This window comes from Peribacillus aracenensis, assembly GCF_025175645.1.
In the GTDB taxonomy this organism is placed as follows: Bacteria; Bacillota; Bacilli; order Bacillales; family DSM-1321; genus Peribacillus; species Peribacillus aracenensis.
Window position 1 is genome coordinate 1 of record NZ_JANZMJ010000006.1, and the last position, 115,343, is coordinate 115,343.

The 115,343-nt window shown below is 43.3% G+C and carries 111 protein-coding genes, 1 tRNA gene, 1 other RNA gene, 1 pseudogene, 1 riboswitch and 4 other annotated features (1 of these 119 running past the window's edge); of the genes and pseudogenes, 16 read left to right on the forward strand and 98 right to left on the reverse strand.

The genetic code is table 11. The features are described from left to right. The first annotated feature begins 417 nt into the window (after positions 1-417). Positions 418-909: a DinB family protein gene (locus N0M92_RS08165; protein WP_260285278.1), complete on the forward strand. Its 492-nt coding sequence runs from the start codon at positions 418-420 to the stop codon at positions 907-909. Positions 910-1,077: 168 nt separating this feature from the next. Here N0M92_RS08165 and N0M92_RS08170 read toward each other — a convergent pair whose 3' ends face one another. The 8 genes from N0M92_RS08170 to N0M92_RS08205 all read right to left on the reverse strand — a co-directional run bounded on the left by N0M92_RS08170 (position 1,078) and on the right by N0M92_RS08205 (position 9,123). Next, a complete protein-coding gene (locus tag N0M92_RS08170) occupies positions 1,078-1,785 on the reverse strand; it encodes an ABC transporter ATP-binding protein (protein ID WP_260285279.1) in 708 nt (235 codons plus the stop codon). Further along, positions 1,785-2,564 carry an ABC transporter ATP-binding protein gene (locus N0M92_RS08175; protein ID WP_260285280.1) on the reverse strand — a complete coding sequence of 260 codons (780 nt, stop codon included), beginning with the start codon at positions 2,562-2,564 and terminating at the stop codon, positions 1,785-1,787. The genes N0M92_RS08170 and N0M92_RS08175 overlap by 1 nt, the downstream gene beginning before the upstream one ends. Next, complete coding sequence (locus N0M92_RS08180) at positions 2,539-3,510, reverse strand: branched-chain amino acid ABC transporter permease (protein ID WP_260285281.1); 972 nt, start codon at positions 3,508-3,510, stop codon at positions 2,539-2,541. Before N0M92_RS08180 ends, N0M92_RS08175 begins: the two co-directional genes overlap by 26 nt. Positions 3,511-3,523: 13 nt before the next feature. After that, entirely contained in the window at positions 3,524-4,402 is an 879-nt protein-coding gene (locus N0M92_RS08185; protein ID WP_260285282.1) for a branched-chain amino acid ABC transporter permease, read from the reverse strand. A 76-nt stretch (positions 4,403-4,478) separates the two neighbouring features. Continuing rightward, positions 4,479-5,666: an ABC transporter substrate-binding protein gene (locus tag N0M92_RS08190; RefSeq protein WP_260285283.1), complete on the reverse strand. Its 1,188-nt coding sequence runs from the start codon at positions 5,664-5,666 to the stop codon at positions 4,479-4,481. Between the two features lie 185 nt (positions 5,667-5,851). Beyond that, the gene (locus N0M92_RS08195; RefSeq protein WP_260285284.1) at positions 5,852-6,613 is read right to left on the reverse strand and encodes a tRNA threonylcarbamoyladenosine dehydratase; all 762 of its coding nucleotides are present in this window, start codon (positions 6,611-6,613) and stop codon (positions 5,852-5,854) included. Positions 6,614-6,724: 111 nt separating this feature from the next. Beyond that, entirely contained in the window at positions 6,725-7,831 is a 1,107-nt protein-coding gene (locus N0M92_RS08200; protein WP_260285285.1) for a M20 family metallopeptidase, read from the reverse strand. Between the two features lie 320 nt (positions 7,832-8,151). Next, entirely contained in the window at positions 8,152-9,123 is a 972-nt protein-coding gene (locus N0M92_RS08205; RefSeq protein WP_260285286.1) for an NERD domain-containing protein, read from the reverse strand. Between the two features lie 122 nt (positions 9,124-9,245). Here N0M92_RS08205 and N0M92_RS08210 point away from each other — a divergent pair, with 122 nt between their 5' ends. Together N0M92_RS08210 and N0M92_RS08215 are read left to right on the forward strand one after the other, a co-directional pair. Beyond that, complete coding sequence (locus N0M92_RS08210) at positions 9,246-9,749, forward strand: hypothetical protein (RefSeq protein ID WP_260285287.1); 504 nt, start codon at positions 9,246-9,248, stop codon at positions 9,747-9,749. Then, entirely contained in the window at positions 9,746-10,018 is a 273-nt protein-coding gene (locus tag N0M92_RS08215; protein WP_260285288.1) for a hypothetical protein, read from the forward strand. The genes N0M92_RS08210 and N0M92_RS08215 overlap by 4 nt, the downstream gene beginning before the upstream one ends. Positions 10,019-10,040: 22 nt before the next feature. Here the strand turns inward: N0M92_RS08215 and ssrS are convergent. The 4 genes from ssrS to N0M92_RS08235 form a co-directional block, all read right to left on the reverse strand. Further along, positions 10,041-10,226: non-coding RNA, 6S RNA (ssrS, locus tag N0M92_RS08220), on the reverse strand. Between the two features lie 86 nt (positions 10,227-10,312). Then, a complete protein-coding gene (gene aspS, locus N0M92_RS08225; RefSeq protein WP_260285289.1) occupies positions 10,313-12,082 on the reverse strand; it encodes an aspartate--tRNA ligase in 1,770 nt (589 codons plus the stop codon). Between the two features lie 12 nt (positions 12,083-12,094). After that, positions 12,095-13,366, reverse strand: coding sequence for a histidine--tRNA ligase (hisS, locus tag N0M92_RS08230; RefSeq protein ID WP_260285290.1), 1,272 nt, complete (start codon positions 13,364-13,366; stop codon positions 12,095-12,097). 97 nt (positions 13,367-13,463) lie between these two features. Next, positions 13,464-13,701: a binding site (T-box leader), on the reverse strand. Between the two features lie 78 nt (positions 13,702-13,779). Continuing rightward, positions 13,780-13,953: a hypothetical protein gene (locus N0M92_RS08235; protein ID WP_034308777.1), complete on the reverse strand. Its 174-nt coding sequence runs from the start codon at positions 13,951-13,953 to the stop codon at positions 13,780-13,782. Positions 13,954-14,082: 129 nt separating this feature from the next. Between N0M92_RS08235 and N0M92_RS08240 the strand changes: the two genes are divergently transcribed. Continuing rightward, entirely contained in the window at positions 14,083-15,852 is a 1,770-nt protein-coding gene (locus N0M92_RS08240; protein WP_260285291.1) for an SH3 domain-containing protein, read from the forward strand. Positions 15,853-15,928: 76 nt separating this feature from the next. Here N0M92_RS08240 and dtd read toward each other — a convergent pair whose 3' ends face one another. The 6 genes from dtd to N0M92_RS08270 all read right to left on the reverse strand — a co-directional run bounded on the left by dtd (position 15,929) and on the right by N0M92_RS08270 (position 24,692). Then, on the reverse strand, positions 15,929-16,372 hold the full coding sequence (gene dtd / locus N0M92_RS08245) for a D-aminoacyl-tRNA deacylase (RefSeq protein ID WP_098369662.1): 444 nt from the start codon (positions 16,370-16,372) through the stop codon (positions 15,929-15,931). 15 nt (positions 16,373-16,387) lie between these two features. Next, on the reverse strand, positions 16,388-18,586 hold the full coding sequence (locus tag N0M92_RS08250; protein ID WP_260285292.1) for a RelA/SpoT family protein: 2,199 nt from the start codon (positions 18,584-18,586) through the stop codon (positions 16,388-16,390). Positions 18,587-18,905: 319 nt separating this feature from the next. Next, a complete protein-coding gene (locus N0M92_RS08255; protein WP_061464220.1) occupies positions 18,906-19,418 on the reverse strand; it encodes an adenine phosphoribosyltransferase in 513 nt (170 codons plus the stop codon). Next, a complete protein-coding gene (recJ, locus tag N0M92_RS08260) occupies positions 19,409-21,784 on the reverse strand; it encodes a single-stranded-DNA-specific exonuclease RecJ (protein ID WP_260285293.1) in 2,376 nt (791 codons plus the stop codon). The genes N0M92_RS08255 and recJ overlap by 10 nt, the downstream gene beginning before the upstream one ends. Positions 21,785-21,929: 145 nt before the next feature. Next, positions 21,930-24,191, reverse strand: a complete 2,262-nt coding sequence (gene secDF / locus N0M92_RS08265; protein ID WP_260285294.1) for a protein translocase subunit SecDF — start codon at positions 24,189-24,191, stop codon at positions 21,930-21,932. Positions 24,192-24,386: 195 nt separating this feature from the next. Then, a complete protein-coding gene (locus tag N0M92_RS08270) occupies positions 24,387-24,692 on the reverse strand; it encodes a post-transcriptional regulator (RefSeq protein ID WP_192205933.1) in 306 nt (101 codons plus the stop codon). A gap of 170 nt (positions 24,693-24,862) precedes the next feature. Between N0M92_RS08270 and spoVB the strand changes: the two genes are divergently transcribed. Then, the gene (spoVB, locus tag N0M92_RS08275; protein WP_260285295.1) at positions 24,863-26,425 is read left to right on the forward strand and encodes a stage V sporulation protein B; all 1,563 of its coding nucleotides are present in this window, start codon (positions 24,863-24,865) and stop codon (positions 26,423-26,425) included. A 28-nt stretch (positions 26,426-26,453) separates the two neighbouring features. On the opposite strand, the gene N0M92_RS08280 is transcribed toward spoVB, so the two are convergent. Continuing rightward, positions 26,454-27,128 carry a DUF421 domain-containing protein gene (locus N0M92_RS08280; protein WP_260285296.1) on the reverse strand — a complete coding sequence of 225 codons (675 nt, stop codon included), beginning with the start codon at positions 27,126-27,128 and terminating at the stop codon, positions 26,454-26,456. A 173-nt stretch (positions 27,129-27,301) separates the two neighbouring features. On the opposite strand from N0M92_RS08280, the gene N0M92_RS08285 reads away from it, so the two are divergent. Continuing rightward, positions 27,302-27,673 carry a TIGR04086 family membrane protein gene (locus N0M92_RS08285; RefSeq protein WP_260285439.1) on the forward strand — a complete coding sequence of 124 codons (372 nt, stop codon included), beginning with the start codon at positions 27,302-27,304 and terminating at the stop codon, positions 27,671-27,673. 43 nt (positions 27,674-27,716) lie between these two features. On the opposite strand, the gene yajC is transcribed toward N0M92_RS08285, so the two are convergent. The 10 genes from yajC to safA all read right to left on the reverse strand — a co-directional run bounded on the left by yajC (position 27,717) and on the right by safA (position 36,975). Continuing rightward, positions 27,717-28,001, reverse strand: coding sequence for a preprotein translocase subunit YajC (yajC, locus tag N0M92_RS08290; RefSeq protein ID WP_076365002.1), 285 nt, complete (start codon positions 27,999-28,001; stop codon positions 27,717-27,719). 42 nt (positions 28,002-28,043) lie between these two features. After that, positions 28,044-29,183: a tRNA guanosine(34) transglycosylase Tgt gene (tgt, locus tag N0M92_RS08295; RefSeq protein ID WP_076365000.1), complete on the reverse strand. Its 1,140-nt coding sequence runs from the start codon at positions 29,181-29,183 to the stop codon at positions 28,044-28,046. A gap of 36 nt (positions 29,184-29,219) precedes the next feature. Further along, the gene (gene queA, locus N0M92_RS08300) at positions 29,220-30,248 is read right to left on the reverse strand and encodes a tRNA preQ1(34) S-adenosylmethionine ribosyltransferase-isomerase QueA (protein WP_260285297.1); all 1,029 of its coding nucleotides are present in this window, start codon (positions 30,246-30,248) and stop codon (positions 29,220-29,222) included. A 38-nt stretch (positions 30,249-30,286) separates the two neighbouring features. Next, positions 30,287-30,493 carry a DUF2905 domain-containing protein gene (locus N0M92_RS08305; protein WP_034308809.1) on the reverse strand — a complete coding sequence of 69 codons (207 nt, stop codon included), beginning with the start codon at positions 30,491-30,493 and terminating at the stop codon, positions 30,287-30,289. Beyond that, positions 30,490-31,488, reverse strand: a complete 999-nt coding sequence (gene ruvB / locus N0M92_RS08310) for a Holliday junction branch migration DNA helicase RuvB (protein WP_260285298.1) — start codon at positions 31,486-31,488, stop codon at positions 30,490-30,492. Before ruvB ends, N0M92_RS08305 begins: the two co-directional genes overlap by 4 nt. 11 nt (positions 31,489-31,499) lie before the next feature. Then, the gene (ruvA, locus tag N0M92_RS08315; RefSeq protein WP_260285299.1) at positions 31,500-32,114 is read right to left on the reverse strand and encodes a Holliday junction branch migration protein RuvA; all 615 of its coding nucleotides are present in this window, start codon (positions 32,112-32,114) and stop codon (positions 31,500-31,502) included. A 322-nt stretch (positions 32,115-32,436) separates the two neighbouring features. Continuing rightward, complete coding sequence (locus N0M92_RS08320; RefSeq protein ID WP_397443828.1) at positions 32,437-32,946, reverse strand: BofC C-terminal domain-containing protein; 510 nt, start codon at positions 32,944-32,946, stop codon at positions 32,437-32,439. 101 nt (positions 32,947-33,047) lie between these two features. Further along, positions 33,048-33,647 carry a YhcN/YlaJ family sporulation lipoprotein gene (locus N0M92_RS08325; protein ID WP_260285301.1) on the reverse strand — a complete coding sequence of 200 codons (600 nt, stop codon included), beginning with the start codon at positions 33,645-33,647 and terminating at the stop codon, positions 33,048-33,050. 102 nt (positions 33,648-33,749) lie between these two features. Next, positions 33,750-34,697, reverse strand: a complete 948-nt coding sequence (locus tag N0M92_RS08330; RefSeq protein ID WP_260285302.1) for an aminoglycoside phosphotransferase family protein — start codon at positions 34,695-34,697, stop codon at positions 33,750-33,752. Further along, complete coding sequence (gene safA, locus N0M92_RS08335) at positions 34,687-36,975, reverse strand: SafA/ExsA family spore coat assembly protein (RefSeq protein WP_260285303.1); 2,289 nt, start codon at positions 36,973-36,975, stop codon at positions 34,687-34,689. The genes N0M92_RS08330 and safA overlap by 11 nt, the downstream gene beginning before the upstream one ends. A gap of 319 nt (positions 36,976-37,294) precedes the next feature. Here safA and ypfJ point away from each other — a divergent pair, with 319 nt between their 5' ends. Continuing rightward, positions 37,295-38,140, forward strand: coding sequence for a KPN_02809 family neutral zinc metallopeptidase (ypfJ, locus tag N0M92_RS08340; RefSeq protein ID WP_260285304.1), 846 nt, complete (start codon positions 37,295-37,297; stop codon positions 38,138-38,140). 87 nt (positions 38,141-38,227) lie between these two features. Here ypfJ and nadA read toward each other — a convergent pair whose 3' ends face one another. Genes nadA through nadB form a run of 3 tightly spaced genes read right to left on the reverse strand, consistent with a single transcriptional unit; the run spans position 38,228 to position 41,746 of the window. Next, complete coding sequence (gene nadA, locus N0M92_RS08345; protein WP_260285306.1) at positions 38,228-39,334, reverse strand: quinolinate synthase NadA; 1,107 nt, start codon at positions 39,332-39,334, stop codon at positions 38,228-38,230. Next, a complete protein-coding gene (gene nadC, locus N0M92_RS08350) occupies positions 39,331-40,182 on the reverse strand; it encodes a carboxylating nicotinate-nucleotide diphosphorylase (RefSeq protein ID WP_260285307.1) in 852 nt (283 codons plus the stop codon). The genes nadA and nadC overlap by 4 nt, the downstream gene beginning before the upstream one ends. Then, positions 40,163-41,746: an L-aspartate oxidase gene (gene nadB / locus N0M92_RS08355; protein ID WP_260285308.1), complete on the reverse strand. Its 1,584-nt coding sequence runs from the start codon at positions 41,744-41,746 to the stop codon at positions 40,163-40,165. The genes nadC and nadB overlap by 20 nt, the downstream gene beginning before the upstream one ends. A gap of 102 nt (positions 41,747-41,848) precedes the next feature. Here nadB and N0M92_RS08360 point away from each other — a divergent pair, with 102 nt between their 5' ends. Then, positions 41,849-42,976, forward strand: coding sequence for an IscS subfamily cysteine desulfurase (locus tag N0M92_RS08360; protein ID WP_260285309.1), 1,128 nt, complete (start codon positions 41,849-41,851; stop codon positions 42,974-42,976). Positions 42,977-43,025: 49 nt separating this feature from the next. Next, a complete protein-coding gene (locus N0M92_RS08365; RefSeq protein WP_098370081.1) occupies positions 43,026-43,556 on the forward strand; it encodes a transcription repressor NadR in 531 nt (176 codons plus the stop codon). A gap of 53 nt (positions 43,557-43,609) precedes the next feature. Here the strand turns inward: N0M92_RS08365 and N0M92_RS08370 are convergent, their stop codons facing one another. The 11 genes from N0M92_RS08370 to N0M92_RS08420 all read right to left on the reverse strand — a co-directional run bounded on the left by N0M92_RS08370 (position 43,610) and on the right by N0M92_RS08420 (position 52,238). Continuing rightward, the gene (locus tag N0M92_RS08370) at positions 43,610-43,900 is read right to left on the reverse strand and encodes a hypothetical protein (protein ID WP_260285311.1); all 291 of its coding nucleotides are present in this window, start codon (positions 43,898-43,900) and stop codon (positions 43,610-43,612) included. Between the two features lie 170 nt (positions 43,901-44,070). Further along, positions 44,071-44,946 (reverse strand): prephenate dehydratase, encoded by an 876-nt coding sequence (gene pheA / locus N0M92_RS08375; protein ID WP_260285312.1) that lies wholly within the window; start codon positions 44,944-44,946, stop codon positions 44,071-44,073. Positions 44,947-45,076: 130 nt separating this feature from the next. Further along, complete coding sequence (locus tag N0M92_RS08380; RefSeq protein ID WP_076364968.1) at positions 45,077-45,526, reverse strand: ACT domain-containing protein; 450 nt, start codon at positions 45,524-45,526, stop codon at positions 45,077-45,079. 40 nt (positions 45,527-45,566) lie between these two features. Further along, on the reverse strand, positions 45,567-46,856 hold the full coding sequence (gene obgE, locus N0M92_RS08385) for a GTPase ObgE (protein WP_260285313.1): 1,290 nt from the start codon (positions 46,854-46,856) through the stop codon (positions 45,567-45,569). A gap of 51 nt (positions 46,857-46,907) precedes the next feature. After that, positions 46,908-47,447, reverse strand: a complete 540-nt coding sequence (locus N0M92_RS08390; RefSeq protein WP_260285314.1) for a sporulation initiation phosphotransferase B — start codon at positions 47,445-47,447, stop codon at positions 46,908-46,910. A 537-nt stretch (positions 47,448-47,984) separates the two neighbouring features. Next, positions 47,985-48,275: a 50S ribosomal protein L27 gene (gene rpmA / locus N0M92_RS08395; protein WP_061143474.1), complete on the reverse strand. Its 291-nt coding sequence runs from the start codon at positions 48,273-48,275 to the stop codon at positions 47,985-47,987. 12 nt (positions 48,276-48,287) lie between these two features. Continuing rightward, positions 48,288-48,620, reverse strand: coding sequence for a ribosomal-processing cysteine protease Prp (locus N0M92_RS08400; protein ID WP_192205951.1), 333 nt, complete (start codon positions 48,618-48,620; stop codon positions 48,288-48,290). 13 nt (positions 48,621-48,633) lie between these two features. After that, the gene (rplU, locus tag N0M92_RS08405) at positions 48,634-48,942 is read right to left on the reverse strand and encodes a 50S ribosomal protein L21 (RefSeq protein WP_034308849.1); all 309 of its coding nucleotides are present in this window, start codon (positions 48,940-48,942) and stop codon (positions 48,634-48,636) included. 13 nt (positions 48,943-48,955) lie between these two features. Further along, positions 48,956-49,039, reverse strand: a sequence feature (ribosomal protein L21 leader region). Positions 49,040-49,114: 75 nt separating this feature from the next. Then, complete coding sequence (locus tag N0M92_RS08410) at positions 49,115-50,587, reverse strand: Rne/Rng family ribonuclease (protein ID WP_260285440.1); 1,473 nt, start codon at positions 50,585-50,587, stop codon at positions 49,115-49,117. Positions 50,588-50,629: 42 nt separating this feature from the next. Then, positions 50,630-51,496, reverse strand: coding sequence for a M50 family metallopeptidase (locus tag N0M92_RS08415; RefSeq protein WP_260285315.1), 867 nt, complete (start codon positions 51,494-51,496; stop codon positions 50,630-50,632). Beyond that, entirely contained in the window at positions 51,489-52,238 is a 750-nt protein-coding gene (locus tag N0M92_RS08420; protein WP_260285316.1) for a M23 family metallopeptidase, read from the reverse strand. The genes N0M92_RS08415 and N0M92_RS08420 overlap by 8 nt, the downstream gene beginning before the upstream one ends. Before the next feature lie 258 nt (positions 52,239-52,496). On the opposite strand from N0M92_RS08420, the gene N0M92_RS08425 reads away from it, so the two are divergent. Continuing rightward, positions 52,497-52,940 carry a S1 domain-containing RNA-binding protein gene (locus N0M92_RS08425; RefSeq protein ID WP_034308861.1) on the forward strand — a complete coding sequence of 148 codons (444 nt, stop codon included), beginning with the start codon at positions 52,497-52,499 and terminating at the stop codon, positions 52,938-52,940. Between the two features lie 125 nt (positions 52,941-53,065). Here the strand turns inward: N0M92_RS08425 and minD are convergent, their stop codons facing one another. The 9 genes from minD to N0M92_RS08470 form a co-directional block, all read right to left on the reverse strand. Then, on the reverse strand, positions 53,066-53,869 hold the full coding sequence (gene minD, locus N0M92_RS08430) for a septum site-determining protein MinD (RefSeq protein ID WP_034308862.1): 804 nt from the start codon (positions 53,867-53,869) through the stop codon (positions 53,066-53,068). A 2-nt stretch (positions 53,870-53,871) separates the two neighbouring features. Beyond that, the gene (minC, locus tag N0M92_RS08435) at positions 53,872-54,555 is read right to left on the reverse strand and encodes a septum site-determining protein MinC (RefSeq protein WP_063232834.1); all 684 of its coding nucleotides are present in this window, start codon (positions 54,553-54,555) and stop codon (positions 53,872-53,874) included. Between the two features lie 116 nt (positions 54,556-54,671). Next, positions 54,672-55,190, reverse strand: a complete 519-nt coding sequence (gene mreD, locus N0M92_RS08440) for a rod shape-determining protein MreD (protein ID WP_192205957.1) — start codon at positions 55,188-55,190, stop codon at positions 54,672-54,674. Continuing rightward, positions 55,187-56,059 carry a rod shape-determining protein MreC gene (mreC, locus tag N0M92_RS08445; protein ID WP_137018362.1) on the reverse strand — a complete coding sequence of 291 codons (873 nt, stop codon included), beginning with the start codon at positions 56,057-56,059 and terminating at the stop codon, positions 55,187-55,189. Before mreC ends, mreD begins: the two co-directional genes overlap by 4 nt. A gap of 137 nt (positions 56,060-56,196) precedes the next feature. Further along, on the reverse strand, positions 56,197-57,216 hold the full coding sequence (locus N0M92_RS08450; protein WP_034308871.1) for a rod shape-determining protein: 1,020 nt from the start codon (positions 57,214-57,216) through the stop codon (positions 56,197-56,199). A gap of 149 nt (positions 57,217-57,365) precedes the next feature. Continuing rightward, positions 57,366-58,040 carry a RadC family protein gene (gene radC, locus N0M92_RS08455; RefSeq protein WP_192207990.1) on the reverse strand — a complete coding sequence of 225 codons (675 nt, stop codon included), beginning with the start codon at positions 58,038-58,040 and terminating at the stop codon, positions 57,366-57,368. Between the two features lie 65 nt (positions 58,041-58,105). Then, positions 58,106-58,675, reverse strand: coding sequence for a Maf family protein (locus N0M92_RS08460; RefSeq protein WP_260285317.1), 570 nt, complete (start codon positions 58,673-58,675; stop codon positions 58,106-58,108). A 192-nt stretch (positions 58,676-58,867) separates the two neighbouring features. Then, positions 58,868-59,842, reverse strand: coding sequence for a hypothetical protein (locus N0M92_RS08465; RefSeq protein WP_260285318.1), 975 nt, complete (start codon positions 59,840-59,842; stop codon positions 58,868-58,870). Positions 59,843-60,150: 308 nt separating this feature from the next. Then, positions 60,151-60,903 carry a prepilin peptidase gene (locus N0M92_RS08470; RefSeq protein WP_260285319.1) on the reverse strand — a complete coding sequence of 251 codons (753 nt, stop codon included), beginning with the start codon at positions 60,901-60,903 and terminating at the stop codon, positions 60,151-60,153. Positions 60,904-61,421: 518 nt separating this feature from the next. Here N0M92_RS08470 and N0M92_RS08475 point away from each other — a divergent pair. Then, a pseudogene (locus N0M92_RS08475) lies at positions 61,422-61,751 on the forward strand (transposase); the annotation flags it as partial. Between the two features lie 29 nt (positions 61,752-61,780). On the opposite strand, the gene N0M92_RS08480 reads toward N0M92_RS08475, so the two are convergent. Further along, positions 61,781-63,070, reverse strand: a complete 1,290-nt coding sequence (locus N0M92_RS08480; protein ID WP_260285320.1) for a bifunctional folylpolyglutamate synthase/dihydrofolate synthase — start codon at positions 63,068-63,070, stop codon at positions 61,781-61,783. A gap of 97 nt (positions 63,071-63,167) precedes the next feature. Between N0M92_RS08480 and N0M92_RS08485 the strand changes: the two genes are divergently transcribed. Continuing rightward, complete coding sequence (locus N0M92_RS08485) at positions 63,168-64,109, forward strand: ATP-grasp domain-containing protein (RefSeq protein ID WP_260285321.1); 942 nt, start codon at positions 63,168-63,170, stop codon at positions 64,107-64,109. Further along, entirely contained in the window at positions 64,078-64,920 is an 843-nt protein-coding gene (locus N0M92_RS08490; protein WP_260285322.1) for an ATP-grasp domain-containing protein, read from the forward strand. The genes N0M92_RS08485 and N0M92_RS08490 overlap by 32 nt, the downstream gene beginning before the upstream one ends. 73 nt (positions 64,921-64,993) lie before the next feature. On the opposite strand, the gene N0M92_RS08495 is transcribed toward N0M92_RS08490, so the two are convergent. Further along, entirely contained in the window at positions 64,994-67,645 is a 2,652-nt protein-coding gene (locus N0M92_RS08495) for a valine--tRNA ligase (protein WP_260285323.1), read from the reverse strand. 42 nt (positions 67,646-67,687) lie between these two features. Next, positions 67,688-67,916: a binding site (T-box leader), on the reverse strand. A gap of 227 nt (positions 67,917-68,143) precedes the next feature. On the opposite strand from N0M92_RS08495, the gene N0M92_RS08500 reads away from it, so the two are divergent. Continuing rightward, positions 68,144-68,335, forward strand: coding sequence for a hypothetical protein (locus N0M92_RS08500; protein WP_192205965.1), 192 nt, complete (start codon positions 68,144-68,146; stop codon positions 68,333-68,335). Between the two features lie 56 nt (positions 68,336-68,391). Here the strand turns inward: N0M92_RS08500 and ysxE are convergent, their stop codons facing one another. The 8 genes from ysxE to hemA all read right to left on the reverse strand — a co-directional run bounded on the left by ysxE (position 68,392) and on the right by hemA (position 77,545). Beyond that, complete coding sequence (gene ysxE / locus N0M92_RS08505) at positions 68,392-69,465, reverse strand: spore coat protein YsxE (RefSeq protein WP_260285324.1); 1,074 nt, start codon at positions 69,463-69,465, stop codon at positions 68,392-68,394. A 93-nt stretch (positions 69,466-69,558) separates the two neighbouring features. Then, entirely contained in the window at positions 69,559-70,962 is a 1,404-nt protein-coding gene (gene spoVID, locus N0M92_RS08510; protein WP_260285325.1) for a stage VI sporulation protein D, read from the reverse strand. Between the two features lie 336 nt (positions 70,963-71,298). Beyond that, positions 71,299-72,588, reverse strand: coding sequence for a glutamate-1-semialdehyde 2,1-aminomutase (gene hemL / locus N0M92_RS08515; protein WP_260285326.1), 1,290 nt, complete (start codon positions 72,586-72,588; stop codon positions 71,299-71,301). A 41-nt stretch (positions 72,589-72,629) separates the two neighbouring features. Next, positions 72,630-73,622, reverse strand: coding sequence for a porphobilinogen synthase (gene hemB, locus N0M92_RS08520; protein ID WP_076364930.1), 993 nt, complete (start codon positions 73,620-73,622; stop codon positions 72,630-72,632). After that, positions 73,619-74,416, reverse strand: coding sequence for a uroporphyrinogen-III synthase (locus tag N0M92_RS08525; RefSeq protein ID WP_260285327.1), 798 nt, complete (start codon positions 74,414-74,416; stop codon positions 73,619-73,621). The genes hemB and N0M92_RS08525 overlap by 4 nt, the downstream gene beginning before the upstream one ends. After that, positions 74,416-75,348: a hydroxymethylbilane synthase gene (hemC, locus tag N0M92_RS08530; protein ID WP_260285328.1), complete on the reverse strand. Its 933-nt coding sequence runs from the start codon at positions 75,346-75,348 to the stop codon at positions 74,416-74,418. Before hemC ends, N0M92_RS08525 begins: the two co-directional genes overlap by 1 nt. A gap of 9 nt (positions 75,349-75,357) precedes the next feature. Next, positions 75,358-76,176 carry a cytochrome C assembly family protein gene (locus tag N0M92_RS08535; RefSeq protein ID WP_253513634.1) on the reverse strand — a complete coding sequence of 273 codons (819 nt, stop codon included), beginning with the start codon at positions 76,174-76,176 and terminating at the stop codon, positions 75,358-75,360. Positions 76,177-76,198: 22 nt separating this feature from the next. Next, complete coding sequence (gene hemA, locus N0M92_RS08540) at positions 76,199-77,545, reverse strand: glutamyl-tRNA reductase (protein WP_260285329.1); 1,347 nt, start codon at positions 77,543-77,545, stop codon at positions 76,199-76,201. A gap of 254 nt (positions 77,546-77,799) precedes the next feature. Here hemA and N0M92_RS08545 point away from each other — a divergent pair, with 254 nt between their 5' ends. Next, positions 77,800-78,282, forward strand: coding sequence for a LiaI-LiaF-like domain-containing protein (locus tag N0M92_RS08545; RefSeq protein ID WP_260285330.1), 483 nt, complete (start codon positions 77,800-77,802; stop codon positions 78,280-78,282). A 74-nt stretch (positions 78,283-78,356) separates the two neighbouring features. Here N0M92_RS08545 and yihA read toward each other — a convergent pair whose 3' ends face one another. The 32 genes from yihA to N0M92_RS08705 all read right to left on the reverse strand — a co-directional run bounded on the left by yihA (position 78,357) and on the right by N0M92_RS08705 (position 109,650). Further along, positions 78,357-78,938: a ribosome biogenesis GTP-binding protein YihA/YsxC gene (gene yihA, locus N0M92_RS08550; RefSeq protein WP_260285331.1), complete on the reverse strand. Its 582-nt coding sequence runs from the start codon at positions 78,936-78,938 to the stop codon at positions 78,357-78,359. Then, a complete protein-coding gene (gene lon / locus N0M92_RS08555) occupies positions 78,935-81,256 on the reverse strand; it encodes an endopeptidase La (RefSeq protein ID WP_260285332.1) in 2,322 nt (773 codons plus the stop codon). Before lon ends, yihA begins: the two co-directional genes overlap by 4 nt. 254 nt (positions 81,257-81,510) lie before the next feature. After that, positions 81,511-83,181 (reverse strand): ATP-dependent protease LonB, encoded by a 1,671-nt coding sequence (lonB, locus tag N0M92_RS08560; RefSeq protein ID WP_260285333.1) that lies wholly within the window; start codon positions 83,179-83,181, stop codon positions 81,511-81,513. A gap of 395 nt (positions 83,182-83,576) precedes the next feature. Continuing rightward, positions 83,577-84,845, reverse strand: a complete 1,269-nt coding sequence (gene clpX, locus N0M92_RS08565; protein ID WP_034308926.1) for an ATP-dependent protease ATP-binding subunit ClpX — start codon at positions 84,843-84,845, stop codon at positions 83,577-83,579. A 431-nt stretch (positions 84,846-85,276) separates the two neighbouring features. Next, on the reverse strand, positions 85,277-86,569 hold the full coding sequence (tig, locus tag N0M92_RS08570) for a trigger factor (protein ID WP_192205974.1): 1,293 nt from the start codon (positions 86,567-86,569) through the stop codon (positions 85,277-85,279). Positions 86,570-86,752: 183 nt separating this feature from the next. Further along, a complete protein-coding gene (locus N0M92_RS08575) occupies positions 86,753-87,787 on the reverse strand; it encodes a tetratricopeptide repeat protein (RefSeq protein ID WP_260285334.1) in 1,035 nt (344 codons plus the stop codon). A gap of 165 nt (positions 87,788-87,952) precedes the next feature. Then, complete coding sequence (gene leuD, locus N0M92_RS08580) at positions 87,953-88,552, reverse strand: 3-isopropylmalate dehydratase small subunit (protein WP_260285335.1); 600 nt, start codon at positions 88,550-88,552, stop codon at positions 87,953-87,955. A gap of 28 nt (positions 88,553-88,580) precedes the next feature. Further along, on the reverse strand, positions 88,581-89,990 hold the full coding sequence (leuC, locus tag N0M92_RS08585) for a 3-isopropylmalate dehydratase large subunit (protein ID WP_260285336.1): 1,410 nt from the start codon (positions 89,988-89,990) through the stop codon (positions 88,581-88,583). Positions 89,991-90,061: 71 nt separating this feature from the next. Continuing rightward, a complete protein-coding gene (gene leuB / locus N0M92_RS08590; protein WP_192205978.1) occupies positions 90,062-91,174 on the reverse strand; it encodes a 3-isopropylmalate dehydrogenase in 1,113 nt (370 codons plus the stop codon). Between the two features lie 15 nt (positions 91,175-91,189). Further along, entirely contained in the window at positions 91,190-92,725 is a 1,536-nt protein-coding gene (locus N0M92_RS08595) for a 2-isopropylmalate synthase (protein ID WP_260285337.1), read from the reverse strand. Then, positions 92,712-93,740, reverse strand: coding sequence for a ketol-acid reductoisomerase (gene ilvC, locus N0M92_RS08600; RefSeq protein ID WP_260285338.1), 1,029 nt, complete (start codon positions 93,738-93,740; stop codon positions 92,712-92,714). Before ilvC ends, N0M92_RS08595 begins: the two co-directional genes overlap by 14 nt. A 55-nt stretch (positions 93,741-93,795) precedes the next feature. Beyond that, on the reverse strand, positions 93,796-94,308 hold the full coding sequence (ilvN, locus tag N0M92_RS08605; protein WP_260285339.1) for an acetolactate synthase small subunit: 513 nt from the start codon (positions 94,306-94,308) through the stop codon (positions 93,796-93,798). A 3-nt stretch (positions 94,309-94,311) separates the two neighbouring features. After that, the gene (gene ilvB / locus N0M92_RS08610) at positions 94,312-96,027 is read right to left on the reverse strand and encodes an acetolactate synthase large subunit (protein WP_260285340.1); all 1,716 of its coding nucleotides are present in this window, start codon (positions 96,025-96,027) and stop codon (positions 94,312-94,314) included. 115 nt (positions 96,028-96,142) lie between these two features. Next, positions 96,143-96,401: a binding site (T-box leader), on the reverse strand. A 369-nt stretch (positions 96,402-96,770) separates the two neighbouring features. Beyond that, positions 96,771-97,046: a GNAT family N-acetyltransferase gene (locus N0M92_RS08615; protein WP_081395481.1), complete on the reverse strand. Its 276-nt coding sequence runs from the start codon at positions 97,044-97,046 to the stop codon at positions 96,771-96,773. A 451-nt stretch (positions 97,047-97,497) separates the two neighbouring features. Further along, the gene (locus tag N0M92_RS08620; RefSeq protein WP_260285342.1) at positions 97,498-97,857 is read right to left on the reverse strand and encodes a YidH family protein; all 360 of its coding nucleotides are present in this window, start codon (positions 97,855-97,857) and stop codon (positions 97,498-97,500) included. Positions 97,858-97,901: 44 nt separating this feature from the next. After that, positions 97,902-98,075, reverse strand: a complete 174-nt coding sequence (locus tag N0M92_RS08625) for a hypothetical protein (RefSeq protein ID WP_179890986.1) — start codon at positions 98,073-98,075, stop codon at positions 97,902-97,904. A gap of 328 nt (positions 98,076-98,403) precedes the next feature. After that, on the reverse strand, positions 98,404-98,760 hold the full coding sequence (locus tag N0M92_RS08630) for a GIY-YIG nuclease family protein (RefSeq protein ID WP_260285343.1): 357 nt from the start codon (positions 98,758-98,760) through the stop codon (positions 98,404-98,406). An 18-nt stretch (positions 98,761-98,778) separates the two neighbouring features. After that, positions 98,779-99,534: a DUF2087 domain-containing protein gene (locus N0M92_RS08635; RefSeq protein WP_260285344.1), complete on the reverse strand. Its 756-nt coding sequence runs from the start codon at positions 99,532-99,534 to the stop codon at positions 98,779-98,781. A 214-nt stretch (positions 99,535-99,748) separates the two neighbouring features. After that, a complete protein-coding gene (locus N0M92_RS08640) occupies positions 99,749-99,949 on the reverse strand; it encodes a hypothetical protein (RefSeq protein ID WP_048688856.1) in 201 nt (66 codons plus the stop codon). 193 nt (positions 99,950-100,142) lie between these two features. Next, positions 100,143-100,216: transfer RNA gene (locus tag N0M92_RS08645), tRNA-Arg, on the reverse strand. Between the two features lie 173 nt (positions 100,217-100,389). After that, positions 100,390-100,902, reverse strand: coding sequence for a metallophosphoesterase (locus tag N0M92_RS08650; RefSeq protein WP_260285345.1), 513 nt, complete (start codon positions 100,900-100,902; stop codon positions 100,390-100,392). 2 nt (positions 100,903-100,904) lie between these two features. Beyond that, positions 100,905-101,516 (reverse strand): XTP/dITP diphosphatase, encoded by a 612-nt coding sequence (locus N0M92_RS08655; protein ID WP_260285346.1) that lies wholly within the window; start codon positions 101,514-101,516, stop codon positions 100,905-100,907. Between the two features lie 18 nt (positions 101,517-101,534). Next, positions 101,535-101,693, reverse strand: coding sequence for a hypothetical protein (locus N0M92_RS08660; RefSeq protein WP_260285347.1), 159 nt, complete (start codon positions 101,691-101,693; stop codon positions 101,535-101,537). 266 nt (positions 101,694-101,959) lie between these two features. Continuing rightward, positions 101,960-102,157 carry a hypothetical protein gene (locus N0M92_RS08665; RefSeq protein ID WP_260285348.1) on the reverse strand — a complete coding sequence of 66 codons (198 nt, stop codon included), beginning with the start codon at positions 102,155-102,157 and terminating at the stop codon, positions 101,960-101,962. 339 nt (positions 102,158-102,496) lie between these two features. Continuing rightward, a complete protein-coding gene (locus N0M92_RS08670) occupies positions 102,497-103,576 on the reverse strand; it encodes a GerMN domain-containing protein (protein WP_260285349.1) in 1,080 nt (359 codons plus the stop codon). Positions 103,577-103,869: 293 nt separating this feature from the next. After that, positions 103,870-104,673: a glutamate racemase gene (gene racE, locus N0M92_RS08675; protein WP_098370035.1), complete on the reverse strand. Its 804-nt coding sequence runs from the start codon at positions 104,671-104,673 to the stop codon at positions 103,870-103,872. Positions 104,674-104,683: 10 nt separating this feature from the next. Further along, positions 104,684-105,127, reverse strand: a complete 444-nt coding sequence (locus tag N0M92_RS08680; RefSeq protein WP_260285350.1) for a MarR family winged helix-turn-helix transcriptional regulator — start codon at positions 105,125-105,127, stop codon at positions 104,684-104,686. A gap of 222 nt (positions 105,128-105,349) precedes the next feature. Continuing rightward, complete coding sequence (locus N0M92_RS08685) at positions 105,350-105,574, reverse strand: helix-turn-helix domain-containing protein (RefSeq protein ID WP_028392149.1); 225 nt, start codon at positions 105,572-105,574, stop codon at positions 105,350-105,352. A gap of 106 nt (positions 105,575-105,680) precedes the next feature. Next, positions 105,681-106,160, reverse strand: a complete 480-nt coding sequence (locus tag N0M92_RS08690; protein WP_260285351.1) for an acyl-CoA thioesterase — start codon at positions 106,158-106,160, stop codon at positions 105,681-105,683. A 268-nt stretch (positions 106,161-106,428) separates the two neighbouring features. Then, a complete protein-coding gene (gene sdhB / locus N0M92_RS08695; RefSeq protein ID WP_034308984.1) occupies positions 106,429-107,202 on the reverse strand; it encodes a succinate dehydrogenase iron-sulfur subunit in 774 nt (257 codons plus the stop codon). A 17-nt stretch (positions 107,203-107,219) separates the two neighbouring features. Beyond that, on the reverse strand, positions 107,220-108,971 hold the full coding sequence (gene sdhA, locus N0M92_RS08700; protein WP_260285441.1) for a succinate dehydrogenase flavoprotein subunit: 1,752 nt from the start codon (positions 108,969-108,971) through the stop codon (positions 107,220-107,222). A 70-nt stretch (positions 108,972-109,041) separates the two neighbouring features. Next, positions 109,042-109,650 (reverse strand): succinate dehydrogenase cytochrome b558 subunit, encoded by a 609-nt coding sequence (locus N0M92_RS08705; protein ID WP_260285352.1) that lies wholly within the window; start codon positions 109,648-109,650, stop codon positions 109,042-109,044. A gap of 384 nt (positions 109,651-110,034) precedes the next feature. Between N0M92_RS08705 and N0M92_RS08710 the strand changes: the two genes are divergently transcribed. Continuing rightward, positions 110,035-110,505, forward strand: a complete 471-nt coding sequence (locus N0M92_RS08710; RefSeq protein ID WP_260285353.1) for a YslB family protein — start codon at positions 110,035-110,037, stop codon at positions 110,503-110,505. A gap of 62 nt (positions 110,506-110,567) precedes the next feature. Here N0M92_RS08710 and N0M92_RS08715 read toward each other — a convergent pair whose 3' ends face one another. The 4 genes from N0M92_RS08715 to N0M92_RS08730 all read right to left on the reverse strand — a co-directional run. Continuing rightward, entirely contained in the window at positions 110,568-111,800 is a 1,233-nt protein-coding gene (locus tag N0M92_RS08715; protein WP_260285354.1) for an aspartate kinase, read from the reverse strand. Between the two features lie 88 nt (positions 111,801-111,888). Beyond that, positions 111,889-112,065: riboswitch (Lysine riboswitch) on the reverse strand. Positions 112,066-112,126: 61 nt separating this feature from the next. Further along, positions 112,127-113,899, reverse strand: a complete 1,773-nt coding sequence (gene uvrC, locus N0M92_RS08720) for an excinuclease ABC subunit UvrC (protein WP_260285355.1) — start codon at positions 113,897-113,899, stop codon at positions 112,127-112,129. A gap of 103 nt (positions 113,900-114,002) precedes the next feature. Next, entirely contained in the window at positions 114,003-114,317 is a 315-nt protein-coding gene (gene trxA, locus N0M92_RS08725; protein ID WP_034308995.1) for a thioredoxin, read from the reverse strand. Between the two features lie 204 nt (positions 114,318-114,521). Continuing rightward, positions 114,522-115,343, reverse strand: partial view of an electron transfer flavoprotein subunit alpha/FixB family protein gene (locus N0M92_RS08730; protein ID WP_192205998.1) — the 3' portion only. Its footprint extends 156 nt past the window's final position; 822 of the gene's 978 nt are visible here — the last part of the coding sequence; its start codon lies beyond the right edge, outside the window; it ends in the stop codon at positions 114,522-114,524.

Below are 115,343 nucleotides of genomic sequence, written 5' to 3' on the forward strand. Positions count from 1 at the left end.
CTATTACTTCCATTTTTACCAAAACACAAGTATATTGGTAGGGAATTAAACCCAGTTTTATCGTTGTTTTTTAGTCTTAATTCCTATATCAAAATTGAATAATACTATACTGGATGTATAAAATAATGCATGAATATCCCTTGCTTTCATCTCCCTGCATATTATGCATATCAATCAAAAAAACGCCAAATGGCGTTTACGAAAATGGTTTTAGACAGTTGTTCTTTCTCAGTTAACACAGCTTATAATAAACTAAGGTTGTCAGAATTTTTCAAATAACGGAACATTCCTTGTTCCGTTAAAGGGGCAGTTTAATTGAACAAGAGATTGGCATGACACCTTAATTAGTTAGTTAGCTATCTACAACACGCCGCAAATGAATTTTGAGCAAAGGGATTAAATTGGGGGGAATGGAAAATGGATGTAAAGACACTTTTGTCACAACAATGGGCAAGCTGCTTAGATGAAGAAGATTGGTTTCCACCACTTGAAAAAGTGCTAGAAGACATCACTTTTGAACAGGCAATTTGGAAACCAGCTGATGGGGCAATGAATTCCATTTGGGAATTAGTTTGTCATTTACTTTTCTTTGAAAAGAGATATCTGATGCGATTTCTTGGTGAAACAGCGAATGAACCACAGGCAGAAAATAATGACTCTACATTTCGATTACCAACTGAGACGTTAGAAAATTGGAAGGAAACAAAACAAGAATACTTTTATGTTCATCGTGAACTTGGAAAAATACTAGCAAAATCAGAACATGAAGATTTGTATAGACAGATTCCAGGAGATAATCCATTAGTGCTTGAACTGAAGAGTTTAGCCATGCACGACGCATATCATATTGGGCAAATTGTATTCCTTAGTAAAATGCAGGGAGCTTGGCCAGAAAAACGCAGCTTTTAAAAAAGCTCCATTAGCTTTACAGTTATTCCATTAATGGAATAAGAACGGGAACGTCCAAATCGGACGTTCCCATATTTTATACCTAAAAAACGACAAATACTGCTTAACAAAGCCTGAAATTTAAATACAACTCCTTTGGTCTACAAACTCAAACGGCCAAACGGCGGTTCAATGGCCTCCTAAATAGGCCATTTTTATTTCTTCACTTGAGGTGAGTTCATCCGCATTGCCCGAGAGGACGATCCGGCCCGTTTCAACGACATAAGCCCGATCTGCAATGGATAGGGCAAGGTTGGCGTTTTGCTCGACCAAAAGGATCGTTGTGCCGGACTCACTGATTTCCTGGATGATGTTGAATATTTGCTTCACCAGAAGCGGTGCAAGCCCCATCGAAGGTTCATCGAGCAATAATAAACGCGGTTTCGCCATTAAAGCCCGGCCCATTGCAAGCATCTGCTGTTCTCCGCCTGAAAGCGTGCCAGCCTGCTGTTTGATTCTCTCCAACAGTCTCGGAAATAACTCATAGACCTTTTTCATGTCTTTATTAATATTCTCTTTGTCTTTTCGCAAATAGGCCCCAAGTTCCAGGTTCTCGGCAACCGTCATGTTAGCAAAGACGCGGCGCCCTTCAGGTACATGGGATATGCCCATTTTCACGATGGACTGGGCTGCTTTTCCTCCGATCGGATCGCCTTCGAACAGAACTTTACCTTGCTTTGGTTTTAACAGGCCGGATATCGTCTTGAGCAACGTGCTTTTCCCCGCCCCGTTCGCCCCGATCAAAGTCACGATCTCCCCTTCGTTTATCTCCATGGAAACCTCTTTCAACGCTTGGATATTGCCATAATAAACATTGATGTCCTCTATTTTCAGCATCAGGAAACCTCCTCCCCTAAATATGCCTCGATAACCTTTGGATCGTTGCGGATTTCTTCCGGCTTTCCGTGAGCGATAAGCTGTCCATGATCAAGGACATAAATCCGCTCGCATACCCCCATGACCAATGACATATCATGTTCGATGAGCAAAACGGTAAGATTGAATTCCCTCCGGATAAAAGCAATGAGGTTCATCAATTCTTTCGTTTCATGCGGGTTCATCCCAGCTGCGGGTTCATCCAGTAAAAGAAGTTTCGGATTGGCGGCAAGAGCACGGGCAATTTCCAGCCGCCTTTGCTGTCCGTATGGAAGATTCTTCGCTTTTTCATCCTTAAAATGATCAAGGTTGAATATCCTCAAGAATTCCAGCGCCTTTTCATTCATTTCCTTTTCCCCGGAAAAGTGTCCCGGCACCCGGAATATGGAGCTTGCCATTCCATGCTTGGCAAGCGAGTGGTAAGCAACCTTCACGTTATCGATCACGGATAACTCACTGAAGAGGCGAATATTTTGAAAGGTCCTCGAAATCCCTTTCCTGGTAATTTTATATGGCGGCTGCTTATTTAGATTTTCCCCGTTCAAGGCAATCGTTCCTTCTGTAGGAACATACACCCCCGTCAATAAATTGAAGAAGGTCGTTTTCCCGGCTCCATTCGGTCCGATCAAGCCAACTAGTTCCCCTGGAAATAATTCGACGTTCACATCGGACACCGCTTTCAATCCGCCAAAACGGATACCCACCGAATCCACTTTAAGCAACGGTATTGTGGCTTCCATCCTTTTTGCCCCCTTTCGCTTTTTTATGTTTGAACAATGATGTGATTTCTCTTGTTCCCATTAAACCCTGTGGGCGGAAAATCATCATCAGGATCAGGACAAGACTGTAGATGATCATCCTCGTTTCCGGATAATCCTGGAGGAATGTCGTCACGATCGTCAATAGAATTGCGGATAAAACCGAGCCTGAAAGACTTCCAAGACCGCCAAGTACGACGAAAATCAGTATATCGAAGGATTTCAGGAAACCGAAATTCGATGGCTGGATAATATAAAAATTATGGGCATACAGCGACCCGGCAATTCCGGCAAAAAAAGCTCCGATGACGAAAGCCGCCACTTTATAATAGGTCGTATTGATTCCCATCGCATCTGCCGCCGTTTCGTCTTCCCTTACGGATATGCATGCACGCCCGTGAGTCGAATTGGTGAAATTCCTGATCACTAAGACGGTGATCAGGACACAAGCAAAAACCCATGGCCAAGTGGTCAGGTGGGATACTTGCATCCCGCTTGCCCCGCCTACATAGTCAATATTCAAAAGGACGATCCGGACAATTTCCCCAAATCCAAGGGTAGCTATCGCCAAGTAATCCCCCTTCAGACGCAAGCTGGGAATCCCGATCACCATACCCGCAACAGCTGCGATGACGCCCCCAGCCAATATTGCTATGATGAAAGGAAGTTCCAGCTTCATTGTCATGACTGCGGAGGCATAGGCCCCAACCGCTAAAAAACCTGCATGTCCGATCGAAAACTGCCCGGTTATTCCAATGATTAAATGAAGGCTCGTCGCCAGCATGATATTGATGCCGATGAACATGAGCGTGTTGATATAAAATGGATTGAGGATACCGTTTGAAATGGTGTACTGCATGATTCCGAAAAAAATAAGTGCGAGCACGATCGAGAGCCAAAAACCCTTTGAATTCTTTAAAGTAGTCATCGCCATGTCTCCCCTATACTTTTTCTCTTTTATTTTTACCGAACAGTCCCTGCGGCAAGAAAATCAAAATCAAGATAAGTACGACGAAAGCCACACCATCGCGCCATAATGAGTAACCGGCTGCACTGACCAAAGCTTCGATCACTCCAAGCAGCAGACCGCCGACCATCGCTCCCGGAATGATACCGATGCCGCCCAAGACGGCTGCAACAAATGCTTTAAGGCCAGGAAGGACACCCATCAATGGTTCGATTTTAATATAGTAGATTCCAAAAATGACACCGGCCGCCCCTGCAAGGGCCGAACCTATCGCGAACGTTGCTGAAATCGTATTATTCACATTGATTCCCATCAGCTTTGCCGCTTCGGAATCGAATGAAACGGCACGCATCGCTTTGCCGATTTTGGTTTTATGGACAACGAATTGTAGGATGATCATTAATATGATGGAAACAGATAAGATCAATATCGATTGACTGCTGATGGAAACTCCCAATATATCGAGTTTATCCATCGGAAGGACATTATTTGGATAGGCTTCCGGCTGGGCGCCCCGGATGTAAATCAGCCCATTTTCTATAAGAAGGGAAACACCGATGGCCGTTATCAAGGCCGCAATCCGTGTTGCATTACGAAGGGGTTTATAAGCAATGCGTTCAATTAAAACGCCAAAGATGGCACATGTGAACATCGAAATCAATAAAGCCGGGATGAAGGATAAGTCCATTACGGTAATGGCGTAAAACCCTACAAATGAACCGACCATGAATACGTCTCCATGGGCGAAGTTTATGAGCTTGACGATTCCATATACCATCGTATAACCAAGCGCGATCAAAGCATAAATGCTTCCGAGTGAAATGCCATTTACCAATTGCTGAATCAGTTCCATATTGCACTCTCCCCGTTAAGGTGTTTTTTAAGTGAATATAGAATAGGGGGAACTTGCCCCCTATCCACGTTAGGTATTATGGATTGATTTTTGTCTTGAAGGTTTGTTTGCCATCTACATATTCCAGAATGGTCGCCGATTTGATCGGATCATGATTTTCATCAAGGTTCAGTGTTCCGGAAACTAATTTAAGATCTTTGACATCTTCCAATGCTTTTCTGATTTTTTCAGGGGATGCATCTCCAGATCTCTTGATGGCATCGGCCAGGTAGTACCCAGTGTCATAGCCAAGTGCTGCAAAGGCATCCGGTGTTTTACCGTATTCCTTTTCGAAAGCTGCAACGAAATCCTGGATTTTGGCATCTTCATCTTCCGGGGAATAGTGATTCGTGATATAGGTATTTTTTAAAGCATCCGCTCCGGCAATTTCAACGACCTTCGGGGAATCCCAGCCGTCCCCGCCCATGAATGGAAGGTCTATGCCGTCTTCACGTGCCTGTTTTAAGATCAATCCGACTTCTTCATAATAACCAGGAAGGAAAACGAATTCCGGTTTTGCGGATTTGATACGTGTCAATGTAGAGCGGAAATCAGTATCCTTCGTTACATAAGCTTCTTCCGCTACGATTTTACCGCCCTTGGCAGTGAACGCTTCTTTAAAAGCCGCGGCCAGTCCTTTAGAATAATCACTTGCGCTATCCACATAGATCGCAGCCGTCTTTGCCCCAATTTCGTCAGATGCGAAATTGGCTGCCACTGTACCTTGGAATGGATCGATAAAGCAAGTTCTGAACACATAATCATTTAATTTTCCAGCTTTGTTGGTAATGTCGGGATTTGTTGCAGTTGGTGTGAGTAGAGGAACTTTATTATCTTGTGCGACTTGAACCTGTGCCAATGTATTCGTGCTTGTCGCAGATCCGACTACAGCCACAACCTTGTCCTGGCTGACTAACTTGATCGAACCGCTTGTAGCTTCTGCTGCATCTGATTTATTATCAACCTTAACGATTTCCAGTTTCTTACCATTGATGCCCTCTTTATTAATCTCTTCGATGGCCAGTTTCAAACCATCTGCAGCCGATTGGCCGAATGATGCCGTACCTCCAGACAATTCAAGGTTGGCCCCAATTTTGATTGTGTCATCCGATTTTGAAGAACCTCCGCCTGAACCGCTAGTTTTCGAGTCGCCGCTACAACCTGCCAGCGCCCCTGCAACCAATGAAAGTGATAGAAACACTCCTGCTAGCTTTTTTTTCTTCATTTGAAACCCCCTTGTTTTGTGTGTTCTTTTAAATAAACAGAATATCTGAATAAAAACAATATTCTGAAAATAGTGTATCTCATTCTTTCGACCCCGTCTATATGATATGGATAAAAAAGTTATTAAAAGGAATATCTACTATTCGACAAAAAAAACTGACCCTTTATAGAGTCAGTTTTTTTTTATCAATCATTTACACGGCGAACTTCAATGTCTTTCAATATATCATTGATCACCCAGCTTGCTGCAATTAAACCTGCAACGGATGGTACGAAAGCGTTCGAAGACGGTGGCATTTGGGCTTTACGGATTTTTGCCTCATCATTGCCGACCTCTTTTCGGACATCCTCACGAATGACAATAGGGCTTTCGTCGGAGAAAACAACGGGAATTCCCTTTGGTATGCCCTCTTTACGCAATCTAGTACGAATGACCTTGGCAAGCGGATCGGTATGTGTTTTGGAGATATCGGCAATTTGAAAACGCGTCGGGTCCATTTTATTAGCGGCCCCCATGCTTGAAATCACCTTGATATTCCGTTTCAGGCATTCCTTCATCACATGGATCTTATAAATGACCGTATCCGATGCATCAATGACATAGTCCAGGCCATAACTGAAGAATTCTTCAAACGTCTCTTCTGTATAGAACATTTTAAGAGCGATCACTTCGCAGTCGGGATTGATATCTTGAATGCGATTTTTCATCAATTCCGCTTTCGGTTGACCGACTGTTGATAATAGAGCATGGATCTGCCTGTTTACATTCGTGATGTCGACATCGTCTTTATCCACAAGAATAATACGGCCTACCCCGGTACGTGCCAATGCTTCGGCTGAAAATGAACCAACGCCTCCAACACCCAGGACAGCAACGGTCGTATTTTTCAGAATATCGATTCCTTCCTTGCCAATTGCCAATTCATTTCGTGAAAACTGATGCAGCATATATATTCAACTCCAATAAATTCTGTTCTTATTTAGCTTCCCAATTAACAATATATCATAAACATCATTAATGACAAGCGAAATATGAGCAGTCTAATCGGAATTGGTGCACTAGGTCATTTTTGATAATTTTTGAATGACGGTTGCCAATAGGAGAGTCCTTTCCGTCAGGCTTGGAATTTCCAAATACTCCTCTTCACTATGTGCATTACCTCCAATTGGCCCCAGCCCATCCACTGTCGCAATTCCCAAATCAGACGTGATGGAAGCATCCGAACCTCCACCCGTGGCCGTATCAGTGATCTCGATGCCGATTTCCTTCCCGGCCTGACGGATCGTCTCTAAAAGCAAGTTCGTTTTCTCATTCTTTTCCATGGGAGACCGGTCCATTTTCCCGCTTAATGTCGTTTTCGTTCCTGGAATATAGGTTTCAGCACAGATTTTTTTCAGTTGCTGGAGGATGATGCCTTCCTGTTTTTTTTCCGAAATCCGCACATCCACAAAAGCAGCCGCATGGGAAGCGATCGTATTGACAGCGGAACCTCCTTCAATCATGCCAACATTGACGCTGATTCCTTTCTGTTGATCATTCAATCGGTGTAAGGCAATGATCTTATGGGCCAATTCTTCAATCGCACTTCGTCCCTTTTCCGGTTCGATTCCTGAATGGGCAGCCACCCCGACGATATCCACTTTAAACTGACCGCAGCCCCTTCTTGCCGTGACAAGAGAACCATCCGTCCTAGCCGGTTCAAGAATTAACGCGAACTTCTTATTGGCCGCTTTTTCGGATATGAGTGAAGCGGACGACGGAGATCCGATCTCCTCATCACTATTAAGAATGATTTGGATATGCTTATAGCCTGTCTGCCCCGTCTGTTTCAAGCAAAGGATCGCATAAAAAAGCTCAACCAAACTGGACTTCATATCCGCTACACCAGGACCGTATGCCCGACTTCCTTTCACTTTAAAAGGACGTTTTTGCGCTGTGCCTTCCGGAAAAACCGTATCCATATGGGCGACGACCAGAATACGCGGTTGATGCGCATCACGATGCTGGATGACCAGCTGATTGCCATGATTCTGTTGCTCAACGGTATTCACAATAAAATCCAGACTTTCAAATTTCGCTTTTAAAATCGAACCAATTTCATCAATACCCTTTTTCGTATGAGAACCACTATCTATATTCACTAGCCGCTCCACTAATTGAAGCATTTCCATCCTCTTTGCATACAATAAATCTTTCAAAGCCCTCACTACTTTCTATCCTTGGCTGACTATCGCTCAACCTTACTATAATTTACGAATCTATATTGCGGAATGTTACTTAAATGGGGGAATTTAAGTTTATTCGATGGTTTTTGGGATTTTTTCGTTAGTTTTGGGTTTTTACTCGTGAGTTTGCGCTGTTTACTCGTGAATTTCCGCCATTTACTCGTGAGTTCGCGTCATTTACTCGTGAATTTGCGTCATTTACTCGGAGTTTACGCTGTTTACTCGTGAATTTCCGCCATTTACTCGTGAGTTTACGCTGTTTACTCGTGAATTAATCCATCAAGTTTATAAACTCTATTTTTAAATTGCCCCGAATAAGGCAATTCCAGTGCAGATAGCATCCGTTGCATGATATCAATTGAATCGATTTGTAAAAAGAGCCGTGCTTGTTTATTTGTTATATTGGGTTTTATGAGGAGAGCAAAATCACGAAGAGTTTGAATGTGGGCATCTTTCGCGGCGTAAGAACATTGACTGCATGCCCATTTGCCCCAGTGATATTGCATATGGGGAGCAGAGCATTCAGGACATTGAACGCTTTTGAGCAGATCTTGCTCATCAATTTGATACAATTCGAGGATATCAGGATTATGAGGAGTGTTTTTATGCAGAATCGTGTTCGAAAGTCTATTCCTCTGCCTTTGGGTTAATAGCTCAGAAGGATACTTTTCTTCAAGAGTGTGAATTTTGGTTAATAGAGTTTCTTTTCCCGTGATTTTTTTGAAAATGGGGGTAAAACCTGGGGTAGTCCTGATGATGGTATTCGAGTTTGCATTGGCAATGAGCGTTTCAATCGGCAACGAGGGGAAATTGTTAAAAGTAAGCCAATCATTTAATCGGGATTTTTGCACGTCAACCTGGATTAGCGGATCCAGATATGCCTGTTCCTGTCCATCTTTTGTCCGAATCAATTGGGGATAGGTGCGGTCAAAATAGAGCGTTCCCGCAAAATTTTTCACTTCAATGATGATACCGTAATTCCGGGTGAATATTAGGAAATCCATTTGAAAATATCGGCTCCCATCGCAACTTAATCTCAAATCATGAAATACACAATATTCTTTCGGAAGATTCTTCAGCTCTTTTCCGATACTCCGCTCCCCGTTATATCCTGCACGGATTTTCTGGAAGTCGTTCCTGATTCTTTCCTGTTTTGGATGATTGGCTGAGAGCCTCCTGCTTAATGCCTCCAGTTTGAGCATTTTCATAGGCATTTCACACGGTTTTAGCATCCATACATCAACTCCTTCTCCTTTAGCTTCTTTGTAAATGCCCTTTTTTCCTGCCAGGAAATGAAATCAGTCGTTTTACCGTGAGTTTGCACTGTTTAATTCATGAGATTTGTAGCTTACTCGTGAGTTCGCGCTGTTTACTCGTGAGTTTGTGCCATTTACTCGTGAATTTACGCTGTTTACTCGTGAATTCTCGTCTTTTACTCGTAAATTTACGCTGTTTACTCGTGAGTTTGCACCATTTACTCGTGAACTTGCGTTTTACTCGTGAATTCTCGTCTTTTACTCGTGAGTTTGCACCATTTACTCGTGAATTTACGCTTTTTACTCGTGAGTTTGTGCCATTTACTCGTGAATTCTCGTCATTTACTCGTGAATTTACGCCATTTACTCGTAAGTTTGTGCCATTTACTCGTGAGTTTACGCTGTTTACTCGTGAGTTTATGCTGTTTACTCGTGAATTCTCGTCATTTACTCGTGAGTTTATGCTGTTTACTCGTGAATTCTCACCTTTTACTCGTGAGTTTACACTGTTTACTCGTGAACTCTCACCGTTTACTCGTGAGTTTGCACTATTTACTCGTGATTTTGCACTATTTACTCGTGAATTTGCGTTTTACTCGTGAATTTACGCTGTTTACTCGTGAGTTTGTGCCATTTACTCGTGAATTTACGCTGTTTACTCGTGAACTTGCGTTTTACTCGTAAATTTAGGCTGTTTACTCGTGAGTTCGCGCCATTTACTCGTGAATTCTCGTCTTTTACTCGTGAATTCTCACCTTTTACTCGTGAGTTTACGCTGTTTACTCGTGAATTCTCGTCTTTTACTCGTGAGTTTACGCCATTTACTCGTGAGTTAACCATTTTGACGCACAAAAAAACCCATGTTGTTTAACATGAGTTGCTTTGTAAGGTGTAAGAGTCCCAATTGTGCCGTTTACGCCTTTGTTTTGAACCCGCTCTCCGCAGGTGGGTGCTCGGTTCCTCGCGTTTGTAAGTCCTCTTCGAGGGAGGCTTTTACGCGGCCAGGAAACTAGTGCTCCCGGTAACTATAAGTGTTCGGTCAAAACTTATAGGTTAAAGAACGAACACATCAGGACTCTTACTTATTGAAGACATCATATCATAATGCTTAACACTGTTTCAAGAAAAAACACCTAGGTATTTTTTCATATTTTTTCCAAATGAATTATTTTTTAAGTGCAGCAAGTCTTAGGTTAAGTTCGGCCAATTGCTTGTCACTTACAGTACTTGGTGCGTCAACGAGCAGGTCGCTTGCGCTTGCTGTTTTCGGGAACGCGATGGTGTCGCGAAGGTTCGTGCGGCCTGCAAGCAGCATGACCATGCGGTCCAGTCCAAGGGCAATCCCGCCGTGTGGCGGCGTTCCGTATTCGAATGCATCCATTAGGAAGCCGAATTGTGCGTTTGCTTCTTCTTCGGAGAATCCAAGTACTTTGAACATTTTTTCCTGAACGTCGCGTTCGAATATCCGCAGTGATCCACCGCCAAGTTCGTAGCCGTTCAAGACAAGGTCATATGCTTGTGCACGGACGCTTGCTGGGTCTGATTCCAGTTTGTCCATGTCTTCACGGAATGGCATTGTGAATGGATGGTGTGCTGCATAGTAGCGTCCTTCTTCTTCGTCATATTCAAATAATGGCCAGTCCGTCACCCATAGGAAGTTGAATTTGCTTTGATCGATCAAGCCTCTTTCCTTACCAAGCTTGTTGCGAAGTGCTCCAAGTGCATCGGCGACTATGCCTTTCTTATCTGCGACGAATAAGATTAAATCGCCCACTTCAGCTTCCAATGCAGATACTAATTGCTCTTGATCTTCTGCGAAGAATTTGGCGATTGGCCCTTTTACGCCGTCTTCTTCAACTTTCAGCCATGCAAGGCCTTTTGCACCGTAAATCGCTGCGAATTCAGCCAATGCATCAATATCTTTACGGGAATAGTCCGCATTTCCGTCCTTAACGACGATCGCTTTAACTTGTCCGCCGTTTGCAACAGCGCCGGTGAACACTTTGAAGTCACTGTCTTTGACGATTTCGGAAACATCTTTAAGTTCCATTCCGAAACGTGTATCCGGTTTGTCGGAACCGTAACGGCCCATCGCTTCATTGTACGTCATTCTAGGGAATGGCAGTGTTACGTCCAATCCTTTTACGTCTTTCATCACTTTAGCCATCATGTTTTCAGCGGTGTTGATGATATCTTCTTGGCTCATGAAGCTTGTTTCAATATCGATTTGCGTGAATTCAGGCTGTCTGTCAGCACGTAAGTCTTCATCACGGAAGCAGCGGGCAATTTGATAATAACGTTCGAAACCAGATACCATCAATAGCTGCTTGAAGATTTGCGGTGACTGCGGAAGTGCATAGAACTCACCTTCGTGTACACGGCTAGGCACTAAATAATCACGTGCTCCTTCAGGTGTGCTTTTCGTTAGGATAGGTGTTTCGATATCAAGGAAGCCTTCACCGTCCAAGTAATCACGGATCGCTTTTGTTGTTTGGTTACGCATTTTCAGCGTTTCGAACATCGCTGGGCGACGCAGGTCCAAATAACGATATTTCAAGCGGATGTCTTCTGATACATCGGTTCTTTCATCAATGATGAATGGAGGGGTCTTTGCTTCGTTTAAAATTGTAACGTTTTCAGCTTGAACTTCGACGGTCCCTGTTGTTACGTTCGGATTGAAGTTGGCTTCATCACGTTTGATGACTGTTCCTTGGATATCAAGGACGTATTCATTACGGATCTTTTCGGCTGTGGCCAGTGCATCTGCCGAGATGTCCGGATTGAAAACGACTTGGACGACTCCGCTTCTGTCACGTAGGTCGATAAAAATGACCCCGCCCAAATCCCGACGTTTTTGTACCCATCCTTTTAATGTTACTTTTTCACCAATAGCTGCTTCTGTCACTTCACCATTGAAGTATGTTCTGCCAAACATGGTATTTCCCCCTTAAGCCTGTAGCTTTTTGAATTGTTCAACGAATGTAGCAAGATCCATTTGGACTTGTTCACCGGTTTCCATGAACTTCACATTGATTTTATTATTTGCCAATTCATCATCCCCGAGTGTCGCCACATATCTTGCTTCAAGGCGGTCGGCTGATTTGAATTGTGCTTTCACTTTACGGTCTTGATAGTCTTTTTCAACGGTAAAACCGGCATTCCGCAATTGATGGGCAAGTTTGACGGTATAATCCTTGGCTGTTTCACCTAATGAAACAAGATAGCAGTCAATTCCCTTTTTGATCGGAAGCTCAATGCTTTCTGCTTGGAGGGCAGCAATCAGGCGTTCAATGCTAAGTGCAAAGCCGATTCCTGGTGTTTCCGGTCCGCCAAGTTCTTCAGCCAGCCCGTTATAACGGCCGCCTCCGCAAAGGGTAGTGATGGCGCCAAAGCCTTCTGCATCACTCATGATTTCAAATGCGGTATGATTATAGTAATCCAAGCCACGCACTAGGGTCGGATCTTCGACGAAATCGATTTCCAAATCGGTTAAGTGCTGTTTCACCTTTTCGAAATAAATACGGGATTCATCATTTAAATATTCAATGATGGAAGGAGCCGTGTTCATCAATTCGTGATCGTGATCCTTTTTGCAATCCAGGATACGCAAAGGATTTTTTTCGAGACGGTTTTGACAATCGCCGCAAAACTCGCCGATGCGCGGTTCGAAATGTTTGATTAACGCATTGCGATGCGCTGTCCGGCTTTCCTTATCACCAAGGCTGTTGATCACAAGTTTCAGCTTTTTCAAACCAAGTTCCTTGTAAAGGTTCATCGCAAGTGACAGAATCTCTGCATCGATTCCGGGATCCTTGCTTCCTAAAGCTTCGATGCCGAATTGAACGAACTGGCGGAACCGGCCTGCTTGCGGACGTTCGTAACGGAACATCGGCCCGATATAATAAAGCTTGACCGGTTGATTGGCCCACCCAAACATTTTGTTCTCGATATATGACCGTACAACCGATGCAGTGCCTTCAGGACGAAGGGTTAAGTTCCTTTCACCGCGATCCTGAAATGAATACATTTCTTTTTGGACGATATCGGTTGTATCCCCTACACCACGTAAAAATAATTCCGTATGCTCAAAAATCGGTGTGCGGATTTCTTTATATTGGTAACGGTGACAAATCTCACGCGCTGTGTTCTCGATATACTGCCAAATTTCCGTTTGGCCAGGCAATAAATCCTGGGTACCTCTAGGAATCTGAATAGACATGTGTGTTTCCTCCTTTAAAGCAAGACGCCATTTCTGATACGGCGCTATACTGATTTTTTCCAAACAAAAAACTCCCGCCCCTTGTAACTTATCCGTTACAAGGGACGAGAGTTTGGATATCCCGTGGTGCCACCCTAGTTGAAGCACAAGAAAAAGTGCCCCCGCTCAAGAACAGTTAACGCCTGTTTTACGTTCATCTCCTATTAAGTAAATCCGTTCGGAGTGAAGCCTACGGAGGGTTCTTTCATTAAGTCATCATGTGGAATGCTTTCAGCCTCGGCATTTCCTCTCTTTTCATGTGTTTCTTAATTACTCTTCTCCATCATTGGTTATTGCAGTAATAAGTCTGATATTTTATAATCATACGGACGTTAACATCAAATGTCAAGGCAGACTGAGGATTTTGTCGCATTTTATTGGTTCAAACGTTTTTTCAAATTTTTGATCGTCCGGACATTGACCCCGAATTCGGATGCCAATTCAACAAGGTTTGCGCTTTGTTCCTTTTGAATGAAATCGTGAAAATCGACACCCAGTACTTGATTGCCTCCGCTTAAGCTCGTTTGATCTTTTTCGCTGAATTTCATGTGGTTCCCTCCTAGAGTTATATAAGCTCTATTCTTTCCCAAAAAAAATGTTTTTTTGCACAGGGAAAGAGGGAAATTTTCATTGAACGAGAATACATACTTATAGACATTAAAAGGGAGAGACAACTTATGAAGAAGAAATCGGGTTTATTCAGCCTGACACTGATGCTGATATTCTCAGCGATTTTCCCCATCAATCACGCTTTTGGAAAAGATGAAGGGGAAAATATCGTAACGACCCAAGTGGTCAATGTCCGTGAAGGTGCAGGCCTCAGTTTCCCTATCGTAAAAAAACTGGAAAAAGGGGAATCGTATCCCATTCTGAATGAGGATGGCGACTGGATCGAAATCCGGATCGGCGTCGGCAAAACGGGATGGGTTGCCAATTGGTTAGTGGAGAAACAAACGGGGTCTGAAACCAATCAGATCAAAAAAGAATCCGGACAAGGCGTGATAACAGGCAGCTCCGTCCGTGTCCGCACAGGTCCCGGCACTACATTTCAAACGGTTGGGTCCTTAAGTAAAGGAACGGCTGTTGACATCATTGAAAAGAATGAAAATTGGATAAAGGTCGAAATGGCTGATATCGAAGGCTGGGTCTCATCTGACTACTTGAAGCTTCCCGCCGCATCAGGAAATGCAGTGAAAAAAGATTCAACTAAGGAAAAAGAAACGAATCAATCCGTAAAAACCGGTGTAACTTTGGTGGATAGGCTCAATGTCCGTTCGGAACCATCGACAAGCAGTGCCTCGCTCGGAAAGCTGAATAAAAATACGTCAGTGAACATTTACAGGGTTGAAAATGAATGGGCTGAAATTGATTTCCAAGGAGTCCGCGGTTGGGTAGCTGAATCTTACATACAAGTAAACGAAGATAAAGCTGATATGAAAAATAATACGGCAGGCGCCACCGCAAGGGTGACCGCTACGGGTTTAAATGTCAGGAAAGAAGCCTCTCTCTCAAGCAAGGTCATCGGTTCGGTGAACAAGGATGAGACTTACGCCGTTCTGCAAACAAAGGGAAATATGACACAAATAAAGCTCTCCGGTTCAAAAAAGGGCTGGGTCGTGAGTTGGTACCTGGAAAAAGAGAGTGCTGAAGAAACGGGGAAGGAAAAGAAGGTTGATGTAAAAGGAAACAAGATTACCATCATTCATGATGGTACGATCCTTAGAAGCGAGCCTGATGGCAACTCAGAGATTGTAAAGCAGGCCAATGCAGGTGAAACTTTCTCCGCATCGGGTATGGAAGGCGACTGGTATTCCATTAAACTTAAGAGCGGAAAAACAGCTTATGTGGCCGGATGGATCGTGACGATCGAAGGGAATCCCGAGCAGATCCAGCGGCCTGGCGTTGAGAAATACTTAAAGGATAAAACCATTGTGATCGATCCCGGCCATGGCGGCAGGGATAGCGGTACAATCGGCGTCGGTGGAACACTTGAAAAAAACCTGACGACTCGAACGGCAGAATTACTGCGTGACAAACTTCAGGCGGCAGGAGCTAAAGTGATCCTGACCAGAAGCGGAAATACCTATGTTCCACTCCCTTCACGGGTCAGCACTTCACATATACATAACGCGGATGCTTTCATCAGCCTCCATTATGATAGCACCAAGGACCAGATCACCAGCGGGATAACAACATACTACTATCATGACTATCAGCGTGCCTTGGCGGCTACACTGGCCAATTCACTCGGTTCTACCATGCAGGTGCCCAATCGTGGATCACGTTACGGGAATTTCCATGTTATCCGTGAAAATAAACGGGTGGCTACACTCATTGAACTAGGTTATTTAAGTAATCCAGTGGAAGAATTGACGTTAACATCGAATGAATATCAAGAAAAAGTCACATCGGCCATCTATAATGGATTGGCGCGGTATTTTAAATAAAGAGAAGAAAAGCCAGCTTCGCATCGAAGCTGGCTTTTCTTCTCTCACCCCAACAAAAAAAACCTGCCGCTGCAGGTTATTTTTTGCTTTCAAGTATTAATGTAACGGGACCGTCATTAGTAAGCTGAACATCCATCATGGCACCGAATTGACCTGTTTCCGTATGGACGCCTTTCTTGCGAAGTTCCTCGTTAAATGCTTCATATAATTCATTCGCCTCTTCAGGACGGGCGGCGTCCATGAAGTTGGGTCGACGGCCTTTACGGCAATCGCCGTATAAGGTGAATTGTGAAACTGATAAAATCGAACCTCCCACATCCAATAGTGAATGGTTCATCTTTTCATTTTCATCTTCAAATATTCTTAGATTGACAATCTTATCGGCCAAATAGGCTGCGTCATCGATGGTATCCCCATGGGTGATACCAACCAGCAGGACGAGCCCGCTGTCGATTTGCCCGATTATTTGGTCTGCGACAACGACTTTTGCCGCTTTGGAACGTTGTAAAACAACTCGCATGGCAATAAAAACTCCTTAGTTCATTATCCTTCTGACGGAATAAACATCCGAAATTTGTTTTATGCGGTCGACGACCTTTTGTAAATGGGCAATGTTATGAATATAAATCGACATGTGAATGGTCGCCACCTTATTCCTATCGGATTTACCCGAGACCGCTGAAATGTTGGTCTTGGTTTCATTGACGGCTTGCAGCACTTCGTTTAATAAGCCGCGGCGGTCATAGCCGCTGATTTCAATTTCAACGATGTATTCCTTGCGTTCGTTAATCGTACTTTCCCATTCAACCGGTACGAGGCGATGATCGGCATCCCCGCTATCCAGGTTCGGGCAATCTTGTCTATGAACTGAAACTCCACGGCCTTTGGTTATATAACCAACGATTTCGTCCCCTGGAACTGGGTTGCAACAGCGTGATAAACGGATAAGCAGGTTATCAATCCCCGGTACCTGTACGCCTGAGTCACGTTTTTTAGATGTATTGGAGAAGGTTTTCAGATCGGCTACCGCTTCAGAAATATCTGCTTCTTGCTCGACCATTTTCTGCTTACGCCATTTTTCGGTAAGGCGGTTAGCCACCTGAAGGGCTGTTATTCCGTTATATCCGACTGCTGCATACATATCCTCTTCATTCAGGAAGTTGAATTTATCCGCAACACGCCTGATATTCTCGGCAGTCAGGATTTCCTTCAGGTCGAAATCCATATCCTTGATTTCCTTTTCAACAAGCTCTTTGCCTTTTTCGATATTTTCTTCGCGGCGCTGCTTCTTGAAGAATTGGCGGATCTTATTTTTTGCTTGAGATGTTTGCGTTAGCTTAAGCCAATCCTGGCTTGGACCATATGAATGCTTCGATGTTAAGATTTCTATGATGTCGCCAGTTTTCAGTTTATAATCCAGCGGTACCATTTTCCCGTTCACTTTGGCACCAATCGTTTTATTTCCGATTTCCGAGTGAATCCGGTAAGCGAAATCAATCGGGTTGGATCCTGATGGCAGTTCGATGACATCGCCTTTTGGAGTGAAAATGAATACCATATCGGAAAAAAGATCTATTTTAAGGGATTCCATGAATTCCTCGGCATTAGTCGCATCATCCTGGAATTCAAGAATTTCCCGGAACCATGTCAATTTTTCTTCCAGTGAAGGCTGTTCACCGACATCTTTTCCCTCTTTATAAGCCCAGTGCGCGGCAACCCCGAACTCGGCAATGCGGTGCATATCGGAAGTTCGGATCTGCACTTCCAGCGGATCGCCTTTCGGTCCGATCACCGTCGTATGAAGTGATTGATACATATTCGGCTTCGGCATCGCGATATAGTCTTTGAATCGGCCAGGCATCGGCTTCCAGCATGTATGGATGATCCCTAAAACGGCATAGCAATCTTTTATGCTATTGACGACGATCCGAACTGCAAGCAAATCATAAATTTCGCTGAACTGCTTATTCTGCAAAGCCATTTTACGATAAATGCTGTATATATGTTTCGGCCTGCCGGAAAGGTCAGCTTTAATGTTGACTTCCTCTACGTTTTTACGCACTTCATCAATGACTTCTTCCAGATACTTTTCACGTTCTGCACGCTTTTTCTTCATCAGGTTGACGATTCGGTAATACTGCTGAGGATTCAAATACCTTAGTGCAGTATCCTCCAGTTCCCATTTAATCGTGCTGATACCAAGACGATGGGCAAGCGGTGCGAAGATTTCCAACGTTTCGTTCGATATCCTTCTCTGCTTTTCCTGCGGCAGATGCTTCAATGTCCGCATATTATGCAGTCTGTCCGCAAGCTTGATCAAGATGACCCGTATATCCTGGGCCATCGCCACGAACATTTTCCGATGGTTTTCCGCCTGTTGCTCCTGCTGTGATTTATATTTGATTTTCCCTAACTTGGTCACGCCATCCACAAGCATGGCGACTTCAGGACTGAAATTTTCTTCAATATCCTTCAAAGTGATCTCCGTGTCTTCAACAACATCATGTAAAAAACCTGCCGCAATGGTTGCAGGGTCCATTTCAAGATCAGCCAGAATGCCCGCCACTTGAATCGGATGAATAATATACGGCTCTCCCGATTTACGGAATTGTTCTCGGTGAGCATACTCTGCATACTTAAACGCTCTATGGATAAATTCAGCTTCTTCCGGCTGAAGATATAAGCTGGCCCGTTCCACAACCTGCTCGGCAGTCAATATTTGATCATTAGCCATTTAATCACCTTAACCCCACTTTAACTGCCACCGGATATGATCCGGATTGAGTATGATTGGTAGCACTTCCCTTTATTCTGCAAAACGTGACAATTTTTGCGAAAAAAAATAAATCCGCTTAAACGGATAAAAGTGCAAATAAACTTATTAGCAGAAAAACTCTTTATTATTACTATTATCGAAAAAAAAGGCAAGGATGTAAAGAGTTAAACGTGTATTTTATGAAGAATAGGGCATTTTTTCACTGGAAATTCGACAAAATCCAGCTAAAATGAGTAAAAATAGAAAAAGAGCACCCTGGTAAGAGTGCTCTCGTTTATTAAAAGCTCATTAATGTCAAGACATCATAGCCGTCTAATTTATCTTTACCATCCAAGTCGGTCAATTCAATAAGGAATGCAATCCCGGCTACAATTCCGCCAAGCTGTTCAACCAATTTGATCGTCGCTTCGATTGTTCCCCCGGTAGCAAGCAAATCATCCGTGATCAGGATACGCTGTCCCGGTTTAATGGCATCTTTATGGATTGTCAATACATCCTTGCCATATTCTAATCCATATTCGACTTTTATCGTTTCACGTGGAAGTTTTCCTTCTTTTCTCACTGGCGCAAAGCCCACTTCCAATGAGTATGCGACTGGACATCCGATAATGAATCCGCGTGCTTCAGGCCCTACCACCAAGTCGATATTTTTATCACGGGCGTACTCGACGATTTGGTCTGTTGCGTATTTATAAGCTGCACCGTTATCCATTAATGTTGTAATGTCTTTGAAGACAATACCCGGTTTTGGCCAGTCTTGCACAATTGTTACATATTGCTTTAAATCCATTGCTTTGTTTCCTCCTCAAGGTCTGTTGCCTCATGAGCTAAATAATGATTGAACCAATCGAATAATTGCTGATAGGAAGAATAAACAAGCTCTTGTTCAAGCTCAAATTGCTCTTTCTTTCTTGTATACGATTCAGATTCACTGAGATCGCGTTTTTTCGCATTGGTTGTGAGCATAATTAACCCATTCTCTATTGTAACAAAATCAAGCTCAAAAAACACCTTAGAAATAAAATCCACTGTATCTCTTGACCAGCCGCGATATTTGGCCAGGTCATCACCGTATCTTTTCACATCGAGCGGACCTTTTTTGGCAAGGAAGGCATAGAACCATTTAAAATGATCCCTTGTTGGCATCGTACTTAAGAAATGGTCCTGTTCATGGGAAAAGTGAGCGTAGATACGTGAAGGGTTCTTATTGGCAATCACCCGTTTCAAATATTCCCTGGACGGCGGCATGTCCATGAATGCCAAATGACCTTCGAAGCAGTCGAGCTGCTCTGCATCCAGTTCATTCTTGATATGAACAAGATCTGGATGTTTTTGCAAAAATGGGTATCTGCGATAAATATCTTCCGAGAAAATGACGATTTTCCGGTTTTGTACAGGAATGTCGGCAAGCCACTTCTCTGCCTGTCCCTTGCCGCGGTAATCGAATAACTGCCAATGGTTCACCGAGACATCCTGAACAAAGATCTGGGGCTTTTTCATATTATTCCACTCATTGATGGAAAGCTCACCAATAACCGAGACTTCAGCGTGCGGAGCTATTTCATCGACAAAATGGCCGAGACCGAAGCCCACTCCGTCTAGTTTGTGATTTTCACCATCTTCCAGCTGGACCTTCAAGTGATTTTGGTTCGCACCAATTTTGCGGACACTTGAAAGCTGGACGGAATCTATCAAAATCTTCGGCTTAGGATTCGTAACCCCAAATGGCGCCAGCAAGCTCATCTCCTGAATCGTTTGAATGGAAACTTCAGCTAAAGTCGTTGCCCCATCCAAGTTTGTAATGGGAGTGAAGTCCTCTTCGTTCAGTTGTTCCTTCGCGATCAAGTTCATGCGGTCCCTGAGCTCCTGAACATCTTCAATTTTCAAAGTCATTCCAGCAGCCATCGGATGTCCACCGAAATGAGGCAGCATTTCACGGCAGGCGGAAAGACTTTGAAATAGATCGAAACCGGCGATGCTCCGAGCAGAGCCTTTAGCTAACCCCTTTTCCCGGTCATAGCTCAATACAATCGTGGGCCGGTAAAAGCGTTCAACAAGTTTGGAGGCCACAATCCCCACAACTCCGGCGTTCCAGCCTTCCCTGCCGATGATGAGTACACCATTGGACTCCGGCGGGAAGTTTTCCTCGACTTCAGCAATCGCTTCTTCCGCCATTGCCGCAACCATTTCCTGTCGCTCTTTATTGATATCATTGATTTCATTGGCAAGTTCAATCGCTTCTTCCAGACTTTGTGACAACAGTAAATCGACAGCGGGATCGGCATCTCCAAGGCGCCCGACAGCATTGATCCGCGGTGCCATCGCAAAGCCGATCGATTCTTCATTCAATGCTTCCTGCTGAACATTCGCCACTTTCATTAAGGCGACAAGTCCCGGGCGGCGCGTCAAACGTAACTGCTCGATGCCTTTCGCGGCAATGACGCGGTTCTCCCCTTGTAAAGGCACTAAATCCGCTATCGTGCCGATTGCCGCTATCTCAAGCAAATCCTCAGGCAATTCCCCAAGCAAGGCGTGTGCCAGCTTAAATGCGACCCCTACTCCGGCAAGCTCTTTGAATGGATAGGAACTGTCCTCAAGTTTAGGATGGATGATTGCCAATGCCTCAGGCAGTTCCGGTCCCGGTTCATGGTGGTCGGTCAAAATATAATCCATGCCAAGCTCGCCGGCAAGTTTCGCTTCATCGACTGCAGAAATTCCGGTATCGACGGTTATTAATACCTTCACCCCTTGCTCGGCTGCAAGGCGGAATGCCATTGGATTCGGGCCATATCCTTCTGTAAACCGATTCGGGATATAAAAGTCAACATCGGCCCCCAATTTCGTCAGCGCCGTCATCATCACTGTGGTCGATGTCACGCCATCCGCATCGTAATCACCGAATATACGTATTTTTTCTCCATTTTGAATCGCTTCTTTTATTCTATATACTGCTTTATCCATATCCTTCAATAAAAATGGATCATGAAAAGTTTGATTTTTTACAAATAAAAATGATCGGGCACTTTCAATCGTATCCAGGCCTCGATTCACAAGCAGGGCTGCAACCAAAGGTGTGATATGAAGCTCTTTAGCTAGTACAGCAACTTTGTTTTCATCGGCAGTTCGTAAGTTCCACCGGGTTTTTGGCTTTAACATTTATTCACCCCTCAACTTACTCATTATACAAAACGAATATACCAGTTTCAATTTTATTTTAAACTCATAATTGGCTGCAATTCCCTGTTCGATAAGCTTAGTCAACAAAAAGAAGGCCGGCATCATGCCAGCCCCCTCTCACCTATTAAACTTGTCCTTCAAGACTTTGTTTCTTTTCTTTCGCGGTATTCAGCGGACCTTTCTTCTTCAATTCCCTGATTTTCAAATCAAGCCAGAATTGGGAAGCGATCAATAGCGATGAATACACGCCGCAAATTAAACCGATAAACAGGGCAATGGAGAAGTTACGGATAGCTTCACTGCCGAAGATCATCAATGCGATGACCGTGATGAGAACGGTCAGAACCGTGTTAATGGATCTCGTCAAAGTTTGCCTGATACTGATGTTCACAATGTTCTCAAGTTCTTCGACGGTTTTGATTTTACGGCTGTAGCGCAGGTTTTCACGAATACGGTCAAAGGTTACGATCGTATCATTGATCGAATAACCGACAATCGTCAGAACCGCAGCAATGAAGGTGATATCCACTTCGAGCCGGAGCAAGCTAAAAATCGTGATGATGAAGAAGGCATCATGTATGAGCGCGACCACGGCCGGTACGGCCATTCGCCATTCAAATCGTATCGATACATACAATATGATCCCGATTGATGCGATCGCTAACGCAAACATGGCATTTTTCGCAAGCTCTTTTCCTACAGTCGGTGATACGGTGCTGACATTCGGTTCCGCTCCGTAATCCTTCTTGAAATGGTCCTTCAATTCAGCGATTTCCTGTTTATCGAGGACACCGACTGTCCGAACGACAGCATTTTTATTGTCTTTACCAGCGAGCCTGACATCCTTGATATCATCCGCGTCGATACCGACCTTTTCCATTTCGGTTTTGACTTGCTGAGTCGTCAAGACGTCTTTGGACGCAACCTCGATTCGGGTACCGCTCGTGAAATCAATCCCCAGATTCAATCTGAAGACGAGCAGGAAAATGATCCCGATAATGGTGACACCGATTGAAATGCCATAAAAAACTTTCCGATGTTTGACGAAATCGATTTTATCAAAGCGTGTTGGCAATGACATTAAATCCATTTTCTCGGATAAATCGTGAATGTATTTCTTCTTCACGCCAAACCACGATGCATGTTTGTCCAGGAACCCGCTATTCACCCACAGGCTCATGAAGAGGCGTGTACCATAGACGGCTGTAATGAAACTCATTAAAATCGAAATGATCAAAGTGGTGGCAAACCCTTTAACCGAGCTTGTTCCATAATAGAACAGAACAGCCGCAGCCAGCAGGGTCGTTAAGTTGGCATCCATGATTGTAGCAAGTGAATTCTTGGTACCTTCTTTATAAGCCGCTTTAACCGATCTGCCAAGTTTCAATTCATCCCTGATTCGCTCATAGGTTATGATATTGGCGTCGACGGCCATCCCGACCCCGAGTACCAATGCTGCAATACCAGGCAGCGTAAGGACCGCATTCATCCAATCAAACACTAAAAGCGTCAAGAAAAGGTATATGCTCAACGTGACGACCGCAATGAATCCCGGGAAGCGGTAATACACAAGCATGAAGATAAAAACAAGTGCAATTCCGATGATTCCTGCAAAAATAGTATCATGCAGTGCACCTGCACCGAACTGGGCACCTACAGAAGTCGAATACTTTTCTTTTAAATCTACAGGCAAAGCACCGGCATTAAGAAGGGCTGCAAGCTCTTTCGCTTCTTCCACCGTGAATTGGCCGGTAATATAGACCTTCTTCGTATTGAAAACTTCACTGACAGCCGGAGCCGATATCATATTGTCCTGTGAGGCTGTATCCTTAATCGAATCTTTTCCTTCCTCGAAATCCAGCCAGATTGCAAGTACATTTGTCGGACTTGGCATCGAGGATATTTTTTGAGTGATGTCCTTAAATTTATTTACGTCTTTCAATGTGACTTCGACAACCGGTTTATTATCCTGGAACGTTTGTTTCGCGCCGCCTTCTTTCAGGTCGGCACCGGTCATCATTTCCTTATCGTTGTAGTCACGGAAGGATAATTTAGCTTGTGTCGAGAGGATTTCGCGAGCGTTGTTTTGGTCTTTGACTCCAGCCAATTGAACGCGGATCCGGTCTTTCCCTTCGATTTGAATGTTAGGTTCGCTAACGCCCAAAACATTGACACGCCGCTCAAGCGAGCTTACTGTAGCCCGTAAAACATCCGGGGTGATCTTTTCCCCAGACAGCGGTTTTACTTCATATAACACTTCAAAACCGCCTTGAAGATCAAGACCGAGCTTGATATCCTTTAGGATTCCTTTTGAAGTCGTCCCCATCGCTGCGAAAATCAATAGTGCGATTAGAAAAAACGCAACGATCCTGCTTCTTTTTACCATTATGTAGTAGGCCCCTTTCTATAATACGCCTGTTCCTGAAGTTGAAAAAACTGTCATTTTTAGTTTATATGATAACTGCAAACCCTTTGCTTCTTGAGAAAAAGGATACAGCTTCCCTGCTTTTTCCAAAAAAAGCATAACCATATCTATTATGAGTCATATACAAACAGCTGTCAATTTAAGTATATCTTTGCCCTATTCTTTAAAAAGTTCCTTCAGTTCTTCTTCAGAAAGCGGCTCAAATAGATTTGGTGATTTATATGCTTCAACCATTTGGAAGTTCATGAACTGATTGCTCGAAAATGTCACGATATCTGCGACAAGTTCATGAAGATGAATATTTTCCTGCGGACGCTTCCATTTATTTTTCGTTAATGTTCCCCAAATGTCTTCCTCCGTTACAGCATTCAATCCGACCATTTGGAATTCCTCACGCTTGCTCTTCAAAAATGGACGTACCTTTAGATAATACCTTTGATAGGGATGATTCTTTTTTGCCATCACTTTGCCTCCAGTAAAAATGATTCTCAAATAAATGCGCATTTTCTTAGAAGGGTTTCGATCATTTGTTAGAACGCAAACAAACACTTTTGTCATGCTTTGTCCAAGTACAAGCATATAGATAATTGTATAGCATAACCGCTTTTTTGAGAAGGCAGGGAGGGAGTTCAATGTCCAAATTTTTAAAAGGGACGCTGATTTTATTAATCGCAAGCCTGATTACAAGGGTTCTTGGTTTCATTAACCGCATTGTCATCGCCCGCTTCATCGGCGAAGAAGGCGTTGGTTTATATATGATGGCTTTACCGACCCTCTTTCTCGTCGTGAACATAACCCAGTTAGGCCTGCCAATCGCCATTTCGAAATATGTGGCTGAGGCCAATGCCAGAGGTGATGAGCGGAAAATCAAGAAAATCCTTGTCGTCTCTTTGGCCTGCACCATTACTTTATCGATGATTTTCACTCCTGCGATGCTGCTTTTCGCGCCGATTTTATCAGATTACCTATTCACTGATGAACGGACGGTATGGCCGCTCATGGCGATTGCCCCTATCGTACCGATCATCGCCATCTCATCCGTACTGCGCGGTTATTTCCAAGGCAAGCAAAATATGAAGCCCTTCGCTTTCTCCCAGGTTATCGAACAGGTGGCCAGAATCACTTTCATAGCCGTCCTGACGAAGGCCTTTTTGCCATATGGAATTGAATATGCAGCAGCCGGTGCAATGTTTGCATCGATTATCGGTGAACTTGTATCCCTCTTCTACTTATTGACAAGCTTTAAATTAAAGAAACATTTTAAGTTCAGAAAGGGTTTCTTCAAGAATGTCAAATCCGGAAAAGGAACGTTCACGGAATTGATGGGGATCGCCCTTCCCTCAACCGGAAGCAGGATGATCGGATCGGTTTCGTGGTTTTTTGAACCGATAGTGGTCGCCCAAAGTTTGGCAATCGCCGGAGTCACCGCAGCCGCAGCCACCAGTCAATACGGGGAGCTGACAGGGTACGCACTTCCTTTACTCATGCTTCCATCTTTCGTTACATCATCATTGGCGACGGCACTTGTCCCGGCAGTGAGTGAAGCCCGTACGACCGGAAACTTTTTACTCGTTGAACACAGGCTTCAGCAGGCCCTGAAAATCACCTTTATCACAGGCTGCTTAGCTATCGTCATTCTATTCATCTTTGCCGAACCGATTTTACAAGTCATGTATGGCTCTTCGCATGCCGCTGTTTTCATTAAATTCCTGGCACCTTTTTTCATTCTTTATTACTTTCAATATCCGCTGCAATCCATGCTGCAAGCATTGGATCTTGCAAAGGCCGCAATGTTCAACAGCCTGGCTGGGAACATCCTTAAAATCGGTGTGATCTGGCTGCTGGCGTCAAAGGAAAGTTTCGGGATCATGGGTGCCGCAGTGGGGATAGCTGTCGGTACGATGCTCGTTACCTTCCTGCATTTTTCAACGGTGCTGAAGGTCGTTCCTTTCACGCTTCATTTCCGCAGCTATATATCCGCTTTGGTCCTTGCTTTAATTTCAGGATGGGGCGGTTATTATCTTTATCAATTCCCGCTCTCCTCACTGCCACTTGGCACACGGCTTATGTTTTCCGTGACGATCGTTATCCTGCTGTTCACATTTTCCCTGCTCATGACCGGCAGCATAAAAAAAGCGGATCTGATCAGGATTCCAGTAGTGGGCGGCTTTTTATCTAAATTCGCTTGGAAATAAAATGAACCGAAGCATTAAAAGGCTTCGGTCATTTCTTCGTTTCATTTTTATCGATATAGAATTGGCCATCTATGTACCCACAAATCGAAATCTCTGTAATCTTCGTTTCTCCCCGTTTTTTCAACTGGTGCCGGAGCCAAAAATGATTTTTGCCAATTCTATCGAGATTCCTCTCCTGTATTTCCCCGTCTATTATAAGGGGATAAGGTGTTTCCTTGGTTTTAGACCTTTTACCTTTGGTATGCTTGATGATCGAAAGCTTTCCTGAGGATTCGAGGATGGCGAATTGCACTTCATTTAAATCACTTATCCCCTGTTCACGCAGCTGGGTCAATAAATCATCGAAATTATACCTTTGCCTACGCATCGCTTTTTCATCTATTTTCCCTTGATTGATGATGATCTGCGGCTTACCGTCCACGATGTTTCGAAACCTTATGCTTTTCAATGAAATGTAGGCCATGATTATTTGGATGAAAGCAAGTACGAACATCGGTATGATTTGCCTGAAAAATGGTCTATCCAAATCTTCAAAGGAAAGGACGGCGATGTCCCCTATCATGATGGATACCACTAAATCAAGTATGCTCAGTTCCCCAACTTCCCGCTTACCCATCAATCGGAAAAGTAATAATATGACTAGATAGATCACTGTTGTTCTAAAAATAATAGCCAGGGTATCCAATGAATAACACTCCTTCATCCATAGCATGGCTTGGGAGCTGAAAAATTACTCTATAATCTTTTCTAATTTTGCGGGAAGCTCCTTAAACCTGGTCTAAAGGTTCGATATCGGGAATATGCTTGTACAAACACATAAACAGGCTATACGTATCAGCCTTTCAAAAAGGAGGAATACCCATCGAAACTAAAAAAATGAGTGTCGCCGTGATTTATGGCGTAGGCTCCATCTTTGTCATAGCGATGATTGCTAGTTTAATCGTTTCCATCCTTCTTCGTTTTACTTCATTGACGGAATCATCCCTGACATACGTGATCATGATCGTGTCCTTTTTATCGCTGTTCATTGGTGGATTCATTTCAGGGGGCAAAGGGAAAAAGCAAGGACTATTCTTGGGCGGGAGCACTGGGCTGCTTTATCTGTTGGTCGTGTTCCTTTTTCAATATTTAGGCCACGATGCACTCTTCACCATCAAGCAATGGATATACTATGGCTGTTTTGTGATTACGGCCATGATGGGCGGCGTGCTTGGGGTCAACATGAGTTCCGACTCCCGTCCCGATTAAAAAACAAACGAAAACCGGGCACATGGCCCGGTTTTCGTTTGTTTTATACGGATACTTCTTTATTCGGTGCGCTTTCCGTAATTTCACGGATTGCTGCACGGTCAAAAGTCAGTTTTGTGCCGTCTGGTGATTTAATGACGATTTTCAGGTCATCGATTGCATCGATTGTTCCATGCATGCCGCCGATTGTAGCAACTTTATCACCTTTTTTCAAACTGCTTTGCATGCTTTGCGTAGCCTTTTGGCGTTTTTGCTGCGGGCGGATCAATAAGAAATAGAACAATACGAACATTAAAATCAATGGAAGTATTTGTGTTAAAGAACCCATTTTGTATATTCACTCCTTTCGTTCATTAAAATATTTATGGAATTAGAAGTTTCTCGCATTTGGTTCATTGAAACCATACTGCTCAAAAAACTCTTCCCTAAAGTCTCCAAGACGATCTTCTCGAATAGCTTGTCTGACCTGTTCCATCAAGTTTAACAGAAAGTGAAGATTATGGTAAGTCGTAAGACGAATCCCAAAGGTTTCTTCACATTTAATCAAATGGCGGATATATGCCCGGCTATAATTCTTGCAAACATGGCAATCGCAATTTTCATCGATTGGACCGAAATCGCGTGCATACTTCGCATTTTTCACAACCAGACGCCCATTGCTTGTCATGAGCGTACCATTACGCGCAATTCGCGTCGGCAGTACACAGTCAAACATATCGATACCGCGGAGTGCACCATCGATCAATGAATCCGGTGAACCGACTCCCATAAGGTAACGCGGTTTGTCAGTTGGCAAAAGCGGACTTGTAAACTCAAGGACGCGGTTCATGATATCCTTCGGTTCCCCTACGGATAGTCCTCCAATAGCATAACCCGGGAAGTCAAGGGAGACAAGGTCTTTTGCACTTTGTTTGCGAAGATTTTCAAACTCCCCGCCTTGAACGATTCCGAACAGACCTTGGTCATTTGGGCGCTCATGTGCATTCAAACAGCGTTCCGCCCAGCGCGACGTCCGTTCTACCGACTTCTTCATATACTCTTCAGTCGCCGGAAATGGAGGACATTCATCGAATGCCATCATAATATCGGAACCAAGCGCATTTTGTATTTCCATCGCTTTTTCCGGAGATAAGAATAATTTATCGCCATTCAGATGGTTCCTGAAATGCACGCCCTCTTCTTCAATTTTACGGAACTCGCTCAAACTGAAGACCTGAAAGCCGCCTGAGTCGGTCAAAATCGCCCGATCCCAGTTCATGAACTTATGCAATCCGCCAGCTTCCTTGATGATTTCATGCCCCGGACGCAGCCATAGGTGGTACGTATTGCTCAGGATGATGCCTGCCCCCATTTGTTTCAAATCTTCCGGGGACATCGTTTTGACAGTAGCCATCGTTCCAACCGGCATAAATGCCGGCGTTTCAAAAGAACCATGCGGCGTATGGACGCGGCCTAGCCTTGCCCCTGTCTGTTTACATGTTTTGATTAACTCATATCGTATTGCAGTCAACGCAATAACTCCCTTCAAGAGTCTCACACTCTTATATTACTTAATTAACATTGCATCTCCAAAACTAAAGAACCTGTATTTTTCTTCCACAGCCGTTTCATAAGCATGTAGGACCTGCTCCCTGCCTGCGAGTGCAGAAATAAGCATGATTAAAGTAGATTTGGGCAAATGGAAGTTCGTTATCATCGCATCGATCCCTTTGAACTCATAACCAGGATAAATGAAGATGCTCGTCCAGCCATTCTCTTCCTTGAAAACCCCATCATTGCGGGACGCAATCGTTTCCAATGTCCTTGTGGACGTTGTGCCGACCGTAATGATTTTCCCGCCCTTAGCTTTCACATCATTCAGCAATCTGGCTGTGCCTTCCGTCATTTGATAAAATTCCGAATGCATTTCGTGGCTGTCAATATCGTCGACACTTACTGGACGGAATGTACCAAGTCCAACATGCAGCGTGATGAAGGCGATGTGGACACCCATCCCTTTAAGTTTCTCAAGTAAATCCTCCGTAAAATGCAGGCCAGCGGTAGGTGCCGCTGCAGATCCACGTTCACGCGCATATACCGTTTGATAGCGGTCCTGGTCGTCGAGCTGCTCCTTGATGTATGGAGGTAACGGCATTTCGCCAAGCTTCTCCAGTATTTCATAAAATATGCCGTCATATTTAAATTCAAGGATTCGGCCGCCATGCTCGAGCACGCCTGTACAGACGGCACTCAGCTTACCATCGCCAAAAACGATCGTCGATCCTTCTTTAATCCGTTTGGCCGGCTTCACAAGCGTTTCCCATACATCATCATGCTCTTGCTTAAGCAGCAATACTTCGATTTTTGCACCGGTTCCTTCTTTACTGCCGTATAGTCGGGCCGGAAGCACCTTCGTATCATTCAACACCAGGCAATCTCCCGGTTTGATATATTCCGTAATATGGCTGAATACATCATGCTGAAGTTTACCGGTTTCTTTGTCCAGCACCATCAATCTACTAGCTTCCCTATCTTCCAAAGGAACTTGGGCAATCAGTTCCTCAGGTAAATGAAAATCAAACATATCCAATTTCATCTGTTCCACTTCCTTACTTGTCTATCAAGCTGTAATCATTATTTAAAACGGCCGATCAAATAAAAAATCGCGGACAACACAACACTGACGATGATTGATGTAACGATAGGAAAGTAAAACGTCGTATTCCCCTTTTTCAGAAAAATATCTCCCGGCAGCCTGCCGAGATGTATATATTTCATCGCAAAACCAATCACGAATATAATCACACCCAGAATCATAACCATCTTTGGTATATTCATCATTCAGGCATCTCCATGCCGAAATGCTCATAAACTAGCTGTGTTGCCATCCGGCCTCTTGGGGTACGCTGAAGAAAACCGACTTGTAACAGATATGGTTCATACACATCTTCGATCGTATGTGCCTCTTCGCCAATCGTTGCCGCAATCGTTTCAAGACCCACTGGTCCGCCACGGAATTTTTCAATGATCCCTTTAAGTAATTTATGGTCAATATGATCGAGTCCTAAACGGTCGACCTGCATTAATTCAAGCGCATAATCGGCAAGCTCGGCCGTTATCGTACCATCACCGCGCACCTGGGCGAAATCCCGGACCCTCCGTAAAAGCCGATTGGCAATTCTCGGGGTTCCCCTTGACCTTCTTGCAAGCTCGGCCGCTGCTTGATCATCCATTTCCGTATCCATGATTTTTGCTGTACGGATGATGATATCAGTCAAATGGTTTTCCGTGTAATATTCAAGGCGGCTCAAAACGCCAAAACGGTCCCTGAGCGGTGCAGACAATGAGCCTGCACGTGTCGTGGCCCCTACGAGGGTGAACGGCGGCAAGTCGATCCTGATCGAACGGGCTTCCGGTCCCTTACCGACTACAATGTCCAGACAGAAGTCCTCCATAGCCGGATATAGCACTTCTTCAACGACACGCGGAAGACGGTGAATCTCATCGATGAACAATACATCACCTGGTTCAAGTGCACTCAAAATGGCCGCCAGATCTCCCGGCCGCTCAATGGCGGGACCGGAAGTCGTGCGGATATTCACACCCATTTCATTGGCGATGATGACGGCAAGCGTCGTCTTTCCAAGACCAGGCGGTCCATATAAAAGTACATGATCGAGCGTTTCTTCACGCATCCTTGCCGCTTCGATGTATACACTTAAATTCGCTTTCACTTTATCCTGTCCGATATATTGCTTTAAGTTTTGCGGCCGCAGGCTTTGTTCAAAGGACAGTTCGTTCAAATCGGCTTCCTGATTGAATATTCTCTCCTCCATTGCGCCACTCCTTATCTTAACATCATTTGCAATGCTTTCTTAATATATTGCTCGGTCGTCATATCTTCAGCCTGCAATTTCTTGGCAACCTTTTGGATTTCCTTTTCAGAATAACCAAGAGCCTTCAATGCAAGAATGGCTTCATCCAATTCCTCCGTATAGCCATTTGGAGTGAGTGCAGCCGTTACGCCTTCGTTAAACAAGCTTGGAAACGCATCCGGAATAATGTTCTCAAGTTTCCCTTTTAAATCCAGAATCATCTGCCGTGCCGTTTTCTTTCCGACTCCCGGGAATTTCACCAAAAACGATTCATCTTCATTTTCGATCGCCTGTACCACCTGATCAACCTGGCCTGATGCCAATATGGCTAGAGCACCCTTCGGCCCGATTCCCGTTACATTCAATAATTTTGTGAATAACGCCTTTTCTTGACGAGTCTGAAATCCGTATAATGCGACCATATCCTCACGAACATAATGATACAAGAAAACTTGAATTTCTTTCTGGAATTGAGCGGAAAAAATAAAAGGATTCGGTGTCATCACTTGATATCCGATTCCCCCATTTTCCACAACTATGTATTCAGGCCCAATATAATCGACCTTGCCTTTTATATAATCATACAAATTAATTCTCTCCCTGATTTTGCTGTACCTCTCATTTTATCATAAAAAGGGGCGTTGTTCATTAAAAGTTATTTAGTGGGCGCAAAGACTTTTACAATGGAGGATATCCCGTTTCATTACATTTGGGGTATTATCCCTTCGTAGACAATTGGGGTTCTACCTAAATTTTAAACAAGTTGATTGGAACGGGTGTACTAGACTCCCGCGGGGAAAGCAAGTGACAGGAGTCAGCGTTCACATAGTACTAACCCTAAAAAAACTGTAGGTAAACCCGATTTTCATCGAGTTTACCTACAGTCTGGAGGGTGGGTATCGTCCCATCCTAGTTTACCGAATATGGCTCATATTCTTTAATGAGCTGTTTATATTGGTCTTTATTCATGATTGGAATCCCTTTTTGCAGTTCCTCCTGCTTGTATGCCTCAAGTTTACCAACGTCTATTTGGTAGAAAGTATGAATGATCTTGGCGTGTTCAGGCCTTCCGATAAAAATGGATAACGTACCATCTTCCCTCATCCCAAGGTAACCATTCGCTTTTAAAAGCGGCGATATGTCATTTTCAATTTTCTTCATGACAATCTGCTCTTCATTTTGATCGACCACTATCCATCCTTCATATTTTGACCAAAAGTCCTCCATCGACCAAATTGTTTCTGTCAATTTCTCTTCACTTAATTCACCATCCAGATACATACGCTGAAGAATGACCTTCCTTTCAATAGGATCATTTTCCTTTTGAACGGTTTCTTCGGCAAAAACGGTTAGGCAAATTGGCAATATGAAAAGCGTCATGAAAAATTGGATTCTAAGTTGATTAATCAATATACTCACCTCTTAAGGCGTTTACTTTTTATGTAGTTTGACCCCAAATAAGGATTATTAACCAGAAAAAAATCAAAAAGAGCTGACTCCATATTGGGTCAGCCCACTTATTATTTTAAGTGATTTTCGTGAATGTTAAGGTTATCGAACATGTCATTGGCATCCAAAATGATCATTTCCCGCGTATCGCCATCCCGAAGATTGTTATCAAGTGTCATCGTCCTGAAATAGACACCTTCATCAGTGGTTACATATAGGGTGCGGCCATTTGTAAGGGGTCCGATTTCTCTCCTGATTCTCTCTTTAACATCTTTTGCTCGGCTGTAGTCATCAAGCCGCAAAGCTACCAGCATTTCATCTTTCATGATGATTGTCCTGGCATCGATGACCGGCTCCGATTTCTTGGCGATACCATTAACTTGATCGGCAAAAGCACCTTCATAAGAATTATAATAAGATGATTTTGCCTTAAGCGGTTTACTTTCATGTCCATGGTAGTTACGGTCACTCTTACTGTACGCATCATCTTTATCGTATAAACCTTGCACTATATTCTCATAATTGATGTTGCGTACCAATGCATCTTTTTCATGGTACCCTGTATTATTCGTTATATTTTCATTTTCCGCTGTATCATTATTAGCACATCCAACCAAACTGACGGCAGCCAATACCGTACAAAGCGGATGTGCCCATTTTATTTTCTGCACCAATAACCCTCCCATTGCAATAGAATGAGCTATATTCCGCTCATAATTAGCATGGGTGTCGAACGGGAAATGTACTCTGTAAGATACGGCCAAAAACCCGTTTTAATTCCTATTAAGGGAAGAAATCCTTTCCTTCAATTTTTCATTCAGCTCCATTCGCTTCGAAAATCCTTCCACGGACATTTTCCAAACCGAATGAATCTGGGAAGAACTTTTATTAAGACGATTCCATTCACGGAAAATATCGGTAGGATAAGTTAAAGCATATAAAAAGGCCGGGTCTGACTGATACCTTTGCAATTGCGGAACTTCCCACATTTCGGTGGCCGCATCTCCCAAATGAGGCAAAATACGATTTGCATACTGTAAATAATCAATGCACCTCGGTGCATTCGCCATTAAATCAAAATCGATTAACGTCAAAGTGCCGTCCGCTCTCCGCAAGAAATTATGGTGGGCACAATCACCATGAATGATGACTTTTTTTTCCTTATTCCATAAAGACTGATTTTTATCAAACCCCTCTAGCGACCATTCACCCCATCTAATCCATTCCTTGATAATATCTTCGGAAACATATTGGCGAACATAAGAAAAGTTCTTTTTAAATAGTGATAAGCGTTCTTTCCACTTTTTTGATTGATTGAACACTGGAGCGTTAATGGAGACATGTTCCGACACATCATGGAAGCTTTCCAGTAACTGAATGCCTTCTAAGCGGTCCTTATGATTGGAGTATTTGAATTTTTTCTTACTCGGCGGAAAATAGTCCATACTGCCATACCATTTCCCTTTAAATTGAAAGGGCATTAGATTTTGATGAATATAATAGGTTTGATGAAATCCCTTTTGTTTTAACAAAGAAGTCAATTCCCTTTGCCGATCCCATTTTTCGAAACTGTCGAATCCTTTAAGGATCATAGGCTGACCCTTTTCAAAAGTTAATAAATAGACACTGCTTTGAATATGGTGGACATTCTTTGGCTTACGATTTAAATAAGAGAGGAGACGAGTGTTAAAAACACTGTCTCCTTGATAATTAGTAGTCATCGCTTTCATCTACATATGTCGGTATCCCAAATGTTTCAGGCGCACGGACGCCCCCGAATTGGCCTGGCTGGCCTCCCATTTGTCCCGGTAACATTGCTTCCGGCTGACCACCAAGCTGGCCGCGCATCATGTCTCGCTGACCACCAAATTGTCCCGGCATCATTCCTGGCTGACCACCAAACTGTCCCGGCATCATTCCTGACTGACCACCAAACTGTCCCGGCATCATTCCTGGCTGACTACCAAACTGTCCCGGCATCATTCCTGACTGACCACCAAACTGTCCCGGCATCATTCCTGACTGACCACCAAACTGTCCCGGCATCATTCCTGGCTGGTCTGGGTTTTGACCGCCCATCATCATACCCGGCTGACCTGGGTTTTGACCGCCCATCATTCCTGACTGGCCTGGGTTTTGACCGCCCATCATCATTCCTGGCTGGCCTGGGTTTTGACCGCCCATCATCATTCCTGGCTGACCTGGGTTTTGACCGCCCATCATCATACCCGGCTGACCTGGGTTTTGACCGCCCATCATCATACCTGGCTGGCCTGGGTTTTGACCGCCCATCATCATACCCGGCTGACCTGGGTTTTGACCGTCCATCATCATACCCGGCTGACCTGGGTTTTGACCGCCCATCATCATACCTGGCTGACCTGGGTTTTGACCGCCCATCATCATACCTGGCTGGCCTGGGTTTTGACCGCCCATCATCATACCTGGCTGGCCTGGGTTTTGACCGCCCATCATACCCGGCTGACCTGGGTTTTGACCGCCCATCATCATACCCGGCTGACCTGGGTTTTGACCGCCCATCATCATACCTGACTGACCTGGGTTTTGACCGCCCATCATCATACCCGGCTGACCTGGGTTTTGACCGCCCATCATACCTGGCTGGCCTGGGTTTTGGCCGCCTATCATCATACCCGGCTGACCTGGGTTTTGGCCACCCATCATCATGAATCCATCATATGATTCTTCTTCATCTTCATATTGGGATGGCATCGCTATTCCCATCTGAGACTCTTTTGGTGACAACCCTTGGTATGGGGCTTGTGATTGAACGGATTGATATTCGTGATAATCTGGATGGTGATGTGCATGGGCATCCATTTTCTTGTTCCCTTGATACTGCCCCTTCACTTCCGGCCCATAAGTTCCAAGTAACCCCTTATTACAGCCGCAATCCTCCTCACCAGCAGGCTGGGAATAATGCTGAGGGAAATTTTGATTGTATGAAGAAGGCAATTCGCCTGGTGACTCATAACCTTGTTGCATATATGAACCTGCTGCTTGAGCTTGTTGATTCATCCCTCCATAATAATGGTGCGGAACCGGTGCGGAGGCTTGATATGGATAATGTTGCTGGTCTGTTACATTCATGCTCGCCCCTTGGACGAATCCTTGATCCATCATTTGCATGTCAGAAGATTCCTCCAAACTTTCAGAGCTCTCTTCCATCATTGGATAACCTTGTATTTCCGGAGCCGCCTGATACCCTTGTGCACCTTGATATGGTGCTTGCATGCCATGCATATGCGCCCATGGTGGCGGCTCAATGCAATAACCGCTTCCAGGCAAGATTGGCGTTACTGGAATACAATCATCCACCGGCTCACTATATTCCTGAGCTGGCTGTACAGCTGGCTTTTTCTTCTTTTTGGTCACTGCAGGCTTTTCTTTTTTCTTCGGTAAAGGTGGTGGTGCTGGAGGCTTTTGCACACTCATATTGGTCATGTTGACCATATAATAATTATTGACGTCGATCTCCGGAATCACCGGCATGGGCACCGGCACTTCTTTTGGAACGATTACTTTCTTCTCTTTAATGATTGGCTTTGGCTGAACGATCTGCTTCTCTTTCTTAACCGGCTGTGGAACGATCTGTTTCTCTTTCACTGGTTTTTGAATGTTTGGTTGCTCTTTTACAGGCTGTTGAAATTTTGGCTGCTCTTTTATCGGCAGTTGAAATTTCGGCTGTTCTTTAACGGCCGGTTTTTTCATAATTTGCTGCTCTTTCATATTTGCTGACTGATTCGGTTGCGGTTGAATTTGGGATTCTTTCATTCCCGGCTGAATATTCACGTTTGGTTTACCCGTTTCTTTAATTACTGCTCCGGATGTCCCTGGTATTTTAATTTTCATCCCGGGCATCATCATGTCCGGGTTGCTCAATTGCGTGTTAACTTTTTTAAGTTCTTCAAAACTGACGCCGTATTTTTTGGCGAGTTTCCAAAGTGTATCGCCTTTTTGGACTATATGAATTTTCACGCTGTTAACCCCTCCTGTGCATATGTCCATATATTCTATGAAGCAGTGGGTGAATTGCTATTATTTTTATCATGAAAACTTATGCGTGAAAAATGACTTTTATGATTGGATCAATGATTTAGGGACATAGAAGGTACTTTTTTGGTGAGGAAATAAATGATGGGACGACTCAAAAAAAGAAGTTCGCCCCTTTGAATTCCATTCCTGAAACAAGTCTTTCAGGCTTCTGTCTAATCACAGGGAAACCCGGGTATAAGAAAGGAAATAACCTAAGGCTTTGTCTTTAGGTACTTATCTTACATCCCTGGGGGTAATAATAATGAAATGGAAAGGTAGACAGGGCAGCACGAACGTCGAAGACAAAAGAGGCATGAGCGGAAAAGGCATGGCCGGAATCGGCGGAGGTGTCGGATTGGTAATTGTCTTGATCGTGACGCTCCTTGGCGGTAATCCAAGCGATTTCCTAGGCAGCTTGAATTCCACTGAATCGAACAATGGCGGCTCTTATGTCGAAACTGATGAGGAGAAGGAACTTGCGCAGTTCGTATCTGTCGTCCTTGCAGAAACGGAGCAGGTCTGGACAGAAGAATTCCGTAAAAATGGGCTGCATTATAAGGAACCGAACCTTGTCCTGTATTCGGGCAGTGTCGAATCGGCATGCGGGATGGCAGCTTCTTCGGTAGGACCATTTTATTGTCCGGGTGACATGAAACTATATATTGATCTCAGCTTTTATCAAGAGTTAAAGCAAGAATTCCAGGCACCCGGGGATTTCGCCATGGCCTATGTCATTGCCCACGAAGTCGGACATCACGTTCAGACACTTTTAGGGACAACGGAAAAGGAAATGCCCAATCGTTCAAAGGTCAGCGAGACCGAATATAATAGGTTTTCTGTACGTCTTGAATTACAGGCCGATTATTTGGCTGGAGTTTGGGCACATCATGTCCAAGGAGAGAATTTGCTTGAAGAAGGCGATCTTGAGGAGGCCTTGAATGCAGCAAGTGGTGTGGGGGATGACCGTATCCAAGAAAGGGCACATGGTTACACGGTGCCAGACAGCTTCACGCATGGTACTTCCGAACAGAGGAAACGGTGGTTCACTAAAGGATTTAAATCCGGTGATATGAATGAAGGCAATACTTTTAAAGCGAATAACCTTTAAAAGTTCTTACCTGTTCGATTGCATAAAGAAAAAGGGGATTAGACCCCCTTTTTCTTATGCTCCAAAATCTTCTTAGAATGCACTGACTCAAACGCGCTCCAGCATTCTGTTTAATGCTAGGATGGCATTATCCGCAATGCTTTTCTCCACTTTTATCGGATTGATGATGATACCTTCTTCAATGGATTCAAGCGCCCATAGCAGGTGAGGCAGATCAATCCGGTTCATTGTAAGACATGGACACATATTCGGATTTAACGAGATGATGTTCTTGTCAGGATTATTGGCGATAAGACGCTTGACAAGGTTCATTTCCGTGCCGATTGCCCAAGAACTGCCTGGTTCGGCTTTTTCGATCATATTGATTATGTACGATGTCGAACCCGCATAATCTGACAGGGCCACTACCTCACGGCGACATTCGGGATGAACGATGATATTCATTTCAGGCTGCTCCGCTCTAAGCGTTTCAATATTCGCCGTAGTGAAATTTTCATGGACTGAACAATGACCTTTCCAAAGAAGTACCTTCAGATCTTCCAGTTCCCCTTCATAGATCAATTCATCTTTATGCGGATCCCAGACAGCCATTTCATTCAATGGGATCCCCAGGTCAAAGGCAGTGTTCCTCCCAAGGTGCTGATCGGGAAGAAATAGGATTCTTTCTTTTTGCGAGAGGGCCCACGAGACCATCCCTTGTGCATTGGAAGACGTCACCGTCGCCCCGCCATTTTTCCCTACAAAAGCTTTGATGGCCGCAGTGGAATTCACATAAGTTAGCGGAAGGATCGTATCGCCAAATAAATCCTGAAGCTTTGTCCATGCCCGTTCCGTTTGTTCAATATCCGCCATATCTGCCATGGAGCAGCCTGCACGCATGTCAGGTAGGATAACTGTCTGCCCTTCTTCTGTCAAAATATCGGCTGTTTCAGCCATGAAATGCACGCCACAGAACACGATATAATCCGCTTCACGATTTTGCGCGGAAAGCTGGGCCAATTGAAGTGAATCCCCCGTTGAATCTGAAAATTGAATGACTTCCTCCCGTTGATAATGATGACCTGGAATATAAAGGCGGTTCCCCAGTCGTTTCTTAATGTCAAGGACCCGATTCTCCATCTCTTCTTTTGTCATCGTTTTATATTTTTCAGGTAATGCATTTCCTGCTGTTTTAGCCATCTCCAATATATTCATTTCAATATCTCCTCCCGCTCTTTGACCTTTGCGCTAATATCAAGTGCCCTGACACTGTGCGTCAAGCTGCCCAACGAAATATAATCCACCCCTGTTTCCCGATATGAGGCTAGATTGTCTAAATTTATCCCTCCTGAAGCTTCAGTTATGATGTGGGCGGGAACCAATTTAATCAGTTGCTTGATTTCTTCAGGGCTCCGGTTATCGAACATGATGATATCTGCACCGGCTTCCACTGCTTCAAGTACCTGTTGTGGTGATTCCGTTTCCACTTCCACTTTAGTGGTATGTCCCAGTTTGGATTTTACCGTTTGGACCGCTTTCGTTATGGACCCAGCGAAAGAAATATGGTTGTCCTTTATCATGACTGCATCATAAAGACCATATCGGTGATTGAATGCCCCGCCGGAACGGACCGCATATTTTTCAAGCATCCGCAGGCCTGGTGTAGTTTTCCTCGTATCACAAGCTCTCGTCTTCGTCCCCGCCAAAATCATGGCAGCTTTATGAGCCTGTGTCGCAATGCCGGACATACGCTGCACTAAATTCAAAATTACCCGTTCCCCTTTTAAAAGGGAGGCCATATCGCCGGTCATTTTCGCAAGCTGCTGTCCTTTTTCAAAAAATTCGCCATCTTGAACAAAAAGGAAAACCTCGATTTGCTCATCAAACAATGCAAATCCCGTCTTGATGACGTCCCCTCCACTAAAGACCCCGCCTTCTTTTGCGATGAATGTCAAAGTTCCTTGTTCACCTTGATCAAAAATCGTATCACTCGTTACATCGCATTCCCCTATATCTTCCATTAAAAATTGTTGCAGCATCTGCTTAAGCTTCAATATATTCATATAGTCGTCTCCCTTTCACTCGGTTTTTTACATCTGTGCAAGCAAGGATAACCGAATTCTCAAGCCATTGGGCGTCATCTTCGTCAGGATAGTCACTGCGGAAATGACCGCCCCTGCTTTCCGTTCTGGTCAATGCGGATTCGGCAATCAGCCAAGCCACGATGATGGCATTGATTTTCGTTATTTCTTGTATCGATAATGCCGTTACTTCCATATGCAGCAATTTTTCGATAGGAAATGTCTCAAGATAATCCTTCAGTCGAGTTAAACCCGCTTCATTTCGAACGATTCCCGCTTCGTTCATTAATTTTTCCCGCAATGTCGTAAGATCAGGTAGAAAGGGAATTTGACTGGAATTCTTGGACTGCTCTTTTTCTTCCGGTATCGACCTTGACGGGACTTTAGCAAGGAAACGGCCAAGCGCATTTCCAAAAACCAATCCTTCGAGAAGGGAGTTGCTTGCCAATCGGTTTGCACCATGTACACCAGTGCATGCCACTTCACCAACTGCATACAAAGAGGGTACTGAGGTTTGCCCCGATTCATCCACTTCAATCCCTCCCATTAGAAAATGGTTTCCTGGTGCAACCGGGATTTTCCCCAAATGAAGGTCCAGCCCGCTTTTTTCACATAATGAGCTCACTGTCGGAAAACGATTTTTAAAATCCTTAATCATCGAAATATCCAAAAATACCTTTTCACCGCGCTGCAAATAAGAAAAAATCGTCTGTGCAACAATATGCCTCGGTGCTAGATCTTTCAAGCTATGGACATCCTCCATGATCGGCGTTCCCATTTCCGTCACTAATCTCGCGCCATCCCCGCGAACCGCTTCTGAAACGAGCCCTTTCGCTTTGCCATTCACAAAAAGCAAGGTCGGATGGAATTGTATGAATTCCATATCACGAACTTTTGCACCGGCCTTGAATGCAAGTGCGATTCCATCACCTGAAACCGTTTGTGAATTTGAAGTGAAATGGTATAGGGAACCACAGCCGCCTGTAGCCAAAACCGTCTGTTCCGCATGATAGGCAACAAGTTCCCCTGCCTTATCAAGTGTTTTGACGCCTATGCAAGTATCATCTTGCCCGATGATCAACTCCACTGCAGCAACATTCTCCATCACAGTAATCGATGATTTTTTCAAGCACCCTATAAGATGTTCCATCATGTACTTTCCTGTAGCATCCCCGTGACTGTGGAGGATTCTTCGTTCACTGTGGGCGCCCTCCATGCCAAGCAATAGAGTTCCGTCATCATCATGGTCAAATCGCATACCCGAATCAATAAGCTCAGCTATAACCGAAGGTGCCTCTTCGACGAGTTTTTCCACTGCCTTCACCTTGTTATATCGCTGACCAGCTGCCAACGTATCTTTTTTATGAAAGGATACTCGGTCACGATCAGATAATGCAGCGGCAATCCCGCCCTGGGCTAAATAAGAATTACCATGACGGATATTTGATTTTGTGATGAGTATCACATGCTTATGTTCACTTGCTTCCAATGCCGTTTTCAAGGCAGCAATCCCACTGCCTATCACGATGATTTCCGCTTTTACCATTCTTTCATTCCTCCTGTTTATTACAGGTGTCTTGACAACTATATTTACATATTATTAAACTATTATCAAGAGTTTTTTAGATTAAAGGATGGAAGTGATTTCTTGATTTATTTGGATTACGCCGCTACAACTCCGATTGATGACGAGGCTATCGACGTATTCAGCCAAGCAGCCCGGAAGTTTTTCGGGAATGCGAGCAGTTTGCATGATATTGGCTCTGAAGCGGCACGTTTATTGGATATGTCACGGCAGCAACTCGCAGAAATGCTGAACATAAAAAAGGAAGGAATCATCTTTACGAGCGGCGGATCGGAAAGCAATATGCTTGCGATCGATACATTCATCGCTTCGAAACCCTCCTGGCAGAACCACTTGATTGTAAGCCGAACTGAACATGCATCACTTGCAAATTTCGTGGAAAAACTTGAACAAGAAGGATTCGAGGTTACTTATTTACGGCATTTGGAAGATGGCCGGGTTGATATTGAACATCTGCAGGAATGTATGTCGGAGAAAACATGCTTGGTCATTGTCCAGCATGTGAATTCGGAAATCGGGGTCATTCAACCCATTGAACAAATAAGTGAAATCGTTCGAAAACACGAGGCTTTTTTTCATGTGGATTGTGTCCAATCATTTGCTAAATTACCGCTTGGGAAGATAGCTGCCTCATGTGATGGACTATCCGTTTCCAGTCATAAAGTTTATGGTCCAAAAGGGATTGGGGCCGTCATTTTCCCGGCCATCCATCAGTTGAAGCCTTCGGTACCGAATATCACTCATGAATATGGTTTCAGACCAGGAACAGTGGATGTCCCCGGGATTGCTTCCTTCGTAACCGCTGCCAAGAAATTGGGGGATATCATGGAAGGTGAACGAATACGGATTTCCACACTTAGGATGCAATTGATCCGACTGCTAACGGAAAAGAAAATCGATTTTCAAATCATCGAAGCAAAAAACGAGCAATTGCCTCACATTCTGGCGCTGACCTTCGCTGGATTGCAAGGACAGTACATCATGTTGGAATTAAACCAGAAAGGATTCGCCGTTTCGACGGGAAGCGCCTGTCAAATCGGTAAACAGGATCCTTCAAAAACGATGATGGCCATTGGGAAAAGCGAAGATGAAGCCCGTCAATTCGTCCGCCTTTCCTTTGGCAAAAACACGACGGCCGACGACATTCACAAGTTGGCGGACTGCATCGAAGGAATAGCTGCCATTCGATAAAACCCTCCAATCTGTGTTAGAATGTTTGTAATTAAAGAGGTGAATGTTTGTGGAAAGAAAGAAATTACTCGGGGAAGAAAGACGGACGAAACTCTTACATTTATTGCAAACAAGCGCGGAGCCTGTAACGGGCAGCGAGCTTTCGCAGATAACGAATGTAAGCCGGCAGGTTATCGTTGGTGACATAACCCTACTCAAAGCGCGGAATGAACCTATCATCGCCACAAGCCAAGGCTATCTGTACTTACAAACGGGGAGCACGCAAAAGCCGGAAAGGATCATTGCTTGCCAACACGATCCTTCCCGGACCCAAGAAGAGCTATATTTACTTGTGGATATCGGCATCACGGTGAAAGATGTCAAAATCGAGCATCCCGTATACGGCGACCTAACCGCTTCTATCATGGTCAGCAGCCGGAAGGAAGTCCAGCAATTCCTTTCAAGGGTGACGGCAACGAACGCATCTTTTTTATCGGAACTGACGAGCGGCATCCATCTCCATACACTGAGCGCAGCATCTGAAGAACTGCTCGACGAAGCGGAGTGTGCTTTAAGGGATGCCGGCATTTTAGTCGATTGAATGAACCCAAAATCCTCAAAAGCCATATCTTTTGAGGATTTTTTCATTGGTCATTATGCTCCCCCATCATCGGAATTGCTTTCATTTGAGCTGCCTTCCCCGGAGTTTTCTTCCTGGTTACTTCTCAACTGCCCGATAAGACTGATGACGGGACCGGCCGCCTGAACCCAGCCTCCCGTCGCTTGGATTAATTCAGCATCAGATGGCTTCTCTTCCAAATCAGGATATTGATATTTTTGTAGTTCCTGCTTCTTATCTTGCTCTTCTTCCTTTTGATCCTTTTCTTGGATTTTTTCTAGAACACAATCGGCAATTCCGCCTATCGCTTGCAACAAATTTTCCACAGCATGGTAGGCCTGCTCCGGTTATCCGTATTTTCGTATGCCTCGCCAAAGCAGTACCTCCGCCATACGCTTGAATACAAATCTTAACGAACACAAAAAATGCCCCGGAAATACTCCAGGGCACCCTTTTTATTCATTGTATAAACCTCAGCTGAGGTTATACCATTCATTCATCGTTGCGGTACACCTGTTTGGACTTTAAAGCATGAATAGCTTCCCATGATCGAAACCGTACATCCTAATGCCTCGAGCTCAGAGATCGCTCCTGGGATGAGGACATCATCAAGGGACATTTCGATGTCGATGATGAAGAAGTAATTGCCCAATCCTGTTTTCATTGGTCTCGATTCAATCTTGGAAAGGTTAAGTTTCCTCCAGGAAAAAGCGGAAAGGACTTGGTGCAGCTGCCCTGAGTGGTCAGCAGGCAGCTGAATCATCAAGGTCGTTTTCTTGTCCCCTTCAACGGTCAAATGCCCTTCAAAGTCGACTTCACTGTTGGATACGACGATAAACTTGGTGTGATTATGTTCGTAATCGTGAATATTTTGTTTTACAATCGTCAAACCGTACTCCTCCGCAGCCATATCATTTGCAATCGAAGCAATATTGATATCGGGATTCTCCATCACCATCTTCGCAGCGGCTGCAGTGGATGTGACATACTCATATGGAACACCCCTTAGCTCATTATGTAGAAATTTGCGGCATTGAGCAATGGCATGGGAATGCGAATAAACCATGTCAGGTTTGAAACCAGGATATGCATGATCCGGATGCACCATATAATGCTGTTGGATTGGAATTGTGACTTCGCCTTTCATCGGTAATGTGACTTCATGGACTAAGTAATCCATCGTTATATTTACCGAACCCTCCAAAGCATTCTCGATCGGCACGAGCGCGTGATTCACTTCCCCGTCCCGAACAGCATCAAGGCAGTCCGGAATCGTGTTCATCGGTATTTTTATATCATTAGGAAATAGTCGCGATACAGCTAAATCCGTGAATGTTGCTTTTGGTCCAAGAAATGCAATTTTTGATGTCATATTATAAACTCCTTTTCACGGAAAATCTACTGTTTATGTTATGCCATTTTCTGATTTTTTACAATACTTAATCGTTAATTTCACCTTACAAAAGAAAACAGCCTGTACATCTGAAATGTACAGGCTGTTTTCATGCGCCGTTACCAATGATTTCGACTTTTTCGACGAACTCCATTTTACGCAGTTTAGTGAGCAGATCATCAATATCCATCGTCATCCCGCCCGTATTAAGGGATAGGGTGACATTTGCACGTCCCTGCAAAGGAATCGTTTGGTGGATGGTCATGATGTTGCAACCGGATGAGGCGACGAGCCGTAAAAGCTCCGATAGAGTACCAGAACGATCTTCGAGATAGAAGAACAGTGTAATCAGCTTTTCCTTAACAACTGTATGAAACGGAAAAACCGTGTCACGGTATTTGTAAAATGCACTCCTGCTTAGGTCCACCCGCTGTACCGCTTCCCAAACTGATTCTGCTTTTCCCCGTTCAATCATTTCTTTTGCATCCAGCGTTTTTTTCATCGCTTCGGGAAGGACATCCTCTCGAACGAGGAAAAATTTCTGATCGGCCTTATTCAAACTCCGCACGCCTCCTTTTGCCTGCCATCATGGTTTACAATCAATCCACAAATTCAAATTCATATTCAAGGATACGCACTATATCGCCATTTGTCGCACCTTTTTGGCGAAGGCCTTCGTCGACTCCGAATGAACGAAGCTGTCTGGCGAAACGACGTACGGACTCTTCACGGGTGAAGTCAGTCATTTTGAATAGACGCTCGACCTTGAATCCTGATACGGCAAAGCTGCCATCGGATTCGCGTTCAATGTTAAATTCATCAGACTGTGATGTATGTTTATAAAGAACCCGATGGATTCCAGTATTCTCTTCTTCATGATCAAGAGGGAACTCAGGCGTTTCTTCGATTTTATCTGCAATTGCATAAAGAAGCTCACGGATCCCTTCACGGGTCACGGCAGAAATCGGGAAGACAGGATAGTCCTCTTCCAGCTTTTCCTTGAAAGCCGCTAGATTATCTGCTGAGTCCGGCATATCCATTTTACTTGCAACAATGATTTGCGGACGTTCAGTCAAGCGCAGGTTATACTCTTCCAACTCTTTATTGATTGTTTGGTAGTCTTCATATGGATCACGGCCTTCAAGACCCGACATATCGATTACATGAATGATTACCCTCGTTCTTTCAATATGGCGCAGGAATTGATGTCCAAGACCCACTCCTTCTGAAGCACCTTCGATCAGACCAGGTAAATCGGCCATGACAAAGCTACGGTGATCTTCCGTTTCCACCATTCCGAGGTTCGGTACGATCGTCGTGAAATGGTATTCGGCAATTTTAGGCCTTGCTGCGGATACGACGGAAAGCAAAGTGGATTTCCCTACACTCGGGAAACCAACCAAACCGACATCAGCCAACAGTTTCAATTCCATGACGATATCGCGTTCCTGGCCCGGTTCGCCATTCTCAGCGATTTCAGGTGCAGGATTGGCAGGTGTGGCAAAGCGGGAATTTCCCCGGCCTCCGCGGCCACCCTTGGCAATGATGGCGCGTTGCCCGTGCTCAACTAAATCAGCAATGACTTCCTTCGTTTTATCATCAATGACAACCGTGCCTGGTGGAACCTTGATGACCATATCCTTTGCAGCCGCACCATGCATGTTTTTGGACATGCCATGTTCTCCGCGAGGTGCCTTAAAGTGACGTTGATAACGGAAATCCATTAATGTACGCAAGCCCTCTTCCACTTCAAAAACGACATTGGCCCCATTACCGCCATCTCCGCCAGCAGGTCCGCCTTTAGGTATGAATTTCTCACGACGATAAGCAACTATCCCGTTACCACCGTCTCCGCCTTTTACATAGACTTTCGTTTGATCGACAAACATGCTATCACTTCCTTGTTTTCTGCAAGTCATTTCTTGCTGTATACTACTTCTCTAAAAGTTAATATCCATCTTAAAAAATATTTCATCCTCATTACATTCAAGAATTTCAATTGATTGCTCGGCCGTCAATGAACGTTCCAAAAACTCGATCACTGGGGATTGATCAATGAACCTGCCTTGCATATGAAATGAACAGTGCATATCGCTCACTTCTTTTTTACACATGGAAACAGCCAGTATATTTTCAAAAAACGGATCCAGATTCTTATCCAGAATATCAAAGAAATCGTTTGTCCAGCGATACATCAGCCCGTCCATCTCAGTTGAGCCTTCAAAAACATCAATGATTTCATATTCGCAATAAAAGGATCCATTATTCCAATTCGACGTCAACAACATCTCGGTGAACTTAGGTAAATTCAAACTGGAAAGGCGTGCTTCATTCTGGGTTTCAACAATGATTTCATCGATGATGCCCTTGACACGGTCGATTCTGTTCAACTCCAGATTCCCTTTGATGATTTGAATTTTATTCAGCCAGTCATGCCTGGTTTGACGCAGAGTTTCAATAGTCGTCCAATTTTTATCCATTATTAACACCTTCAATTATGATAAAGAAACTTTTTTCGGCTCTATCATGTTGAATACTTCCATTTGTACAGTATATCAAAAAAACAACAAACAGGAAATGAAGCTTGATTCACATGCCTTCACATGAAAGCCCCCGTCCAAAAAATACAGCCGCACACCCTGAGTTCTTTGGACGATGGTAGAGCCATTTGAACTAAAAAAGAGAATGGGCCTTATTTATGCACCAATTGGAGATATTATAGTTGAATTGGAGTGTCTATTTGGTTTAACCAAATCGGATGGATGAGTATTCTTGGATTCCCCCCTGAAAGTTTAAGAAAGCCCGCCTATTGGCGAGCCATTTGTAAGTCAGAGGTTGTTTTCCTTATACTAATGACTAAAGTCTCCTGCAAAATGCTGGTTCGTTCCTATAGTATAAATAAAGGGCCGGACCCCTTCATCACTATATAACATACCATTATTAAAAATGACGCGGTATATAGTGTCTTGTAGAAGGAATCAGACCCTTTTGAGTCAGCCTCTGTTCAAAGATGCCAATTATGCTTCTTGTGCAACTGGATATACGCTTACTTTTTTACGGTCACGTCCGAAACGTTCGAATTTAACAACACCGTCTACTTTAGCGTATAGAGTATCGTCTCCACCACGGCCTACGTTCTCACCAGGATAGATTTTCGTTCCGCGTTGACGGTAAAGGATAGAACCACCAGATACGAATTGACCATCTGCACGTTTAGCGCCAAGACGCTTGGAGATTGAGTCACGTCCGTTCTTTGTAGAACCTACTCCTTTTTTCGAAGCGAAGAACTGAAGATTTAATCTTAACATTTGTTCCACCTCCTATTGGTTGAGGATAATTTTCATGTATTTACCATAATCACGTTCGATGGTTTGCAGCGATACGAGCATGCCGTTCAAAAGCAGCTGAACCTTCCCTTCCGATTCCGGCGAAAGATTCCCCGGAATGACGCAGCGAAGATAGCCGCCTTCTCTCCCTTGCTCGATCTCAGGTTCTACGTCCGTTAAGGACATGATTGCATTGACCGCCCCGAAGGAAACAGCCGATACACCTGCACAAACGATATCAGAACCTTTTTTAGCAAAATTAGCATGTCCGCTTAAGGTGAACGAAGCAATCCGTTCCTGCGGAGCATCAAATACAACTTTAATCATCTAGAATCAGCCCTTACGCGTTGATTGCTTCGATAACAACTTTAGTGTATGGTTGACGATGACCTTGTTTTTTACGATTGTTCTTCTTCGCTTTGTATTTGAAAACAGTGATTTTCTTTTGCTTACCTTGTTTTTCGACAGTACCTGTTACAGTAGCGCCTTCAACTAGTGGAGCACCGACTTTCACGTCTTCGCCACCTACGAATAAAACTTTGTCAAATGTAACAGTTTCGCCTGCTTCTGCGTTTAATTTTTCAATGTAAACCGCTTCGCCAGCTGCTACTTTAATTTGTTTACCGCCAGTTTCGATAATTGCGTACATACTTGCACCTCCTTAAATGTCTCAGACTCGCCAATCACAGGCGTTTTACCAGAAAGGCAAAAGCTTAAAACCTGTTGTTGAGCGGTTGTAGCACGGGTGCTACAAACATAACATTAAAATCCTAACATGAAACAGGAAAGGCTGTCAATATATTTATTAGAATTCCCGCTCTTCAATTGAAAGCCCGCCCTATTTCCTGCATGCTTCCGAAGCGCTTGATGGAATAGGCATTGCTCGTACCTGGGATAAAAGATAGGAAAATCTTTTTAGCGATCAATTCCTCCAGTGTCGGTCGATATGATTCTTTTTCGCCTAGCAGCACGTCCGCCACCGCTTTACTGACCTCCACCCAGACCGCTTCATCATCCGTCTTCCTGTGTTCCAGCAGTTCCCGTTCCAACCGGAAGGCCACCGTTTCCGGGCTCTCGATTTTACCGCTTCCATTGCACACCGGGCATGGTACCGACATCATTTCACTTAAAGACGGGGAGGTTCGTTTTCTCGTCATTTGTAAAATGCCCAATTCCGTAAAGCCGATGACCTGAATTCGCTTCTCATCTCTCACCGCTTCCTTTTTGACGATGTCGATGATTTCCTGCTCATGCCGCGAATTGTCCATATTGATGAAGTCTATCAAGATGATTCCGCTGATATTCCTCAATCTCAGTTGACGGGCGACTTCCTTTGCCGCAGCCTGATTAACCGCAAACAATGTAGCTTCCTTCGCCACCTTGCCGGTGAATTTACCTGAATTGACATCGATTACGGTGAAAGCTTCCGTTTCTTCAAAAATTAAATATCCGCCATTCTCAAGCCAAACGATTTTCTTGGCCATCTTCTCCACTTGCGCTTCGACATTCCATTCGGAAAAAATGTTCTTTGGACCCGATACATGGGATATTTCCCACTCCTTACGGTTTTCCTGTATCCACTTTTTCAGCTCCCGATAAGCCTCGAAATCATCGATGGCCAGTTCCCCTGTCGCCGCTCCCGACATTTCAGAAATGATCATGTCCAGGTATGCGTCCCTCTCATAGAGTATGGACGGGGCCTTGAGGGAAGCAGCCTTAACTTCAAGCCCTTTATAGAGCTCGCGCAATCCAGTTAACCTGTCAAGGAATACCGCTTCGCTTTCGTTCTCCATCGAGGTGCGGACAATCAATCCTTCATCAGCATTTTTATACTGTAAGGCCGTTTCCCGCCACTGCTTTTGAAGATCATCGTTTTTGAATTTCTTTGAAACACCAACATAATCTATTCCATGTATGTATACGAGGGATTCTGTTGAAAACTCGATCAGCCCAGTCAATTTAGCTCCTTTAGTGCCCGTTTCATCCCGAGTCACCTGAACTAGCAGCTTTTCTCCCTGATGGACAAATTGACCGATGGATGCTTTCCCAACCGTTTTTTTTGTCTGCTGGAAAGAGGGAATCTCGTCACGGTGTAAAAAACCATTCTTCTCTGCACCATAATCAATGAAGACGGCATCCATTCCCGGTAAAACCTTCGTCACTTTCCCAAGATAAATATTGCCGACCGTACTGCGCTTTTGAGGCGGCATGATTTCAAGTTTACGTAAAACACCATTCTCGAGTACGGCCACTCTTTTTTCGCGTGAAGCTAAGTTCGCGATCATTTTTTTCATCAAAAAAAATCCTCTCCTCAATTTGAAGAAAGGATAACATATTTAATAAGAATATAATAGGTCGCCGATTTTCCCGTTTGTCATTTTCTCGGAAAAATAGGCGTGAAGGATTTCCGTTTCATCCAACGAGCCGGTCTCTTTCCCGTTTTTCATGATGATGACGGGGTGTTTACAACCGCGTTGAAACAGTTCCAGCACTTTAAAAATCGGTTCTTGTGAATCCACCGAGATCGGCTTCAGTTTCGCTAAATCATTCGTATGCCCATAATGGCGCTGCAAAAGAAAACGGATGAAAGCATAATACCTCTGCCGCCATTCCATGACCAGTGAGAGACTTATGAAAAAGATGATGAGCCAGATGTTCAAATTGAGCGGATCCAGAATGATCCAGGTCACAAAAGCCAGGACAGCGAATACTGCAGAAAAGTGAAGTGTACGTTTCTGCGCTTCCAGAAAGGTGCAGTATAGGGATACACCGATGAATAGCAGCCGTCCCCCGTCCAAGGGCCAAATTGGCAGCAGATTAAAAATCAGCAGCATAAGATTCATATACAAGAAGGGCTGATACAGCTCATATGGGATAATAGAAAAGAAATAGAGCAAAAAAGCTGCACCAATGAGCCAAACATGTTGAAGCGGACCGGCAAGCACCACCGCCAAATCCTCCTTCAAACTCTTATTTCCGTACTCCTCAGTCTCGACAGCCCCGCCAAAAGGAAGCAGCTGGATTGACTTTATCCGCCATTTGAAATGCTGGGCACAGACAGCATGCCCCATTTCATGAATGAAGACGATGAGCAACAGCATCATCACTTCAACGAAATGGGCAGTGAGGATGGCGATGCCAATGACAAACCACAATGTCGGGTGCACCCTGATTTTAAACAGTAATTTTCCATATTCACTCAAAGGAAATCACCTTTTTAGGATCGACGAAAGCATCATTTTCTTTTATCGCCAAATAAAATCTTCCCTTGGATCCATCTTCACTTAGTGTAACCTGTCCGACTTCATTGCCCTTTTTAACGAACTCATACAATTTCACATCAATTCCTTCCAGCTGCCCATACCAAGACTCACTTTTATTGGCATGCTGAATGACGACCGTCTTTCCAATCCCCTCCTTTTCACCGGCAAAGATGACTACCCCTTCATTGACGGCCTCGACCTTTGAGCCTTTGCTCGTTTCCAATATGATTCCCTCACCGTTCGTCTCGAAGTTTTGGGTAATCTTCGCAGAGGCTGGCATTGCATATTCTTCATTCGAATCAACAGTTTTCTTATCGGCCTCATTCGGTAAAAAAGCGATCGGTTTACCAAACGCACTTTCATACCAGTTGGAGATTGAAGCGAACTGAAATTCCTTGTTCATGTTCTCCGTGACAAAACTTCTGGCAGGGTCCAGCCGCACAGAAGGGTGTCTGAACATCACGGCGATAATCAGGAACAGGCATACACTAGCAAGGATTTTAAAGAAAAAATATTCTTTCTTGAAAAGCGGATGATCTTTCTCGGAATACCCGTTATATGAATCAATCCCATATGGTTCTTCATTGTTGATCTCCGTCCAACTGCTGCCACCTGCCGGTTTATCATTGAACTTGCGTCTCTTGGCGATACGATTTCGGATATCTTTCCTGCGATCATCCATTCCAGATTCCCCCCCTGCTCATGTCAAAGCGCTATATTACAGCGTATGAGCAACTTGTCCAGACTATGACGGAGAAAAGATTTTCTTTCTGAACTTCCCTAAAAAAATTTTTTTCAATGAAAAATCATCCGTAAATTTATGAATTACCAAGGGGATTCGGATATCGATTCAGAAAATCGAATAATTGAGATTGATATTGTCCCCCGAAATTTGTTATAATAAAGTGGTTTTAACATTATTGAGGGGGAACGTTTTTTTATGTCAATCGAAATAGGCAGCAAAGTACAAGGTAAAGTAACAGGTATCACTAATTTTGGAGCATTCGTAGAATTACCAGGAGGCTCAACAGGTCTTGTGCATATCAGTGAGGTAGCAGATAGCTATGTAAAAGACGTAAATGACCATCTTAAAGTAGGCGACCAAATTGAAGTAAAAGTGATTAGTGAGAAAGACGGAAAAACTGCCTTGTCCATCAAAAAGGCTATAGATAGACCCGAAGGGCAAACCTCTTCTTATACCAAACGCCCACCACGCCAAGGGGATAGCCGTTCTAAAGATTTTCGTTCAAAAGGTAATTTTCAACCAAAGGAAAATTTCGAAGATAAAATGGTTCGCTTTTTAAAGACTAGTGAAGAAAATTTATCGACTCTTAAACGCAGCACAGAATCAAAACGTGGCGGCAGAGGCGGAAGACGCGGATAAACCGCGCTGCATTTTTAGCATATAGATCAGGCAAGCCAATATGGCTTGCCTTTTTTATTTGCAAGAAGCATAAAAAAAAGCGAGGGCATCAAATGCACCCCGCTTCCTGACAAATGAATATAGATTTACCGCACGCTAAAGAATTTTTTCAATTTGGACATGAAGCCCTTTGGTTCGCTGCCGATTGGAGTCAAGGGCACAGATTCACCAAGGATCCTTCTGGCAATGTTCCGATAGGCAAGCGAAACTCTATTGTCCGGATTATAGGCAATGGGTTCCTTTTTATTCGCTGCCACAATGACTTGGTCATCATCAGGAATGACGCCGATCAAATCAATCTTAAGAAAATCGGCAACACCATCGATATCCATTTCTTCATCCTCATGTAGCAAATGGCCGCGTATCCGGTTGATGATCAATTGAGGCGGTTCAATATGCTCTTCTTTTTCAAGCAAGCCAATAATACGGTCCGCATCCCTGACAGCCGGTCTCTCTGCAGTCGTAACGATGATTGCCTTATCCGCCCCAGCTATGGCATTCCTGAAGCCCTGTTCAATGCCTGCAGGGCAATCAATGATGACATAATCATAGTCAGGCTTCATATCGCTTATGAGTTTCCTCATCTGCTCTTCATTCACCACTGTTTTATCACTATTTTGCGGAGCTGGAAGCAAGTAAAGCAAATCCTCGAAATGTTTATCCTTAATGAGCGCCTGGTGTATCTTACAGCGCCCTTCGACCACATCGACCAAATCATAGATGATGCGATTTTCCAATCCCATGATCACATCCAAATTCCGAAGACCAATATCCGTATCAATCAAGCAAACCTTCTTGCCTAGAAGAGCTAAAGATGTTCCTAAATTGGCGGAGGTGGTCGTTTTCCCGACACCACCCTTACCGGATGTTATAACTATTGCCTCTCCCACGATTAGAGACCCCCTTCTAATCTATTTAAATTAGGTCTATATTTCTTTAAGACTTGCAGTTTTTCTATTATGATATTTTCTTCTTCATCCATGAAGGCACATTCCAAGTCATGTCCCCATTTCGTATATTGGTCAGGAGATAAATTCACTTGTCCGGCAATGCGCAGCTGGGCAGGCTTCATGACAGAGGCTGCTATTATGGCCTCATTATTCCCTTTATAACCGGCATGGGCTATTCCCTTTAGCTGTCCCATGATATATATGTTGCCACCCGCACGAACCGTACCGTCGGGATTGACATCCCCAATTAATAGTAAGTCTCCGGGAACTTCAAAAACCTGTCCCGACCTTATGACCTTGGTCACGGTCGTCACTTGGTTTTCATCTTTCCATCGTTTCGCTTCATCCTTCGTCAGGACATTCGAAATCATCTCATCCACGAAAAGCTTCTTCTTTTTATGGATGACCTCTTTAATCTTTTCTTCTTGTTGTTCATCAAGATAGCGGTTCCCTGTATGTACTTTTACGGAAATGGACGGGTCATTTTCTTGAAACTGATAGTTTGCCGAAAGCTTCACTTCTAACTCTTTCAATAATTCGGAAAATGAGCAAGAATCATCGAGATGAAGCATAAACCCGTCTTTTGTTCCCTTAATCATGACATTTTGCTGAATTCTTTTATTCATGACGTTTGTTTCACCTCAATGAAATATAATTCGACATAGGAAAACAAATTTCCTTTTTCTACGTACAAGGAAAAGGGAAAATACATTTCCCCCCTGCTTCTTAAGACACAGGAACGTTATTCCGTTTCTCCTTGCAAATCAAGCTTTTCAATCATTCTTTTTAAAGGATAGCAGCTGATGATAATAAACGCTAGATTCAATAATAATGTCGGAATCAATCTCCGTTCCGCAAATTCACCAAATCCCATATCTGCAAAAGATAGGATGATATTCATCTGAAAGATGACAACCTCTAAAACTGCCGTGGATAAAAGCGCAGTAAGACAGGCGATCAATATGTTATTTTGCAGGATTTTCATGCTTTTCGATATCAGATAGGCAAGAAAAGGCAGCAGGAACATGTAAATCCCCAGGATTTCCGTATATACAACATCATAAGTCAACCCAAGAATCGCCCCATAAAGCATACCCATTTTCCTGGATCCGTACATGGTCAGGAAAAAAACGAAAATCATCATGAAATGGGGCACAAGTATTTTATCGGACCCGAATGCATCTCCAGCGAACATCTGGGCGAAGATGCTTTCAAAAACAAAAAAAACCAAGGCTATAAAAGAAAGGATGAAATATCTCACTCAGCTTCATCCTCCCCTTCACTTTCTTTCGGTACACCGTCCACTTCGCGCTGAACGACCATAACATTATTAATATCATAAAAATCCGTCGAAGGTTCAATATATGCGGTCTGGTTCAATCCATATTGATCCACTTTTACATCGACAACTTTCCCGATCAGCAGACCTTTCGGAAAGATTCCGCCATAACCGGATGTGATGACCAATGAATTTTTCTTGATTTTTTTATCATATGGAATCCGTTTCATCAGCAAAAGGTTCTTTTTATCATCGAACCCTTCAATCAAGCCATATGCTTTATCATCACCTTGAATGATGGCCGAGACGCGGTTGGCTTTATCGATCGAACTTAAAAGTTGAACCGAGGCCGTGAAATCCGTCGCGGATTTCACCTTGCCGACTAACCCATTGGATGTGATGACGGCCATGTTTTTTTCTACCCCATTACGCTTCCCTTTATTGATCGTCAGCATTTCATGCCAGCGGTCGGGATTACGGCCAATGACCGTCGCCTGAGTTGGCGAATATTTCCGCAGGTCATCTTCTTTTTTGAGGTTATCGCGAAGTTCTTCATTTTCTTCCTTTAAATCCTGGACTTGGGTTTTCAATAATACATATTCATCCAAGCGGGCTTTCAATTTTTTGTTTTCATCGTATGTATGTTGAAGGTCTTTTAAGCCCCCTACAAAACCTGTTATACCCGATACTGGCTTATTAAACACATTACCTACCCAGCCTGTCGTATCTTTTAGGAATTGCTCCGGCCAAGTTAACTCTTCTCTCTCCCTTAATGAAAAACCGATCAATGCCACGAGAACGATAATACTAACGAGCAAGAGAAGGAGCTTTTTATTAAAAAACTGTGGCATGGTGATTACACCTCTATCTAAAAATTTACTCTATGGTTTTAAACTTACACTATGGATTTAATTAAACTGTAGAACATAAGAAAGACCGGCTCAAAATTGCACCTTTTGTTGAGCCGGCCCTATTTGAGAAGTAATGCTTATCGCGAATCTCTTGATTTAGTCTTGAATAAATGAATGTGGTCCAGCGCTTTTCCCGTTCCGATTGCAACACAATCCAGTGGATTCTCAGCGATGATCACCGGCATCTGCGTTTCTTCACTGATGACTTTATCCAAATTGCGCAGCAAAGCACCCCCGCCTGTCAATACAATGCCTCTGTCCATGATGTCAGCGGCTAATTCAGGTGGTGTTTTCTCTAAAGTGTTTTTCACGGAATCCACAATTGCAGAAACTGTGTCGCTTAATGCTTTGGATATTTCTTCAGCTGTGATTTCGATTGTTTTCGGTAATCCAGTCAATAGGTCACGTCCGCGAATTTCCATGTTTTCTACGCCTTCCGTGTCACCGGCAGAACCAATTTCCATCTTGATCGCTTCAGCAGTACGCTCACCGATCATCAAATTGTAGTTCTTACGGATGTAAACGATAATGGCATCATCCATTTCATCACCGGCAATACGGATCGATTGGCTTGTAACGATTCCGCCAAGGGAAATGATTGCCACTTCCGTCGTTCCTCCGCCGATATCAACGACCATGCTTCCTGTAGGCTCCCAAACCGGAAGGTCTGCACCGATCGCTGCTGCAAACGGTTCTTCGATAGGATATGCGTCCCGTGCTCCAGCTTGTCTAGCTGCATCGATGACTGCACGCTGCTCAACTGCCGTAATTCCAGAAGGCACACAAATCATGACATATGGCTTGTTGCCGAATACACCCTTCTTTTGAGCTTCCTTCATATAGTACTTCATCATGGTAGCCGTCGTTTCATAATCAGCAATGACTCCATCCTTCATCGGGCGAAGGGCAACCACGTTACCAGGTGTACGGCCGATCATGTTTTTCGCATCGTTTCCGACTGCAACGATTTGCTTTGTATCTGTTTGCACAGCTACAACCGATGGTTCACGTACCGCGATCCCTTTTCCTTTCACATAAACAAGCGTATTCGCCGTTCCTAAATCAATCCCTATATCTCTAGCGCCAATTCCAAACATTATGGTATCTCCCTTTCGTAAACAAAAATGCCTTTTTATAAGTTCAAATAATAATTTGTCGTTTTTTGACAATAAGACCCTTTGAAAAAGTTTCCTCTTTTAAAAATCATAAACAATATTATATCGTATCGTCAAAAAATTTGATAGTGTCATAAATAACCTTTTTCCTTCAAACTAACATATTTATGTTCCCCGATAATGATGTGGTCCAATACTTCAATCCCGATTATTTTACCACATTCGACTAACCTTTTCGTCACTTCAATATCTTCTCTGCTGGGAGAGGGGTCTCCGGAGGGGTGGTTATGAAGACAGATGATAGAGGCGGCGGACCTTTTGAAAGCCTCTTTAAAGATCTCGCGCGGATGCACGATCGATGCATTGAGGCTGCCGATGAATACCGTAGTTTTTTGAAGCACTTGATTTTTCGTATTTAAATAGAGACAGACGAAATGTTCCTGTGATAAAAACCGCATTTCTTCCATGCAATAGTTGGCTCCATCTTCAGGAGACCGAATCACATACCGGTCTTGATCATTCAAATTGTTAATTCTCCTGCCAAGTTCGACAGAGGCCAGGATTTGAATCGCTTTTGCTTCACCAATCCCTTTGATCACGGTCAGTTCTTCCACTGAGGCTTCTTTTAACAAGCGCAGGCCCTTGAAGGAATTGATGAGCCTGCCGGATAGTTGCAGGACTGATTCCTCCCTTGACCCAGTCCTGAGCAGCAAAGCAAGCAATTCCTGATTGGAGAGACTTTGCGGCCCGTCCTGGAGAAACCTTTCGCGCGGCCGCTCTTCTTTCGGGTAATCCCGTATTAACATTTTTTCGCTCAAAAGATCAACCCTTTCTTAATAAAAGGGAAGATGCCAGACGAAATCAAATTTTCTTATCCTAACTCTTCCTGCATCGCTTTAAGTTCCCGGGCCAGTCTTGAGACCGGAAGCCCGACGACTGAGAAATAGTCTCCTTTGATTTGTTCGACAAGAAGAGATCCGTATCCTTGAATCCCATAGCCGCCAGCTTTGTCAAAGGGTTCCCCGCTATCCAGGTAACGTTCGATTTCAGCGTCTGGCAGCTCCCAAAATGTCACTTCCGTTTTTTCTGCGAATACTCTACGATGCTTGCCGAATAGGATGGCGACACCTGTGTATACTTCATGTGTCCGTCCTGATATCATTTCCAGCATTCTTTTTCCATCCGCCCGGCTTTTCGGCTTACCCAATATCTCACCATCAAGGACAACAACGGTATCCGAGCCGATCACCCAGCTTTCCTGAAACTTTGCTGCGATGGCTTCCGCTTTACGGGATGCCAGTTCTTTCACCGCTGCATCAGGACACATGTTTTCATCAATACTTTCATCGACATTGGAATTCATGCTTTCAAAGGGGATTTGAAGAAATTGTAGAAGTTCTTTACGACGTGGTGATGAAGAAGCTAAAATCAATGGCTGCATAATAAAAAGTCACCTTTCTTTACATAGGGAGATACAATATCTATCCTATCAAATTATGTTGCAATCCACAATTATTGTTTACTAGGAATCGACAAATGCCTGTAAGTATTTCCCGGAAAATAAAAAAGGTGTCACAGATGGTTTCATATTGGGGAGCTTGTCCCATTAGGCAGCCCCCCTTTTTTTCATTCCTTAACTCGATATATTTTGGAAATTCAATAAAAAATCAAGTAGGCTTTCTTGAGCCTGGAATAGCTTTTCTTCATTTTTGGAAGTCCCATATTCGTCAATCGACTTGGCGGCGGCAGTCAGGTCATCGTTCATTTTCGAAAACTCCGGCGATAATTTCACCGCCTTCAGTTCATCCATATTTTTTTTCAGGGTTTCTTCGTTTACCGTCCCTTCCTTTCCACGAAGTTTAGTTGCGGATGTTTCTGCCAATGAAGCATATACTGCCTTCATCTTATCGAGGGTTTTCTCATCTTCCCGGCTTGTCCCTGCCGCTTCTAAATTGATTTCCTTCCAATATACGTCCACATCATAGGACTTTAAGAACAAGGCCAGCTCCTTACTTGCAGCTAGACTCTCTGCCGATCCCAAGAATAGATAATAGCTGTCTTCCAATTTGAAAATTTCAGCAGGAACCTGCTTTTCAATGATTTTCTTTTGTATTTGCCTTGCTGCATCCTCGCTGCTGAATACTCCTCCCTGTACAAGGAATGTCTTCAGCTGGTTTCCTGGTTCAGTCACTGCCGCTTTTTTATCCTCAACGGTGGCTTCCGTTGGAATCGGGGTCTCGACCGAAGATACTTCTGCTTTTTCCTTTGTAATTGTTTTAACGGCGATCAAGCCGAGAATCGACCCAAAAAAAACGGCACAAATGACAGCGATCATGAATGTCTTGATCGGCCTTTTATCCAGGCTTTTCAGCGAACTGGTGCCAAAACCGATGAACTTCGGCATTTTCTTCTTCGGCGGTGAGGGAACCAATACGATTTTGTTTTCGTTTGAATCCTCAGGGAGTATCCATTCGAAACTCTCATCTGTGTGTTCCTGTTCGTGCTCCTTACTCGCCGCCTCTTGACTTTCAATCTTTTTATCTGGAAATACTTTTTCTTCCCCATTTATTTTAATCTTTACACCCTTGCTTTGTTCCGGCTTGCCCAATTTTTTTCCTCCCCTCCAAATCATTTTTTTCATCCTAACATAGAGGTAAAAAAAAATAACAAGACTTTTGTCGTCTTGTCATTAATAGGTTTCGTCAAATTTCCCTATTCATATATGGGTAGCCAAACAAGGTTTCCAAGGTACTGGTACTTCCGGTTCATGAATCATTCAATATCGTCACTCACCAATTACATATATTCCTCTTTCATGTCATCTACACTTGCGGCCATTTAGGGATAGTTCCCTACTTCGCTATTGTTCAGGTGATTTTTGACAAATTCCTCCTGCATTAGGATGGCCCTTTAAGCTCACCTTAAAAAAGTTACATACCAATGTAAAAGGGCATCGCCCCCAAAATAAGCAGTCAATGTCCCAAAAACGATATACGGTCCGAAAGGAATAAGTGTTTTCTTTTTTAGGAATCCGGTCAGCAATCCGATGATGCCAAGGAATGCCCCATAAAAGCACGCCAAAAGAAACGATAATAGCACCATCTTCATTCCCAGTACAAAGCCAATCACTGCAAATAGCTTGATATCACCGCCGCCCATGCCACCCTTGCTCACGACAGCGATCAATAACAGCAAGCTAAAGCCAACCGCTGCCCCGACAATTGAATCCCACCAGGGCGACAGCGGAAAGGGGACTCTTAGAACGATAAAAATCACCGTAAAGAAAAGCAGTATTTTATCAGGAATGAGCATATAGGCGACATCAGTCACGAAGATGATCATAAATAATGAAATCAATGTCCAGCCAATCAAGAGTTCGCTCGACCAGCCAAGGAAGATGGGAGCAGAGGTAAACAAAACACCGGTCAGCATTTCCACTGCCGGATAAAGGGGTGAAATCCTTGTTTTACAGCCACGGCATTTCCCTTCTTGCAACATATAAGAAATAACCGGTATCAACTCGAAGAATGTCAATGTACGCCCGCAAGAAGGGCAGGCGGAGCGACGATTAGCAAATGAATGACCAGCTGGAACACTTAAACCGACAACGTTGAAGAATGAGCCTAAAATTAAGCCCAAAACGAAGAGATAGATATGGATAACCATCATTTATACATAGTGCATGAGGATTCGATTGCCTTTCTGTGAAACCCTGATATAAAAGTCCCTTCCGTTATGTAATAATCACTTCGGTTCTCCATGATTATCATTCCTCCCGTTATTTTATTAAGTAGATCCTACTATTCATCAGTCACATAGAATCAATATATAAACATATTTTAACAAATATACTTGGTGATTTGTTATCAATCATTCTATTAGAGTTTTTTCTTTTCAAGAGACTTGTTAACAAGAGAAAAGGACCTTCGAAAAGATCCTTTTCTCAGACTGTAGACAAACTCGATGAAAATAGAGTTTGTCTACAGTTTTTTTAAGGGTTTGTGCAATTTGAACGTTAATTTCCACTCCAGGCACCCGCTTTCCGCGGGCGGTCCGGGAGCCTCCTCAGCGCCTTTGCGCCTGCGGGGTCTCCCCTGGACTCGCTTTTCTAAGCAGGAGTCTCGAACACCCGCTCCAATCAACTTTGTTTTAACTTATAGATAGAACCCTTTTGCCAGGTGATGAGGATGCTTTCTAAATATGATTCTATTCAGCGTGATCAACTTGAAATGATTACTTTAGATCAACTGGTGCCTGCGAACCATTTGGTTCGTAAAATTGAGGCTGTCATTGACTTCACTTTCATTTATGACTTGGTGAAAGATTTGTATTCAGAGATAGGACGCCCAAGTACTGATCTAGTTATATTAGTCAAGCTGACTTTCATTCAATATAACTTCGGTATTCGTTCAATGCGTATAACAGTTGAAGAAGTTGAAACAAATATGGCTTACCTTCGGTTCCTAGGCTTTGGTTTCCATGATAAAGTGCCTCATTTCTCAACATTCGGGAATGATAATTAGTCAGCCGGTAAAGGTACATCCCTTTAGGCACCTTCTCTGATCAGGAACTCCCTCACAAGTGAAAGGAAATGAAGGGACCCTGTGATGACAAGAATCTCTTTTCCTCCTGTTTTCCTTCTGCCTTCCGTTATTGCCGCCTGCCAATCCCTGTTTATACTTTTATTTGGATGACTGCACTTTTCATAAAGCGTTTTCGCATCCGCCGCCCGTTCATGGTCGAATTCGGTAATGATGATTTCCATCGCTTCCGTTTCCAGTCCATGAAGCATATCGGAATAATTTTTATCTTTAAATGAACTGAATACGAATCGGTACTTATAGTCGGGGTAATGCACTTTTAGCGTTTCCTTCAGTACGTCGATGCCGGCAGGATTATGTGCACCATCAATGATCACCAATGGCTCATCCGATATTTTTTCAAAGCGGCCATTCCATTTCGCTTCCCCTATTCCTTTAAGTATGCTTTTTTCATCGATATTTTCCATTCCTAATGTGACAACAGCAATGGCCAATGCCGCATTCTCCACTTGATGGCGCCCTAACATCCGCATTTCCACATTTTCGATGGACCTGTCTGCAAGCGAAAAAGAGAAACTTTGCCCTCGTTCACTTTGCTTTATTTTGCCTACATGAAAGTCTTTGCCTAATTGGTAATAAGGTACGCCTAATGACGACGCTTTTTCTTCAATTACTTTTGCTGGTTCCCCGGCTGTGACTCCGCTAATGATCGGCGCCCCGCTTTTAATGATGCCCGCCTTCTCAAAAGCAATTTCCCCAAGTGTGTTTCCCAGGATGTTCGTATGTTCCAAAGAAATCGAGGTAATGATCGAAAGAAACGGCTGGATGACATTCGTTGTATCGAGCCTGCCTCCCAAACCGGTTTCCATCAAAACCAAATCCACTTCCTTTTTGCTAAAATAAGAGAATGCCATGGCAGTCAAGATTTCGAACTGAGTGGGACCATTCCCCTTACTGTCCATCCCTTGGATGATCGGCCAAAGCTCCTGGAAGACAGCGATAAAATCCTTATCACTGATTTCATCCTCGTTTATCTTCAGCTGCTCATTCATCCGTATTAAATAAGGCGAAGTGAAGGAAGCGACCCGAATGCCTTGGGCAAGCAGGATTTCTTTAATATATTGCAGTGTTGATCCTTTCCCGTTGGATCCTGCAATGTGAATATACTTTAGCGCCTTGTGCGGGTCACCTAATTCAGTTAACAATGTTTCCATTCGTGATAGGCCAAAATTCATGCCCAATTGAACTTGGCGGCGTTCAAAAAAATGATTGATTTCTTTCATGGTTGTTACCATTATCGTTGAGCCTCCTCTTTCTTTATACCGCTCTTATGCGTTAAGATTATTTTATCAATATATGAACGATTAACCTAGATGAAAGGTAGTGTTTTCCATGAAATCTTCAGATTTCCACTGTTGGATTGTCGTTAACGGCTATTTACAGCATGATAAGTTTTCCAGTTTGGCTTTGTTCATTAAAGAGGCGGCAGAAAGGAAAGATATCATGGCAACCCTTATCCGCAATTCAGATCTCTTTCCCATTATCGAAAAAGGAGTGCCACTGCTTAAAGGTGCCTTTGATAAGCTGCCTGATTTTGTCCTGTTCATGGATAAAGACATTCATTTGGCGCGCCATTTGGAATTGCTCGGCATCCCCGTATATAACAGCAGTACAGCGATCGATATTTGCGACAGCAAAGCAAAAACACATCAAGCATTGACCGGCCATGGCATACCGATGCCGAAAACCATATTCCCCCCTTTTACCTACGAAGGGATAGAAAGGGTCCATATGGATGCTTTCATGCAAATCGGCAATGAACTTGGGTATCCCCTTGTCGTTAAGGAAGCATACGGTTCTTTTGGGGAACAAGTATATTTAATTCCAACAGAGGATGAGTTACTAAAGACGATCCATAATCTTGGCCACAAGCCATTTATACTCCAGGAATTCATCAAGCACAGCAAAGGTCGGGACATTCGTGTGAATGTCGTGGGCAATCAAGTCATAGCAGCGATGCAACGCCATTCCGAGCAAGACTTCCGAGCTAATATGACTGCCGGGGGACAGGCTGCACCTTATATACCCACCAGTGAAGAAGCACAACTTGCCATCCGATGTGCGCAAATTTTGGGTGCCGACTTCGCTGGCGTCGATTTGTTGTTCGGTGAAGAAGGTCCGCTTTTGTGCGAAGTGAATTCGAATTCGCATTTACTGAATATTTATGAATGTACAGGCATCAACATCGCTGATAGCATGTTCGATTATATCTTGAAAGAATTAGGAAAAGGAAGTGCATCTGATGAAAAAACAAGCAGGCTGGTTGATTTATAACCGTAAAGATGCCTTGAAGAATAAGGGATACATAGATTGGATGCTTGAAGAAGCAAGTAAGCTTGATCTTGATTTGCACTTTCACTTTCGGGAAGACCTTAGGATCGGTCATCGTTTCAACAAGTTGTACGTGGAACATGGGACACAGCCCATTTCATTGCCGGACTTTGCTATCGTCCGGGCCATCGACCCTTTTTTTACAAAGCAACTTGAGCAACTGGGGATTGCTTGCTTTAACTCCTCCTTCGTATCGGAAATCGCGAACGACAAAGCAAAGACACATCAATATTTGTCCTCGCTCGGGATTCCAATGGCCGATACCGTATATTGTAACGGGAGGCCGAGTGCAGATGACATGGAGTTCCCTTTCATTGCTAAGGAAACACGAGGTCGCGGCGGGAAACAAGTATATCTAATCGAGCATGCCGATGATCTTGCCGAACTGAATGATGGAAATTGGATAGTCCAAAAACCTGGCTTATTCGGCAGGGATATCCGCGTCTTTGTGGTTGGGAAAAAAGTGAAGGCTGCTGTACTTAGGGAATCCGATTCCAGTTTCAAGGCAAATTATACGCTGGGCGGATCGGCTTCTCTATATGAGCTGACTGCTTCTGAATTAACCCTTGTTGAAAGAGTAATAAGTTCGTTTGATTTTGGCCTGGTCGGTATCGATTTCATATTGGCGGAAGATGGCAGCCTCATGCTCAACGAAATCGAGGATGTCGTCGGCAGCCGGACATTAAGTGCACTAAGTGATATGAATATCGTACGGGAGTACCTTTCATTCATAAAAGAAAGAATATCATCCTAATGGAATATTTTTCTTGAATAGCATTTAAACACAAAAAGGATGAACCGGCTTCAAGCTGGTTCATCCTTTTGTTTTACAATTGTTTCAGTTCGCTGATCCTGTGGATTACAGAATCGCGTTTTTCGCTATAGTCTTTTTCCTTGGCACGTTCTTCTTCGATGACGCTTACCGGCGCCTTTTTAACGAAGCCCTCATTGCCCAATTTTTTCTGTACGCGCTCAACTTCTTTATTAAGTTTGTCGAGTTCTTTTTCAAGACGTTTCACTTCTTCGTCAATGTTGATCAGTCCTGTAAGCGGAAGGATTAGCTCTACGCCAGTTACGACAGCTGTCATGGCTTGAGCAGGTTCTTCGACTTCGATTCCGATCGTCAATTGTTCAGGATTACAGAAACGCTCGATATAGCTGCTGTTTTTCTGTAAAGTCCCTAAGATGGATTCATCCTTCGCTTTTAAGATTAAATTGATTTTTTTGCTTAGCGGTGTGTTCACCTCAGCACGGATATTACGGACGGAGCGGATGATTTCAACCAGCAGCTTCATTTCCTCGGCTGCAGCTGTATCCGTCAACCCTTCATTCACTTCCGGCCAAGCGGCAACAGTGATGGACTCACCTTGATGCGGTAGGTTCTGCCAGATTTCTTCGGTAATGAATGGCATGAACGGGTGTAACAATCTCATCGTGTTATCCAGTACATAAGCCAAGATCGAGCGCGTCGTCTTCTTAGCTGCTTCGTCTTCGCCATATAGCGGAAGCTTCGCCATTTCAATATACCAGTCACAGAAATCATCCCAAATGAAGTTGTAAAGCACACGGCCCACTTCACCAAACTCATAACGGTCCGCAAGTCTGGTTACGTTTGAAATCGTTTCATTCAAACGCGTCAAGATCCATTTATCAGCTACAGACTTCTCACCGCTTAAATCAATTTCGTCATAAGTCATGCCGTTCATGTTCATCAAAGCAAAACGGGATGCGTTCCAAATCTTATTGGAGAAGTTCCAAACCGCTTCCACTTTTTCCGTGCTATAACGAAGGTCCTGTCCTGGCGAGCTGCCCGTGGATAAGAAGTAACGCAGCGAATCGGCACCGTATTGATCGATTACATCCATCGGATCGACACCATTGCCAAGCGATTTACTCATCTTGCGCCCCTGTTCGTCACGAACCAGACCGTGGATCAGCACATCTTCAAATGGACGTTCACCTGTGAACTCAAGAGCTTGGAAAATCATCCGTGATACCCAAAAGAAAATGATATCATAGCCTGTCACAAGTGCCCCGGTTGGATAGTAGCGTTGGAAATCGACATTGTCCTTGTCAGGCCAGCCCATAGTCGAGAACGGCCATAATGCCGAGCTGAACCATGTATCAAGAACATCTGTATCTTGTTCCCAGTTTTCAGCGTCCGCAGGTTCTTCGTGACCTACATACACTTCACCTGTTTCTTTATGGTACCAGGCTGGAATGCGGTGACCCCACCAAAGCTGACGGGAAATGCACCAGTCGCGGATATTTTCCATCCAATGCAGGTACGTTTTTTCGAAACGGTCCGGTACGAAATGAACTTTTTCCTCATCGGTTCCTTTTTGAAGCTCAACGGATGCATCAGCCAACGGCTGCATTTTAACGAACCATTGAGTCGAAAGATATGGTTCAACAACAGCACCGCTTCTCTCTGAATGGCCGACTGAGTGAAGGTGATCTTCGATTTTGAAAAGTACTCCTTCTTCCTGAAGGTCCTTGACGATTTGTTTCCGGCATTCAAAACGGTCCATGCCTTCATATTTACCAGCCTTTTCATTCATCGAGCCATCTTCATGCATGACAAGGATGCGTTCCAAATCGTGACGGTTCCCGATTTCGAAGTCATTCGGATCATGAGCCGGAGTAATTTTGACCGCGCCTGAACCGAATTCCATATCGACATAATCATCACCGACAATCGGGATTTCCCGGCCTGTAATTGGCAAGCGGACCATTTTGCCGATCAAGTGTTTATAACGGTCATCTTCAGGGTGTACAGCCACAGCAGTATCGCCAAGCATCGTTTCTGGACGGGTGGTGGCAATTTCAATTTCTCCTGATCCGTCAACCAAAGGATATTTCATATGGTAAAATGCGCCCTGCACATCCTTGTAAATAACCTCGATATCGGATAACGCCGTTTTCGTTGATGGATCCCAGTTGATGATGTATTCGCCGCGATAAATCAAGCCCTTGTTATAAAGCGAAACGAACACTTCGCGCACAGCTTTTGAAAGCCCTTCATCAAGAGTGAAGCGTTCACGTGTATAATCAAGTCCAAGACCGAGCTTTGACCATTGTTCACGGATATGGCTCGCATATTCCTCTTTCCATTTCCAAGTCTCTTCTACGAATTTTTCTCGTCCAAGGTCATAACGGCTCACGCCTTCAGCACGAAGTTTCTGTTCCACTTTCGCTTGAGTGGCGATACCGGCATGGTCCATGCCCGGTAACCATAAAACGTCATAGCCTTGCATCCTCTTCATGCGTGTCAATATATCTTGAAGCGTCGTATCCCAAGCGTGGCCAAGATGAAGCTTACCTGTCACGTTAGGCGGCGGGATGACAATCGTATATGGTTCTTTTTTATCGTCACCCGTCGTTTCGAAAAATTTTCCATCAAGCCACCATTTGTAGCGGCCTTTCTCTATCGTTTGCGGATCATATTTAGTCGGCATAGAAATTTGGTTCTCTTCCATAACATTTCCTCCTTTTGGGCATAAAAAAAACTTCCATCATCACAAAAGGACGAAGGAAGTTGTTCGCGGTGCCACCTTTTTTCCGAAAAAGAAAAAAATCTCTTTCGGCTCTCAAATGGGATAACGGCTCTTCACCGGCCTTCGCTACTAAGGGGTTCACGAAGACTGCTCGCGGACGACTTCGGATGCTGCTGCCTGGAAACCTCGCACCAATTTGGTTTCCTCTCTGAAAAGTGCATTTCATCTTACTATTTCCGGTCTTTGCATTGATTTATATTCATAAGTAAAATCATTGAATGCATATAGTATATAGTACAAAAAACATGGGGCTCGAGTCAATCATCTTTTCGCTTACTTTCTCAGGAATCATCCCTTTTGATACAATTCAAGTTCATTTTCTTTATTTTATCCGCCAGAAACAGTGAATGTGACGGCTGTTTCACCTTTTCCACTGCCCACCCATAGAATATAAGAAGTCCTAAAAAGGAAGGTAATATTATGAAGCGAAGATATACTCCCTATACTTTACCGCCTTGGGTGAAGAAATTCCGCGGTGTCTGCCAGCAGTTCATCTTCCCCTTTATTGTGTTCCAAGGATTACGTACGCTGATTTTCCCGACTTTCTTCGATATGCTCCTGCTAATCGCCTTTATTTTCCTGGCCATGTCTTTGTATTTCGAATGGATTTAAGTATTCCCTTACAGCAAAAAAATATACATGACTGGAGATGATCCAATCATGTATATTTAGCTTGGGGGTGATTGTTCTTCTTCTTTGGTAGCCTCGGCGGCAGCCTTTTTCTGCTGTTCGATTTCTTCAATTTTCATCACCATATATTCAATATTTTTCAAAAGCCAAAATTGCCGCTGCAGTTGTGTAACATTATCAAGCTCTGAACGATGGCCCGTGCCATCGGAATAACCCTTCACTAATTCCAAAGCTGACCCAGGGAATGCCAGATAGCTTTGCATGAGCAGCAATTCTTCTTCTTTCAACGGAAAATAACGAAAATAGTTATATAGCCAGTCAACGCAGTCATCGCATTGGACAGGATAGGTCCTGGCCGATTTAACGAGAAATGGCAGTAAATCGAAATGCGGCGGAGCTGTATTCGAATTCTCAAAATTGATGAAGTAGCCATAACCCCGCTCATCATAAACGAAATGCTTCATGGAAACCTTTCCGTGCGTGACCACGGTTCGAACCTTTTCACTATCCTTCGTTTTTTCATACCAGGTTTCAAATTTCTTGATCGAGTACTTCAGCGCCTGTGAAATATCAGTGTAGAAAGAACAAACCGTCAGTTCGAATGGAGACATATACCACTTCTTTTCACAGCTGACAATATACTCATCGATGAATTCCTTCTCGTTATTCCAGGCATCAATCGTCCGCTCAAAATGGGCTTCCCGTTCCTCGATATCCACTTGTATTTCCTTAACGGAAAGTGTATGCATCCGAGCGAGCTCCCTGAACATTTGCTTATGATTTTCATCGCGCTCCCCGTCCCTTTCATTATTGAGCCAGGGCATCAGGTAATACAAACGTCCATTATGAAGAACGGCGTAACGCTGATCCATCGTTTGATAAATGGGAACGATCCGGTTATAGCCGCGATGGTACAATTTTTGAACATTTTTCATAAAATCAATGCCGTTCTGCGGTACCATGGATTTCAAGGCAAATGTACCGCGATCACTGTATACTTTTTTTACACGTCCGAAGTCCTCAATATATTGTACATACATGGCATATTCCTTCAATACGGTCTCCGCGTCCCAATCCCGATTGGCAGGCTGCTGATTCTCGTTTTCCCTCACGAGACTCACTCACTTTCTCTAAAAAACTAATGATCCGATTCCTCTAGCACCTAAAAAACAGGAGCAGACCATATGCTCTGCTCTCTGTCCTGGTCAATTCTTATATACAACCGCCTTCGGTATATAGATGACTTGCCCTTCATGGACGTTCTGATTCGACTCCAATTCATTGCTGAAAAGTATCGATTGAACCGTAACATCATATCGTTGAGCCAAGTCTTCAAGCGTTTCCCCTTGCTGAACAATGCAAACCTTCATCCTTACTAGTTCTTCTTCTTGTTTCCGTCCGAATAAATCCATGATGGATAGCTGCTTTTCATCATGATTGGCCGTTTCTTTATCATCACGTTCCGCGGCTTGTTTCCTGCCTTTGAAATTCTTACCCTCCTTAGCCGGAGGCGCTGGTCTTTCCCTCTTTTTGAATAGATCGCTTATGGACGAATTGGATTCCTCTTCCTGTTCCGCCTTCACATTCTCATTAAGGATAGGGCCCGCTGCAACGTCATCTTCTCCCTGCCAGATAACATCCTCGGATTCTAAATTTGAAACAGAGCTATTTTGATGCTTGGTTGCACGACTTGGCTCTTCCACTACATCTTCTCTCAATGTCACCACAGGAATCTCCATCTTCTCCATGGAATCCTGACTGCTTGGTACTTCCTCCAGTTTCGCCTCTCCCATTGAAGGTACCTTTTCATCGGAGTCAGGCGGATCGCCAATTACTGCTTCTTCTACAGCTTCTTCCTCTCTATGCACTTCCGCTTCCCATTCATCCTCTTCCGGATATGGTGAAACGGGCATTTCAAAAACTGGGGCATTATGCTGATCGCTTAAAAAAATCGGTTCCTCTTCTTCTTCTTCGTTTGCTTCGGAAACTCGTTTTGATTCTGCAGAAAAAGGTGCGTATAACTCTTCTTCCTCCTCATCACGGAAAACAGGCTGAAAATCCGGGATTGGCGGCACTGCAGCTGCATAAGGAATATATGACTCATTTTCCCCATCCGTTTCTTCCTGTTCCTCTGTTTCCCCAACTTCCTGCTCAGTATCGAAACGTTCTTCCACATATGAATCATTATAGATTCCGGTTATCAAAAGGTCCGCCTGCAATTTCAAACAATTATGCTCTGGCATCGCATAATCAAAGCTTTGAATCGAGACATCGACCTCATCCAATGAGGCAATCCGATTATTCGGAATCGTTATATCAACCGGAAAACGGTGTGTGAACTCATTAAGTCCATCAAGATGCCTCTCGACCTTTTGAACCGCTTTTGGCAAAAAGGTCTGCGAAAACTCCTCTTCTTCACCATTTTGCGAGCCTTTGTATTCACCGCTTAAATCTAACGAGCCTCGTATATAAACATATTGATCACTTTCTTGAATCGCCACATTCGGATCAAGGGAAATGGAATATAGCTCAGCCACTTCCTGTCCCTTCTGGAACCAAACGGATTCCTCTAAAGAAAATCGTAAATACGATTCATTTTCTTGCGACAAGACAACTCCTCCTTTCAGCTTCAGGAAACGGTACCTATACCAATATCAATCTATGAAAGAAGGAAGCTGATTATTCCTTCATTTCATTTGCAATACTCCTTATCTTTCCTAAGCCTATTAAAAAGAAGGAGATCCAATTATGTATCAACCGGGCTGAAAAATCCGGCATGATCCGGGCTACTTTCTTATTAATTCGGCCTCCTACTTTTGACTCGTTTCTTCCATTAACTGATTGTATGCAAAAAAAACTGGCTGCCTTTCTCCAAAAGCCTTTGGAGAAAGGGTAGCCAGTTCAAATTAGTATCTAAATATAGCGGTAGTTCATGATGCCTTGCATCATTTTTTTAATTTTGCAAAAGCCTGTTCTGCCGCTGCAATGGTCTTTTCAATATCTTCATCACTATGCGCAGTGGAAAGGAATAAACCTTCAAACTGTGACGGCGGCAAGTAGATGCCTTGATTCGCCATTTCCCTATAGTAAGAAGCAAAGAACTCTAAGTCGGATGTTTTAGCTGTATCATAGTTTATGACTTCTTCATTAGTAAAGAAAAGTCCAATCATGGAACCGGCACGGTTGAATGTATGGGGAACTCCGTACTTTTCCGCTGCTTCTCCAATTCCTTTTTCGAGCATATCCCCTTTTCGGGTGAACTCATCATAGGATTCTGGAGTCAATTGGCTCAGCGTTTCAAGGCCAGCCGTCATCGCAAGAGGGTTACCAGATAATGTCCCTGCTTGATAGATTGTCCCACTCGGGGCAATCTGTTCCATGAATTCGCGCTTGCCTCCGAATGCTCCGACAGGCAAGCCGCCGCCAATTACTTTCCCAAGGCAAGTCAGGTCAGGTATGATGCCAAAATAGCCTTGTGCACAATTATAGCCGACACGGAACCCTGTCATAACTTCGTCAAAGATCAATAAAGCCCCGTATTGGGTCGTCACTTCACGTAAACCTTCGAGGAAACCAGGTTGTGGCGGAACCACGCCCATGTTCCCTGCAACAGGTTCCACGATGATGCAAGCGATGTCTTCGCCAAATTGTTCAAACGCATATTTGGTTGCAGCAAGATCATTATATGCTACGGTAATCGTATTTTTAGCAATGCCTTCCGGTACTCCAGGGCTATCCGGTAAACCTAACGTTGCAACGCCGGAACCCGCTTTGATTAGCAATGAATCGCCATGGCCATGATAGGAACCCTCGAATTTCAGGATTTTATCACGGCCTGTAATGCCTCGTGCCAGCCTTAGTGCACTCATCGTCGCTTCGGTTCCTGAAGATACCATCCGGATCATTTCAATCGATGGCACCCGTTCAATGACCAACTTGGCCAGTTCATTCTCGATCAGCGTAGAAGTTCCAAAGCTTGTACCTGATTCCGCTACCTTTTTCAATGATTCCACGACATGGTCATTCGTGTGTCCAAGGATAAGCGGTCCCCATGATAGAACATAGTCGATATATTCATTTCCATCGATATCATACATTTTTGAGCCTTTTCCACGCTCCATGAAAATGGGATCCATGTCCACAGATTTAAAGGCACGTACCGGGCTGTTCACGCCGCCTGGCATCAAATTTTTTGCTTCGGCAAACGCTTTTTTCGATTTTTCATATGACCGCATGATTCCATCCCCTTTTTCCATTACAGGTTATATTTTTTATATCATTGATTATCTTCGTTTATCCAGCGTGCTACCTCTTTTGAAAAATACGTAATGATCAAGTCGGAACCTGCGCGTTTCAAACCTGTCAGCATTTCCATCACTATCGCTTTTTCATCAATCCAGCCATTTTGGGCAGCAGCCTTGACCATTGAATATTCACCGCTGACATTATAGGAAACAACCGGAAGATTAAAGTTATTCTTAACGTCCCTGATGATGTCCATGTAGGAAAGGGCTGGTTTCACGATTAGGAAATCCGCACCTTCAGCAACATCGGATTCAGCCTCACGGAACGCTTCAAGGCGATTGGCGGGATCCATTTGGTAAGTTTTCCTGTCGCCAAATTGTGGCGCACCATTCGCAGCATCTCGGAATGGGCCGTAAAAAGCCGAAGCGTATTTCACCGCATAGGACATGATCGGAATATCTTCATAACCCGCTTCATCCAGACCTGTACGGATGGCCGCAACGAAACCGTCCATCATATTGGAAGGAGCAATGATATCGGCGCCAGCCTCTGCCTGGCTGATTGCCGTTTTGGCAAGAAGGTCAAGAGAAGCGTCATTGAGGATTTTTTCCCCTTCAACGACCCCGCAATGGCCATGGCTTGTATACTCACAAAGGCAGGTATCCGCAATGACAATAACTTCTGGATATTGTTTTTTAATAAAGCGGGTTGCCTCTTGCACAAGTCCGTTGTGATGAAATGCCCCTGTGCCTTGTTCGTCTTTATCATGATCAAAAGGGACACCGAATAAAATGACTGATTTGATTCCCAGACTCACGACCTCATCCATTTCGGCCCCCAGATTATCCATCGATAGCTGATAGATGCCTGGCATGGAGTTGATTTCATTTTTCACATTTTCCCCGTCGATGACGAAGATCGGATAGATCAAATCCTCTTTATGCAATTGTGTTTCACGGACTAATGCCCTCATGCCAGCACTTGCACGCAAGCGGCGGTGGCGATTGAATGGAATGTTTTTCATTTTAAAGTTCCTCCCTTTTCACTTCTTTTCAAGATGAAGCGTATTAACTCCGCAACCATGGAATCCGTCGTATATACATCTGGACATACATCGACGGATAGCCCATGTTTTTCAGCTGTTTTAGCGGCAATCGGCCCGATGCAGGCGATGATGATCCGGTCTATGTATGTATCCAATTCATGGCGTTTCATGATCTGCAAAAAATGATTGACCGTCGATGAACTCGTAAAGGTTATGATGTCGATTTCATGGTTCTTTATAAGACGCACCAGTTTTTTTTCACTGCTTCGGGGAAGCACTGTATGATAAATAATCACTTCATCACAAGATGCACCAGCTTCATTGATTGCCTCCGCAATGACTGCCCTTGCGAGATTTCCTTTTGCCAGAAGCACGCGTGCCCCCGGATCAAGCCGGGTATTGAACTCCGCCACGAACCCTTCGGCAACAAACTGGGCTGGAACGAAATCCGCCTTATATCCATGCCGTTTCAGGGCCGCTTCTGTTTTGGAGCCGATTACGGCTATTTTCGGAAGCTTTAAAGGCTGGTCTCCAAGTAGCTTAAAGAAGAAATCCACCCCATTTTGACTGGTCAGAATGATCCAGTCATATGTAAGCAACTCTTCTAACCGCTGTTGTACATCTTCCAAATGATCAGGAAGAGTGAACTCAAGCAATGGCACAAGAAGCGGCGTTCCGCCATTTTTTTCGATCGACTCTTTTAAACCATCTGCCTGTCCTTTCCCTCTGGTGATCAACACCTGATAATCCTTAAGAGGTTGAACGGGATTCATTACTGATCAAGCTCTTCTTTTACGCGATCGATCAATTCTTTACCGCCCATTTCACTAATCTGTTTGGCAGCAGCATGCCCAACAGCCTCGGGATCGGCGCCCTCGACCATTTCTTTATAAATCACCTTTCCATCCGGGGCAGCGACCAAAGCCGTCAACGAAACGGATCCATTTTCTTTTGCCACCGCAAATCCGGCAATCGGCACCTGGCATCCGCCTTCCATTTTATCCAAAAAGGCACGTTCCGCTTCAACTGTTCTTTTCGTTTTCTCACAGGTCAATTTCGCAAGTTCCGCTAGCAGATCCTTGTCGTCTTCGCGGCATTCAATGGAAAGTGCTCCTTGTCCAACCGCCGGAATGCAAATATCCTCATCTAAAAATTCCGTTACGATGTCCTGTTCCCATCCCATTCTTGATAGTCCGGCCGCTGCTAAAATGATGGCATCATAATCTTCCGTTTTCAGCTTATTCAGACGGGTATCGATATTACCGCGAATCCATTTAATTTCAAGGTCCGGCCTTCTAGCCAAAATTTGCGCGCCGCGGCGCAAGCTGCTTGTACCTATGATGGAACCGGGCTTCAGTTCGGAAAGAGTTTCATGGTTCTTTGAAATCAAGGCATCCCGATGGTCCTCCCTAGGAGGTATGCAGCCAATCGTCAAGCCTGGAGGCAGCACAGCAGGCATATCTTTCATACTATGTACGGCCATATCAATTTCTTTATCAAGCATCGCTTGTTCGATTTCTTTAACGAATAAGCCCTTTCCGCCTACCTTGGAAAGTGTTACATCAAGGATTTGGTCACCCTTTGTGACAATTTCCTTCACTTCGAACTCGTATGGGACCCCAAGCTCTTTAAGTTGATCGATAACCCAGTTCGTTTGGGTGATCGCTAATTTACTACGTCTAGAACCGACAATTATTTTTCTCATAGTTTCCTCCTAAGTATTCCAAAAGTGGAATGTTGAAAGGCTTCCGAAAAGGAAAAAGTTAATCAACACAATCATGAAAGATCCAATATTCAGAAAGGCTAGCGTCCTTCCATACATTTGTTTCCGAATTTTCAAGTATAAAAACACACTGTAAGCGATAAGCAAAATGAATGAGCCGATGATCTTCATGTCCAGCCAGGATACCCCAGGCACTTTTATATAAGCCCATTGAATCCCCAGGATAAGGGAGACCACCAATAATGGAACACCTATTACCGCCAGGACATAAGACATATGCTCGAGCTTTGTTAAATCGCCGAGTCGAAGCAGGCGTTTTCCCCATTTCTTCCTTTTCAGTAAATCATATTGAATTAAGTATAAAAGTGAAAAAACGAAAGAAAGCGTGAATGCCCCATATGATAGGATGGCAAAAGTGATATGTATGAGCAATAGCTCCGAAACCAGGCGCTGTGCAAGCACTTGAGATTCTATCTGAACAGGTGCGAAGGTATGGATGGCCATGACCATGAAACCTAATACATTCGTAAAAAAGACCGTAAAATCGACTCTTAACAATCGATTAATGATTAAAGATAACGATATGAGGACCCATGCATAAAAATATAGTCCTTCAAAAATCGTCAATACCGGGAACCTTCCCGTTTTCAACACATACAGAAACAAAAAAATTGTTTGCAGCACCCAAACAATAGAAAGCAACCAGAAGGCGACCCTATTCGCCTTCTGGTTATTATTAAGGAAATCGATAAAATATAAAAGCATACTGACGGCATACAACAAAACAGTGGCTTCATGCAATCTTGTCATTAGTAATTCCATCTCTACCTCATTACTGGACAGGAACTGGATTCAATAGGGATGACTTGGAGCTGTTCCGTTCTTTTTCATCCGCAACCAGCTGGTCTTCAATCAATTCCTCTAAATGGAAGATTTTCACGAAATTATTCAATTGCTCTTTTGCATTCGGCTCATCTGCCAGCTCTTTTGCATAAAGGATCGGATCTTTCAGCATTTGGTTGATGATGCTTTTCGTATGCTTGTTCAGAACTTTTTTGTCACGTTCGCTCAAATGCGGAAGCTTTCTTTCGATGCTTTCCATCGTTTCCTTCTGGATCGTTAGGGATTTTTCCCGTAATGAAGAAATGACGGGAACCACACCAAGCAAATTAATCCATTGGTTGAAGTCCACGATTTCCGATTCGATCATCAATTCTATTTTCTCGGCAGCTTTCTTACGTTCTTCGATATTGGCTTGCACGATCCCTTCAAGATCGTCAATGTCATACAAGAAGACATTTTCCAGCTCACCCAATGTTGGATCGAGGTCACGCGGCACTGCGATATCGACCATGAAAATAGGACGGCCTTTACGAAGCTTATTGACGAATGACATCATTTCTTTTGTTACAAGAAGATCTTTTGATCCAGTGGAAGTAATCAGGATATCGGCATCCACTAAAGCGCATTGCAGCTCTTGAAGCTGTTTCGGCGTACCATTGAATCTCTCGGCCAGGTCGACCGCTTTCTGGAAGGTACGGTTAATGACCGTAATGCTGTCTGCGCCATTGCTATGAAGGTTTTGAATGGCCAGCTCACCCATCTTACCGGCCCCAAGAATCAAGACATTCTTGCCGTTCAGGCCTCCAAAGATTTTTTTTGCAAGCTCGACTGCCGCATAGCTGACGGAAACGGCATTGGTATTGATTTCGGTTTCCGAATGAGCTTTCTTAGCTAATGTAAGGGCTTGCTTGAAGAGATGGTTAAAAACGGTACCGATCGTATCCTCCTTCTGCCCTAACAGATAGCTTGAGCGTACTTGTCCCAAAATCTGAGTTTCTCCCAGTATCATGGAATTCAAGCCGCAGGTAACTGAAAATAAATGCTCGACAGCCCCATCGCCTTCATAAATGAACAGATATTTAGAAAATTCTTCTTTATCGATATTAAACCATTCCGAAAGAAATTCCTTTATATAATACCTGCTTGTATGAAGCTGGTCACCGATCGCATATATTTCCGTCCTGTTACATGTTGAAATGATAATGTTTTCCAAGATGCTTTTTTTATTTTTAAGAGCTTTCATTGCCTCGGCAAGTTCGGCTTCGTTAAACGATAGTTTTTCCCGAATTTCTACAGGGGCAGTTTTGTAATTTATACCAACCGCTAGAATATGCATCCTTTTGTTTTGCACCCCCAAAATTTTTCATGTAAATTTATTATACCATGTACTAAAATGGTTTCACGCAAATAATATGAACAGTTTATGAAAACGTATGCTACCATGGAAAAGACAGCCAAAACGCCTGAATTGTTACAAAAGGTGTCTAAGCGGGTTTTGTATGTTACATACATATTTCGACATTGTGTACAAAAGTACCATATCAAAAATGGCAAAAAACTTCAAGTAATCGAATTGCATAGGAGGATAAAATGAAAACGCAGCGTATTTTCCCAGGAATCGTTTTAATCGGTTTCGGGCTCTATTTTTTTCTTGAACATTCCCAAATCGAAATCTTTCCAGGCTTTTTCAGCTGGCCCACTTTATTATGTATAGTTGGTGCAGCCTTCCTCATTCAGGCATATAGCGGTAATGAATATGAGTCCATCCTGCCAGGCGTCATCTTACTCGGGTTCGGGGCTCACTTCCACATCGTCGAGAACCTGGATATTTGGCCGGATAATATAGGTATCTTTATTTTAATCATCTCTCTGGGATTTATTCTCCGGGCACGTAAAACAAATTCTGGAATGTTTCATGGTATGGTAATATTCATCATCTCGATCACCTTTTTATTCTATGATAAAATCAAAACGTCTTTCGGGTTTGTTGATACAACTACTGCGAACATCGAAAGGTTTTGGCCATTTGCCTTGATGGCAATCGGCATTTATTTTTTGGTTCGAAAAAAGTGAAAATTTTTGTTTGGCCAATTTTTATGAATTCCATAATGAAAAAGGGTATTCCAAATGCGGAATACCCTTTTCTTTTACATATATTTCTTAAGGACGCCCCATGCTTGTTCCTTACCTTCGCCTGTTTCACCGGAGAATAGAAGCAATTCATCTTCTTTTTCCATATTTAATGTTTGGCGCGTGACTTTCAAGTGCTTCTGCCATTTGCCTTTTGGAATTTTATCCGCTTTAGTGGCAATAACGATCCGGGGCAGATCATAATGCTTCAGGAATTCATACATTGCGATATCATCCTTTGTCGGCGGATGACGCAAATCGACGATCAGAAGCGCAGCGCGGAGCTGGTCACGGGAAGTGAAGTACGTTTCAATCATCTTTCCCCAAGCATCACGCTCGGTCTTAGATACTTTTGCATAACCATAACCAGGTACATCCACAAAATGGAGTGCTTCATTTATGATATAAAAATTCAAGGTTTGCGTCTTACCCGGTTTAGAGGATGTGCGCGCCAAGTTTTTTCGATTGATCATTTTGTTGATGAAACTGGATTTCCCAACGTTGGAACGGCCTGCCAAGGCAAATTCCGGTATTGGGGTATTGGGATATTGTTCAGGCTTCACAGCACTGATGACAATATCTGAACTCGTCACTTTCATTCGTTCACACCTACCAATGCATGCTCAAGGACTTCATCGACGTGTGAAACTGGAACAAAAGTTAATGCTTTACGGACACTTTCCGGGATATCATCAATATCCTTTTCGTTATTTTGCGGGATGATGATTTTCGTAAGTCCTGCGCGATGGGCCGCTAAAGATTTTTCTTTAAGCCCGCCGATCGGAAGAACCCGTCCGCGTAATGTAATTTCGCCTGTCATGCCTACCTCTTTTCTGATCGGCCTATTTGTAAGGGCCGATATTAACGCTGTTGCAATCGTGATGCCTGCAGAAGGGCCATCTTTTGGGACCGCACCTTCGGGGACATGAATATGAATATCATACTTTTCATGGAAGTTCGCATCAATCTGAAGTTTCTCGGTTTTTGAACGGACATAACTGAAAGCAGCCTGTGCTGACTCTTTCATTACATCGCCAAGCTTTCCTGTCAGAATCAGCTTGCCTTTACCTGGTGATAAGGAAACCTCGATTTGCAGCGTATCGCCACCTACCGACGTGTAAGCTAACCCATTGGCTACACCTACTTGGTTCTCGACTTCCGCCTGTCCATAATGGAACATCGTTTTCCCTAAAAACTCCTCGACATTCTTTTCAGAAATGACGACCCGCTTTTTATCTCCGGAGACGATGATTTTTGCAGTCTTCCGACAGATGCTTGCAAGCTGTCGCTCCAGACTCCGAACACCGGCTTCCCGAGTATAGTAACGGATGATTTTTGTTAGAGCTTCCTCACGGATTTGCAGTTGTGTCTTCAATAAACCATGGTTTTCCAGCTGTCTAGGCAGCAAGTGATCCTTGGCTATATGAAGTTTCTCTATCTCAGTATAACCTGCAATCGAAATGATTTCCATACGATCACGAAGCGGACCGGGAATCGATCCCAAATTATTCGCCGTCGCGACGAACATGACTTTGGAAAGATCGTAGGTTTCTTCAATATAATGATCACTGAAATTATGATTTTGCTCCGGATCAAGCACTTCCAGCATCGCTGCAGATGGATCTCCCCTAAAGTCATTGGACATCTTATCGACTTCGTCCAATAAAAAGACAGGATTGATCGTTCCGGCTTTTTTCATGCCTTGAATGATCCGTCCCGGCATCGCCCCTACATATGTGCGGCGATGTCCGCGGATTTCTGATTCATCGCGCACTCCACCTAAAGATATACGGACGAAATTCCTATTCAGGGATGAAGCGATCGATTTAGCCAGGCTCGTTTTCCCGACCCCTGGCGGTCCCACCAAACAGAGGATCGGTCCCTTCAATGAATTGGTCAATTGCTGGACGGCCAAATACTCAAGCACCCGCTCCTTCACCTTTTCCAAACCATGGTGGTCCCGGTTCAGGATTTTTTCGGCTTTATGAATATTCAAGTCATCTTTGGTCGCTTTGGTCCACGGAAGCGATATCAGCCATTCGATATAATTGCGGATGACAGAACTCTCCGCTGAGCTCGAAGGAACCTTTTCATAACGGTCCAATTCCTTTAATGCCGTTTCTTTGATGTGCTCAGGCATATTTGCTTCTTCAATCTTTTCGTTGAGGACCTCAATCTCCCCTGTTTTTCCTTCTTTATCGCCCAATTCCTTTTGGATCGCTTTCATTTGTTCTCGTAAATAATATTCCTTTTGAGTCCGTTCCATCGAACGCTTAACACGCTGGCCGATCTTTTTCTCGAGAAAAAGAACTTCCTTCTCGTTATTGATGATCTCGATGACACGGCTTAAACGCTCTTTCATATCAATGGTCTCAAGCACTTCTTGCTTCTCCTTCAATTTCAAAGGCAAATGTGAAGCGATTATATCCGCTAATCGCCCAGGCTCTTCAATATCCGAAGTGGACGAAAACGTTTCACCGGTTATTTTTTTGGACATTTTTATGTATTGTTCAAAATAATCCAGTAGTGTGCGCATTAATGCTTGATGTTCAGCATCCTTTTCATCACTGTCTTCATATATTTTAATCTTGGCACCATAATGTGTCTCATAATCGTAAAATTCAATGACTTCTGCGCGGTTCAACCCTTCCACCAACACCCGGATTGTACCATTCGGAAGCTTCAACATCTGTTTTACCTTTGTTAAAGTTCCCATTGTAAATAAATCTTCTTCACCTGGTTCGTCCAACGAAACATCTTGTTGTGTCGTCAAAAATATAAGATGGTCTTCCACCATTGCTTTCTCAAGGGCTTGCACTGATCTATCTCGGCCTACATCTAAATGAAGTACCATCGTTGGATATACAAGCAATCCTCTTAGCGGCAGGAGGGGGACGATGATTTCTTTATCAGTCATTTCCTGACACCTCCATCTAATTAGTATCGTCGTTGTAAACTATTTACCCATGTTCTCAACCTTTTAACAATTCTATCCTATTTATATAGAAGTGTCTATTCGTTTACCTTAACACGTTTCGACTGCTTTTATTATCTCCAATATTGGATAAAAAAGCACGTTTAAATGCGTGTTTATTTTACGTCAGGTTTGTCGGGAACGCCAATATGGTCCTTAAAATGCCCCGGTTCCATTTTTTAGCCGGGGCATTTCCTTTATACACTTTCTTTTTTCGATAGGTCCAAGGTTGTAAGGATTTGTTCCGACATCAATTCTTTTTTCAGTGCCTGATCCAGCACTTCCTTTACATTCGTAACGGGAATGATTTCTATATCCTTGATTTCAGATAGAAGCGGCTGCATGTTTTCGGCTGGGATGATTACTTTCTTAGCCCCAGCTAGTTTAGCCGCCTTGATTTTCGGAATGACACCCCCGATCGGTTTAACGCCGCCATGAATGCTTATTTCCCCAGTCATCGCCACGGTGTGATCAACAGGGATTTTATATATGGCCGAGTATATGCCTGTAGCCATGGCAATTCCTGCAGAAGGGCCATCTACTGGACTTCCGCCAGGAAAGTTCACATGGATATCGAATTGATCGGCAGGCACTCCCATCGACCGTAAAACCGTAATGACATTTTCTATCGAACCTTTTGCCATGCTCTTGCGACGAATCGATTTGCCACTCCCGCCGCCGATACTCTCTTCTTCAACGATGCCGGTAATGTTTATCGAACCCTTTTCATCAGAAGCAGCCATGACCGTAACCTCGATTTCCAGCAACGCCCCGCTGTTGGGACCATAGACTGCAAGACCGTTGACAAGGCCTATTTTAGAATTCGATTCTATTTTCCTGTCCATTCTTTGTGTCAGCTGGCTGCTATGGGCCATCCAATCTATATCTTCTTCCCTGATAAACGTCCTGTTTTCATTAATTGATATTCCTGCAAGAGTCTGAATCATGTTGACAGCTTCCCTGCCATTTCGGGCATAATCCGAAATCGACTGCAAGCCTTTTTCACTGATGGTGATCCCCACTTTATCAGAGGCATTCTTAGCCACGGTGATTATTTCTTCCCGGTCAAGTTCTCGGAAAAACACTTCTATGCATCTTGAACGTATCGCAGGCGCGATTTCATTTGGCGTTCTTGTTGTGGCTCCAATCAGCCGAAAGTCAGCCGGCAGCCCATTTTTAAAAATATCATGGATGTGAGTGGGAATATTTTGATTTTCCTCTTGATAATAAGCACTTTCCAGAAAGACCTTGCGATCCTCCAATACCTTTAACAGTTTATTCATCTGTATTGGATGAAGCTCCCCTATTTCATCTATGAACAGTACGCCGCCATGAGCATTGCTGACTGCCCCCTGCTTAGGCTGCGGAATGCCAGCCTGTCCCATAGCCCCAGCTCCTTGGTAGATCGGATCGTGCACAGAACCAATGAGCGGATCGGCAATCCCTCGTTCATCGAACCTGGCTGTAGTGGCGTCCATTTCAACGAAAACGGCCGAATTCTTAAAAGGGGATTTGCCATTTTTCTTCGCCTCTTCCAAAACAAGTCTGGCAGCTGCCGTTTTCCCTACCCCTGGGGGACCGTAAATTATCACATGCTGGGGATTCGGCCCACATAAAGCAGCTTTTAAAGATTTAATCCCATCTTCTTGACCGACGATTTCATTAAATGTGCTTGGTCTAACCTTTTCTGCCAATGGCTCTGTTAACGAAATCGATCTCATCTTCCGTAATTGGTCCATCTCTTTACGTGAATCACGGTCAATGGAAACTTTTTGTGTCCGCTGGCCTTTCAATAAGTTCAAAAAATACAATCCAATAATGATCCCAAAAAAAAGCTGGATAAACAACGCCAATCCTGTCCAATTCATCGTATTCCCTCCTGCACTCTCCTAGTTTGTCATTTCTGTTAGTATCTCCTTTGGAAGGGCGAAATTATCCAAGAAATTCGTGTTGAAAATTTTGGCGTTTTTATCCTAAATAACAACAATTTATAAAAAGACAAAGAAAAAGACTGCAAGGATGAACTGGCAGTCTAGACTGTAAATAACTCAAAATTAATTGGTTTTACCCTACTGTTTTTTTGAAGTTCGAATTGATTTTCCACTACAGGCATCGCTTTCCGCGGGCGGTCCGGGAGCCTCCTCGGCGCCCTGCGCCTGCGGGGTCTCCCTGGGACGCGTATTCCCTCAGGAGTCTCGCACCTTCCGTTCCAACAAACAAAAAGACTGCCAGGTTGAACTGGCAGCCTTGCTTTTCCATATGATCAAGCAGATGTTTTCTTTTCTTGGCCTTTGATGGTTGTACCGTCTTTTAGGACGAGCTTTGGAGATTCGTTTTTCGAAATCGTGCTGCCAGTGATTACACATTTTGCAACGTCATCACGTGAAGGCAGATCGAACATCACTTCAAGAATGATGCCTTCGATGATGGAACGCAGACCACGTGCACCAGTTTTACGTTCAATTGCCTTTTTAGCAATTTCACTTAGCGCTTCCTGTTCGAATTCCAATTCAACATCGTCAAGCTCAAGCAATTTTTGATATTGTTTAACAAGGGCATTTTTCGGCTGTGTAAGGATTTCAATCAAAGCAGCTTCATCCAATTGCTCAAGAGTCGCAATTACCGGAAGACGTCCGATGAATTCCGGAATTAATCCGAAACGAAGCAAGTCTTCAGGAAGAACTTTGGAAAGCAATTCTTTTTCTGCAATATCATCCTTTTTCACATCAGAGCCAAAGCCGATGACTTTTTGACCAAGACGGCGTTTGATGATCGGTTCGATGCCATCAAAGGCACCGCCGCAAATGAACAAAATATTAGTCGTATCGATTTGGATGAATTCCTGATGTGGATGTTTACGGCCACCTTGAGGCGGAACGCTTGCAACCGTTCCTTCAAGTATTTTCAATAAAGCTTGTTGCACACCTTCACCAGACACGTCACGTGTAATGGAAGGATTTTCCGATTTACGGGCAACTTTATCGATTTCATCAATATAAATGATGCCTTTTTCCGCCTTTTCCACATCATAATCTGCTGCTTGGATCAATTTTAGCAAGATGTTCTCGACATCTTCCCCAACATATCCAGCTTCCGTCAATGAAGTGGCATCAGCAATGGCAAAAGGAACATTCAGTAATCGTGCCAATGTTTGCGCAAGAAGGGTTTTCCCGCTTCCAGTCGGTCCGATTAGGGCGATGTTACTTTTTGAAAGCTCCACATCGTCGACTTTGCTATTGGAATTGATACGTTTATAATGGTTGTAAACAGCGACAGCCAAAGATTTCTTCGCCTGTTCTTGTCCAATCACATATTCGTCAAGAATTTCACGGATTTCCATAGGCTTAGGAACATCTCTGAATTCTACTTCTTCATCAGTTCCCAGCTCTTCTTCGACGATCTCCGTACAAAGTTCTATACACTCGTCACAAATATAGACACCTGGACCAGCAACCAGTTTACGGACTTGTTCTTGTGTTTTACCGCAAAAAGAACATTTTAACTGTCCTTTTTCATCATTAAATTTAAACATGTACGTTCACCCCTTTAAATACTCTTCCAACTCTATAACATAGCGGTACCCAATCGTAATGAAAAGAAACTAGGCACACATCTACTTAAACATTCCAAAATCCTAAGTATGTTTTGCATTTTATCATGTTCTTGGAAGTTTAGTAACAAAAATGCTCACGGTCCGAGTTGTTAAATAAGTACAATAATCAATCAATATGTATTTGCCCTTTACCAGTATGCCCAAAACTTTAGATTTTTAAAAGCAGGATTTGCTGTATAAATATGTATATGCGGTATTAGAACTAATCTACACCGAAATCCCAAAAAAATCAATCAAGAAATAACCGATATTTGAAATTTACACTGATTCTCAATATGTATAAAACAAGGCACGATTACTCGCGCCTTGTTTTTTAAAGGAAATATTTTAATCTACTTATTTAATAACAATTATTTTGCGTCAACTGTTTTGCTGTTTTCTACCAAGAAGTCAATGGCTTTCTTAATTTTAAGATCGCCTTTGATTCCTTCTAAGTTTCCAAGAGCTTGTTTGATCGCGTCAACTTCCATATTGTACATAGTAGCCATTTGTGCAAGTTCAGCTTCTACATCTTCGTCAGTAGCTTCAAGTTTTTCAACTTCAGCGATCGCTTCAAGAGTTAAGCTCGTACGAACTTGTCCTTCAGCTTCTTCTTTCATTTGCGCTTTTAAAGCTTCTTCATCTTGACCTGAGAATTGGTAGTAAAGCTCCAAATTAAGACCTTGAGATTGAATGCGTTGAGAGAACTCATTCATCATGCGGTCAACTTCGTTTGAAATCATTGCTTCAGGAACGTCTATTTCTACACCTTCAACAGCTTTACCAATTACAGTGTTTTGAATGAAGTTTTCTTCTTCATGTTTTTTGTCATGCTCTAATTTATGTTTTGTTTTTTCTTTAAGTTCAGCCAAAGTTTCCACTTCGTCGTCGACATCTTTCGCGAACTCATCATCCAACTCAGGAAGTTGTTTTGTTTTGATTTCGTGAATTTTCACTTTGAATACAGCTGGTTTACCTGCAAGTTCAGCAGCATGGTATTCTTCAGGGAATGTAACTTCGATATCTTTTTCAGCGCCAGTTTCAAGACCTACAAGTTGCTCTTCAAATCCTGGAATGAAAGAGTTTGAACCGATTTCCAATGAATGGTTTTCTGAAGCTCCGCCTTCGAATGCTTCACCATCAACGAATCCTTCAAAGTCAAGAACAACTGTATCGCCTTCAGCAACTTGTCCTTCTTCTTTAACGACAAGCTCAGCTTGACGCTCTTGCAAAGTTTTCAATTCGTTTTCAACATCTTCGTCAGTTACTTCAGTATTGAATTTTTCAACTTCAACACCTTTGTAATCTCCCAATTTAACTTCAGGCTTAACTGTTACAGTTGCAGTGAAGATCAGGTTTTCGCCTTTTTCCATTTTCTCGATGTCGATTTCTGGACGATCTACAGGCTGAATTCCAGCTTCTTCGACAGCATTTGCATAAGCATCTGGAAGAATGATATCAAGCGCATCTTGGTAAAGTGATTCTACGCCGAATTTTTTTTCGAACATTTGACGTGGCATTTTACCTTTACGGAAGCCAGGTACATTTACTTGTTTCACTACTTTTTTGAAAGCTGCGTCTAAACCTTCGTTTACTTTTGCAGCGTCAACTTCGATTGTTAGTACGCCTTGGTTACCTTCTTGTTTTTCCCATTTTACAGACATGTGTTTCCCTCCAAAAATCTATATACTTCAATAATAAGCATTGGATGAATATGCTTTGCAAGTGTTAACAAGTCATCCTTCAAATATACCCCAAAAATATTGGGGTAATCGTCAAAATTAGACGATTATACATTACAACCACTACATTATACCACAGGATTAATCTGTTACAACAGCAATAGCTTAAATAATGGGATAAGAAATTTCTTCAATTTCTTTTATATTGGAAAGAATATCCGCAACGCTTTCCTCATCAGCTTGGTATAGGTCCGCTAATTCCCTCATGAAAACTTCCCCGGTCATGTATTCTTCCGCCAAGGCATGATAGGCAGCTGCCCATGCCGGCAAACTTTCTGGTCCGGGTTCAAAAGGAAACAATAAAAAAGAATGACGTTCAATCAAACTATGGACCATTTCAAATAAGCTCGGATTATCCTGACTGATTTCCTCTTCGGTCAGCCCGGTTACCTTCTTATAAAAGTCCGTCTCCTTCAACCTTTTCAATTCGCTTGGTATGACCGACTTTGATTGATTGAATTTCTTCAATGTCACTTCCTCGTTATATTCCTGGTCGATAAGGATGTTAAGGAGCATCGTTTTAAAGAAAGGGTGTTCCTCATCTTTTTGTAGGAATTCTTCGATTTGAGGGATAAATGGTCGAATATTGATATTCGTGAGTTTTGAAATGACCATAAGCATGTCATTATCCGTTTTCCCTTCAAAAAGTTCATCCTCCTGCAATTCCTCTGAAAGCTGCTGATTTTGCCTTTCCTTTTCCTCTTTTTTATCCTCAAGGGCCCTTTTACTGAACTGAAGCATCTTTTCGAAATGCTCCTCTTTATCAAAAGGAATTTGGCTTTCTTCAAATAGCAGTTCGATCGTCGTGACCATTTCCTGATGTTCGCCTAATTGCAGCAGTACCATCAAATAAATATTGATCAGTTGAAAATAGTCGCCGATGCCTTTATTCAGCATCTCTATACACAACTCTTTTGACTCCTGGTAATACTCAAGTTCGACTAATGAGACCACTAGTCCCATGCAAACTTCATCATTTTCAGGCTCATACTCCCTGGCTTGGCTGAAAAGCTGTGCAGCCGCTTTAAAGTTTCTGTTTCCAAGCTCATCCAGCCCTTTTACAATCAGCCTTTCACCGAGATTTGGAAAGGCGATAATTTTGGTTTCTCCGACCTTCTTTTCGTTGTTCTCATTATCCATCCTATTTTCCGCCTCACCGTTCGCTTTTTGAGAAACAGTTTAGCATGTAATAGCTGGAAACACAAAAAATTATATGCCTGATGAACGCCTTTTCGTCTTTCCACGATAAAAAAAATCCCGCATCCTTTCAATTATGAAAGGAGAACGGGATATGACCTTCTTCGATTAAATACTAGTTACAGTCTTTTTTTGAGATTCATAGGCAGAAATCTCTTTATCATATTGTAGCGTTATCGAAATTTCATCCCAGCCTTTGATGAGCATTTCCTTCCAATATGGATGAATTTCAAAGCTTGTTTCAAACCCTTGACCATCTTTCAATGTCTGATTGGGAAGGTCGATCGTCAACTCATAATCAGGTGCCGACACCCTCTCCATTAAATAGCTTACTTCAGTCTGGGTTAAAGCGATGGGGACCATGCCATTTTTCATGCAATTACTTTTAAAGATATCAGCATAAGAAGGAGCGATGATGATATCGAATCCGTAGTCTTTCAATGACCAAGGGGCATGCTCACGCGAAGAACCGCAGCCAAAATTCTCACCTGCTATTAAAATGGACGTGTTTTGGTTATAGGACTGATTCAATTCAAAATCAGGACGTTCCTTTCCATCTTCATCAAAACGCCAGTTATAGAATAAAAACTCGCCAAATCCGCTTCGCTCAATCCGTTTTAAAAATTGCTTCGGAATGATTTGGTCCGTATCCACGTTTTTACGGTCAAGTGCCGCCGCTCTTCCTTTATATATAGTAATGGGTTCCATTCTCTGCACCTCCGGTTAATTCGTATTCTTAATGGACTTGTTCAGTTCTTTTCAAATTCCTGATATCGACAAACTTCCCATGAATGGCGGCCGCGGCAGCCATGGCCGGACTAACCAGGTGCGTTCTTGCTCCAGCTCCTTGCCTGCCTTCAAAGTTCCGATTACTTGTGGAGGCACAATGCTCACCGGCAGGAACAACGTCAGGATTCATGCTGAGGCACATGCTGCAGCCCGATTCACGCCATTCGAAGCCCGCTGATTTGAAAATCTCATCCAACCCTTCATCTTCCGCTTGCCTTTTGACGCTTTGTGAACCAGGAACGACCATCGCCCGAACCCCTTTATGAACAGTTTGGCCTTCGATCATTTCTGCGGCTTGCCGTAAGTCCTCAATGCGTGAATTGGTGCACGATCCTATGAATACATGCTGTACGGGAATTTCCGTGATCGGCATACCTTCCTCAAGACCCATATACTCAATGGCCCGTTTCAGTTCTTTAGGATCCATGATATCTTCTGCGAAGGTAGGTACTTTTCCGTCCACTCCACTAGCCATTCCAGGATTCGTCCCCCAGCTGACCATTGGTGAAATCAGACTGCCATCAAGAATGATTTCTTGGTCATATACAGCATCCTCATCACTGGAAAGTGACTTCCAGTCCTGAACACATCGCTCGAACTCTTCTCCTTTCGGCAAATATTTACGACCTTTCAAATAAGAGAAAGTTGTTTCATCGGGAGCTACCAGCCCGGCTCTTGCCCCGCCTTCGATCGACATATTGCAAACCGTCATTCTCTCTTCCATTGACATATCGCGGAAAACTTCCCCACAATACTCAATGATATGTCCCGTACCGAAATCGACACCGAATTTAGAAATCACATATAAAATGACATCTTTCGCCATCACGCCATGACCAAGCTTGCCATTAACCTCAAGCTTTAATGTTTTGGGTTTTGTTTGCCATAGGGTTTGTGTGGCCAAAACATGCTCGACCTCACTCGTACCGATTCCAAACGCAATCGAGCCAAACGCACCATGTGTGGAAGTATGACTGTCACCGCAGACAATCGTCATCCCTGGCTGTGTAAGGCCTAATTCCGGCCCGATAACGTGAACGATACCTTGATCCGGGCTGTCTAAATCAGCAAGACGGATTCCGAACTCCTTACAGTTTTGCTCAAGCGCCTCTAATTGTTTCCTTGCAATATCATCCTCGATGAAATAGCGATTAACGGTTGGCACATTATGATCCATTGTCGCGAAAGTGCGGTCTGGTCTCCTGACTGTGCGTCCTTTTAATCTCAAACCTTCAAATGCTTGCGGAGAGGTCACTTCATGAATATATTGAAGGTCAATATAAATTAGATCCGGTTTATTCTCCTCTTCATTTACAATATGGCGATTCCATATTTTCTCTATAATCGACTTTCCCATCACTATCCCACCTCGATCAATCTTGTATTTTTTTTAAAAAACACGGCCTAATGTTAGGCCGTGAAAGAAGTTTATGCGTAAGCTCCCATGATGTTGGAAATGGCTTCCTGGTCTAAAAGATTTGCTTTAATTTCTGCAATCATTTCTGAAGTAGACGTAATATTCGGTTGGCCATTTGCGATATCGCCTGTTCTCAAGCCATATTCAAGGACCCTTTCCACCGCCTGCTCAACGGCTTTCGCTTCATCTTCCAAACCAAAGGATAGACGCAGCATGGAAGCCGCCGATAAAATCGTCCCAATCGGATTGGCCAGATTTTTTCCCGCGATATCCGGGGCAGAGCCATGAATCGGTTCATATAGATTTGGCCCTTTTGTTGAAATGGAGGCGGAAGGAAGCATTCCAAGCGAGCCAGTCAATACCGAAGCTTCATCGCTTAAAATATCGCCGAACATATTCTCCGTCACGATAATATCAAATTGTTTCGGGTTTTTGATCAATTGCATGGCTGCATTATCAACAAGCATATGTTCAAGGGTTACATCCGGATAGTCCTTGGCAATTTCTTCAGCGGTCTCACGCCACATCCTGCTGGATTCAAGAACATTCGCTTTATCCACGGATGTTACTTTTTTCTTGCGATCCGATGCTAATGCAAAAGCAAGTTCAATGATGCGCTTCATTTCGCTTTTCTGATAGAAAAGGGTATCGACGACTGCCTCTTTCCCCTCTTTTTCAACGCGCTCACTTGGCTTTCCGAAATAAAGGCCGCCAGTTAGTTCCCTGACAATCACGAAATCCACATCTTCAATGAATTCCTTTTTAAGAGGAGAAGATCCCGACAAGCTGGAATAATAGCTGATTGGACGGATGTTGGCATAAAGATTCAAATCTTTTCGGATTTTCAGCAAACCTCGTTCCGGTCTTAGGTGCGCAGGCTGGTCATCCCACTTAGGCCCTCCAACGGCCCCTAATAATACCGCATCGCTGTTTTTACAAATCTCCACTGTTTCATCCGGCAGGGGTGAACCTGTGTTATCGATGGCCCCGCCGCCAATCTCACCATATTGAAATTCAAAATCGTGTCCATATCTTTGGGCAACGGCTTCGAGGATTTCTACAGCGCCTCTTGTTACTTCTTTCCCGATGCCATCTCCTTGAAGCACCGCAATATTCCTTTTCATCGAAATCTCCCCTTCCTATAGTAATACTGCTTTTTCTTCTAGTTCCTTCATGATGATCACACGGTTCACAGCATTCAAATATGCTTTGGCGGATGCTTCCAAGACGTCCTGATCAAGACCGCGGCCGCTTGTTTCCACTCCGTTATAATCAATTTTCACAAAAACCTGGGCAAGGGCATCCATTCCGCCCCCGACCGATTGAATTCGATAGTCCAGCAAGCTGATCTCGCTGCCCAAACATCTTTCAAGCGTGTTATATAGGGCTTCTACACTTCCCGCACCTGTAGCCGCTTCCTGAATCTCTTCATTATCGCCTTTTTTCAGCGTGACCGTCGCAGTCGCCGTCTGATGGGTACCGTGGGAAATCTGTAAGGCAACCATGTCATAAAAACTGATATCCGTCGCTTTCTCTTCAAGCACCAGTGCAACGATATCTTCATCCGTCATCGTCTTTTTATTATCGGCCAATTCCTTGAATTGGACGAATAACGAGTTCATTTCCTCATCCGTTACCGTAAAATTCAACTCTTGTAATCTTTCTTTGAAAGCATGGCGTCCTGAATGCTTTCCTAAAACGAGTGAATTGGACGAAACACCGACGAGTTCAGGTGATATGATTTCGTACGTCGTTTTTTCTTTTAACACGCCATCCTGGTGAATGCCAGATTCATGCGCGTATGCATTGGCACCAATAATGGCTTTATTAGCTGGAACTTGCATTCCCGTAAGGCGGCTGACCAAGTCACTGGTCCTTTTAATTTCATTCAGTACAAGATCCGTTCCCGCTTGATAGAAATCTTTACGGATGTAGAGTGCCATCGCCACTTCTTCAAGGGCCACATTTCCGGCACGTTCTCCGATTCCGTTGATTGTCCCTTCGACTTGCGTAGCCCCTCCTTCGATGGCAGCCAATGAATTGGCTGTCGCCATTCCAAGATCGTCGTGGCAGTGTGCGGATAAACTAACTTTATCAATAGAAGGAACATGTTCACGAAGGTACCTGAAAATGTTTCCGTATTCGATTGGAGCTGCATACCCTACAGTATCCGGGATGTTAATGACCTTGGCACCAGCTTGAATGACCGCTTCAACGATTTCAGCCAAATAGTCAAGTTCTGTACGGCTTGCATCTTCTGCAGACCATTGCACGATCGGAAAACGCGCTGCCCCGTACTTAACCATTTCTACCGCCCTTTCAATCACTTGCTGCTTCGACATTTTCAACTTATATTCACGATGAATGGGCGAAGTGGCGATGAACGTATGCAATCTTGGTTCTGCGCCGCCCCTTAATGAATCCCAAGCTGCATCAATATCACCTTTTACAGCACGCGCCAGCCCTGTGACAGAGCTGTTTTTGATTTTGCGCGCGATTTCCTGTACGGAGTTGAAATCCCCTTTGGATGCTGCCGGAAAACCGGCTTCGATAATATCAACACCCAATCTTTCAAGCTGATAAGCAATTTCAAGTTTCTCGGTAAAATTCAAATTTACACCGGCTGATTGCTCCCCATCTCGAAGTGTAGTTTCAAATATATTAATTTTTCGCAACGGCTACCACTTCTTTCTCTTGTTGTTGAGGTTTCACGAATGGCATCATTTTTCTTAACTCACGGCCAACCACTTCGATTTGATGTTGGTTTTCACGATTATTGATCGCATTGAAAACTGGACGATTCGCTTGGTTCTCCAAGATCCATCCCTTAGCGAACTCACCGTCTTGGATGTCTTTCAAGATCGCTTTCATTGACTCTTTCGTAGTTTCCGTCACAACGCGTGGTCCAGAAACGAAATCTCCCCATTGAGCTGTGTCAGAAATGGAATAGCGCATGTTTTCCATTCCGCCTTCATACATAAGGTCGATGATTAATTTAAGTTCATGTAAACACTCGAAATATGCTACTTCCGGTTGATATCCAGCTTCTGTCAAGGTTTCGAATCCAGCTTTCACAAGGGCAGTCAATCCGCCGCAAAGTACTGCCTGCTCTCCAAATAGATCCGTTTCCGTTTCTTCCTGGAAAGTGGTTTCCAAACCGCCAGCTCTTAATGAACCGATTCCCCGAGCGTACGCAAGTGCCAATTCCCTTGCTTCACCCGTTACATTTTGATAGATGGCGAATAATGCCGGCACCCCTGCACCTTGTTCATATGTACGGCGAACAAGATGTCCCGGACCTTTTGGAGCGACTAATAATACATCCACGTCTGCCGGGGGAACGATTTGATTGAAATGGACGTTGAATCCGTGTGCGAACATTAACGCTTGCCCCGCACGCAATACCGGTTTGATTTCTTTTTGGTATACTTTCGGCTGAGTTTCATCCGGTAATAGGTTCATGATTACGTCTGCCTGTTCAGCTGCTTCTTTCACTGTGTAAACATTAAAGCCGTCTTCCACCGCTTTATCGAATGATTTGCCTTTCCTGATTCCGATGATTACATCTACACCGCTGTCACGTAGGTTTTGTGCGTGTGCGTGTCCTTGTGAACCATATCCGATTACCGCTACCTTTTTATTGTTGAAAAAATTCTCGTTTGCTTCTGCGTTATAATATACTTTTGCCATAATAATTACATCTCCCTTTTCATCTTTGTTTTTGTTTTGTTTTTTTGTTTTTGGTTTATACGATTGTCGCACTCTTAGCGTGTGCAATTTGCATTCCACGCGGGATGGCGGCTGTCCCTGTCCTTGCCAATTCCTTGATGCCATATGGCTTGATCAGTTCAATGAAGGCTTCGATTTTATCCGATTCCCCAGTGATTTGAACTGTCAGGCTATCTTTACTGACATCTATAACTGACGCTCGGAAGGGTTCGATGACTGAATAAATCTCGGCTCGGGTTTGTGTGGTCACCAATATTTTAATGAGTGCCAGTTCCCTCGCCACAATCGATTGATTCGTAATATCAAATACTTTCAAAACATCGACCTGCTTATTCAATTGCTTGGTGATCTGTTCAATGACAGCTTCATCATCAACATCGACCACGAAGGTCATCCTTGAAATGCCATTCTGTTCGGAGGGTCCGACAGTCATGCTTTCAATGTTATAATTTCTTTTCGTGAACAGGTTCGTAATCCGATTCAGGACGCCTGGCCGGTTGTTCACGGTTAGGCTAAGAATTCCCTTCATTGATTAAACTCCTTCCATTTCATCAAGCCCTTTTCCTTGTGCTACCATCGGGAAGACATTTTCGTTTTGTTTTACACGGAAATCAATCAACACTGGACCATCAGTCTTTAACGCTGCATCCAGGCAGTTGCTTGCCTCTTCCTCCGTCGTCACTTTGTATCCTGGTATTCCATAAGCATCGGCCAATTTCACGAAATCCGGATGCGATTGAAAAATACTGTGTGAGAAACGGTTATCATGAAAGAGTTCCTGCCACTGTCTTACCATCCCGAGTGCCCCGTTGTTGACGATGATGATCTTGATCGGCAGATTCATTTCGGCAATGACCGAAAGTTCCTGCAGGCACATCTGGAATCCACCATCACCCGAAATGGAAAGCACCGTCGCTTTCGGATTCGCCAATTGCGCTCCGAGAGCCGAAGGTAAGCCAAAGCCCATCGTCCCCAATCCACCGGAAGTGACCCATGAATTCGGTTTGTTAAACGGATAGTATTGTGCTGCCCACATTTGATGCTGTCCAACATCCGTCGTAACAATGGCCTCCCCATTCGTTTTTTCATGAAGCATCTGGATGACACGCTGAGGTTTCAGTACGCCTTCTTCATGTGTATAACGCAATGGGAACTCTTCATTCCATGCCGTCAGCTGCGTTGTCCATACATCAATTTCCGGTTTCTTGCCATTTTGCGCAATCAACTCCGCCAGTGCTTCCTTGGCACTTCCGACGACCGGAATTTTTGTCTGCACATTTTTACCGATTTCCGCTGGATCAATATCGATATGGGCCACAGTTGCATGCTGTGCGAATTTCGCCAGATTCCCAGTCAATCGATCATCGAACCGGGCACCGATATTGATTAATAGGTCACATTTCGATAACGCCATGTTTGCTGCATAGCAGCCATGCATACCACCCATTCCGATAAAGAGAGGATGTTCCGCCGGAAAGCCTCCAAGACCCAATAAAGTATGGACGACGGGAATGCCTTGCTGCTCGACATATTCCTTTAATAGATGGGAGGCCTTTGCATGCAGGACTCCTGCCCCTGCAAGAATGACCGGTCTTTTCGCTCCGCTTACGGCTTCAACAAGCTTTCTGATCTGTAAGTAATTAGGCTTGGTCGTCGGCTGATAGCCAGGGAGATCCATTTCTGGCTCCTTATCCGTCGATTCACCTTGTATAATGGCCATATCCTTAGGTATATCGATTAATACTGGGCCGGGGCGGCCGCTTGAAGCGATATAAAAAGCTTCTTTTATAATGCGCGGAAGGTCTTCCGGCTTCCTCACCTGATAGTTATGTTTTGTAATCGGGGTAGTAATCCCCAGTACATCAGCTTCCTGGAAAGCATCCGAACCAATTACACTGGTAGCAACCTGACCCGAAATTACCACAAGCGGTAAAGAGTCAATCATCGCATCGGCCAAACCGGTGACAATGTTCGTTGCCCCTGGACCGGATGTGACTATGACCACCCCCGGCTTGCCGGTAATCCTGGCGTATCCTTCCGCTGCATGAATCGCACCTTGTTCGTGCCTTGTCAAAATATGAAAAAGTTCTGAACTGTAAAGCTTGTCATAAATCGGCAATACAGATCCACCCGGATAACCAAAGATGACTTCAACATTTTCCTTTTTCAATGCATCCAGCAGAAATTCGGCTCCACTATAATGTGTCTTTCCACTCTTCCGATCAGCAACAACTGACTTTTGTGTCATTTCGTAAAAACCTCCTTCACTTTTCCACTAAACGTTTTCCTAAGATTCAGAATTTTCTGCTTTTTAAGCATACAAAAAAGCCTTTTCACCCCAAATGTACTTGCACTCGGCAAGTTAAAGGGGTGAAAAGGCTTGATGAGCCACTCCACGGTACCACCCTTTTTCGCATGAAACTCCATGCGCACTTTGAATAGCATACACTATTCTCTGTTTTGGTAACGGGTACTGGTACGCACCCGTTCAGCCCTACTAGTCAGACGTTCAAGCTGAAACTCCAAGGTGAGTTCATCTTTCTGGACAATACCGGCTCTCAGCTACCCGGCTCTCTGTGACTGCCTTTTTAAAAGACTACTTATCCTCTTCAATGATTTTCGCATTATTCACATTTTTCAAAACGCTTATGTTTGATGTCTTGTATTTGTGATTATCTTACGTGTATTTAAGGTAGTAGTCAACAGGTTTTTTGAAATTTTTTGATAATTCCAAATTGAAAGATTCGTTGTATACGCTTACATACCTATCATGACCACATTCTACAAAAAAAGTTTTTTCAATTTTTAATTTTTAAAAAATCAACCATTCCATTAAATTTAACTTCCCCACCGAAATATCCTCGCACTACCCACATGATGCCAGTCACCGGTAATGATTTTTCCCAAATAGCGGGGGTGGAGATCATCTAAAAAAATGACAGAGGGCTGAACACAGGTGATATTACTCATCCCCTGGTCCAGCCCTCTGGTTCATTTAGCCAATACATCCTCGTATTCTGCATTTTTTTCAAATTGTTTTTGAACGAAAGAACATACCGGAACAATTTTCAGTTTTTCCTCCCGTGCGAACCCTATTACCTTTTCGACTAGGGCATTTCCTACCTTTTGCCCGCGAAGCTTGTCAGAAACAACCGTATGATCCACCGTGATTTCATCATCACCTGATTTAAAGAATGTGATTTCCGCTAGTTTCTCACCAGATTCTTCGACAAAAAAAGAACTTTCACCTTTTTTGATATCCACCATCTTGATGACCTCCTTATAGTTCCTCTTTATCATATCTCACAAAACGGAAATTAAACAAATATTAAAACGTAATCGAAATTGAATAAAGTAAAGTTCCTCCAAAAGCTTTAAAGCTAGCGTTGACCATGTTAAGTTTAATCACAAACTGATGATGGTTGTTCATATTTTTTCAAGGAAGGCAAAAGACATTACTCGATCGTTCTTTTCCTTGCAGCTGATATTCCCTTCCGGTGAAAACTAAGCTTTCCCATGGCTGACGTGTAAAATACTGAATGAAATGCTTTTAAAAGGTTTTTATTACTGTTTCAAACCCAAAATGAAATACAGTGTTTTTCAAGCTTTCGTTTTTTGACAGCATTCACTTAATGGGATAAATCTTCCCGTGACGATGTAAGAATAAGTTTGTAATAGAGATACTAAAAAAACTGCCCTATATAGGTTAGGGCAGTTTTTAAAATTTTATGAACACAAAATATAAAATGATCATCGATAACAATATGACCATAAAAACAGCGATTAGAATTACATGCGCACTTGAAGGCCGGAACGTTCCTTCATTGATTTGCCGCTTCTTCTGAAGATATCCGAATGTCGCCAGAACTGTAATCACAAAGCCCAATGCACATGCAAACATCCCCAGCACGATACTGATCAAATCAATCCGGGCATCCCGATGCACACCGATCGTAAAATGCAGGCTTGTCGCTAGAAAACCAACCCCCACTATCGCAATCACCGTTCTTATCCACGCTAAGAAGGTGCGTTCATTAGCCAGATGCTGCTGCGCATATTTCAATTGATCTTTCTCCATGTCATCACCTTAATCGCACGATTTTAATCAACCTTAAAAATCAATCACCGTTTCAGCAGCCGAAAAGCCCTGATCATAGACCCGACAAACATTAGCCCTGCACCGCCAAGTAATAAATATATACATAGTGTTTTATCAATAACATTCAAAGGATAAAGCAAGGCCCCCAGCGCAACGATTGTCCCTATCCCCGTTATCGTCCATCCTATTTTTTTCATTCGCAACTCCTAAAATTAATTATTTAGTGAAGGTCCCCCACGGGTTTCCCCTTATTTAAAAAGTTCCCTCATTACTAGCTTAAACCATTTAAAAACTAACAACAAGTGAGATCCCTCAATATCTTCACGCAAAAAAGGAGCCATAAATGACTCCCTGTTTGAACACGCCCAAATTCAGCCGTTTTTATTATCCTTATCCATGTATTCTTTTATACTTTCTTTCCACCCAAACCCGAAGTTCCTTTGTGCAAGTTTAGTAATTCGTGTAAAAGGACACCAATCACCAGGAGCCGGGAATCATCCAGAATCTCTAAAGGCTGCATACAAGTCAGTTGGATTTCATTCTATTGTATCCCCGTTCTTCGTATGGCTGTATTTTTTCAAGCCATTCTTCTTCAAGTTTTTTCAATTCCCGTTTAGCATCAAAAAAACCTGTTTCTTTCGGTTTCATTACCTGCAGTACCTCAAAAGAAAAAGCCTCTTTCCCATATTCGTTCCACTCACCTTGCAGCACTTTATTCGTGTTTGTTCCGACTTCCAATTCAAATTGTTTCCCCTTCAACGTCTTTAAATTCCTGGTGCTTCCGATAAAGACTTTATTATTTACCTTATTTCTTATTTGGTATACACCTGCTTCTACTTTCGTTTCTTTATATAATTGCTTCAATTCTTTTTTACGATCCATATTTCATGCCTCCAGTCATCATTTCTTCAGCCAATATTGGCTCCCATCAGGCTTTCTATCCAAGAATCCATATTCTATTAAATATCTTCTCAATAGAACATGATCAGGATAAACGGCACCCAATATTTGATTGATTTCTTTTTCTTCGTATTTCCGCTCTTTTTCAAAACGGTTCATAATTTCTTGGAGAATGATCAGCCTTTGTTTTTCCTTTGGCGGGAAAGACTTTAATGTATCCTGACTGCCTTTAGGGAAGTATTTTTTCAGTACAGTCACCTTTTCATCCTCGGTAACGTTATAACGATCATCGACCATCCTCGCTTTTTGATGAAGCGGGATAAATGCCGGCGCATGTTCATCTTTATCTTTCAAAAGTTCCATCAGGGCTAAAAACAACTTAGCCTGACGCTCTTTCTCCTTCAACACAAAGCGATGGTTCCGAATGGTGGAAGGACTCCCAATCCCCATTTCCTCCTGAACCTCAGCATCATTCTTCCCTTGGTAAAAAAGGCGAAGAAGGCGATTTTGATGGTCCGTGAGACCTGTAAGTTTTTTATCGAGATCAATCAAGTAATCGAAAACGGAGCGGTGTGCATGTTCAATATGAATTCCCATATACCTCTTCGCTTCATAAAGAACTCCATCTTCCGGGTATACGATCCCCTTTTCAATTGCATTTCCGCACAGCAAACAAACATATTGATTCTCACCTTCTATATACCCTTGTTTAAGCTCATCCTGCGACGCGCTCCAAAACATTTCAGCGTCCTTCATAAAACAAACACTTCCCTATAAAGTTTATAATATAATAAACATAATATTAATTTGTTTGCTTTATGTCAATGTTTTTCCTGTTTTTTTATAATTCCAGCAACCGTGAAATCATAAAAACAATACATTGAATTAGAAATAGAAAAAAAGGCACCCGATCACGGATGCCTTTTTCTATGGAGCATAGTATTTGCCCCTCCTCAGAGCTCATTAAGTATTAGCTAGGCACAAACTTAAGTATTCCTTCCAGATAAACACCTTGCTCTTTACGTGTGCATTCCCTCAACTTGATTCTTCCTTCTTTTTCCAACTCCTTGGCTAATTGGACCACTTCAGTTCCATCTTCGGTTATTTCGACTGAGAAAAAATTGCCCCGAGTGGAAGTTTGAATGAACTTGAATAATCTATCTTTATTCATTTAAACATCTCCTTATTTATAACAAATTCGACATAAAAGGATCATCCACCTGCGATAAATATGAAATAAAAAACTTCTTATCGTTATACGAACATTATAAAAGGATGCGAATCGAAATTACCCTCGTTATTTTATACAGCCCAAAAAAGTAAAAAAAGCCAAAACCTTAGAAGGTTTTGGCTTTTTTAGTTAGTGTCCCAGGAGAGATTCGAACTCCCGACCGACGCCTTAGAAGGGCGTTGCTCTATCCAGCTGAGCTACTGAGACGTTTATGATATGAGTTGCGGTAAAACTTATGTATTACCTTAACTGTTCCCTTAGGACACTTCTTATTATATTAGGATATCAAAAGAAAGTCAACGGTTTTTCAAAAAAAGTTTTTTCTTTTTTTATGAACCAGGAAGCGGGGGAAAAACGCTTCCTGTTCATTATACATGAAGTCATTCCATTTGATAAGCATTTCTTAGTTCCTCAACGATTTTTCCTTCAAGGTCATAAAAGATGATTTCAAGTTGGTCATTTCCGATATCCAAAATGGCATAGGTTTTCTCTTTTCGTCCTCGCGGCTGCCTAATGCTTCCCGGGTTGATGAAGAGCTTGCCGTCAATCAATTCTGAGCCTGCAGCATGGGAATGGCCAAAGCAAATAATATCCGCCCCTGTCTCTTCACTTTTATATGAAAGGTTCATCAAGGTCATATTTATATTATAGAGGTGCCCATGCGTAAGGAAGAAACGTTTGCCTGCGATACTCTCCACAATATCATTCGGATATGTTGAATCATAGTCACAATTCCCACGAACGGCTAAGAATTCCGACATGTGAGGGTCATTTCTTTCCAACTCTGAATCACCGCAATGGATCATGGCAGAAACCTCTTGTTTATGACGGTCGGCAATCATGCTGATTTCATGAGTTAAGCCATGACTGTCACTCATTATTAGCACTTTCATCGTCACATTCCTTCTTCCCTTTTTAGAAATAGATCAAGTTTTTCATCTAGAGCCCTCAATGCGTTGGCACGGTGGCTGATTTTGTTTTTTTCCCCTTTTGTCAATTCGGCGTTTGTTTTGCCCTGTTCCTCAACAAAAAAGATGGGATCATAACCGAATCCATTTGTTCCAGAAGGCTGTTCTGTAATCAAGCCTTCCATCGTTCCTGATACCGTAATCGTTTCCTGGTTGGGTGACGCAAGTGCCAATGCGCAATAAAATCTCGCCGTTCTATCCTCTTTTGGTACGCCTTCCAGCTCCCGGAGGACTTTTTCCGTGTTTGCTACATCGCTCTTGGACTCTCCAGCATAGCGCGCAGAATATACGCCAGGACGGCCCTCCAATGCATCTACAATCAATCCGGAGTCATCAGCAATGACAAAGTGGCCCAGCTGATGGGCAATGGCCTCTGCCTTCAGGATCGCGTTTTCTTCAAAAGTCGTGCCAGTTTCCTCAACATCCGGAGCATCCGGTACATCGAGAAGTGTTTTGACTTCATATCCTTTTGCAGAGAATAAGCTTTCGAACTCATTGGCTTTCCCTTTATTTTTCGTTGCAATGATTACTGTCTTCATTTTTCATTTCACCCTTTTTTATTTTATCGGCATGAAGCTTTTGGGGCTAAGAAAGAATCCGCTGTAACTCGTTATATGTAAAAGCCACTTCTTCTCCAGTGCCAAACGGAAGAATTCAGCGCTCCCTTTCACGATAAAAAAGGCCGCTGTATCATCCGGATAACCTAAGTCTAACACAACTCCCTCATCTGCAATAAGCCGAAACTTGTAATCTAACGTTTGTAATTTTCACTAATATGGATATTAACTTTTATGTTATTTATTGAAGTCTTATCAAAGGAATTAATAATTTTATTATCCCACTTATTCACATGGTTTCTGTATGCCTCTTCACTGATGTTAAAAAGGTCTGTATGGATTCCCCCCCTGTCTCCAATGTCTTCAAAATATCTTCCTTAACTTTTATTTCTACCGTTTTTCGATTTTTTCCATATCATTGTTATCTATACTGCTCTAACTTCTAAATCATATAAAGGTTTCTTTTCCTGTTCCAACACGATGATTTTTGCAGTGGGGTCCATGATTTCAACACTTAAAGGTGTAGACCATTTTTTTAGAAAAGCGTTTATATCTTCTTTATCTAGTTTTTTATAAATATAAAAAATAAATAGGGTCCAAACGATACAAGGAACGACACTCATTATGACACTCATCCAAGCATCGCGTTGAGATGCGGTCAAGATATTGTATTCATAATGATTAAAACATAGATGTGTACAGCCTGAATTACCTTTAGATCCAGAATCCCCCCCATTTATCGCATTATTAAAAGTAATTTCCCCTTTTAAAAATTTATTTATGTAAAAACTTTCTCACGATACGGAAAATTGGCTGGCAGGGGTATTAGTTCTCATCTAATGCAATAATTAAGATTTATACGACAGGGGCTCTAAAAGGGTGGTAATTCAATTCTGGAGGCAAAAAAATAAGAGACAGCTTCAGGCTGCCTCATTGCGATATTTCAAATATTATTCCGTTCTTTAAAAACTGCCAGTGTTGACTTTCTCTGGACGTACCACTGGTTCGGATAATTTCTTTCCTTCTTCATTAAGAACATCAGCGCTGCCCTGAACTTGTACTTCAACGCTTTCAATTCCTTTCTGTTCCGTTAAAGAAAGAACCAAGGCATCAAGGACTTCTTGTGATACCTTTTTCTCTTTAAAGCTTCCAAGGATATTTTCATTAAAGTTGAGGCTAACCTTACCTTCTGCCACTTTAGGCTCGTCAAGTAAAGCTACATCACTCATGAACCCTGTTTGCAGGCTGGAACCCGAAGGACTCTTCGTTAATTCCTTAATGACGGCTGTTACATTATCAGACACCGTTTCACTGATCCTGCGCGTCACCGGAACATAATAAGTGTACTCCTCGTCACCGCCTACATAATAAACGGTCAGTGCTTTTGTATTGGAAATGTCGACTACGTCACTCGTATCGATATTGATTCCTGAAGACCTTGAGATATTTTCATCTATCGGTGTGCCATTGACCGGCATTTCGGAAATATCTTCCCCATTGATTCTCATTTGGATTTTATCGACCGAGTCGAATTGTGTCAGGGTCCATGTAATGGCCTGAAGGATTTTAAGTTCATCCTCTTTCTGATAGTTTTTGAACTCCGGCGAAAAGTCCGCCACAGCCACTCCGTCTTTAATGTTCACGCTTATTTGGGTATCGGCAGGAATGACGGCCCTGAACCCATTTGGAAGTTTATCCGTGACTGGTCCGTTACTGACAAGGTAATCAAGGGCCTGTTTAGCGACAGCCTCCGATTTAGGAAGTTCCAATGTCTGCGGAACCACATACCCGCTTTTATCAATTAAATATAACTCCGTCTTCACCGTTTTCGATTCAACAGCGCCTTCTTCTCCATCAGCCGCTGGCTTTTCCTCACCATTCGTTTCTTTTTCTTTCAATGAAGATTCATCCTCGACTAATGTAACATCCTTTGGTGGATCAATTTCCTTTTTCTCTTCACCGCCAAATAATCCGCAGCCCGAGAGCCAAAAAGAAGATGCCAGAATGGTCACAACCATTGTTACTTTTGATTTATTGGACATAAAATCACTCCTAGGACAGTTTGTACTCCTATTTATACGAGCCCTAGGGGAAAATAGACCAATTATTTTTCTCACTGAAATGGAGCTGGGCAACTTGCCCGTACTGCTGCATTTTTGTCAGCTTCATTGGGATTTCAGGAAACCCTGATTGGAACACCGAATCCCCTTTCCCTTTCTATCCCTTAAAGTCCATCTAGGCTTCATCTTCTCTAACGATATATCCATCCTGGCTTGCAGCTATTTACATAACAATATATTTTCCCCTCCGAAAAAAAGACTTCCAAATGGAAGCCTTATAAGTGATCAATTTTAATTGTTTCGATGTCATTGACATGAATACCGAGCCAGCTCGACGCGATGGAACCAAACATATCTCTTGAACCAGTCGTGTAAAAGCGATGAACTGGACGGAGCTTGCTTTTATTGATTAATTTATAGTAATCCAAAATGACACTTGCTTCACGGGCCGTCTCTTCACCAGAGGAAATGACTTGCACTTCGTCCCCCATATAGGAAGAGATTACAGGCCCCAGCAGTGGATAATGAGTACAGCCAAGGATCAATGTGTCGATCTTCGTTTTCTTCAACGGGTTCAAGGTTTGTGCCACGACCCTATTGACGATACCCCCTTGAAACTCCCCGCTTTCCACGATCGGGACAAATTTCGGGCATGCTAAACTATCTACTTTCACATCGGAATTGATGGAAGCAAGCGCGTCGTCATAAGCTTTGCTTTTTACCGTGCCTTCCGTACCAATTACGCCAATATGCAAGGAATCAGAAACTTTCAATGCCGCCCTTGCCCCTGGATGAATGACACCCAACACAGGAATCGGAAGTATTGCCCTGATCTCATCCAATACAGCTGCAGTCGCCGTATTGCAAGCGATGATCAGCATTTTTATATCCTTCTTCATCAAGAACCTCGTCATCTGCCATGTGAAGGTCTGGACATCTTTTTTAGTCCTCGGCCCATAAGGGCATCTTGCTGTATCACCTAAGTAAATTATATTTTCATTTGGAAGCTGACGCATGACTTCTTTAGCTACTGTCAAGCCGCCTACCCCTGAATCAATGATGCCTATCGGTTGTTTCAAAAAACTCGCCTCATTTTTCTTTCATTTCTAGATGTAGTTTTGCTAGAATCCCTTTGAGGGACCTGATGTCAGATTCGTTAAAATTGACTAACACGCCACTCAAGTACTGCTGCCGTTTATTAATGACTTCTTCGATAATCCGTTCACCTTCTTCAAGAAGGTGAATTCGAACCACACGCCGGTCCTTTTCATCCCTGACACGCTGAACAAGCTGATGTTTCTCCATGCGGTCAATCAGATCCGTCGTTGTGCTGAAGGCGAGAAACATCTTTGTGGACAATTCGCCAATCGTCATGTCGCCTGATTCAAAAAGCCATTGCAAAGCCACGAATTGAGGAATGGTAATTTTATAATCATGGAGAATTTCTCTTCCCCTTTGTTTAAGCCACGTCGATACATAGCGCAATTCCCTCTCGATATCGGCTACATTTGCCGCCTGCTTCTCTTCATCCATACACACAGCTCCCCACTTCATGAAACTTATCATACTACCATTTTGGATGAAAGTGAAATGATTTTCAAGATTGATTGCCTGGAAGCATTATGAAACCCCATACATAAAAATAAGCAGCATCCAAAGAAGTCAAAACAACCAGGTTGCTTTGCCCTTCCTTATATGCTGCCAATAAACGGGAGAGAAATTATTTATAAGGCTTACGTATTAAGAGTTAACACATTAAAGCTTAAGTTCTCCCATACGAAGGAGTTCTATGACTGCCTGCGAACGTCCTTTAACTCCAAGCTTCTGCATCGCATTCGAAATATGGTTTCGAACTGTTTTTTCGCTAATAAACAATTCACCTGCGATTTCTTTTGTTGTTTTGTCTTGTACTAGTAACTCAAATACTTCTTTTTCTCTTTTGGTGAGTAGTGGCTTATGAGTGAATTCGTTCTCCTTCAAGTAATGTTACCCTCCTTGCCTTCACCAGCATAAAACCCGGAGTGGGTGTCTATTTAGTCAAGATATAGTATGTCGGCTGGGGCAATGGAGTGACTCTTTTACTTGTCTAAATGGAAATATTTTTAGGATTGTTCAGCTCTGTATGCCACATCGATCGTTTCATCTCTTCCGTCCAAGGTACGGGCTTTCCGGTGGCCTTTGAGACTTGTACAATCGTCCCCCTGCCCGTTAAACAAATTGAACCATCTTGTTTAGCTCCCATATAATGTAACTCCACTGAAGAATTTCCGATATGGTCAGCTTTCACATGGATTGTCAAATGATCATTGAAAAACACCTGCTTCAGGTAATCACACTGTAAATTTGCAACAACCGGCATCTCACCGCATTCAGCCGAGGTCCAATCCTTCATGAACCCCATACTGTTGAAATACTCAATCCGAGCTTCCTCAAAATAAGTAAAAGGAATCGTGTTATTCAAGTGCCCAAACATATCAGTTTCCGAAAAGCGGACCTTAATCTCATGTTTAAAAGAAAAATCATTGATCCACTCCGTTATATTATCGATATATGATATTCTGCCCAATTTGTGCACACCCTTTCTGAATTGAATGACTATTCACTCATTTTATAAGAAAACAACGATAATGAAAAGGATTTTCTATTGAAGCAGATTAATTTTATCAAGCTCACTTCATTAATCAAATCCTTCACCGTTGGCTTGGGCCGCATTTACACTTTAATCCCAGTTATCAATCGTTTATATTGCAATCGATTACCAACCAAGTCAACGTGCGTCAAACAATAAAAAAAAGAACCCATATCATATGATACAGGTTCTTTCATGTTACTTATTAAACTTCATCACTGCCGAAGAAGTTACGGAATTGTTGGATCGTAGTATCACGGTTCAACGCGGCAATTGAAGTCGTCAATGGAATGCCTTTCGGACAAGACTGCACACAGTTTTGCGAGTTACCGCAGTTTGCAAGCCCTCCATCACCCATGATCGTATTTAAACGTTCAGCTTTGTTCATTGCACCTGTTGGATGTGCATTGAATAAACGAACTTGCGATAATGGTTGTGGCCCAATGAAGTCTGAATTGCTGTTTACGTTCGGACAAGCTTCCAAACAAACACCGCAAGTCATACATTTAGATAACTCGTAAGCCCATTGGCGTTTCTTTTCTGGCATACGAGGTCCTGGTCCAAGATTGTACGTTCCATCGATAGGAATCCATGCTTTTACCTTTTTCAATGAGTCGAACATACGGCTGCGATCGACTTGCAGGTCACGAACAACAGGGAATGTACGCATTGGAGCTAGACGAACTGGCTGCTCCAATTGATCGATAAGAGCTGTACATGATTGTCTTGGTTTACCATTGATAACCATTGAACAAGCACCACATACCTCTTCAAGACAGTTCATGTCCCATGCGATTGCTGTAGTGTGCTTGCCTTGTACAGTTACTGGATTACGACGAATTTCCATTAGAGCGGAAATTACGTTCATATTCGGGCGGTACGCTAATTCGAATTCCTCATCATAAGGAGCTGAATCCGGTGTATCTTGACGAGTGATTATAAAACGGACTGTTTTAGTCTCAGATTTAGTTTCAACCATTTTTTTGCTCCCCCTCTTTAGTGTTTCGTTGTGTAGTCACGTTTACGCGGTGCGATAAGTGATACATCAATATCTTCGTAATGGAATTCAGGTGCTTGATTTAAGCCTTTGAATGTCGCCATTGTAGTTTTCATGAATTTATCATCATTACGTTCTGGGAAATCAGGTTTGTAATGAGCTCCGCGGCTTTCGTCACGGTTTAAAGCACCAATTGTGATTACACGAGCTAATTGCATCATGTTTTGAAGCTGTCTAGTGAAGGCAGCTCCTTGGTTGCTCCATTTTGCCGTGTCGTTGATGTTAATTTTCTTGTAACGTTCCATCAGCTCAAGAATCTTGTTATCCGTTTCTTTCAGCTTGTCATTGTAACGAACTACAGTAACATGCTGTGTCATCCACTCACCAAGTTCTTTGTGTAGAACATACGCGTTTTCATTACCATCAAGAGACATGACTTCATTCCATTTCTCCTGTTCTTGTTTTTCGTACCCTTCATACAATGAAGAAGGAATGGATTCTGAAGTTTTATCAAGGCCTTCAATATATTTAACGGCATTCGGTCCAGCGACTGAACCACCATAGATTGCAGAAAGAAGTGAGTTCGCACCAAGACGGTTACCGCCATGTTGTGAGTAATCACACTCACCTGCAGCGAATAAACCTTTGATGTTAGTCATTTGGTCATAATCCACCCAAAGTCCGCCCATAGAATAGTGAACGGCAGGGAAAATTTTCATTGGAACTTTACGAGGATCTTCACCCATGAATTTCTCGTAAATTTCAATGATTCCGCCAAGTTTGATATCAAGTTCTTTAGGGTCTTTATGAGAAAGATCCAGGTAAACCATGTTTTCTCCGTTAATACCAAGCTTCATGTTCATACATACGTCGAAGATTTCACGCGTCGCGATATCACGAGGTACAAGGTTACCATAAGCAGGATATTTTTCTTCAAGGAAATACCAAGGTTTTCCGTCTTTATATGTCCAGATACGTCCACCTTCACCACGAGCGGATTCACTCATTAGACGAAGCTTATCATCTCCAGGGATTGCTGTCGGGTGAATTTGAATGAACTCACCATTTGCATAATTTACACCTTGTTGATAAACGATGGATGCTGCTGATCCTGTATTGATCATTGAGTTAGTTGATTTACCGAAAATGATTCCAGGGCCGCCGCTCGCCATGATGACTGCGTCGCCAGGGAATGATTTGATTTCCATTGAAGTCAGGTTTTGAGCTACGATACCGCGTGCTGTTTGCTCATCATCGATAACAGCTCCAAGGAATTCCCAGCCTTCATATTTCGTTACAAGGCCTTCAACTTCATAACGGCGAACCTGCTCGTCCAATGCGTAAAGTAATTGCTGACCAGTTGTTGCACCAGCGAATGCTGTACGGCTATGTTGAGTACCACCGAAACGACGGAAATCAAGAAGACCTTCCGGAGTACGGTTGAACATTACACCCATACGGTCAAACATGTGGATGATCGATGGTGCTGCTTCGCACATCGCTTTAACCGGCGGTTGGTTAGCCAAGAAATCTCCGCCATAAACTGTATCGTCGAAGTGGATGTATGGAGAATCCCCTTCACCTTTTGTATTTACTGCCCCGTTAATTCCGCCTTGGGCACAAACTGAGTGAGAGCGTTTAACAGGCACTAAAGAAAATAAATCAACCTGTTGTCCCAGCTCTGCTGCTTTGATCGTAGCCATTAATCCAGCTAGACCTCCACCAACGATAACTATTTTACCTTTACCCAATTCTGTCACTCCCTTATTTCCATTAGCCAAGCTATGTTTTTCCTAATACTTATAAATGAACTCTATCTTCTTATACGAAAGCGAAAATTGCGCTAACTCCGATATAAGAAAGAAGAACGAAAACGATCAATGTAAAGTATGTCATGATTCTTTGCGATCTTGGTGAAACTGTCAGACCCCAGCTCACTGCAAATGACCATAATCCATTAGCAAAGTGGAAAATTGCTGAGATAATACCGACAATATAGAACCCGATCATGAATGGATTAGAGAAAATTTCCGCCATCATATCGAAATCAACTGTTGCCCCTAGAGCTGCTTGGACTCTAGTTTCCCAAATGTGCCAAACAAGGAAGATCAAAGTTATGATTCCAGTCAAGCGTTGCAGCATGAACATCCAGTTACGGAAGAAGCCAAATCTCCCCAAATTGTTTTTTGCTGTAAAGGCAATATAAATTCCGTATACAGCATGGAAAAGGATTGGTAGATAGATGACTACCCATTCAACCAAAAGCTTTACGGGCGTATATTCAATCAAATGAACTGCCCCATTAAAAGTCTCTTCTCCTTTTGTTGCCATAAAGTTTACCGATAAATGAAAAATTAGGAATAGACCAATTGGAATTACTCCTAGAAGTGAATGAAGCCTGCGATTCCCAAACTCACGATTCTTTGCCACTAAGTGCCCCCCCTTAATTTGTGAAAAATCATGCAAAGATAATCTGGTGGCTACCTTTTATCTCCGCGTGAAAATATAGTATAGAGTCAAAAAAACTCCTCTATACTTCCTTTACAATTATGTGACATGTCCATTTTACTCCTGACTTCAATGTGCGTCAAGAAAACGGATACAAGAAATCTCTTTTTCAGAATAGATTTTATTGGATTAAATTGTCAATTTTTAATCTATCAAGTATATATTTTGGAGAAATTACAAATTAATCTATTAATATCCCGCTATAATTTATCATTTTTTTCCATTTGTTATTTAAATAAATAAAAAACAGTATAATTTGCAAAAGAAATACGTTTATAATAGATTTACAGAAAGAGGCGATAAATTATGAAAAAAAATATTGCTGCTGCGATAGAAGAAGAGATTCAAACTGAAGAAATTCAAACTGAAGAATTCAAAGTTCCAGCTTTCGGGTACGAATTAATCAGAGAAGTTCTATTGGACGATATTCTCGGAAAAGACTCTAATCAAATCCTCTATTGGGCAGGTAAACAATTAGCAAGAAAATTCCCATTGAATGGCGATCAGGAAGTTATTGAATTTTTCCAAAGCGCCGGATGGGGCAATCTGGAAATCTTGAAGTATACGAAACACGAGATGGAATTATCCCTGACGGGTGAAATAATCAGCCGCCGCCTGGACTTACACCCTGATTGTCACTTCCAGCTTGAAGCCGGTTTCCTTGCCGAGCAGTTTTCACTGCAAAAAAAATTCCTCAGCGAATCAACGGAAGAAATCAAACGCCGCGCAAAAAAAGTGATATTCACCATCCAATGGGATCCCAGAGATCCAATCTAATGAGCCCTTAAAACAGACTTACCCTTTTTACCGGAAGTCTGTTTTTTATTGGACTCCTGCACTTAAGCTAGCACATTTGCATGCTGACCAAGTTTAAATGCTTCATGAAGGGATTCAACCGCCTTCACCATTTCCTTTTCATTGACGACAGTCGAAACTTTAATTTCCGACGTGCTGACCATTTTCACCTGGATGCCTGTATTGGCCATCACTTCAAACATCTCGGCAGCCACACCGGGGTTGGATACCATACCAGAACCGACGATGGACACTTTGGCCAACCCGCTCTCCGTTTCGACCCGGTCGAATCCCAATCGTTCTTTATTATTTTCCAGCACGATCAAGGCCGCTTCCGTATCTTCACTTTTTGTGGAAAAAGATAGATTGGTCGTATCCTCGGCTGTCATGCTTTGAATGATGATGTCCACATTGATCCGGTTTTTCGCAAGTGTCGTGAAGATTGTGGATAATGCACCAAGTGATTGGGGCAAACCATAAATTGTGACTCTCGTAATACTGTCTTCAAAAGCAATGCCGCGTACAATTAAGTTTTCTTCCATAGTTGCTTCCTCCTCAATGATCGTTCCTGATTCTCTCTCCATGCTTGAACGGACTTCAAGCGGAATTTGATAATTTTTTGCATATTCGACAGCCCTTGGATGGAGGACGCCCGCCCCTAGGTTGGCAAGTTCCAGCATTTCATCGTAAGAAATGGATTGGAGTTTTCGCGCGCCTTTTATGTAGCGTGGATCCGTTGTGAAAACACCTGTTACATCGGTATAAATATCGCATCTATCCGCATTCAGAGCTGCAGCGATGGCAACCGCCGTCGTATCGGAACCGCCTCTTCCCAATGTAGTGATTTCCCCATTTACATCGTTTCCCTGGAAACCGGCCACGACCACTATTTTCTTCTGTTGAAGCTGAGCTTGGATCCTTGAAGCATCAATGTTTAAAATCCGGGCATTCCCATGAACAGATTCCGTTTGCATGCCAGCCTGCCAGCCAGTATACGAAATGGCTTCATGCCCTTCTTCAATCAATGCCATCGTTAACAGGGAAATCGTTACCTGTTCCCCAGTGGTCAATAGCATATCCATTTCCCTTTTGCTCGGGGTTCCGGAAATATCACGGGCCATGGAAACCAATTGGTCCGTTGTTTTCCCCATGGCTGAAACAACGACGACTACCTCATTTCCATTCTCCGCTTCCTCGATTACCCGATTGGCAACATTTTTGATTTTTTCTACGCTACCGACGGATGTTCCGCCGAATTTTTGAACGATTAATGCCATCCTCATGCACCCTCTCTACTTTTTAGGCAATAAAAAAAGCAATGAGAAATATCTCATTGCTGTGATCACATATCCAATACTGTAAACACACTGAGATAGCTCTCCAGGGTATAAACCCTGACAATCCGCCATTTATTAAATGTCGGACCAGGAAAACAAGGTATGAGTCTTGTCTTCCTTCGGCGTCATCCCCTTTCAAAACCTTTCATGGAAGCTCATACTTCTCCAGGTCTTTACTCTTGAATTCCGCACCTCTATCAGCACTTTTAAGTTGTCTAGTTAAAAATTCCTTTTAATCATAGCATAGTGATTTATCGGTAGCAAGATTATTCTTGTAATTTTCTAACGATTCCCTCGGCTACCCCTTTTGGCATTCCAGCTTCCATGATTTCCTCGACTGTTGCCTCTTTGATTTTCTTCAATGATCCAAAATGCCTTAATAATTGCTTCCTTCGTTTTTCCCCGACTCCTGGAATATCATCAAGCTGGGAGTGAACCGCATTTTTCCCGCGTAGCTGGCGATGAAAAGTAATCGCGAACCGATGCACTTCATCCTGAATTCTTTGCAATAGGTAAAATTCCTGGCTCCGAGAATCAAGAGGTACGATTTCAAGAGGATTTCCGATCATCAATTGCGATGTCCTATGCTTTTCATCCTTAATGAGGCCTGAAAGCGGAATCTCAAGGCCCAATTCATTCTCCAGAATATCCCGAACGGCTTCGACATGTCCCTTTCCGCCATCAATGATGATCAAGTCCGGTAGCGGCAGCCCTTCTTTCAATACTCGTGAATACCTTCTTCTGACCACTTCACGCATCGATTCATAATCATCAGGTCCCTGGACCGTCTTGATTTTATATTTTCGATACTCTCTTTTTTCCGGCTTCCCATCAATGAACACGACTAAAGCCGAAACAGGGTCACTTCCCTGGATATTGGAGTTATCGAAAGCTTCAATTCGGTGCGGGGTGTAGATGCCCAGTTGGTTCCCGAGGTTTTCCACCGCATTGATCGTTCTTTCTTCATCCCTTTCAATCAAAGAGAATTTTTCCTGAAGGGCGATGGAGGCATTTTTATTCGCCAATTTAAGCATGTCTTTTTTCGCCCCCCTTTTGGGGTGAATCGTTTTGACCCCAAGCAGCCCTTCGGCCATTTCGGCATCCACTGATTCAGGCAGCAAGATTTCCTTTGGTTTAAAATGGTTCGTAATCTCGTAAAACTGACCTAGGAATGTAAGTAGTTCCTGTTCGGGTTCATCATAGACCGGAAAAAGTGAAACATCCCTTTCTATTAATTTACCCTGCCGGACAAAAAATACCTGAACACACATCCATCCTTTATCATAGGCAAAGCCAAATACATCCCTGTCGACGAAATCGGTCGTCATCATTTTTTGCTTCTCCATCGTAATATCAATGTGGGCAATCTTGTCACGGAACTCCTTGGCCCTCTCGAAATCGAGCTCTTCTGATGCCACTAGCATTTTTTCAGTCAGTTCTTTTTTTATTTCAGTATGCCCGCCGTTCAAGAACCGGTTGATATCATCCACCATTTTTTTATATTCCTGTTCCTCTACTTCATATACACATGGGGCCAGGCACTGGCCAAGATGATAATAGAGACACACGCGATCTGGTAAAGTATTGCATTTTCTTAGGGGATAGATGCGGTCGAGCAATTTTTTCGTTTCGTTAGCTGCAAACGCATTCGGATAAGGACCGAAATATTTCCCTTTGTCTTTTTTGACTTTTCGCGTAATGATTAGACGCGGGTGGCGTTCCGCAGTCAGCTTGATGAAAGGATACGTCTTATCATCCTTTAGCATGACATTATATTTTGGGTCATGTTTTTTGATTAAGTTCAGCTCTAAAATAAGAGCCTCGATATTGGAAGAGGTGACGATGTATTCGAAATCCTCAATCTCATTCACGAGCCGAAATGTTTTTCCATCATGAGATCCCGTAAAATAAGATCGGACACGATTTTTCAACACCTTCGCTTTGCCTACATATATGATCGTTCCCTGACGATCCTTCATTAAATAACAACCAGGTTGATCGGGAAGAAGGGCAAGTTTATTCTTTATTTGTTGATTCATGCATTCAGCCTCCTGTTCTCCCATTTTTACAATCATTATATATCAAGATAGCGAAAAAAGCTTCAAGTCCGCAGACTTGAAGCTTTTTTTAGCTATCTTACTATTACGCGTGTTTTGCAATAAGTTCAGCAAGTGCTTCTTTAGGTTGGAAACCAACAACCTTATCAACCACTTCACCGTCTTTAAGGACGATTAATGTCGGGATGCTCATTACACCGAATTTCCCTGCTGTTTCTTGGTTTTCATCTACATCCACTTTTACGATTTTTGCTGTATCGCCAATTTCAGTATCAAGTTCTTGAAGAACTGGAGCGATCATTTTACAAGGTCCGCACCATGGAGCCCAAAAATCTACAAGAACAACACCTTCGCTAGTATCTGTTGTGAAAGTTTGGTCAGTTGCATTTACAATAGCCATATATATTTCCTCCTCAAATTTACTCAAATAACTAAAGACAGTATACCATTGTTGCTCGAATCGATGCTAATATTTTGCTTCAGTGGTAGGATGTCCAAAAAAAGAATAAATATGCAGGCCGAAGTCCTTGCCTCTTAGCCAAAATAAAGGGGCAAGACATGTGTCGGCTTATGCCAAATGTCTTGCCCCCTAATTTGTATTAGTTTAAGCGTTAACTTTTAGTTTTTTGAATTCTTCCGTAAGTAATGGAACGACTTCGAAAAGGTCTCCGACAATTCCGTAATCAGCTACATTGAATATGTTAGCTTCCGGATCTTTATTGATGGCAACGATAACCTTGGAGTTGGACATCCCCGCTAAATGCTGGATCGCACCGGAAATTCCGCAGGCGATATAAAGGTCAGGTGTTACGACTTTACCCGTTTGCCCGATTTGCAAAGAGTAATCGCAATAGTCCGCATCACATGCTCCGCGGGAAGCTCCTACCGCTCCGCCAAGAACTTGTGCAAGTTCCTTTAACGGTTCAAAACCATCTTCACTTTTCACGCCCCGTCCACCTGCGATGATTACTTTCGCTTCTGAAAGGTCGACCCCTTCACTAGCTTTTCTGACAACATCTTTAATGATTGTACGTAAATCCTTAATGTCCACACTTAATGTAGAAACATCACCAGAGCGGGACTCATCTTTAGCTAATGGTTCGATATTGTTCGGACGGATTGTCGCGAATATCACGCCATCCGTAACAATTTTCTTTTCAAATGCTTTACCAGAATATATCGGGCGGGTGAAAACGATATTTCCGCCTTCTTCTTCAATAAATGTAACGTCCGAGATCAAACCTGATTCAAGCTTTCCAGCCAATTTAGGTGCAAGGTCTTTTCCTAGGGCCGTATGTCCAAAGAAAATTCCTTCTGGCTTTTCCTGCTCGATGACGGCAAGCAAGCTTTGCGCATATCCATCTGAAGTATATTGTTTCAATTGGTCATTTTCTACTGCCACAACCCGGTCCGCGCCATACTGGAT

Bases quoted from the DNA above. Each gene is read 5' to 3' on its own strand.
- N0M92_RS08165 (WP_260285278.1), top strand. From the start codon at position 418: ATGGATGTAAAGACACTTTTGTCACAACAATGGGCAAGCTGCTTAGAT.
- N0M92_RS08170 (WP_260285279.1), bottom strand. From the start codon at position 1,785: ATGCTGAAAATAGAGGACATCAATGTTTATTATGGCAATATCCAAGCG.
- N0M92_RS08175 (WP_260285280.1), bottom strand. From the start codon at position 2,564: ATGGAAGCCACAATACCGTTGCTTAAAGTGGATTCGGTGGGTATCCGT.
- N0M92_RS08180 (WP_260285281.1), bottom strand. From the start codon at position 3,510: ATGACTACTTTAAAGAATTCAAAGGGTTTTTGGCTCTCGATCGTGCTC.
- N0M92_RS08185 (WP_260285282.1), bottom strand. From the start codon at position 4,402: ATGGAACTGATTCAGCAATTGGTAAATGGCATTTCACTCGGAAGCATT.
- N0M92_RS08190 (WP_260285283.1), bottom strand. From the start codon at position 5,666: ATGAAGAAAAAAAAGCTAGCAGGAGTGTTTCTATCACTTTCATTGGTT.
- N0M92_RS08195 (WP_260285284.1), bottom strand. From the start codon at position 6,613: ATGCTGCATCAGTTTTCACGAAATGAATTGGCAATTGGCAAGGAAGGA.
- N0M92_RS08200 (WP_260285285.1), bottom strand. From the start codon at position 7,831: ATGCTTCAATTAGTGGAGCGGCTAGTGAATATAGATAGTGGTTCTCAT.
- N0M92_RS08205 (WP_260285286.1), bottom strand. From the start codon at position 9,123: ATGCTAAAACCGTGTGAAATGCCTATGAAAATGCTCAAACTGGAGGCA.
- aspS (WP_260285289.1), bottom strand. From the start codon at position 12,082: ATGTTTGGCAGAACATACTTCAATGGTGAAGTGACAGAAGCAGCTATT.
- hisS (WP_260285290.1), bottom strand. From the start codon at position 13,366: ATGTCTATTCAGATTCCTAGAGGTACCCAGGATTTATTGCCTGGCCAA.
- N0M92_RS08235 (WP_034308777.1), bottom strand. From the start codon at position 13,953: ATGAAATTCAGCGAAAAAGATCAAACGAGCTTAAGCGGAGGCAATCAA.
- N0M92_RS08240 (WP_260285291.1), top strand. From the start codon at position 14,083: ATGAAGAAGAAATCGGGTTTATTCAGCCTGACACTGATGCTGATATTC.
- dtd (WP_098369662.1), bottom strand. From the start codon at position 16,372: ATGCGAGTTGTTTTACAACGTTCCAAAGCGGCAAAAGTCGTTGTCGCA.
- N0M92_RS08250 (WP_260285292.1), bottom strand. From the start codon at position 18,586: ATGGCTAATGATCAAATATTGACTGCCGAGCAGGTTGTGGAACGGGCC.
- N0M92_RS08255 (WP_061464220.1), bottom strand. From the start codon at position 19,418: ATGGATTTAAAGCAATATGTAACAATTGTGCAAGACTGGCCAAAACCG.
- recJ (WP_260285293.1), bottom strand. From the start codon at position 21,784: ATGTTAAAGCCAAAAACCCGGTGGAACTTACGAACTGCCGATGAAAAC.
- secDF (WP_260285294.1), bottom strand. From the start codon at position 24,191: ATGGTAAAAAGAAGCAGGATCGTTGCGTTTTTTCTAATCGCACTATTG.
- N0M92_RS08270 (WP_192205933.1), bottom strand. From the start codon at position 24,692: ATGGCAAAAAAGAATCATCCCTATCAAAGGTATTATCTAAAGGTACGT.
- spoVB (WP_260285295.1), top strand. From the start codon at position 24,863: ATGTCCAAATTTTTAAAAGGGACGCTGATTTTATTAATCGCAAGCCTG.
- N0M92_RS08280 (WP_260285296.1), bottom strand. From the start codon at position 27,128: ATGAAGGAGTGTTATTCATTGGATACCCTGGCTATTATTTTTAGAACA.
- N0M92_RS08285 (WP_260285439.1), top strand. From the start codon at position 27,302: ATGAGTGTCGCCGTGATTTATGGCGTAGGCTCCATCTTTGTCATAGCG.
- yajC (WP_076365002.1), bottom strand. From the start codon at position 28,001: ATGGGTTCTTTAACACAAATACTTCCATTGATTTTAATGTTCGTATTG.
- queA (WP_260285297.1), bottom strand. From the start codon at position 30,248: ATGAAATTGGATATGTTTGATTTTCATTTACCTGAGGAACTGATTGCC.
- N0M92_RS08305 (WP_034308809.1), bottom strand. From the start codon at position 30,493: ATGATGAATATACCAAAGATGGTTATGATTCTGGGTGTGATTATATTC.
- ruvB (WP_260285298.1), bottom strand. From the start codon at position 31,488: ATGGAGGAGAGAATATTCAATCAGGAAGCCGATTTGAACGAACTGTCC.
- N0M92_RS08330 (WP_260285302.1), bottom strand. From the start codon at position 34,697: ATGACTACTAATTATCAAGGAGACAGTGTTTTTAACACTCGTCTCCTC.
- ypfJ (WP_260285304.1), top strand. From the start codon at position 37,295: ATGAAATGGAAAGGTAGACAGGGCAGCACGAACGTCGAAGACAAAAGA.
- nadA (WP_260285306.1), bottom strand. From the start codon at position 39,334: ATGAATATATTGGAGATGGCTAAAACAGCAGGAAATGCATTACCTGAA.
- nadC (WP_260285307.1), bottom strand. From the start codon at position 40,182: ATGAATATATTGAAGCTTAAGCAGATGCTGCAACAATTTTTAATGGAA.
- nadB (WP_260285308.1), bottom strand. From the start codon at position 41,746: ATGGTAAAAGCGGAAATCATCGTGATAGGCAGTGGGATTGCTGCCTTG.
- pheA (WP_260285312.1), bottom strand. From the start codon at position 44,946: ATGACATCAAAAATTGCATTTCTTGGACCAAAAGCAACATTCACGGAT.
- obgE (WP_260285313.1), bottom strand. From the start codon at position 46,856: ATGTTTGTCGATCAAACGAAAGTCTATGTAAAAGGCGGAGACGGTGGT.
- N0M92_RS08390 (WP_260285314.1), bottom strand. From the start codon at position 47,447: ATGGATAAAAATTGGACGACTATTGAAACTCTGCGTCAAACCAGGCAT.
- rpmA (WP_061143474.1), bottom strand. From the start codon at position 48,275: ATGTTAAGATTAAATCTTCAGTTCTTCGCTTCGAAAAAAGGAGTAGGT.
- N0M92_RS08400 (WP_192205951.1), bottom strand. From the start codon at position 48,620: ATGATTAAAGTTGTATTTGATGCTCCGCAGGAACGGATTGCTTCGTTC.
- rplU (WP_034308849.1), bottom strand. From the start codon at position 48,942: ATGTACGCAATTATCGAAACTGGCGGTAAACAAATTAAAGTAGCAGCT.
- N0M92_RS08410 (WP_260285440.1), bottom strand. From the start codon at position 50,587: ATGAAAAAAATGATCGCGAACTTAGCTTCACGCGAAAAAAGAGTGGCC.
- N0M92_RS08420 (WP_260285316.1), bottom strand. From the start codon at position 52,238: ATGGATGATCGCAGGAAAGATATCCGAAATCGTATCGCCAAGAGACGC.
- N0M92_RS08425 (WP_034308861.1), top strand. From the start codon at position 52,497: ATGTCAATCGAAATAGGCAGCAAAGTACAAGGTAAAGTAACAGGTATC.
- minC (WP_063232834.1), bottom strand. From the start codon at position 54,555: ATGAATAAAAGAATTCAGCAAAATGTCATGATTAAGGGAACAAAAGAC.
- mreC (WP_137018362.1), bottom strand. From the start codon at position 56,059: ATGCCACAGTTTTTTAATAAAAAGCTCCTTCTCTTGCTCGTTAGTATT.
- N0M92_RS08450 (WP_034308871.1), bottom strand. From the start codon at position 57,216: ATGTTTGGAATTGGCGCTAGAGATATAGGGATTGATTTAGGAACGGCG.
- radC (WP_192207990.1), bottom strand. From the start codon at position 58,040: ATGTTAATACGGGATTACCCGAAAGAAGAGCGGCCGCGCGAAAGGTTT.
- N0M92_RS08460 (WP_260285317.1), bottom strand. From the start codon at position 58,675: ATGCAGCCATTGATTTTAGCTTCTTCATCACCACGTCGTAAAGAACTT.
- N0M92_RS08470 (WP_260285319.1), bottom strand. From the start codon at position 60,903: ATGATGGTTATCCATATCTATCTCTTCGTTTTGGGCTTAATTTTAGGC.
- N0M92_RS08480 (WP_260285320.1), bottom strand. From the start codon at position 63,070: ATGGTAACAACCATGAAAGAAATCAATCATTTTTTTGAACGCCGCCAA.
- N0M92_RS08485 (WP_260285321.1), top strand. From the start codon at position 63,168: ATGAAATCTTCAGATTTCCACTGTTGGATTGTCGTTAACGGCTATTTA.
- N0M92_RS08490 (WP_260285322.1), top strand. From the start codon at position 64,078: ATGAAAAAACAAGCAGGCTGGTTGATTTATAACCGTAAAGATGCCTTG.
- N0M92_RS08495 (WP_260285323.1), bottom strand. From the start codon at position 67,645: ATGGAAGAGAACCAAATTTCTATGCCGACTAAATATGATCCGCAAACG.
- N0M92_RS08500 (WP_192205965.1), top strand. From the start codon at position 68,144: ATGAAGCGAAGATATACTCCCTATACTTTACCGCCTTGGGTGAAGAAA.
- hemL (WP_260285326.1), bottom strand. From the start codon at position 72,588: ATGCGGTCATATGAAAAATCGAAAAAAGCGTTTGCCGAAGCAAAAAAT.
- hemB (WP_076364930.1), bottom strand. From the start codon at position 73,622: ATGAAAAACATTCCATTCAATCGCCACCGCCGCTTGCGTGCAAGTGCT.
- N0M92_RS08525 (WP_260285327.1), bottom strand. From the start codon at position 74,416: ATGAATCCCGTTCAACCTCTTAAGGATTATCAGGTGTTGATCACCAGA.
- hemC (WP_260285328.1), bottom strand. From the start codon at position 75,348: ATGAGAAAAATAATTGTCGGTTCTAGACGTAGTAAATTAGCGATCACC.
- N0M92_RS08535 (WP_253513634.1), bottom strand. From the start codon at position 76,176: ATGACAAGATTGCATGAAGCCACTGTTTTGTTGTATGCCGTCAGTATG.
- hemA (WP_260285329.1), bottom strand. From the start codon at position 77,545: ATGCATATTCTAGCGGTTGGTATAAATTACAAAACTGCCCCTGTAGAA.
- N0M92_RS08545 (WP_260285330.1), top strand. From the start codon at position 77,800: ATGAAAACGCAGCGTATTTTCCCAGGAATCGTTTTAATCGGTTTCGGG.
- yihA (WP_260285331.1), bottom strand. From the start codon at position 78,938: ATGAAAGTGACGAGTTCAGATATTGTCATCAGTGCTGTGAAGCCTGAA.
- lon (WP_260285332.1), bottom strand. From the start codon at position 81,256: ATGACTGATAAAGAAATCATCGTCCCCCTCCTGCCGCTAAGAGGATTG.
- lonB (WP_260285333.1), bottom strand. From the start codon at position 83,181: ATGAATTGGACAGGATTGGCGTTGTTTATCCAGCTTTTTTTTGGGATC.
- clpX (WP_034308926.1), bottom strand. From the start codon at position 84,845: ATGTTTAAATTTAATGATGAAAAAGGACAGTTAAAATGTTCTTTTTGC.
- tig (WP_192205974.1), bottom strand. From the start codon at position 86,569: ATGTCTGTAAAATGGGAAAAACAAGAAGGTAACCAAGGCGTACTAACA.
- N0M92_RS08575 (WP_260285334.1), bottom strand. From the start codon at position 87,787: ATGGATAATGAGAACAACGAAAAGAAGGTCGGAGAAACCAAAATTATC.
- leuD (WP_260285335.1), bottom strand. From the start codon at position 88,552: ATGGAACCCATTACTATATATAAAGGAAGAGCGGCGGCACTTGACCGT.
- leuC (WP_260285336.1), bottom strand. From the start codon at position 89,990: ATGGGAAAGTCGATTATAGAGAAAATATGGAATCGCCATATTGTAAAT.
- leuB (WP_192205978.1), bottom strand. From the start codon at position 91,174: ATGAAAAGGAATATTGCGGTGCTTCAAGGAGATGGCATCGGGAAAGAA.
- ilvC (WP_260285338.1), bottom strand. From the start codon at position 93,740: ATGGCAAAAGTATATTATAACGCAGAAGCAAACGAGAATTTTTTCAAC.
- ilvN (WP_260285339.1), bottom strand. From the start codon at position 94,308: ATGAAGGGAATTCTTAGCCTAACCGTGAACAACCGGCCAGGCGTCCTG.
- ilvB (WP_260285340.1), bottom strand. From the start codon at position 96,027: ATGACACAAAAGTCAGTTGTTGCTGATCGGAAGAGTGGAAAGACACAT.
- N0M92_RS08615 (WP_081395481.1), bottom strand. From the start codon at position 97,046: ATGGTGGATATCAAAAAAGGTGAAAGTTCTTTTTTTGTCGAAGAATCT.
- N0M92_RS08620 (WP_260285342.1), bottom strand. From the start codon at position 97,857: ATGGAGAAAGATCAATTGAAATATGCGCAGCAGCATCTGGCTAATGAA.
- N0M92_RS08625 (WP_179890986.1), bottom strand. From the start codon at position 98,075: ATGAAAAAAATAGGATGGACGATAACGGGGATAGGGACAATCGTTGCG.
- N0M92_RS08630 (WP_260285343.1), bottom strand. From the start codon at position 98,760: ATGGATCGTAAAAAAGAATTGAAGCAATTATATAAAGAAACGAAAGTA.
- N0M92_RS08635 (WP_260285344.1), bottom strand. From the start codon at position 99,534: ATGAAGGACGCTGAAATGTTTTGGAGCGCGTCGCAGGATGAGCTTAAA.
- N0M92_RS08640 (WP_048688856.1), bottom strand. From the start codon at position 99,949: ATGAATAAAGATAGATTATTCAAGTTCATTCAAACTTCCACTCGGGGC.
- N0M92_RS08650 (WP_260285345.1), bottom strand. From the start codon at position 100,902: ATGAAAGTGCTAATAATGAGTGACAGTCATGGCTTAACTCATGAAATC.
- N0M92_RS08655 (WP_260285346.1), bottom strand. From the start codon at position 101,516: ATGAAGACAGTAATCATTGCAACGAAAAATAAAGGGAAAGCCAATGAG.
- N0M92_RS08665 (WP_260285348.1), bottom strand. From the start codon at position 102,157: ATGAGTGTCGTTCCTTGTATCGTTTGGACCCTATTTATTTTTTATATT.
- N0M92_RS08670 (WP_260285349.1), bottom strand. From the start codon at position 103,576: ATGTCCAATAAATCAAAAGTAACAATGGTTGTGACCATTCTGGCATCT.
- N0M92_RS08680 (WP_260285350.1), bottom strand. From the start codon at position 105,127: ATGGATGAAGAGAAGCAGGCGGCAAATGTAGCCGATATCGAGAGGGAA.
- sdhB (WP_034308984.1), bottom strand. From the start codon at position 107,202: ATGGTTGAAACTAAATCTGAGACTAAAACAGTCCGTTTTATAATCACT.
- N0M92_RS08710 (WP_260285353.1), top strand. From the start codon at position 110,035: ATGAAAAAAAATATTGCTGCTGCGATAGAAGAAGAGATTCAAACTGAA.
- N0M92_RS08715 (WP_260285354.1), bottom strand. From the start codon at position 111,800: ATGGCATTAATCGTTCAAAAATTCGGCGGAACATCCGTCGGTAGCGTA.
- uvrC (WP_260285355.1), bottom strand. From the start codon at position 113,899: ATGAATCAACAAATAAAGAATAAACTTGCCCTTCTTCCCGATCAACCT.
- trxA (WP_034308995.1), bottom strand. From the start codon at position 114,317: ATGGCTATTGTAAATGCAACTGACCAAACTTTCACAACAGATACTAGC.